Source organism: Salinivibrio sp. PR6, assembly GCF_001995955.1.
Lineage (GTDB): Bacteria > Pseudomonadota > Gammaproteobacteria > Enterobacterales > Vibrionaceae > Salinivibrio > Salinivibrio siamensis.
Map to the genome: position 1 here is coordinate 1 of NZ_MUFA01000002.1, position 115343 is coordinate 115343.

Here is a 115343-nt window from a genome sequence, read left to right on the forward strand (position 1 = left end):
CAATACAATAGCTTAAATCAGGCGTTTTGTTAATCAAACGGCAGATCAGCAAGATAGCGAAGAATGGTTCAAATTAAATTCGTGACCAAGATCTCATATCTGTAAGGAAATCTTGCAGTTCGCGATCGTTTTCACGTTTTTGCCCCGTGTTATACTAGCCGCCAACCTTTGCAACTCGGACCTGTTGATGCTCAGCCCTGCCGTAAAATCAGACATTCGCGCGTGCTACCAAACGCTACAAGATCAACTTCCCCACTTTATTCCCCGTAAAGCTCAGAACTATTTGGTGGCAGAGCTCGCGAAAACCCTAGCTGGGGATTACGCGCCTAAACGGCGACTATTAGTGGCAGAAGCAGGCACAGGGGTCGGTAAGTCGATGGCCTATCTGATGGGTGCGATCCCGTTTGCACTCAACAACAATAAAAAAGTGGTGATTTCAACCGCGACGGTGGCGTTGCAAGAACAGCTTGCCAATAAAGACATCCCGTTTTTTCATCGCATCTGCCCCAAACCGTTTGATTTTATCTTGGCCAAGGGGCGCCAACGCTATTGTTGTGCACATAAGCTAAGCGCGGTGGCGGACACGGAAAGCATTCAAGGGGCGCTATTTACCCAAAAACCCAAGCGCAGCGAACAATTGTTACTCAACGATCTCTACGCTGCGCTGAGTCGGGGTAAGTGGGATGGTGACAGAGACAGTTGGCCAAAACCCATTGCTGATCATCTTTGGCAAGCCATCGCCTCTGATAAGCACACTTGTCATGCCGGTTTGCCCGCCCACCGTGCTTGCCCGTTTGCTAAAGCACGAGAGGCGATGGATAAAGCGGATGTGGTGGTGGTGAACCACAGTTTGCTGCTCGCCGATCTCGAACTAGGCGGCGGAGTGATCTTGCCCGAGCCGGAGCAATGCCTGTATATGATTGACGAGGCTCATCACTTGCCCACTGTCGCGCGAGACTTTTCTGCCGCCAGTGCCAGCCTGTTGGGTGTGGTCAGCTGGTTGGAAAAGCTCAATCAAGCGACGACCAAGTTGGGGAATACCGCGGATATTAAGCGCGCACATCGGTTTGTGGATAGCTTGCTAGACGCGATTCAAACCTTAATCCCAGGCTTACGCGAGGTTAAACAACAGCTCAGTCAATTGCCGCTCAACGATGATGGTTGCTACCGCTTTGCTGATGGCGAGCTCCCCGATGCGCTTACCTCACCCAGTGAGCAACTCAAAACGGCGAGTAAAAAAGCCCATCAGGCATTGGGAAAAATTCATGATTTGATCAATGAACGTCTGAAAGAAAATGACATTTCGGCCAAACTGGCTGATCCGGCGCTCGCGGAAACGGCTTTTTTCCTGCAACGGTTAGAAAATTTAGAAAAGGTGTGGACCTTGATGGCTCAACCTAATTCGGATAAAGGCGCCCCCTTGGCACGTTGGGTGCGAGCGTGTCGCGAGCGCGAAGGCGACCTTTGGATCCATGTCTCCCCCTTGGAAGTGGGTTGGCGTTTAGACCAAATGCTCTGGTCCCGTGCAGCCGGGGTTGGCCTATTTTCCGCGACCTTACGTGCACTCAAGCGGTTCAGTTATTTCTGCCGTCAAGTGGGCTTGAGCGAAACCGACGGCTCGCGCTATTTAGCCTTGCCTTCGCCATTTGATTACCCCAACAAATCGCGCTTAGTGATCCCGACGATGCCTTGTGAACCTCAAGCGAGCGACTTTACGGATGTGCTGAGCGATAAAATACTCGAACATCTGGAAGGCGAACGCGCCTCTTTGGTGCTCTTCGCCTCCTACTGGCAAATGCAGCAAGTGACAAAAGCGATAGAAAGCACCTGCAAGCAACGGGGCTGGCAGCTGCTTTGCCAAGGGAGCCAGTCGCGTACCGGATTACTAAAGGCGCATCAGCAAGCGGTTAACGTTGATAAAACAAGTATCATTTTTGGCACCGGCAGCTTTTCCGAAGGCCTGGACTTACCGGGCAACTTATTGACCAACCTCATTATTACTAAGATCCCTTTTGCCGTGCCCACCTCGCCGGTGGAAGAAGCGCACGCGGAGTATATCGAGCGCTGTGGTGGCAACCCGTTTTTACAAATCGCGGTGCCAGAAGCGAGTAAAAAGCTTGTACAATCAGTCGGTCGTCTACTGCGCAAAGAAGAGGACTCTGGTAAAGTAGTGCTTCTTGACCGGCGCATTATCACCCGTAGATATGGCCAATCCTTACTCGACTCGCTACCTCCCTTTACACGCGTGATCGAACCTTAAACTGACGAGTTAACATGCTGGAACTGATTGACCTCTCTACTTTAGTTATTCTGGGGCTGACCGCGTTTGTCGCTGGATTTATTGATGCGGTGGCTGGCGGTGGCGGCATGCTCACTGTCCCTGCTCTATTATCACTTGGCCTGCCGCCGCATGTTGCGTTAGGCACCAATAAGTTGGCCGCGACCTTTGCGTCGAGCACCGCCGCGTTCACTTATTATAAAAAGCGCCTATTTTCTCCCTTATTTTGGCAGCATGCGTTTTGGGGGACCTTAATTGGCGCCACGGCCGGCACCCTGCTGGTGGACGTTCTGAGTACCGAATGGTTAGAGAAGGCCATTCCCATTGTGGTGTTGGTCGCCGCGGTGTATACCATCTGGCATCCACACCCTAAAGGCGATAACAACCAGCTACCCGCACGTTGCCCAAAGCTGCCCATAAAACAGTGGAGTCAGGGTTTATCACTTGGCTTTTATGACGGAGTGGCAGGTCCGGGAACCGGCGCGTTTTGGACGGTTTCCACCATGTCGCTCTATCGGATGAATATTTTGCTATCCTCGGGATTAGCAAAGGCGATGAACTTTACCAGTAACTTCACCTCACTGGTGGCGTTCGCGCTGTTAGGCCATGTAAGCTGGGCGCTGGGCTTAACCATGGGAGCCTGCTTAATGCTAGGGGCTTTTATTGGCGCTCACTCAGCCATCCGCTTTGGTAGCCGTTTTATTCGCCCTATATTTATCACCGCGGTGGTTATTCTAGCGGGCAAACTCGCCGTTGATGCTTGGTTCTAACCCTCATTGAGAGAGAAAACATCATGAAAGCGCAAATCGATGCCATGGCTCAACATTTAGATCAACTCGCCGTTCAAGCCGCAGAGGTTGATCGTCGCCGAGGAGAAGCCAAGGCACCGCTATTTGCCACGCCACTTTTTCACTGCAAAGGTAAGTTATTAACGCCCTGTGTTAATGAAGCACAAGGCCTGTTAGCCGTGATGCGCCGCGATCATCAACAAGGGGTACTAACGGATGCGCGAGCCACCCATATTTGCGAAACCTTGTTAGCACAAATCACCGCACTCCAACGTGAACTTGCCACTCAACCTTTACGTAAGCAAGAACAAGCACGTCGTGGGCCAAGACGCCAATCTATCGGTGAGCTCTATCAAGACTTGGCCAAGCATCAAGACTGGGAGCGGCGTCTCGCCGACAAACTCCGTGATGCCAACGCCAGTGTTGAGATGGCCTCCAGTCCGGCTGTACGGCAACAGCATCAAAAGCAAGTTCTCACGCTCGAGCAGCGTCTAGCGCGGTGCACCAAAGCTCGAGAACGTATTGAAACCACCATTACTTACCGGGAAAAGCGATAACGTAAGGAGCGAATGTGCTACCACTGATATACCATCCCATTTACTCTGATTTCCCGCTTCCCGAGGGTCACCGTTATCCACTGCAAAAGTACCGGCTGCTGTTCGAACGATTGCAAACGCTTGCATTGCCGGTTGAGTTTCACCAGCCCACCGCCGCGCACAGAGAGATCATTGACGCGATTCATGACCCCGCCTATGTGAGTCAATTACTCGAGGGCAACTTGCCTTTGGTAAAAATGCGCCGTATTGGGTTTCCTTGGAGTGAGTCGCTAATAAAGCGCAGTTTAACCTCACTGGGTGGCACCACCTTAACGGTGGATCAGGCATTGCGCACGGGTCTGGCTATTCACCTTACCGGCGGCTACCATCACGCCCATTATGACTTTGGCAGTGGCTTTTGTTTATTTAACGACTTAATGATTGCTGCGCATCATGCCCTCACGCAGCCGGGCATAGAGACAGTGATGATCGTCGATTGCGATGTTCACCACGGTGACGGCACCGCCGCGCTAGCCTCCTCACATCCAGATATTGTGACCTTTTCCGTCCACTGTGAGAAAAATTTCCCCTCGCGAAAGCCATCATCAACGCTTGATTTACCCCTCCCGATTGGCACCCAAGATAGCGACTATCTCGATGCCTTTTTGCCTTTACTCGACCTTGCACTGGCTCAGCACCGCCCCGACATGGTGATCTATGATGCGGGTGTCGACGTGCATAAAGACGATGCGTTGGGGTATTTGTCACTCACCGCTGAAGGTATTTTTCAACGCGACACAGGCGTGTTATCACGGTGTGCCTCCCACCAGATACCTGTCGCTGCGGTCATAGGAGGAGGCTATCATGACACCCATGAGCAGCTAATCCCGTTGCACGAACAACTGATACAAGCCGCGCTCACCCACTTTCCCGACTTTTCCGCCAGCCTGGAGGCATCATGACTGACTCACATTCTTCCTCGTCAAAAGCACTCGAAGAGGCCCCCGACGACGTTAAACTCGCCGTCGATCTTATTTACTTGCTTGAAAGCCATGCGATCGATACCGACACAGCGCTCTCCGCGATCGATATCGTTAAGCATGATTTGCTGACCAAAAAAGCAGCGTCATCCAGTGAATAAGTCACCTTTATCTACCGGTTCGGGCAAATTCGTTCGACAGTCGGTACGATGAATCGGCGGTAATATGAGGCATTGATCACATTTCGTTCAGCGCGCAAGAAAACGTTATTTAGTCAAAAAATACGGAATAATATGCGAAAGGCGTCGAGATGACTGCTTTAACATCAAGTAATTAGCATGCAACCCATTACATTCTTGTTACAGTTTTTAGTGCTGTTATTAACACCCAAGACCGCTCAAAAAACCAACAGATCAATAATCATCTAGTGTTTTGTCTCACAAATGTCGGTATTATCCGGCGTGCTCCACCTAGTGTATTGATGTGCTAAGACATCGCTATCACTGGCAACGGCGCACTCTGGCAACAGCCGAGCATGGATTCAAAATGCTGTTGCAGATCCAACATTGCGCGTCATAGCAAGCCAGATGTTTTGGTGCTATCGCGCGTTTCGTTGCTCACCTGCATGGACGGCAGAGATCTCACATGGACAGTGGTTGTCGACCCTCGCTCTTTCACGATGAACCTGAGTTCACGTGTTTATCGAGTTAGGCGTCTCCCAACAGACAAAACAGAGTTTAATGATGGAACAACTTAAAAATCTATTTGTGTCCATAGTCGATACAGGTAACGGCCTCCTTTGGGGCAGCGTACTCATTTATCTTTTGATTGGCTTAGGTTTGTACTTCACCGTACGATCTGGCTTTATTCAATTCCGTAACTTTGGCCACATGTTCAAACTCATGGCCAACAGCCGCGATGGCGCGTCAGGTGGTATCTCTTCTTTCCAAGCCTTTAGTACCAGTCTGGCAGCGCGCGTCGGTACCGGAAACATGGCCGGTGTGGCCGTCGCACTCTATCTGGGTGGCCCTGGTGCTATCTTCTGGATGTGGCTAACGGCATTGGTCGGCATGGCAACCAGTTTCGTCGAGTCCACCTTGGCGCAGGCGTACAAAGTTAACCACAACGATAAGACCTTTCGCGGTGGCCCGGCTTACTACATTGAGAAAGGCTTAGGTCAGCGCTGGTTAGGTATTGCGTTCGCTATTTGTCTGATTATCGCCTTTGGTCTTGCGTTTAACGGTGTCCAGTCCAACTCGATTGCTGCAGCAATGAATACCGCGTTTGGCTTTGATGCCTTAGCGGTTGGCATCGGCCTTGCCGTAGTGACCGCACCCGTGATTTTTGGCGGTATGCGTTCGGTTGCGCGTGTGGCGGAGCTGATCGTGCCGTTTATGGCACTGGCGTATTTGCTGGTTGCGCTTGTCGTGGTTGGCATGAATATCGAGCAGCTACCTGCTGTGATCTCCACCATTGTTAAAAGCGCGCTCGGGCTTGAACAAGCGGCGGGTGGTGCTATGGGTTATGCGATCGCGCAAGCGATGATGCACGGTATCAAGCGCGGTTTGTTCTCAAACGAAGCAGGTATGGGTTCAGCACCGAATGCGGCCGCTACCGCAACCACCAAGCCGAATCACCCAGCGGCGCAAGGCTATGTTCAGATGCTGGGTGTTTTTGTCGACACCATCGTTATCTGTACCGCGACAGCATCGATCATCTTAATCTCCGGTATGCTTGAGCCAAATAGCGGCCTAACGGGTATTGCGCTTACCCAAGAAGCATTGGTTAGCCAAGTGGGTGACTGGGGTGCGGCGTTTATTGCTATCGCAATCCTCTTATTCGCTTTCACCTCTATCATTGCCAACTATTCTTATGGTGAGTCAAACATCGAGTATATTTTCCGCTCGAAAAACGCGATTCTGCTCTACCGTATTGCTGTGCTAGCTATGGTGTTGGTGGGATCGATTACCGACTTACCGTTAATCTGGAGCTTTGCTGACTTGTCGATGGGCATGATGGCCGTGATCAACTTGGTGGCGATTGCGCTCTTGTCGGGTGTCGCCTTCGCGCTGATGAAAGACTATGAAGACCAGCGCCGTGCGGGCAAAAACCCAACCTTTGATCGCACCAAGTTCCCGAAACTGGATAAGCAAATCGATAAAGACGTTTGGTAATCCCCTACGGGTCATACGAAAAAACCACCGAGCAATCGGTGGTTTTTTTGCACTCACTTTTAAGTCTTAGGCTTGCGCTGGCGCCGTTATACCAAAGTCTCTAAGGCTACACACTCAACCAATAGCCAATGAGTAGGGCGAAAACAAGACACGCGCCCGCATAAAACCCCAACTCAATCTTACGTGCGGTCATGTCCTCAGCCTCTTCAGGCTTTAAAGTGATCCCCCAATACGCAAAGCCAATGGACGATGACAGCAATAGCACACCGAGACCGAACGCTAACCCTTCAACCGCATGGATCAATGTCATTTTTCCTCTCACTTTCGTCACTGACTTGTAGCACGTTGATTATACGCCTTATCAGTCATTACGAAAACCATCAGCAAAGGGTTCATTGTCTCGCCACGAGCCTCTACTTTAGTCGCGAGGACCGTTCCCACGGTTAGCGCCATAGTTCACTGATGGGCGTGTCCGGTGAAAAGTCATGGGCAATTTGCGCTTGCAGTAGTTCAGCCGTTGCCATCGCATCCGTCAGCGCATGGTGGCTCTGGTAAAAGGGTAAGTGATAACGATGACGACTATCGGCTAAACGAATCGACTCAGGCGGGCGACGGGCAATCCAATCCATAAAGCTGCGTTTACCGCTTCTATGTTTGCGCGCTTCTAATTCCATGGTATCGACCATTGGGAAAATGATCCCCTCGCCTAGGCGCTGTTTGATCGCACGGTCCAGAAACTCCCGCTCAATACGGCGATAATGAACCACGACTACTGAGCCGGCTAGCGCGCTCAGTAAAGGTTCAATCACATGCGAAAAGTCAGGGGCATTCACGATATCTGAGTGGGTGATCCCATGAATGACAATCGACGACTCTGCCAACGGCCGGTTAGGGTTAACAATCCAGTGTTGCGCATGCTGACAACGAATGCGATTCAGGGTAAAGGGCACCAAGCCAATACTGACAATCGCATCTTGCTGGCTATCAAGCCCTGTGGTTTCAAAGTCTAACGCCACAAAAGACACCTGGGAGACAGGCGTATCAGGCGATACCCAGCCTTGCTGATAAAACGCTTGCAACGTCTCATGCTGGACCGTCTCACGTTTGGTTTCCAGCATGGCACGCCAATCCACGTCGTCGGCATCCTCTTTTTTTCTCAAATCGAAATGAAGCATACCCTCCCCTTAAGACCGATTCGGCTGATAGCGGAATTTCAAGAACTTCTGCGCGTTACTTAAGATCTGAAATGCATCTTTTAAGTTTCGACGTTCAAAGTCAGATAGGTTCTCTGGCTCGATGTTGTTGTCCGGCTCGCGACCCGCTTCGATGTCTAACGCTTGATGACGAATGCGCACCATAGAGATAAATTCCATTGCATCGCGTAAGTCTGGGCCTCGACCTTTAGGCAAGATCCCCGACTCGATAATATCGTCCAAACGCTCAAAGGAGTTTTGCGAGCGTGAATCGATCGCCAATGAATGTACCCGAATTAGATCGGCCAAAGGTGCCGTGCCACGACGTTTTAAGTTAATGGAATTGTTATGACGCCCGTCTTGCTCCATGACAAAGTCTTTGAAAAAGCCCAGTGGCGGTGTGCGATTGAGCGCATTGCGTGCCATCGCCGCCAAGAAGCGGTTGTTGCGGCGCGCACGACGACCAATAAAGGCTTTAAGTTGCTCTGCCCAGTTGGTGCGACCATGGACGCCATCAAGGTCAAAAAAGATATTGCTATCAAGTAGCGATCGCGGACTGGGATTATCAATCCAATCAGCAAAGCATTGCTCCCACTCTTTCAGCGTTTTTCGCCACTCAGGGTTAGTCGCCATAATATTGCCGGTGCAATACGTATACCCACACGCATTCAATCCATCAGAGACACGTTTAGACAAGGCTTCAAAATACGCATTGTGCTGACTGTGATCATAACTATCGTCCAAAATAATGGCGTTATCTTGGTCAGTAACAATTAACTGCTCGTCACGTGCCATTGACCCCATGGCCAAAAAGCAATACGGCACTGGCGGCTCACCGAGCTCTTCCTCAGCAAGCTCAAGCAAGCGCTGTTTAAAACTACGGCCAATCACCGACAACGCGGAGCCTATCATATGTGAATTCGCGTCTTCGTTGACCATACGGACAAAGCAATCTTTCACTTGTTTAGACAAGATGACCAAATCATCCACAGATTGTTGGCGGAAGATACTCGCCACCAAGAACAAACTGTTTTGCGACTCATAGCGCGCGATATCAGACAGTGCGACCACACCAATCGGCTTACCGTGTTGAATCACGGGCACATGATGAAGGTTTGAGCGCAAGATGGTCAGCATTGCCTCAAAGATATACGCATTGTGGTCAAGCGTGATCAGCTGTGGTGACATGATTTCTTGCACTGGCGTCTCATAAGGCAACCCTTCCGCTAAGACGCGATTACGTAAGTCACGATCCGTTATGATCCCCAGTACCGGCTTTATACCAGTATCAGGATCTGGCTCATCGCCCATCACCAGAATAGAAGAGACTGTCTCTTGTGACATGACCTGAGCAGCGTGCTGAACCGAGTCCGTACTGGATATCATTACCGGGTCACGGATAATCAGTTTTTTCACTTTTGAGGTGGTCAAATCATTGGCTTCGTTGTGACTCGATACCGCTTGGCGCAATCGGGTTCTGTCCTCTACCTCAACAAAATCAGCAAAGTGCTCAAAGTCATCAAAGAGCCGGTTGAACATCGCCTCTGGGATAAAATAGACCAAGGTATCCTCGATCGCTTTGGCGGGCATCCGGACGCGGTTGTTCATCAAAAGGCCCATCTGACCAAAGATATCGCCTTCTGAAATACGGTTGTACAAGGTTCCATTCCGGCGAAAGAGCTCGACCGCGCCACTGCGCAGGATGGCTAAATCGTGAATTTCATCACCGTAAGCAAAAATATCGGTGCCTGCACGGTAGTAACTGATTTCAATACTGGTTGCTACCTCAGCCACCACCTCTTCCGGCATTGCGTCAAAAGGGGCGTACTGCGCAAGAAATGTCGCGATTTCAATTTGTTCAGCTTCCATAATGCTCACCTAAACCTGCATTTTATTGAAGGGCTCCCCTTTGGGGCATCCGTTCTTTCGCCAGCGGCACAGCTCAAGCGCTGGCCGGGTAATAAAAAAGGCAGCCCCGAAGGCCTGCCTTTCCTATCTTAGCTAACAATCAAACAGTTAGCACACCTGTTTATTTCGCGCGTGGCTCAGAGGCCAAGCCTTTAAACAAGGAGACAGTCGCTACCAGGAGCACCACGGCGAATGGGAAGCCGGTGGAGACAGCCATCGCTTGCAACGCCACCAAGCCGCCGCCAAGGATCAGCGCCACCGCCACTAAACCTTCAAAAGTGGCCCAGAACACCCGTTGTGATACGGGTACATCCATTTTTCCACCCGCCGAGATGGTATCAAGCACCAAAGAGCCTGAGTCGGATGACGTGACGAAGAAGACAATGACAAGAATAATACCAATGAACGAGGTGATCGTCGCAAGTGGCAGGCCTTCAAGCATCGCAAACAACGTCAGAGACAGCTCGGCATCGACAACGGCGGTGTATCCGTCGTTGACAAACTGGTCAATCGCCGTGCCCCCGAATGACGTCATCCAAAGCACACTGGCCGCCGATGGGATCAACAACACACAGGTAATGAACTCGCGTACCGTTCGACCCCGAGATACGCGCGCGATAAACATCCCGACAAATGGTGACCAAGAGATCCACCACGCCCAATAGAAGGATGTCCAACCTTGGGTAAAGTTGGCATCATCTCGCCCAAATGGCATCGCCAGTGCTGGCAAATTTTCTAAATAGGCGCCGAGATTACCGAAGAAACCGGTCAGAATCGCGAGCGTCGGGCCAACCGCAATCACAAACAGCAACAACAAGAACGCAAGGATAAGATTAAGCTCAGATAGGCGCTTCACCCCTTTATCGACGCCAGCGACAACGGAGAAGATCGCCATCGCGGTGATCACCACCACCAAGATGATCTCGGTCGTTGCGCCTAACGGCGTATCGAACAAGTAATGTAAACCACCGGACGCTTGTGAGGCACCAATACCGAGCGAGGTGGCAAGGCCAAAGAGCGTCGCCACAATAGCTAAGATATCAATCACATGACCGGTCCAGCCCCAAACGCGCTCACCAAACAAGGGATAGAACACCGAGCGGATAGTCAGCGGCAGCCCTTTATTGTAAGCAAACAGTGCAAGACCAAGCGCCAGCACCGCATAGATGGCCCAAGGGTGCAGTCCCCAGTGGAAAATGGTCGCGGACATACCTAAACGACGGGCCGCGTCTGTATCCCCCGCGGCACCACCTAACGGGGCCCAGTCAGTCCGGATACCATTAGCATTTGTCGACGTGCCATCGAGCGCGGTTTGAAAATGCGTCAACGGCTCTGACACGCCATAGAACATAAGGCCAATGCCCATACCCGCGGCGAAAAGCATCGCGAACCAGCCACCATAGCCAAAGTCCGGCTTGGCTTCTGTGCCACCCAGCCGCACTTTTCCTAACGGCGATACAATCAATATTAAGCAAGCAATGACGAAAACATTGCCTGTCGAGAGGAAAAACCAATCGAGATTTGCAGTCAGCCAAGCACGTAAATCGCCAAAAATCGGCCCCATTTTATCTTGAAAGGCCAAGGTCACAAAGACAAAGGCCATAATCGCCAGCCCTGAGACCATAAATACACGGTTGTGAATATCAAAACCAAACGGGCCGACTTTCAAAGCGACGTTATCCTGACCCACTTGGTAGTCAGTGTCGATCGGGTTCACCTGACCGTCTGGTGTCATCATATCTTCATGGCTTTTATCGCTCACGCGTTAACTCCTTAGTCCGTCGATTCACAAGCCTCTCTGTGTTGCCGAACACTGCCGAAGGTTGCTTGGTATTTAAGCGTGATAAAAACACCAAAAAGGGTGGCAATGACAACACGGTCAGCAAGAATACCATAGAGCGAACGCGCTTTAATTAGGCCCCTAACCGCTTGGTCACTTTGTCATCAAGGTTGTTACACTCATGCCTTGCCAGCACAGCTTATTTACAACGAAGCAGATCCTTTGAACTCATTCTTTAACAGTTATAACGATTGGATAAAGGTGCTCGCTTTTGGCGCAATCAGGGAAGAAAAACACAATAGGTAGGGAAAACGTAACCAAATAAAAAAAGCAGCCCGCTTGGGGCTGCTTATAAAACCTTAACGCGACGTTAAGTGTTTGGCTTAAGAAGCACGAGGCTCTGAGGCCAAACCTTTAAACAGTGACACGGTAGCAACCAGCAACACAATCGTGAATGGGAAGCCTGTCGACACCGCCATTGCTTGCAGGGCGACCAAGCCACCGCCAAGGATCAGCGCAACGGCCACCAAGCCCTCGAAAGAGGCCCAGAATACACGCTGTGGCACAGGAACATTCACTTTACCGCCGGCAGAAATGGTGTCGATAACCAATGACCCTGAGTCTGACGAGGTGATAAAGAACACCATGACCAGGATAATGCCGATAAACGAGGTGATCGCTGCTAGTGGCAGATCATCTAACATCGCAAACAGTTTCAGTGACAGCTCTGCGTCCGTAACCGCGGTATAGCCTTCATTGACGAACTGACCAATTGCGGTGCCACCAAAGGCAGTCATCCACAATACACAGGCTGCTGATGGGATGATCAACACACAAGTGATGAATTCACGCACGGTACGGCCACGCGATACGCGCGCAATAAACATACCGACGAATGGGGACCAAGAAATCCACCATGCCCAGTAGAAGGATGTCCAACCTTGAGTAAAGTTGGCATCTTCACGGCCAAATGGCATTGACAGCGCAGGCAAGTTTTGTAGATACGCGCCCAAGTTACCAAAGAAACCGGTCAGGATAGCGATGGTTGGACCCACTGCAATCACAAAGATGAGCAGCAATAGCGCAAGCATCATGTTGATTTCAGATAGGCGCTTGACCCCTTTATCAACACCAGCCACAACCGAAAGAATCGCGGCGCCTGTGATGCCCATTACCAGCAACACTTCTGTGGTATCACCTAGCGGTGTATCAAACAGATAGTGAAGACCCGCTGATGCCTGAGAGGCACCCAAGCCAAGCGATGTTGCAAGACCAAACAAGGTCGCGATGATTGCCAAAATGTCAATCACGTGGCCCGTCCAGCCCCAAACACGTTCACCGAACAGTGGGTAGAACACAGAACGCATGGTCAAAGGCAAGCCTTTGTTGTACGCAAACAGTGCCAGGCCTAACGCCAATACCGCGTAAATCGCCCATGGGTGTAAGCCCCAGTGGAAAATCGTGGCAGACATACCCAAGCGGCGCGCCGCCTCTGTATCACCGGCTGCCGCACCCAAAGGCGCCCAGTCAGTGCGAAGACCATCAGCGCCTACGGATGTCCCGCCTAACGCCGTTTGGAAATGCGTCAGTGGCTCTGAAACCCCGTAGAACATCAGACCAATACCCATACCGGCTGCGAAAAGCATCGCAAACCAGCCGCCGTAGCTGTAATCGGGCTTAGCTTCGGTACCACCGAGTCTCACTTTACCCAGTGGAGACGCAATCAGCACTAGACAGGCAATAACAAAAATGTTTCCTGCTGAAAGGAAGAACCAGTCTAGGTTTGAAGTTAGCCATCCACGTAGATCCCCAAAAACTGGACCAATTTGGTTTTGAAAGGCCAGGGTGACAAAAATGAAGGCCAAAATAGCCAGCCCTGAGACCATAAATACTCGGTTGTGAATATCAAAACCAAACGGGCCGAGTTTCAGTGCCACGTTATCCTGACCGACCTGATAATCAGTATCGATCGGGTTAACCTTCCCGTCTGGTGTCATCATATCTTCATGGCTTTTATCGCTCACGAGTTAACTCCTTAGTCCGTTTATTCGGAAGCCTGTGAGTGTTGGTGGTGCGCCCATTATTCATTGCTGTTCAAGCCATCTTTACCAGCAATAAAAGACCAGCTGTCACCACACAATCAACTACATTACCACATCTGAGAAAAAATTTAATTAGGCCCCTAACCAAATGTTTACTTTCTAACCAAGCACCCAACACCAACTTCCCTCCATGCCCCGATTTTACTGGCTTTCCCGGTTATTTGAACTCTTTATTTCAGAACAATAAACAATTTGGTTAATAGCGTTTTAGAACGCCTAACACCCTTTTAAAATCATAGTCGTATTTTCCACCATTGCTAAGCAAACATAACGATCGTGAAAGTCATCACGCTTGGGCAACTCGCTTGCGAGTATCAAAGACGCCATTGATGAAAAAAATGCAAACACAAAACACACAAAGTGACACTTGTCACATAAGAAAAACCACGTACAATACCGCCGCAATCGTTTTCCATCTCAAGTTTAACGTTTGCGGAGCAACATCATGCAGTTTGGCATTGGCCTGTTGGGGATTAGCGTCCTCTTTCTTATCGCGATGGGTTTTTCTGAAAATCGATCCGCGATTAACTGGCGCACCGTTGGCGGTGCATTCCTCATACAAATCGTCTTTGCTGGCTTTATCATCTCGGTTCCCCTTGGCCAGCGTATTTTGGCCAACGCGTCTGACACCGTCTCTGCGATCATCAGCTTTGGTGACATAGGCGCAGAGTTCCTCTTTGGCGATCTCGCTAAATTCAAACTCGGTTTTATATTCGCCTTTAATGTATTGCCCACCATCGTTTTTTTCTCTGCACTGATCGCCGTGCTGTACCACATTGGGGTCATGACATGGGTCATTAGCCTGATTGGTGGACTACTACGACGTGTACTCGGCACGTCGCGTACAGAATCAATGTCTGCCACCGCCAATATTTTTGTTGGCTCTGTTGAAGCGCCGCTGGTTGTTCGGCCTTTTCTTGCTGCTATGACACGCTCAGAGCTGTTTGCTGTCATGGTGGGCGGGCTCGCCTCAGTGGCTGGCGGCACCATGGTAGGCTATGCAGGGCTCGGTGTCGAAATGAAGTACCTTATTGCGGCGGCGTTTATGTCGGCACCGGCAGGACTCATGATGGCCAAGATCATCGTGCCACAAACCGAAACACCGATGACCCCGACGCAACATCAATCAGTGCAAGACACACAGGACAAACCAGTGAACCTGATTGATGCCGGCACGCAAGGCGCCTTAAGTGGCTTACAAATCGCCATGGCAGTGGGTGCCAGTTTATTGGCCGTGATCAGTATGATTGCGCTCATCAATGGTGGGTTAGGTAAGCTTGGTCCTCTTTTGAACCTGCCTCAGCTAAGCCTTGAATGGCTGTTTGGCTACCTGTTCGCGCCGGTGGCTTGGTTAATTGGCATTCCTTGGCATGAAGCCATGACCGCAGGCACCTTGATCGGTAAAAAAATCGCGGTGAACGAGTTTGTTGCTTTTGCCGATTTTATGAACTTAAAAGGCCAATTATCCGCCCACAGTCAAGCTATCGTGACGTTTGCGCTGTGTGGTTTTGCCAACTTGACCTCCATTGCCATGCTGATGGGAGGCCTAGGCGGCATCGTACCCGAACGCCGGGGCGATATTGCGACACTCGGTATGCGAGCCATTCTCGCGGCGACACTCGCCAACCTGATGAGTGCGACCCTGGCAGGTCTCTACCTTTCCTTGTCATTCCCCTAGCGTATTCGCTCGCGACTACTCACTCTGTTTCTCACCATGGACGGTGAGTAAACAAAAATGGACTCGAAAACCGCACTGGCACTCTGTTACACTTAGTTAACTTCACGTAAAGAGATGTAATAACATGCGATACCCATGGGTTTTATTCGATGCCGACGAGACCTTGTTTCACTTTGATGCGTTCTCCGGCTTACAACGTCTGTTCTCGCATTACGATGTCGATTTTGACCAGCAGGCGTTTGCCGAATACTCCGCACGCAATAAACCACTGTGGGTACAGTATCAAAATGGGGAAATTGATGCCCAGACTCTACAGACCGAACGCTTTACGGACTGGGGAAAGCGCTTAAACGTCGCCCCATCTTCCTTAAACCAAGGGTTTTTAGATGCCATGGCAGACATCTGTGAACCATTACCAGGGGCTCGGGAACTCATCGACGCCATTTCCCCGCATGCTCATATTGGTATCATCACCAACGGGTTTACGGCTTTACAAGATATTCGTTTAGAAAAAACAGGATTGAAGGCGGCGATCTCTACGTTAGTCATTTCTGAGCAGGTCGGTGTCGCTAAGCCTGACCCACGTATCTTTGAACATGCGTTTGAAAAAATGGGGCATCCGCCTAAAGAGAAAATCTTGATGGTGGGTGATAACCCACATTCTGACGTTCTCGGTGGCATGCAAGCCGGCATCGATACGTGTTGGCTAAATGTCGATAATACCCCAGTCCCTGAAGATATTGCGCCGACACACCAAGTTGACTCTCTACATCAATTAAAAAATTGGCTACTGCCAACCTAAACAGTGACAAAAAAAGAGAGCAAACCTGCTCTCTTTTTATCGGCACCGCCATTGTTAATGGCGGCTTGAACGCAATCGCGCGTCTTTTAGCTGTGGTCGCCTTTGATGAATGCGGCTTGCTCTACACGCTCACCTTGATCGGTGCTAGCCACAAAGTTGATTGAGCGGCTGTTTTGGTTCTGAGCATGGATAAATACACGACCAGACTCATCCGTTACCTTCGCATCAAGACCCGACTCATTGGCGACTTTAGCGCCTTTTACCGCTTGGCCTTGTTCAGTGACCGTTACCCAAGCGCCCCCTTCTGCAGGGTCTACATCGAGGTTCAGACCACCAGCCATGACAGACGTTGAAGCGAACGTTAGGGCAAAGATTGCAGCAAGTTTTTTCATGGTTTGTTTCCTCTTTCGTAATGGGTTGACAGCTATTAAACGCAAATTGTGCCGGTGATTTGTCACCTCAATGTCTCCATTTCTAAAAATCTGTCTCCAGAGACTCATCAAGGCGCAATCACGGTTCGACATTGTCATTGCGTTATTGCCGTGGAACGAGAATGAGGTTACGCCTGACAGACCGTGACGACAATCACAATAATATGAATGACTCGTTCGAAAAATTTCACAAGACGACGGCGGTTATTAGGCGTAGAAAAGAGGAAGATGGGGAATATTCTCCTTACCAGTGATCGACTTCGCTTCCGTCCTCGTTTTCACCCTTGCAACAAGTTGATACTTCCCAAGTCGTCACCAAGGGTTGTAATAAGGCAACTTATTGGGTGGGGAAACGAACGCAAAAGGGAGAACGATGATGTTAACACGCACGATCACGAAATTAGCCATCACTGCGACATTGCTGGTTGGGATGGGAAGCGCCGTCGCTGCCCACCACAAAGGTGAGCATGACATTGTTGATACAGCAATGAAAAATGACGACTTTTCAACATTGGTGGCAGCCGTTAAAGCCGCGGACCTTGTTGATACATTGAAAGGAGAGGGCCCGTTTACCGTCTTTGCCCCCACGAACGCGGCTTTCGATAAGTTACCTGACGGCACGGTGGACACCCTACTCAAGCCAGAAAACAAAGACAAACTCACCGAGATCCTGACCTACCACGTCGTCCCTGGAAAAGTAACGGCAGAGCAAGTGATGGGAATGTCTTCCGCGACCACAGTGCAAGGCAGTGACGTAATGATCAAAACATCGTACGGGGATGTCAAAATCGATAACGCTACCGTCGTCAAGCCCGATATCATGACCTCCAACGGCGTTATTCATGTGATTGATACCGTGATAATGCCCTAGTACTTTGTCCGTCTCGCTCAACAAGGTCGCTCGTGAGGCGATATGAGTGAGGCACCAAACCTCGGTACACACATAGATACGTAAAAAAAACAGCCTGCTCTTGGAGCAGGCTGTTTTATTCATCTGTCTATAGACAAATCATACACCGAATGTCACGCCGCTTTATCAGTGCACTTTTGTTGAAACTTACCTAACAGCGCGTGGTAGAAGTCATGGTCAGATAAGGTACCAACCAGTTTCCCTTCTTCGATGAGTAACACCGGCTTAACAGTGTGATAGCGAATTTCAATCGCATCACGCATTTCGATGTCAGGCGAGGCAACCACAATGGTGTCGTCTCCAACTTGTGACAGATCTTGAACGTCTTTTTGCCATTCAACGACTCGTAAGGGCTGTGAGCCTGCAGCGGCTGACAAACGACCGCCCTGCTCTGCGGTGACCCAAATATCACGCTGCTCACACACTTTCCAACGGTTGTCGACATGAGGTAAGTCGTCAACAGATTTCATCATCGAACGCCCTTTCAACACGTTCAATGGATTAGTATGAGCAACAAAGTCACGCACGTAATCCGTCTCAGGACGCAGCACAATGTCTTCAGGCTTACCATGTTGAATAAGCTGGCCTGATTCCATAATGGCAATGTTATTACCAATTTTCAGGGCTTCGTCCAAATCATGGCTCACAAACAAAATCGTTTTGTTGAGCTTTTTCTGCAACTCTAGCAACTCATCTTGTAGCTGCGCACGGATCAGAGGATCCAGTGCCGAGAAAGGTTCATCCATCAGTAGAATATCACTGTCCATCGCGAACGCACGGGCCAAGCCAACGCGCTGCTGCATACCACCAGACAGCTCATGCGGGTATTGATAAGCCCAGTCGTCCAACCCGACCATTTCTAGCTTTTCCAGCGCTTGTCGACGACGCTCTTTCTTGCTGATACCTTTCATTTCTAGGCCAAAGGCGACGTTATCAACCACTGTCATCCAAGGCATAAGTGCAAACTTTTGAAACACCATAGATGCACGGTTAGTACGAAGGTGGCGAAGCGTTTGCGAGTCAACTGTTGCCATGTCGACCATTCTGTTGCCATCACGGACTTCAAGACTACCGCGGCTGATGGGGTTCAATCCATTCACGGCGCGCAGTAGGCTCGATTTACCTGAGCCTGATAAACCCATCAAGACACAGATTTCACCTTCTTTCACATTGAGTGAGACATTGTCCACGCCCACAACTTGACCGGTCTTCTCGATAATCTCTGAGCGGCTTAATCCGTCATCAAGCAGATCCAGTGCTGGCTTAACATTGTCGCCAAACACCACGTCTAAATTTTTAATTGCGATTGCGTCCATGGTTTCCCCCTTATTCGTTGCCTTGATTTGGTGCTTTACACAGGCGGTCAAGAATGATGGCTACCAATACAATCGCCAGACCCGCTTCAAAACCCTGAGAAATGTTGACGGTATTCAGTGCACGAACCACTGGTTTACCGAGGCCGTCAGCACCTACCAGCGCCGCGATCACCACCATCGACAGTGACAACATAATGCACTGAGTCACACCCGTCATAATGCTAGGCAGTGCCGCAGGAAGCTCCACTTTAAACAGTAGTTTCATACGGTTAGCACCAAATGCGCGTCCTGCCTCTACCAACTCTTCCGGTACACGGGTAATGCCGAGATACGTCAAACGAATCGGCGCCGCAATAGCAAAAATGATGGTTGAAATCAGACCTGGGACAATGCCCAAACCGAACAGCACCAAGGTTGGGATCAAGTACACAAACGGCGGCACCGTCTGCATCAAGTCCAATAAGGGCCGCATAATGGTGTACACCAAGGGCCGATGCGCGGCCATTATCCCAAGCGGTATGCCAATTAATACGGAAATCGTTGTCGCGGCAAATACCAGAACAAAGGTTTCCAGCATCTCTTGCCAGTAGCCCAGGTTGAGGATCAACAAGAGCGCACTCACAACAAAGATCACGATGGAAATTCGACGCTGCAGGTACCATGCTAAGGCGGCTGTCATAATGATCGGCCCTGCCGCTGGCATCCATTTAAAAATGTCGACTAATAGTGTGATGGTCGTATCTAAGCCAATTGAGATCGCATCAAAAAAGCCGGCGGCGTTCATGGTTAGCCAGTCAACACCATTTTCCATCCATTGACCGAGTGGGATCTTGTTATCTGTAATAATATTCACAATAAAACCTTAGGGGCGGCGTTAACACCGCCCTCTCCTTCTACACTTTTTTATTTACGCTTCAGTCTTTTTCAGGTACTCAGTGACCGCTTCAACCGCGTTCTCACCATCAACGGTGGTCACGCCGTCCAGCCACTTGTTCAGCACACTTGGGTTATTACGCAACCACTCGCGTGCCGCGGCCTGAGGCTTCTCTCCGTCATTAAGGATTTTGCCCATCATTTCGTTTTCCATCTTGAGGCTGAACTCAAGTTGCTCAAGCATTTGACCGACGTTCGCACACTGCTCAACATAGCCGCTACGTACGTTGGTATGAACCGTGGCACCGCCATAGTTAGGACCAAAGTACTCGTCCGCACCAGATAGGTATTTCATATCAAAGTTGCTGTTCATTGGGTGCGGGGCCCAACCGAGGAAGGCAACCCACTTGTCACGACGAACGGCACGAGACACCTGAGACACCATGCCAGCTTCACTGGATTCGATAAGACGGAAGTCACCCAGGTTGAAATCATCGGTATCGATCATTTTCTGGATCTGGCGGTTACCGTCGTTACCTGGCTCAATGCCATAAATGCGTGAGTCGAACTTGTCAGCGTATTTCGCGATATCTGCGACGCTAGTAACACCCGCATCGTAAACATACTTAGGCACGGCGAGGGTATATTTGGCACCTGTCAGGTTGGCGCGAACGCTGTCGATCGAGCCTTCGTCAAGATACTTTTTGATATCGCCTGTTTGCGTAGGCATCCAGTTACCGAGGAATACGTCGATGTCGCCCGACGCAAGTGATGAGAAGGTTACCGGCAAAGACAATAGATCGGTTTGTGTCTCGTAACCCATGCCTTTCAGCACTTCAGTAGTGATGGCAGTCGTTGAGGTCACGTCTGTCCAACCGATATCCGAAAAGCGGACTGTCTCACACTGATTAGCGGCGGCGCTAAAAGCGACCATTGAGCTCAAACCGACTGCGGTCATCAGAGTTTTGCTGGTTTTACGTTTATTCATTGACATCTTAGTTTCCTTGTAATGCTTACTGATTAGTTTCTAGTGTGTGCTCACCGGCGGTGGCATCATCACTCTGCGCGTTTTGATTGCGTTGCTTGTGCTGCCACTCAGCCGCAATCCATACTGGCACCTGCTCGGCAGGCAAGAGTGGCTTTTCAAGGATCATGTCAGCGGCGCGCTCCGCTACCATGATGGTTGGGGCATTTAGGTTGCCGTTAGGGATTGTCGGGAAGACAGACGAGTCCACCACCCGCAACCCTTGAATTCCACGCACACGGCACTGCTCATCAAGCACAGCCAATGCGTCATCGTCGGCGCCCATTTTGCAAGTACACGAGGGGTGATACGCGCTTTCCACGTTGTCTTTCACCCAACGGTCAATCGCTTCATCAGACTGAACATCATTGCCCGGCTGAATTTCATCGCCGCGGAAGGTATCCATCGCGTTTTGCGCCATGATTTCACGGGTCAAACGGATGGTATCGCGCCAGTCTTGGCGATCTTGCTCGGTGGTAATGTAGTTAAATAAGATTGACGGCTTATCGTGCGGATCGGCTGATTTGATCCGAACGTGGCCGCGGCTCTCTGGTTTGTTCGGGCCGACGTGTACCTGAAAACCATGGCCATCAAACGCGGCTTTGCCGTCATAGCGCATCGCTGCAGGCAAGAAATGATACTGAACGTTCGGCCACTTCAATCCTTCACGAGAGCGAATAAAAGCGCATGACTCAAAGTGGTTGGTGGCCCCCAGCCCCTTACGGGTTAAGATCCACTCAGTACCAATCATGCCTTTGCTGATAAGGCCCAGCTTGCTATTAAGCGTAATAGGCTGTTTGCAGTGGAACTGGAAGTAGACCTCGAGGTGATCTTGCAGGTTTTCACCCACACCCGGCAGTTCATGCTTAACGTCTACGCCAGCTTTCTCGAGCACATCACGTGAACCAATCCCTGATAACTGCAGCAGCTGTGGCGATCCCACTGAACCCGCACTCGAAATGACTTCTTTGTCGGCCATCACATGCTCGATGTTGCCGCCTTTTTCAAATTCCACGCCCACCGCGCGCTTGCCTTCCAACAAGATGCGGCGGGTGACCACACCTTTTTTCAAGGTCAGGTTGCTGCGCTTCAGCGCGCGGCGCAGATAAGCGTTCGACGTAGAAGCACGCACGCCCTTATCGACGGTCATGTGCATAGGGCCAAAGCCCTCTTGCTGATAACCGTTGTAATCGTTGGTTTCGGGATAGCCTGCTTCGACACCCGCATCAATAAAGGCTTGATACAGCGGGTTGAGCTTCATGTCGTTACCGTTACATGTGCCCACAGGCCCCTGACCGCCACGGTAAGTATCGGCACCGCCAGACCAGGTTTCTGCGCGCTTAAAGTACGGCAAACAGCTCGCGTAATCCCAACCGTTAGCACCGTGCTCAACCCACTCTTCAAAGTCACAAGCGTGACCGCGGACATACACCATGCCATTAATCGATGAGCTTCCACCCAGCACTTTGCCACGTGGACAATGCAGTTGGCGGCCGTCAAGGCCTGGCTCAGGCAAAGATTCAAACTGCCACGCGTAGCGTTTGGTATTCATCGGGATCGATAGCGCCGTTGGCATCTGAATAAAAATGCTCTTATCGGTACCACCGGCTTCCAGCAATAACACTTGATGTTGGCCTGACTCGGTCAGCCGATCAGCCAATGCACAGCCGGCCGAACCCGCGCCGACGATAATATAATCGTAGCGTTGTGACATATTGGTCGCTCCGTTAGAAATTAGGCGTAAGGGCTGGCGAAGTCGCCAAGCTCGATCAACACACTCTTGGTTTGGGTATAATGCGTGAGGGTTTCGACACCATTTTCACGCCCTACCCCTGAATGCTTATAGCCACCGACAGGCATTTCAGCCGGCGAATCGCCCCAGGTGTTGACCCAGCAAATACCCGCTTCGAGTTGATGAATAATGCGATGTGCACGCGATAGGTTTTGGGTGAAGACACCAGCCGCCAGGCCATAGTGAGTATTGTTGGCACGTGCTACCACTTCTTCCTCGTCAGAGAAACGCAGCACCGACATCACAGGACCAAAGATCTCGTCACGGACATGCGCCATACTGTCATCACAGTCAGTAAAGATGGTTGGGGCAACAAAGTTCCCCTTGTCGAGACCATTCTCAGTCACGCGATACCCCCCAGAGAGCAAGGTCGCGCCGCTTTGTTTTGCGGTCTCGATAGCCGTCATCACTTTCTCAAGGTGATCGGTTGAGATCAGCGCCCCAATTTGCGTGTTCATGTCGGTTGGGTCACCGATAACAAGCTTTTCAGTACGATGTTTAAGCTGTTCAATAAAGCGGTCATAGATGCTGTCATGAACAAACACACGTGTACCGTGCGTACACACTTCACCCTGGGTGTAGAAGTTTGCCACCATTGCTGCGGATACCGCGTTGTCCAGGTCGGCATCATCAAACACGATACATGGCGATTTACCGCCTAGTTCCATCGTGACTGATTTCAGGGTCTTCGCGGCGTCACCCATCACGGTTTTGCCCGTGCCCACTTCACCGGTAAACGATACTTTGGCAATCTCAGGATGTGCCGTCAGCATTTGACCCACACGATAATCACCCTGCACCACATTAAAGACACCGGCAGGCATACCCGCTTCTGCAAAGATCTCTGCCAGTTTCAGTGCGGTCAGCGGTGTTTCTTCCGAGGGTTTGAAAACCATGGCATTACCCGCGGCTAAGGCAGGTGCTGACTTCCACATGGCAATTTGAATCGGATAGTTCCATGCACCAATGCCTGCACACACACCCAGTGGCTCACGGCGGGTGTAGAAGAATTGGTTGTCAGAAAGCGGTTGCTGCTCACCTTGCATTGATGGTACCAAGTTAGCAAAGTACTCAATCGCATCCGCGCCCGTCACCACGTCAACCTCTACCGCTTCTTGCATCGGTTTACCGGTATCTAGTACTTCCAGTTTGGCTAGCTCATCATTACGTTCACGTAACAACGCAACGGCTTTAAGCAAAATACGGCTACGCTCCATGGCCGTCATACGTGACCAAACCGCAAAACCTTGCTTAGCGGCATCCACCGCAGCTTGCACATCGTCTGCCGAGGCTTGGCCAATTTGCGCCAGTGTCTCGCCCGTTGCTGGGTTTACCGTTGCAAACTGCTCACCGCTTGTTGCGGAGGTAAGCTGACCGTTAATAAAAAGCGTTTTCGCATCCATGATTAATCCTGAATTCTTTTCTGTTCGAGTGTGCATGTAAGGCTCTGTTGAGGCTTAGCTCTGAGGACGACCATAAAAGGTCAGTTGCTTATCCAAATAGTCATTGATAATGGTGCGTGCGTTGTTGGCATCAATACCTTTAGGGTTCAATGCACCACGCAACCAGATACCATCAATCAATGCGGCAATCCCCTGAGCAACCATCGCAGCCTGCTCTTCTGGCAATAGTGCGCGAAGTTCAATGCGCAAATGTGACAGCAAGCGCTTCTCGTTCACGCGTTGTAAACGATGTAACTCGTTGTCATGCATGGCATAAGACCAGAACGCCAACCAGGTTTTAACCACATCAGATTTGGCCTGAAAACCTTCAAAGTTGGCATTAATAATCGCGTTAATACGCGCCTGGTGGTGATGACGCGGAATTTCTTTTAATGCGCCGATCACAGTGGCTGAAAGCTCGCGCAATACCACGCGCATCGTTTCTTCCAGCAAGCCATGCTTACCACCGAAGTAGTGGTTGATAATGCCTGTCGATACGCCGGCTTCCTTACTAATCAGAGAAATACTTGCCGCATGTAGCCCCACTCGACCAATCACCGTCATGGTGGCTCTAACAAGTTGCGGTTTTCGTACTTCCGGCATCCCTACCTTAGGCATTTCGTCTCCCATTCGTTTTTAATTGAACGATTAGTTAAAGATAATCTTACACGCTAATCTTTAGATCTCAAACATTATTTTTAACCAATTTGCTACACCCACCCCTACCAAAAAACAGCTAGATAAATATAAAACAATGATTTAGGTCAATTTTACCCTGACTGATTCCAGACCTAATATTTTGTGCTGATAGCACTATTTGTGAGCAAATCGTGTAAAAAACCGCCTTACCAAACCCTAAAAGCTGGCTTTAATAAGGGGCATAAAGAAGAAAAACGCTTCATTGTCTCGACGACCGAGACGTGCCGCCCACATAACAATAAAAAGATAACAGCAAAATACGGCACATTAGAGGAATATCGCTACTAATTAGCCACAAGTGGTAGTTAGGCACGGATCGTCACAATAAGATAAAGAGAGGAAAGCGTCGTACTAAACGGACGACAAATAAATGAGATGTAATGGTTAACCCCCTAAATGTTTAGGGTGACAAGTTTTATGACGTCGCAGCGTGATGCATGAAGCGATAACAGGCAACCTTGACATCGCTTAATAGAAGCGCGTTTAAGGCCAGCCACAAGGAGGGCATAAAAAAGCGCTCAGGCCTGTCAAAAAGCCTGAGCGCCTCATAGATGATGTTAACGTCGCCTTACTCGTAGTTAAGCTCTGTCGCTTTCCCCGAGAAGACACGATAAACAAACAGGGTATACAAGAAGATCATGGGCAAGACAAACATGGCACCATAGCCCACAATCAATAAGGTACCCGGCGCACTGGCCGCTTCTTTTGCTGTCATCACCCCAGGAATAATATCGGGGAAAAAGCTATACGCGAGACCAAAGAAACTCAATGCGAATAGGAAAATTGCACCAATGAAAGGGAACTGGCATCCCACATCGTTTTCGACCGGTACGTGGCGTAGGTAGCGATCAACAAGCAGCATGATAGCAAGACAAACCAATGGGACGGGTGCGAGTAATAAAATTTCAGGGAAGCCAAACCAACGCGCTGCGACTGTCTCACTGACCAGAGGATTGACAATACTGATCGCTAACACCCCCAGTGCTGCCAGCCAACCGCCACGACGTGACCATTTAGCCGCACGTTTTTGCAAATCCCCCTCGGTTTTCATCACCAGCCAGGTACCGCCGATATAGATGTACGCTGCGGTAACACAGAGGCCGCTTAATAGCGCAAACAAATATGAGCCTGTGCTGTCATCAAACGCCAACACATAGCGACCAATCATGTAGCCTTGCGTCATTGACGCGATAAAAGACCCGGCTTTAAAACAACGGTCCCAGAGATCTTTACGTTCTGGCTTCACCTTGGCACGAAAATCAAAAGAGACACCACGCAAGATAAGCCCTGCTAGCATCACAGACGTTGGCAGGTACAGTTCAGTCAAAATCATGCTGTGGGCCGCTGGAAAAGCAATCAGCAACAATCCCACCGCCAACACCAGCCAGGTTTCGTTGGCATCCCAAAAGGGACCAATTGACGCAATCATACGGTCACGCTGCGCCTGATTGCAGCTTGGTAACAGCATACCGACGCCAAGGTCGTAGCCGTCAAGTACGGCATACATGAAGACCGAAAAGCCAAACAGCAGCAGATAAATTTCAGGCAGATAAGGAGTTATGCTCATACGTTCACCTCTTTCTCAGGCTGAGCGTGATTGTCTGATTGATATTCAGGCAGGCGTTTTTTCGCCAAAAAGAATAAGGTGCGGATATACGCCACCATTAGCACCGCGTAGAGCGTCAGGTAAATGGTTAGGGTAATCCCCACGTGCGAGCTTGCGACTGGAGTGACCGCATCGGCGGTTTTAAGCACCCCCTGCACCAGCCAGGGCTGACGACCGATTTCCGTCACATACCAGCCTGAAAGCGTAGCCACCCAACCGGAAAACGTCATAGCGACCAAGCCGATTAAGTGCCACTTAGGCATCGGCTGGTTACGCCACACGCGATACGCTGTAAACCAACTTACCAGCAGCATCAATACGCCCACTCCGACCATAATGCGGAAACCAAAGAACAACGGCTTCACCGGCGGATGATAGTCAAAGCTTTCCAGCCCTTTAATCTCGCCGTCGAGTTGGTGAGTCAGAATCAAGCTCGCCAGATTCGGGATCCCAACTTCAAAGTCGTTGGAACGTGTTTCTTCATTGGGTACCGCAAACAACAGCAAAGGCGCACCCTGCTCGGTTTCCCAAACCCCTTCCATGGCCGCAATTTTCTGCGGCTGATGTTCAAGGGTATTGAGACCGTGCATATCACCGACAAAAATTTGCAAGGGAATAAGGATGGCGGCAGCCGTGATCCCTACTTTTAATGGTTTATCTGCCACACCTGATTTAGGCGATTTCAACTTCTGGTAGGCGGAAATACCGGCGATCAAGAAAGAAGCCGTCAGGCCAGACGCCAGCAGCATATGGCTTAAACGATACGGCATGGACGGATTAAAAATCACCTCGAACCAGCTGGTTGGATGCACCACACCATCGATGATTTCAAAACCGGTTGGCGTATGCATCCAGCTGTTCAGCACCAAAATCCAGAACGCAGAAATAGTGGTACCAATCGCCACCAGCAGCGTCGCTAATGTGTGCACCCAGTTCGGGACGCGATTTTTACCAAACAGCATAATGCCAAGGAAGGTCGCCTCCATGAAAAAGGCGGTCATCACCTCATAACCCAACAGTGGGCCGGCAATATTACCGACCTTTTCCATAAAGCCAGGCCAATTGGTGCCGAACTGGAAACTCATGGTGATCCCAGACACCACCCCTAGCGCAAACGTGAGCGCGAACACTTTTACCCAGAAATAGTAGGTATCCAACCAGATTTGCTCACCGGTACGGTTGTGCCGGAACTTGAAAAACACCAGCATCCACCCAAGTGCTATCGTGATGGTGGGAAACAGGATGTGGAAACTGATGTTGGCCGCAAACTGGATCCGCGACAACATTAATGTATCTAACATGACATTACCCTCAGGAGGTTAACTACCCGATTCTTCGTTGGATTTGCTGTGAAACAGCTTGCCGGACAGCTCAAGAAGCTTGCCGACACTGCTACCCAGCTTCATCAAGTTTTTTAGATGTTCAGGTTTCATTTGCTGCACATCGTCAAACCAGTGGTTAAACAGCTCTAGGAGATCGTGGATTTCGTGCAACTGTTTAACCGAGTGACTCTCTGCGTCGTCTTCACTCCGCATAAAGTGTGAGCGCAGCATAGATAAGGTAGGATCGACTTCTCGCTTCTTCCTTTCGGCGAGAACTTGCTGCGCCAATTCCCAGATAGTGCCATTCGGCACAAAGTAGTCCTTTCTATCTCCAGGGGTGCGCTGCGAACGGATCAAGTGCCAGCCTTGCAGCTCTTTGGTTGCCATACTGACATTGCCACGAGAAATGTTGAGTGCCGACACAATGTCGTCTGCGCTCAGTGGATGCTCACTCAAAACAATCAGTGCCAGCATTTCGCCCACCGAACGGTTAAAGCCCCAACGACTTCCCATTTCACCAAAGTGCATCACCACATTACGTAGTTCTTGTGACAGCTCCATCTTGATCTCCCTCGCAGTGCCTTTGAGAAATAATACGGAGTTTCTTTGCGGGGGATCAATGAAAATTTGGAAATTTCAGAAATTATTGAAAATAGAAAAGCGAAGTTGTAAGCAAATGTAAGGAGAGGTTATGGATACGTTACAGTCGGCTATGATTAAACATGATCTAAGTCACACAGATTACGTATTCACAGACGCAAAAGAAAGGGGAAACACACAAACAGATACACAATTGAGAGGTTTATAAACATCGAGTCTCTCAACAGAAATGGTTTTTTATACTGGAAACCACGATATATTTGGGGACAATGTCACATGCGAGACATCACTAGGCGCTATACTCCTCAGCGTGCGCGAACTTATAACGATTCGACATGGCGCACCAATGATTAATACCTGAACAAAAGGAAGTTTGCTGTCATGTTCAAAAAGACGCAGCGAGAGCTGGACACCTGCCGAGCAGAAAAAGCCTCGCTCCAAGCAGAACTCAATGCTATCCAAGCACATATTGCGACCATCACCTTCACACCCGATGGCATTATTACCGATGTGAATGACAAATTGCTAAATATCATCGGCTACACCTACGATGAAGTGATCGGACAGCATCATCGCACGGTCTGTTTCGAGGAAACCAGCCAAGCATCAAGCTATCGGCAGTTTTGGCAATCGCTCGCACAAGGAAAGTCACAAAAAGGGGTGTTTCGTCGCCGCCATCAGACCGGCGCGGAGATTTGGCTGGAAGCGACCTATGTCCCCATTAAAGATGCCAACGGTAAGGTAGTCAGTATTCGCAAGCTAGCCGCGGATGTCACCAAGCCGCACCAGGATGCGCGTCGACAAGAAGCCATATTGGCGGCGATTAATCGCTCATTGGCGGTGATTGAATTTGAACCGGATGGCACGATTATTCGTGCCAACGATAACTTCCTCACCGCGGTAGGCTACCAAGATCACGAGATCAAAGGCCAGCATCACCGCCTCTTCTGTGATCAGGACTTTTATGATGAAAACCCTGACTTTTGGGAGAATTTAGCTCGAGGACAATTCACCTCCGGGCAATACCTGCGCCGAGACAAACATGGCAATGAGGTTTGGTTGGAAGCCACCTATAATCCCGTTTTTGATGTGGAGGGAAACGTGCGTCAGGTGATCAAGTTCGCTACCGCCATCACCGATACGGTGAAACGAAACCAAGCGGTCAATCAAGCGGCTGAACTCGCTCAAGCTTCGTCAGAGCAAACCCTTAGCGATAGTGAAAAAGGCAGTGCACTGCTGCAAGAGGCCGTGACCTTATCACAAAGCGTGACCGACCAAGCGGGCGAAGCCGCGAATCAAGTCAATCAATTGAGTGAGCACGCACAAAGTATCGAAAACATCGTGACCACCATTAAGCAGATCGCGGAACAAACCAACCTCCTCGCATTGAATGCAGCGATTGAGGCCGCACGCGCCGGCGAACAAGGACGTGGTTTTGCCGTCGTCGCAGATGAAGTGCGCGGTTTATCACAACGTACCAGCCAATCTACCACCGAAATTGCCGATGTCGTCGATGAAAACCTACAACTGATCAAAGGGGTAAGCGATGCGATGGCAAAAGTCACTGAACAATCTTCGCTCGGACAGAAAAAGGTAACCGCCGCCGATACTGTGATGACCGATATTCATGCTGGCGCAGAAGAGGTCTCTGCTACCGTTCGTCGCCTGACACACTAACTGTCGGTCATTGCCATCCGGTCGCGATGAGCATCAAGGATAAGGAATAACATGCACACCCAAGCCAGCAGCGCCACACAGTTGAAATTATCGGAGCTCATTTTGGCGTTAAGTACCGCGTTGGATATGACGGAGGGGCAGCCTCCTGAGCACTGTATGCGCTGCACGTGGTTAGGAATGAAACTCGCTGACGCCTTAGCGCTCGATGATCAACAACGTCATGATCTTTTCTATACGTTGCTGCTAAAAGATGCGGGCTGCAGCAGCAATGCGGCACGGATCTGTGAGCTTTACCTCACCAACGACTTGGCCTTTAAACAAAGCTACAAAGTTGTCGATGGTAGCTTGTCCAGCGTACTCAACTTTGTACTTAAAAATACCGGCGTCAAACGCGGCTTCATGCAAAAGCTCTCGACGACACTTGATATCATCCGTAACGGTGACATGTATGCGCAAGAGCTGATTGAAACACGATGTACCCGCGGTGCCGATGTCGCACGCGATTTGCGTTTTAATGAAACCGTTGCTGAAGCCATCTATGCGCTGGATGAACACTATGATGGCGGAGGGCGTCCTGACCAGTTAAAAGCCGAACAGATCCCTTTGTTTTCGCGCATCGCATTGATGACACAGGTCATTGATGTCTTCCGAACCGAATCCGGTGTCGACGCCGCACTCAGCGAGCTAAAAAACCGCCGCGGTACTTGGTTTGATCCGACGCTCGTCGACACCTTTTTACAGATAGCGCGCGATCCGCAGTTTTGGCAGCAGCTGGACAGCCCCGCATTAAAAGAAGACGTACTGTCGATGACGCCGGCAGACACATGTATCTGGGTCGATGATGACTATCTGGATGACATTGCGGCGGCTTTCGGACGCATTGTTGATGCCAAAAGCCCTTTCACCTCCGGGCACAGCGAGCGCGTGGCCGTTTACGCCAGCTTAATTGCTGATGAACTTGGCATCAGTGAACAGGATAAAAAATGGCTAAAGCGTGGCGCGTTACTGCACGATATTGGCAAGCTCGGCGTGAGCAATGATGTGCTCGATAAACCGGGAAAACTGGATGACGACGAATGGGAGCACGTTAAACGCCATGCAGCACTGAGCAAAACCATCTTATCGAAAATCCACCAATTCGATCACCTCGCCAAGTTCGCCAGCGCTCATCACGAAAAGCTCGATGGTACTGGGTACCCTGAAGGTATCAAAAGCGATGACATTTCTTTGCTCACTCGCATTATCACCACCGCGGATATTTTCGATGCGATCACTGCAGAGCGCCCCTATCGTGGCCCTATTCCGATGAAAAAAGCCCTCTCGATCATGAAAGAGGAGACAGGGACTGCCATTGACACGCAATGTTTACAGGCGCTAATTGCTGGCCTCGAGCGACTGCCTGACCACTTTATTGTTCATGACGATACCTAGATCACATCATAGATATCACCTATCGCGTATATAGGTTAACTCCATTTTCTTTTTTTATATCGGGTAGTTACTCTATTTATATCGTTTGGAACGAACCGTTTCCAGTGCTTGGCACTCGCGATAAGCGAAGGGTCGAACACATTGATTTGCCACTAAGGAGGCATTAAATGAGTAAGCAAGCAGCATTGATTGGACTAGACAGCAGCAAAGCCGCCGATCTAGGCGCGCGTTTGGATACGCTATTGGCGAACTACCAAGTGCTATACACCAATGTGCGTGGTTTTCACTGGAACATCAAAGGCAACGACTTTTTCGAGTTGCATACCAAATTTGAAGAGATTTATACCGATCTTCAAACCAAGATTGATGAAGTGGCTGAGCGCATTCTCACCATCGGTGGCACCGCCGAGCATCGCTTCAGCGAGTACCTGAAGGTCAGTGAAATTAAAGAGCACGCACCCGAAGCGAATGGTCAAGCTGGCGTACGTGCGCTGGTCGAAGGCTTTAGCGTTCTGATTGGCCTACAACGCGACATCATGAATCTTGCCGGAGATGCGGGTGACGAAGGGACATCTGCACTGATGAGCGACTACATCCGCGAACAAGAAAAACTGATGTGGATGCTTAACGCTTACCTCAACTAATCTCCCTGCGACCTCGAAGGCTATCCTTCGAGGTCGCCTGATCGGGTTTTGTTCGTGAGTTAATCTCTATCCGCGAATACCTTTTTCACTACCGGCATCGCCGAGAAAACGTTCGGCCAACCAGCATAGAACGCGAGATGCGTAAGTACTTCTGAGGCTTGCTCCTCACTCAGCCCATTGGTCATTGCCTTGTTCAGATGGAACGGAACCTGTTCGACTTTGCCGGTAGAGATGAGTGCACTGACGGTCACGAGGCTTCGATCCCTAGGCTTTAATCCTGGCCTGAGCCAGAGATCCAGGAAGAGCGCACTTTCGGTATAGTCCACCACACCCTGCGACACCTCGCCAAAGGTGTCCTGCACGAAGGTTTGGCGTTTCACCTCAGCTTCTTTATCCAGCGGCAAAAGCTCCGGCGATACCGCAGGCAACTCAGAGGCCTTTACACCTCTGGCTTCGAAGACGTTCGCAGTAACAGCAACGGCAGACATGGCGTTCGCCCACCCGGAATAAAACGCCAGATGGGTAATAAGCTCTGAAATTTCGGAGGGCTCAACCCCGTTATCCAGCGCCAGGTTGACGTGGTAAGGCAGCTCGACCTGCTGATTGCGGGAGATCAGCGCAGCCAGCGTAACAACACTTCGGTCACGGGCAGACAGCCCCGGACGGTTCCAGACCTCTTCCAGAACTAGGTTCTCCGTGTAGGACGCCAAGGCAGGCGAGACCGATCGAATCTGCTCCAAGGATGGCGCGCTTCCCGGCAGACTGAGCTCCGGACCTGAGGCGGGGCCCTGCCCGAACGCGACCCCGGAAAAGCAAAGGGCCAATGGTACAACGGTATGTGCAAGCTTTCTCATAGCAAAGTCTTCCAATGATGGGTTGGTAGGTAATGTGACTTTTCTCCAGCGAGAGGCGAAAACGGCTACGGAGCCAGAGAGATGGTGGCTGTGAACCGTTCGGATCTCTTTAAATGCTTCATCCCACTGACGACCGTTCCAAGGTTGACCAGCGAATTTGCGTAGCCGAAATCCTGGTAAAAGATTGCAAGGTTTCCCCAGGGGGCATAGTAGGTGAAGCTTCCCACCTGCGGGTCAAAGCCAGCTGGCGCATCATCCGTTGAAAGGCGGCTTGGCAAGTCACTGACCTTTTCAATACCGTGATAATCCTCAAACTCCAGTGTCAGTGGCAGCTGCGCCAGAAAATCCCGTGTGGCAACCGAGTCTGCCAGTCGCACTTGGACGATCGAACCGTCTATGTTCAGAATGATGTCTGTTTGATTCCGCATGGATTTCTCCTCAGTTAAACGGGATTGCGGCTCGGCCGACACAGATAAAACCTCCCCCGCCAAGGTAAGCAAAATAAGTAGCAGAGAAAGTGGGGTTTTCTTCAACCGAAAAGGTTTCATACAAAGTTCTTCAAGATTCAGCACGAACCGGTCAGGCAGACTGCTGTACTAAATTGCGAATGTCCTGCATCGGCGGAGCTCCAAACATCCGGCTGTATTCACGACTGAATTGTGATGGGCTCTCGTACCCCACCTGAAAAGCGGCCCGTGAGGCATCCACATGCTCGGTCAGCATCAATCGACGCGCTTCGCTGAGTCGCATGCGCTTCTGGTACTGAAGAGGTGTCATCGCGGTCATTGCACGGAAATGGTGATGAAAGGCGGAGACGCTCAACCCCGCCCGGCCAGCCATCTCCTCCACTTTTATGGACTCCCGATAATGTTTCTTCAGCCACTCAATGGTTTTGGAAATCCGATAACCGTTCTGGCCAGAGGCCGCCATATTTCGAAGGCGTGCGCCCTGATCTCCTTTCAGCAGCCGATAGAGAATTTCGCGTTGAATGAGTGGTGCCAGTACGGCACTGTCCTCCGGCTCGTCCACAAGGCCCAGCAACCGGTTGAAGGCGTCAAGCAACGGCGCATCGACATTATTGACCGCAATGCCCAGGGACTTATCAGTTTGCTCGCGCGCGATGTGGGCCGGGTTATCCATGATCAGCTGCGACAGCATCTGAAAATCCATCTCCATGGTGAGCCCCAGATACGGCTTCTCTTTGGAGGCTTCGATGATTTTGGAGACTACTGGCAGATCAATAGAGGTAATCAAGAACTGACTGGCGTCGTAGAGGAATGTGTCTTCCCCGACCACCACCTGTTTACGGCCCAGGCCAATCAGGCAAATACTGGGCGCCAACATGTAGCTGGTAGGGTCAGTGGGGTGCGGCCAGCGATGAAGACAGAGCCCCTGGATGTCCGTATCCAGACGATTCGCGTCCCCAGTCAGCATCTCGATTCTGGAGGCCAGACCTTTCGCCCCGCGATCCCAGGCTAATTCGGGCCGGTAGCTCTCAGATTTGTCGGTATCAGACATGATCCTATGCCCCTTAAGTAATCTCTGTTCCAACTTGATGAGTGACCAGATCGTCATTTGGGTGGTCTGTAACCATTTAAGCTCATTTACCGCAGCAGTTCACGTCTACCCCGCCTTGCCCGTAGAATCAGGCAATAAATCGAGAGTATTGGGTTATCTCTGCCTAGCCGGCTAATGGCTTACAGAATTTGTTACCGCACAACCACGATATTGCCTATTCCCACCAGTTGCTAAATCGCTCTGATTGCGCACCGTCCAGGTTTACACGGGTTCCAATCCTCGGTGTTAACAGACTGAACGACTTTCCCCTATTGGCCAAACTTCGGGTATTGAAGATGCAACGCCCCCGAGAAAATCAACAATTTCGACACGCCATTCATTCCCAAAAAAGCTTTACTACTTTCGTTTTCATCAGCTTGACAACGTACCTGAAGCTTTTTTCTGAACCGTGGTCCGTAAACAATAGCGCGCATTAAATACTATCGAATAATAGTTGATCACCTCATTTAGGCGAAACAAAGAGAAATGAGCAATAAACGAACAGGATGTGGATAAAAAAGGCCAGGGGTCAGGTGTTCTAATCAATATGTGGCATCCAAACCGATCAAATACTGATATGGAGACATAACTATGTTCAAAAAATCCCTGTTTCAAAGCGTAGCGGCAACCCTGGTGGGTATGACCGTCGGCTCAAGTGCAACAGCCGAAGAATCCCACAGTCAGACCCATTACTCCGAGGACACGCAGAAATCCTTTGCCGGGCCGAGCGATCTTTTCACCGGAGAGGTTCAGGTAGACATTGTTTTTCCAAGCAACGAGAGTGCCCACTATAGCGGTGCCTACGTCACTTTCTCACCAGGCGCTCGTACGGCGTGGCATGAACACCCTGCCGGTCAGCACATGGTGGTGACCCAAGGCACCGCACTGACTGGCACGCGGGATGGTCATGTCATCAAGTTTCATGAGGGCGAAGCAGTGTGGTGCCCACCCGATCTCGATCACTGGCATGGCACAACACCGGACGCGCCCATGAAGCACTTCGTTGTGACCGCCAGTAAAGATGGTGAAAACGTGATCTGGAAAGAAAAGGTAAGCAACGAAGACTACGAAAAAGCGCTGGCAAAGGTCGAGTAACAACGAAAAAGCCCCTCCAACGATAGAGGGGCTTTTTTCGATCCCGGGATTTACCCATCAACTTGCTGGAATACCGGAAACTGACTTGCGTTGCCGTAATCCCGAATGGGCTCCAAGGCGCTCAACGACTGCATGTCCGCCTCTGAAATGACGAAATCCACATCGGCATTGTTGGCCATGTGAGCCGGCTTCGCCGTTTTAGGCAGCGGCAGAAGGCCGAGTTGCAGGTCATAACGAATGCACAGCTGTGGCACTGACACCTGATATCTCTCCGCCATTTTGATAATCGCCTCGTTTTTGAAAAGCTCACCATGCCCTACCGGAGAATAAGCTTCTACCAGCATGCCTTTATTACGTGAATACTCGATCAACGCCGTCGGCACATTGGTCACGTGCGCCAGGACCTGATGAACCATCGGCGCGACACGGCTATGCTGGACGATGTTATCAATGTCTGCTTCCTGGAAGTTGGACAGCCCGATGGCTTTCAGTTTTCCGGCATTGTAGGCGTCTTCCAGGGCGCGCCAGGCTTCCTGGTTGCCTTTAGCAAATCGGTCTTCAGTTCCGAAGTGATCCCAGGGTTGCGGGCTGTGGATGATCATCAGGTCCAGATAGTCTAACCCCATTTTTTCGAGGGATTCGTCAATCGCAGCAGCGGCATCTTCATAGGTCTTGTGACGGGCGGCCAGCTTGCTGGTGACGAAAATCTGCTCACGCTCAACGGAACTGGCGCGCACACCATCGGCTACTTCCGCTTCGTTACCGTAATCCTGAGCCGTATCAATGTGCCGATAGCCAAGTTCAATGGCCGAGGTTACAGCATTTGTTGCGGATTCACCTTCAATCATCCAGGTTCCAAGAGCCAGCTTCGGAATCGCAATACCATTCGTCAGTGAATAAGTCTCTTCGAGTATCATTTCGATCGCTCCATCTATTTAACTAGTTGAGGGCTCCCTGCCAGCGGGAGCATTAAAGCGAAGTGATTAGACCTCGCTTTATGACCCAAATGATGCTCGAATCAGGCTCATTGATTAATACGCATTCCTTGCGGTTTATTGCCTAATCGTACAGAACGTGAACGCGCTTTCTTATATCCTATTAGCGAACCTTAATCCTGCTCAGACACAGACCAAACCACTTGCGTTCCATCACTCAATTGCGCCACCAAGCCTTTTGCGGGCACAGTGATGCCCGACATACCGACTGGTTGGTCGGTAAAGTTGGCGGTTAGCGTCGACCCATCGCTAAATTGGGTCTGCTGCACGCGTCCGCGTTCATCCAACCAACGAAAGTCCACCAAGGCTTTGTCCCAAAGGGCTTGATGAATTGGCATAAAGCCCTGTTGGTAATGTTTAATCGCACGAATCCGAGGTTGCGATGGCGACGTTGCTTCATCACGACTTAAATGCACCATGGCGGGCACATTATAAAGCATGGCTATTAAATCTCTCTCAGCACGAACATTGGTAAACTTTAGGCTATCGCTATGCCAGTGGTGGCTATTGATCACCTCATCATGGAACACCGCTTGATAAAGCGGGATACGAAATTGGGGCGCAAATAACAATGCTTGGTACAGCGGCTTCACTTTCGCCGGCTGAAAGAAAAAAGCGGGCTTGTTATCCGGATACCAAGGACCGAGATAATAGGGAGATGCACGATTAGACTTCATGTCTTTATCTGTCCATCCAAAACCAATCGTTTCTAGGCCATGAGCAAAAGCGATGCCCTGCGTGGTCAAACTGTTGCCATCTTCCGAGCCCAACACGACAGCCTGACGATCTACGATCGATTTCATCCGTTGATTGAACGCCGCCAGCATATCGACTTCGCGAGTATCACGGCGATAATCTTCTCGCGCCATCGCAGTCGCATCCACATCAATAAACAAGCTATTGAAATGTCCATATTTAATGATATCGGCGATACGCTGAGCGACATAATCAACATCACAGGCAGGATTGAGATAGAAGCCGTTGCCGCGAAACCCTTTTTTCAATTTGCCATTGCGCTGTTCAATCGCACACGATGTGCGCATCACATCCGGTAATTGTGCAGTCAGCCAGCTATCGTTCACGCCACGTGGGATCGCGGTATTGTAGGAGTCATAGGGGCCAATTAAATAGCCCGCTTGCTTGGCTTTTTCGACGACATGCGGCTGATAAAATGCCGGCATCCAATTGTCCAAGCCTAACCACAATTGACGGATACCCGCTTTGTGTAAACTGTCGAGCATCTCAGTGGAAAGCCCCTGGCCCCACTGGTCTGCCGGTTTAAGGTACTGTCCTGCCCTCGAAGCTAACCACTTTTTACGTTGCTGCGCGGCCTGATACTGCTGTTTGATGGTATTGTCTTTTTCGGTGGGAGCGGTCGCCGAAAAGATCTCTGCCAACGCACGATTAATGCCATTCACCAAAGTGTTTTTATGATATTTGCTAAACCAGCCTTGGTCACCGGAAAGCTCTCGGAGCGCCGCTTTGGTCTCATCATCAAGCGGCAATGGTGACGTATTCAGCGCCCAATGTTTAAGTCCCCACCAATCCTTCACATCATCACGCGCAAGCGGTCCTTGACCAAATAAATACACATGGGTCGCGCCAATTAGCTTGGCCGTTTCAGGGTTTTGTTGCACTTTTTTCGCCAACGAGGTTGCTTGATGCTGCTCTTGCCGCCACTGGCGATACCATTTAGCCCCATCCAATGGATGCTGACCCGGTTTAATCCTTACCACAAAGGGGTCATGGCGATTTAACGGCGTAAAGGTATGAACCGCGCCCGTCGCGAGTTTGTCATGTTTGCGAGCAAAACTCAGTCGGTTATTGGTGGCGGTGACTAGATGGTAACTGACATATTGACGACCTATCTGAGCCGTCCAAAACGGCATTTTTAGATCTTGCGTGGTATTCGCACCATCTCGGCTTGCCTGCAGATAGTCAATCCATTGCGGATGATCCGTGGGTATTCGCATTCCTTCGCTAAACGGCAATAATAAGGCTTGGGTGTCCTCGACCGGTAAATTAAACCAATTCACTGAAACGGGGCGTTGGCGTGTCACTTTAGCGTTGTCATCCAACGACATAGACAACGTCAACGCGTTATCCAAGGTGGCAGATACCCCGATATTGGCAGGCATCCAGCGCCAGTTAACTTGATTTGGCGCTGGGTGACGTATATTCACCACCTGCTGGGGCTTCTGACCCACTGCCAAATTAGCGTCATTAATGGGCAGACTGTCCCAGTGCATCCTCAGATCGCTAGGGTTAATGGTGACGTGTGTATCTTGATGGGTCAAAGTGAGAGGCGCTGCGTAGGCAGTTAGGCTGAATAGCGTCAGGCCACATGCAACACAAGAAAAATAAAAAGATGATAGGTTCACGCGCTGTCTCCAGTTGATGTCAGCGCGCTATTAAATGCTAACGTCCTCCCTCATTTGTCACCTCGATGTCTCTTTATTCGCTATTAACAGCCTCTGTGCGGATGGCAGCATTGGGCAGCGGCAACGCCAATCGCTCAACATAGTTGACTTTTATTGCGCCTTGATACTCAAAGTGACTGACAGTGACGCTTAAATGCTCCGCATTAACAAGCGATGAGGAGGGCAATTTTATCTTGGTTGGCGCGTGGGAGTTGTCTGCGCGGCCGGACAAATAAATTGGCGTGTGTTCGACCCAGCGATAGGCGTCATCAAGCCACAACCAGTGTGCAGCGGCTGGCGAACAACTCAAAGGCGTAGCGGGCAAATCGATTGCGAGCTGTTGATCAGGATGGCCTATCAGTTTTACCCAAGGGCGGCGTGGCAGCCCATACACCACCAAACTATAATGCTGACCACCCATTTTTAACTCATAAATACCAGGAATAATTTGGGTAAATAGTTGCCCTGATTCAATTTCTTGATACCCACTTTTCGCGTTCAAGATCTCATTGAGCACCGTTTGCCCAGTAGGATCGGTGAGGGTTAGCAAGGTATCACGCTCGACCTGCTCGGCAGAAAGTTTGATTTCATAGCCAAGACTTGACGCGCCTGCCCGTCGTACAAATGCAATGGTTAACCCTTGAGGGATCCCTTTACCGTTGGGCTCAGTTAACTGTTGGCCACAATCCGTTTGATTGATGATCGCGTACTTGATCTTCGCCCAATGCTCAGTCGGTATCTGCTGCTGAGATAGCGCAAAAATAAGCTCTTGCCACGCCACCTTGGGCCTATCTGCGAGGAGTGCCTGATAGGTTTCCTGCATCGGTGTTTTTGGAAACCAAACTTGCTCAGCGCGGACACTGAAGCTGAAGCTGCATACCATGCATGCTATCACGAGTAAGTGGTAGCCAAACCCGTTCATAGTACCACCAACCGATACCCGACACCGCGATGCGTCTCTATCGCTAAACCGGGCAACTTTTGTCGTAGCCGCAACACATGATTGTCAACCGTGCGCGTGGTAGGAAACGCCTGATACCCCCATATTTTATTGAGCAATTCTTCGCGATGAAAAACCCGCCCTTGGTTTTGTAACAGCAATAGCAATAAATCAAACTCTTTAGGCTTGAGCGTCACATCCTGGTCTTGCCAATACACATGGCGGGATCCAGGTTCAACCTTGATCTGCCCGTATACGAGTTGGCTTTCTCCTAAGGGCCGTAATTGGGCATAGATACGCGCCAAGAGCTCCTGATGTGAAAAGGGTTTAACCACATAATCTTTGGCGCCGGCCATTAAGCCCTCAACCCGTTGCTCGACCTCAACTTTGGCTGTCAATACGATCACTGGCACTGCTTTTAAAGACAGCCAATGAGGCAGATGCGCTAAACTATCGCCATCGGCGAGCTGGCGGTCCAAAATCACCAAATCGGCATGAAACCAATGCTTATCCACCTTATTACTCTCGGCCAGCCAGGTGCATTCAAACCCTTGCTGTTCCAAAAACTGGCGTAAGCCTTCCCCTAATAAGGTGTCATCTTCAATCAACAATAGATGGCTCATTGCGGCAACTCCAGAATACAGCAGGTTGGGTGGCGCTTGATCACTAGCTTCCCCCCCATTTGACGCATTAAACGCGCCACTAAAAACAATCCAATCCCCATGTTTCTTTCTGACGGTGACGACTTATATCGCCGCCACAGCCTTTGCCACCAGGATGGAAAAATTCCGTTATCATACACACAAACTCGTACGCGCTTATCCACGCATACACGAATCCAAATTTGATCACCGCCATGATGATGGGCATTTTGAATCAGGTTTTTCAAGCAGATGGATAACCAGTAGAAAGGCAACGTCAGTGTTTTATCTTGCTCAAGGGTGTAGTCAACCTCTAGGCAATCGCAAACATTATCCAGCCACTCCGATAAGGACGCAGTTTGTGACTTAAATTGCTCACGTTTATCGGTACTTAAATAGCCCTTACTGGTCTCTGTCAGCTGACTTAAGCGTTGATGATCCGCCAGTAATCGCCAAAGCACATCTTGCGTGCTGGGCTCAAGCAAATCGAACTGGCTGCGCAACATTTCCACCGTCATACCTAGGCTTGCGATCGGTGTTCTTAGCTCATGCGTCAGCAACTGGAGAATAAATTGGCGCTCACGGCGCTGCTGGTATCGATCGTATAGGCTACGCGCTAAACCAACTATCAGCGCACAAAAAACCGCTACCAACACCGCAATCATCACGCCACGATACGCCGGGTGGAGTTGATTACAAATATTTCCATAGCGGTAATCACACCCCGTCGTATTCGTCGATAAACTCAAACGATATTGCTCAGCAATTGGCGCCCATTGTTCATGAGATAGCGCCTTCCACCCTTCTTCGCCGTTAAGCCACAGGCGCCCGCCATCTAAATACGCACGGTAACCACTGAGCAACGCATCTCGACCAGCCTGACTGAGGACATTCAGTGCAGCATGTAGAGGGTGCTCTTCGTTGGCTAAGGTAAAACGTTGTACCAGTTCAGGTGACGGCGTGGCGATCCCACGCGCTGACACATAACGTTCAGCATAACTTCCACCGGCAGGATGGAGTAGCGGGTTTTGCTCAAACCACTCAATGGGTAAAGGCTCATCACGGCACAAAGCCAATTCAAAACGCTGGGCGGCTAACAAAAGGGGGGACACGATACTGGGGGTCGGCTGGCACGTTTGCACCACTTGGTGTAGTGCGTTTAAGTCCTGCCAGTTAACATTCTCGAAATCAGGGTACTGCGACTGACTGACCAACAAAGCCTGCGGATAGGCATTTAATGCCGGCTGTGCAACCATCAAGGTGCCCGTTTGCCAGGCCTTATCATAAAATCCTTTCAGTTGCGTGTGCAGCTCACTGGCCACCGTTTGGCTGCTGAGTAAAGCCAACAATAACGCTGCTAACGCTCGAAACACCACTTTGCCACCCTTATGGACCATCACACTTACGCTACCAGCGCTAATGATTAAATCATAGCTAAGCGGTAAGGGGCTGTGTCACCCGAGTGTCAACATTGTGAGGAGGCCAAGACGCTATGTGGTCATACAAACAACGAGAGGTATCGGTGGTTGATGAATGAGGCGATTTTCATGGCGCAGAAAGGGCGGAGACCTCCCCAGCTACATCCCGGCACACACGTCCCAAGCGCGGGCTGCTTCCTTCCGGACCTGACCCAGTACACAAGATAGTGTTGCGGGAGAACCAAGGAGGCCTCCATCGATATGTCGTTAAGCTTGCTTAACTGCGGGGCATTATGTGGCAAGGCTGGATGCAATGCAAGGAGGATTCATGACCTCATTCGTTAACTGTTTATCTTCTAGGCAATTTTCCTACTAGTCGTCCGGCTCTTCCAATAGCAAATACTCACCAACCCAAATCGCCGCAAGCATGGTGGCCCACGCGACCAATAGCGATAGCGTGAGTTGTCCAGGGGTAATCCATGTAATCACCAAAAACGGAATACTCGGGATAAGATGCAAGGCAAGGTGACGTGAGCGAGCAAATTGTGGTGTGAATCCCACCCACTGTAACAACCAAATAATCATCACCGTTGTCGCACTCCATAACGCAGCAGGCCAGCCACTCACCGCCACTAATACAGGCAGTAACAGCCAGGCCCCGCGATGAGGAGGCTGATAACCTGGCCAATATCTGATCGCAAGCCATAACCCCACGAGTGCTAGCGTTTGCAGCACGAGAGTACTCGGTGAGCCACCCAATTTAGCTTCAGATTGCAAAGCCATCATCCCCGCGAACATGGCAACCATCACCGCACCGAGTAATAGCTTGACGTGTGGATGTCGGTCGGGATTGAACCAGAGAGACAAAGCCGGCAAAAGCAATAGCGTGCTCGCGGCTAACAGCGCAGGGAGATGTGGCAAGGTAAAGGCAAAAATCGCCATCGCTAGCGCCAAGCACCAACTCGCGAATTTATCTGGATAGAAAAAGAATAAAGCAGACGCGCCAATCGCTAGACTATTCAGGGAAAACGTGGCGCTTATCCCCGCGACAGCGATAACCGTCAGCACCAACACGGGCCAGAGAAACAGTGAGATTCGCATGCACACTCCTTGTGCGGATATCTCTCACCAGTGTAGCGATCAATGCCCCGCACGCACCAGTGTTAGCGTTGGATCATAGGTATGATTCGTATCCGTGATCACCTTATTGACGGTATTGGTGATAAACAGCGGGCGTTCGTTCACATCAATTTGTGCCGTGACGACGTATGTGTGTGTTGGAGAAATTTGGCTCGGATCGTAATTCAGTGAAAAGTGAATAGGTACTTGCTGGCCTTCGGTCACGAATGATTGTCGGCTAATCTCTTTACCGGGTGAACCCATTTTTTTCATTTCTACCAAACGGACCGTGACGCTGGCATTCTCAGGTAAAGCAAGTCGCTCACGATACACTAAAGTGCCGGAAACACTCGATAAATCATTAGGTTGGCTATTTCCAGAACAAGCAGTAAACACCAAAGCAGTGAATAAGGCGAACAATAGAAACGTTAGTTTCTTCATTAAAGAATCCTCACTGAAGCACGTTCAAATGCGGCAAAAACGCTAAGGTTATGATAGCTTGAACAATAACAATGGAAGCATAGCATGAATCAAGGACTTATGAGCCAACCACTGAAAGAACTCTTACAGCTGCTAGAGCTTGAGCGACTAGACACTGGCCTGTACCGCGGTCAAAGTGAGAACCTTGGACTCCCCCAAGTGTATGGTGGGCAAGTGATTGGACAGGCCTTATCGGCCTCCAAAACCTCGGTTGACCCTGATCGCTTTTTGCATTCATTCCATAGCTATTTTCTGCGCCCAGGCGATCCTGAGCAGCCGATCATCTATGATGTTGAGATACTCAGAGACGGAAAAAGTTTCAGCACACGGCGAATAAAAGCCGTGCAGTACGGCAAACCTATTTTTTATCTCACCGCCTCTTATCAAGAAGAGGAAGAAAGCTTTGAGCATCAAAACACCATGCCGACAGACGTGCCAGCGCCCGAGACCTTGCGCTCTGAGCAATCGCTTGTCAATGATATCGCTCACAAGCTTCCCCCTAATGTGGTCAAAGCCTTTGGGGGTGACAAGCCGATCGAAGTGCGGCCTGCCACAGTGATCAACCCACTTAAACCCCATTCCGCGCCGGCTAAGCAATATCTGTGGATCCGCGCCAATGGTGAAGTCGGCGACGATTTTCATGTTCACCAGTATTTACTCGGCTATGCCGCCGATTGGGGCTTTTTGGTCACGGCATTGCAGCCTCACGCAGTGACGCTGCTTACGCCGGGCATGAAAGTGGCCACCATTGATCACTCCATGTGGTTCCACCGCCCGTTTAGAATGGATGAGTGGCTGTTGTTTGCGATTGAAAGCCCCTCAGCCAGTGGTGCGCGTGGCTTTGTACGCGGCGAACTTTTTAATCAGCGAGGCGACCTTGTTGCTTCAGCGACCCAAGAAGGTTTGATGCGTAAACTCTCCTAACCATCAACGTCTCGAGCGTGAGCGAGTCTGAGCAGCACAAAAAAGGGGCATTGCGCCCCTTTTTATCTGTTTCACCCATGACTGAACCGCTACACCTGCGCCTCTTCCTCTAATGCGGCTAAATGCGCGCTGGCTTGCTGAAGTTGGTACATCTGCCAGTAGCGGCCTTGCTGACGCAGCAGGCTTTGATGACGCCCTTGCTCAATCACGCGGCCACGATGCAAAACGAGGATGTTATCGGCCTCGGCAATGGTCGATAAGCGGTGCGCAATCACCACCACCGTCATCTGTTGGCGTAACCGATTCAGCGCCTGTTGCACAAGCTCTTCGGTGCCGGAGTCGATATTGGCGGTGGCTTCATCAAGGATCAGAATTTTAGGCTGACGCACCAACACGCGCGCCAGAGCCAACAACTGGCGCTGACCGGCAGAAAAGGTCATTCCGCCCTCACCAAGTAAGGTATCCAGCCCCGCCGGCAACCCTTTCACGTAATCTGCCAGCGCCACTTGTTCGAGCGCATGCCAGATTTTTTCATCGTCCAGCGTCTGCCCCAGCGCGATGTTTTCTCGCAAACTCCCCGTCAGCATGTGCGGATCTTGTTGCACCATGGCAACGCCCTCACGCAAGCTTTGATGACTCAAGCTTTCGATCGGTAATCCACCCAGCGTCAGCGTCCCCTCACCTGTGCGATAAAATCCCATCAGTAACGACGCCAAGGTTGATTTACCACTGCCCGTATGACCCACCAACGCCAGAAAGCCGCCGGCCGGGACGTCTACATTCACGTCTGACAACACCGGTGTTTCACCATCATAGGAAAACGACACATTCTGCAGTGCAATGGCACCATCAGGGATCGGCGTGGTGTCATGACCATATTGCTCAGGCGGCGTATCCATCATTTCGAAAAGCCGCTCACCGGCCGAGATAGCCTGCTGAAGCAGCGACAGTTGCTGCATCATTTCAATCAATGGCTCGGTGATCCGCCCCAAGTAGCTTAAAAAGGCGTACAGCACCCCAACCCCAATCACTGCCGTGCCGCTAAAACCGAAGATAGCCACCAAAGACAGCAACGCGGCCCCTGCCAATAAATCAATCAAAGGGCGAAGATAGATCCCGTTCAGGCGTTGAATAGTCACCATGGCATCTAGGTGATCCGCAGTCATATCACTGAATCGCGAGGAGAACGCCCGCTCTTGCTGCATTAGCTGGATCAAATTCATGCCGAGCACAGATTCGTTCATCACCCCGTTGATGTCTGCTAGCCGATCTCGTGCCCGACGATACGCAGGCGCTGAACGTTTTTGATAGCGCGCCATCACCAGTACCACACACGGCAGTAGCACCAGCACCACCATTGTCAGTTGCACACTGAGCATTAGCATCGCCACCAGCATCACACCAATCAGTGCGATGTTACGTAAAAAGGTAGAAAGCACCGACACATACAGCTCTTTCAACGACTCGGTGTCGTTAGTTAAGCGCGATACAATTCGTCCCATCGGCACATAATCAAAGGCTGACAGAGGCTGTTTAATCACGTTGGCGAACACCGCTTTACGGATGCGTTGAATGATGGCCACCGCCATGGTGTTAAAACGAAGCTCGTACTGATACTGAAAGCCTGCGGAGACAATGGTCGATACGATATAACCCACCGCCAGTGCCCACATGATCACCGCCGGATAATGATCTTTGGCGACATAATTATCGAGAAAGATTTGCACCAAATAAGGCCCTGTTACTTCGGCCACAGCCGCCACCAGCAAGAAAACCGTGGCAATCACAAATTGACGCCTGTCGCGGCGCATGTAGCTTAGCAATCGAAATAAGATCTCTCGCTTAGTCATGGCGCGGCTCCTCATCGGCTTCCAATGCCGCTTCCAGCTGCTGATATTGGTGCATTTCTTGATACCATCCTGGCTGTTGAATCAATTGGCGATGCTGGCCACGCTCTCGGATTTGCCCGTGGCTGAGTACCACAATTTCATCGGCGTTTTCGAGTGCCGATAAGCGGTGGGCTATCACAATCGTGGTACGGGTGTGCTGATGCTGTTGCAGGTTCTGCAAAATGCGATGCTCGGTGTCACCGTCAACGGCTGACAAGGCATCATCCAAAATCAAGCACTCCGCTTCCACCAACAAAGCACGGGCAATGGAAATACGCTGCTTTTGACCACCAGATAAGGTGATCCCTTTTTCACCGACTGCGGTTTCATACCCGTGCGGCAGCTGACGGATGTCTTCATCAATACAGGCAAGTGTCGCCGCCTGTTCGATTTCCGCTTGGGTCGCATCCGGACGACCAAGGGCGATGTTTTCCGCAATCGAACGCGAAAACAAAAACGGCGTTTGCGTCACCACCGCGAAACGTTGTCGCCATGACGACAAGTCAGCCTCCGCTATCGACACATCACCATAGAGAATATCGCCCTTTTCAAGCTGGGTCAGATGAAGTAGCAATTGCAATAAGGTTGATTTACCACTGCCGACTGGGCCGGCAATCCCCAGCATGGCCCCAGGCGGAAGCGTCACACGGATATCTTTGAGGGCAAAACTGTCATCCGGTTGCCACTTAAACTGCTCAATGGCCAGTGCTAACGGCTGCATGGTGTCAGGCAGCGGCGTGTCACCACCAACAATGTCCGGCTGCTCTTGCAGCAACGCATCTATCCGCGTCCAAGCGGCGCGCCCACGCTCAATAATATTAAATAGCCACGCCACTGCGAGCATCGGCCAAATCATCAAACCTTGATACAAGGTAAATGCGGTAAGATCCCCAAGCGAAATATCACCAGTGGCGACCATGTAGCCGCCGCCAGACACGGTTAGGAAAAACGAAGCGCCAATGGTGCCTTGGATCACCGGCGAAAACAGCGCATCAACCCGTGCCACCGCGAGGTTTTTCTCCCCGGTACGATCGGCAACTTGATTAAACTGATTCATCTGGTGCTGCTCTAAGCCGAATGCACGTACCATACGCACCGCCGACAGTGAGGACTGACTCACCTCTGACAGCTCAGAAAACGCCGCTTGCGATTCAGTAAAGGTATGGTGCAAACGGCGACCAAAGCGATTAACCAGTACTGCCATTACCGGCATCGGTAACAGGGCTAAGAGTGTGAGCTGCCAGCTAATTTGGCTCACCATCACAATGAGCACGGCGACGCCTGTGATAATAGAATCCCCAGCGGTCAGAACCCCTTCACCGGCCGTCATCACCACCGCTTTCACATCATTGGTAGAACGCGCCATGATATCGCCACTCGGATAGCGACGGAAAAAATGCGGTGATTGGCGAGTAAAATGATCATAAAGCCGGTTGCGCAGCACAGTGCCAAGCTCAGCCGCAGCACCAAACAGCCACACTCGCCAAACGATGCGCAGCACATATACCACCACCCAAATGGCCAGCATACCCGCAAGTAGCCACATCAGTAGCTCAGTGGAAATCTCTCCAGCAACCACGCCATCAACCACATGGCCCACGGCCATCGGTGGAATGAGCTCGAAGACAGAGACAAATACCAAAATAATCATGGCGCCGAGATAACGACGCCATTCACGTTTAAAAAACCAGCCTAACTGCCAAAACACCTTCATGAGGTCTCCTTTTTATCCCCGCCTTTTTATCGTCAGAGCGACCTATCGGATCGGTAAGGCGGTGGTATACTTAAGCGCTTCCATGGCGAATGTTGATGTCACATTATTCAGACTTGGCACAGAATTGACCAGTTTTTTATAAAAATGATCAAATCGAGTCATATCAGCTACCTGTACCTTCATCATATAATCATATTCCCCCGCCATGCGGTAGAATTCCATCACCTCAGGGAACTCGGTCACCACTTCGGTAAAGGTCTTGTACCACTGCTCACTGTGGTCATTGGTTTTGATGTGAACGAAAGCGGTAAATGCGAGGCCAACGGTTTCGGGGTCAAGCAATGCCACCCGCCCACGGATCACCCCTTGTGATTCCAGCCGTTTCAGCCGCTTCCAACAGGGAGTCGTAGTTAAATTCACCCGTTCGGCCAACGCAGCCACAGACCAGTTGGCATCTTCCTGCAGCGCCGCGAGTAAAGTGCGATCTATCTCATCTAAAGTGATAGTCATAAAAAATTATTTCCACCAATCGTTACATGGGAGTTTATTTTTCTCTTTAGGTGGCATTATAGAGCAAAAATAGCAAGGTTTTTATCCCACACTTTACGTAAACTGGTGCTAATTACGCATTCGGAGACGCATGATGACAACCTCACATCCTTGCCATACTTGGGTCGGTAACGCGATTCGCCTCATTGAAGCCGACTTTAAACGCTCTGCAGATACCCACTTAATTAAGCTCGATCTCCCCAGCTTTGCAGACATTGATATCTATCTGAAAGACGAAAGCACTCACCCAACCGGCAGCTTGAAGCACCGCTTGGCGCGTTCTTTGTTTTTGTACGGCTTGTGTAATGGTTGGATTGATGAGCACACCACCATCATTGAAAGCTCATCAGGCAGTACTGCCATTTCCGAAGCGTATTTTGCCCGTCTGCTTGGCTTACGTTTTATTGCCGTAGTGCCCAAAAACACTGCGTGTAAGAAGATTGAGCAAATCCGTTTTTATGGCGGTGAAGCGCACTTCGTCGAGCGGTCAGATCAGATCTATGCCGAGTCTCGTCGCCTTGCTAAGGAGCTCAATGGCCATTACATGGACCAGTTTACCTATGCCGAGCGCGCGACCGACTGGCGTAGCAATAACAACATTGCCAACCGCATATTTGATCAGATGCAGTACGAGCGCTTTCCGATCCCTCGCTGGGTTGTGATGAGCCCGGGCACCGGTGGCACCTCAGCGACCATTGGCCGCTACATTCGTTATCGTTGCCAACCCACTCAGCTGATGGTGGCCGATGCTGAGCATTCGGTGTTTCACGATTACTACCTCACCGGCGACAGCGCACTGACCTCCGATAAAAGCAGTCGCATTGAAGGGATTGGACGGCCACGTGTCGAGCCCAGCTTTATTCCCGGCGTGATTGATAGAATGACCACAGTGCCGGACACTCACAGTATCGCCACCATTCACTGGCTAGAAAGCCAGCTTGGCCGCAAAGCCGGCGCGTCCACCGGTACCAACCTGTACGGTGTCTTGATGTTGGCAAATGAAATGCGCGCCAACGGCGAAAAAGGCTCTATTGTCACCTTGCTATGTGACAGCGGCGAGCGCTACCTAGACACGTATTACAATCCTGATTGGGTACGCGAGCACATTGGGGATCTCGACCAAGCAACCCACGATTTGCAGACCTTGTTGGGGTAACGCGTCACCGTCTCTGACTAGGTTTCACAAAAAGGCGAGTGGATTATTCTTGCTCGCCTCAACTCAACAATTACACAGGGTTGCAATTGATGAGTGATACGAAAATGTGAAATTCCCACTACCTATAAAAAACGCTCTTTACTTTATCGGCCCCAACCTCATATAAAACTTGAGCGGTGTGACCTTCAGAGTCTATGTATTTATCCCAAGCTCCGACCATTCCAAGCACTGGAACCTTCTTCTCGCTCATCGACTCTCTAGGCTCCCCCATCGCAGCACGAACGAGTTCTTTAGTGAGTTTGTTTTTCAGGTCGCCCATAAAATAATCAGGATTGGTGGCAATGATCACCTTAAGCTTGCTGCTATTCGCATCAAATTGAAATTCCAACCCTTTGGTGTACGATTCAATGTAGAATTTATCTTCAAAACCATCAATCGTTGACGGTACGTTTCCACCGATTAACACTGTGAATTCAGGACGCTTAATTAAGTCTTGATATGTAAAGCCTATGAGGTTGAAACAATTCACTTAACACCGCTCACTTTCTCTATCAAACAGGAAAAATTAGCCCACAGAGACTCTTACATCAACAACGCTGTTCGGGTCGGCATGAGACAAACTAAACGTGAGTTTCATACCATCCTTTAGGTTGTATTGTATCCAGCCATTCTTCACCAACCCGGGCAATTTTCTGGAGCCTGCTGACTTATCTGGCTCTCCATATGAGGAGACAATGCCACTCTTGTCCATGCCCCGTCCTAATACGATCTCCTCACTGGAAAGCAATTTCGTGAGACATTCATCAAGCGGATACTCAGCGATGAAGAACTTTAGACGCTTGTCTTCATCGAAAATCATATTGACCTTGTCTCCATAACAAACAATGTCAAAACGATCATCAATAGTTGGCTCGAACTGCAGCACATTCCCCCCGACAAGAGCCGCAAAAGAGCTATCTTTAACTAGCTTATCGTGACAACAGTTTATCCAATCACATACAGTGCTCATCTACGCGCTCATTGCTCTAAATATCAAGGGTTAATGTCCCAAGAAAAATTGACCTTTGTTCAAGGCTAGTCCTTGAAGCATAGCAACCCTTGAGATTGACGCCATTCCTTGACAATTCTTACAATATTCTCAGGAGTTGCACCCTCTTCTTTTTCTGGATAATAAATAAGATCTGAACCATCTGGATGCTGTGTAACTTCTTCAAAATGAAGCACTGCATCAATGTGTTCTTGTTCTGTATCGTAATCATCCAAACAGATTCTTTGTACCAATTGAAGGAACTCTGATTGTGAATATGTTGATAAGTCATAATTCATTTAGGCATCATCATATCGTAACAAATAAGTATTTTGTATCTTATGTGTTTAGCTTGTACCAAGTTGATAGTCATAGCGAGGACTAAAGAATTTTTCACTGATTATTTGCTCTATCGCCTTGGCTTGATCAGTAGAGACATCAAACCCTCCAGCGCCTCCTAAAAGGAACTGAAGATCATCGTCGCTCAAACCCAAGACTTGCGCAACAGCTTCAACGTGACTGCTTTTAATTTCAACTTCTAGTACTAAAAGTTCAGTTTCTTTATCAAATGCCTCGATCACAACTTTCATTATTTTTCCACCTTTCTTGAAGGGTCAGCATCCTTTGTTTGTTCACCTGTTACATGATTGAACTCGCCTAGATGCTTGCCATTCTTTGTATATAATTCAACCTTGCCATGCTGCGAATCCCATTCATAAATGCGACCCTTTTTATCTTTCCAGCGCTCTCTTAGTTTACCTCCTCCTTGTACCGCGGTTTTTTTCTTAGCTTTTACTGCTTCTGGAAACGCAGGCAATGGCGGATTACCTTTAGGCGCGGGTACGTACTTAATATCGTTATTAGGCTTATTGAACACCAAGTAAAGCGGGGGCAAACCAGCATCAGCAGGAAATGTCACTAAGTACTCAGCAAGATCTTCCTCGGGGTATAATGGCGTCCCAATCTCCTGCTCGTGCTCTTCTATCGGCCGGACCCAGATATTATGCACGTCTAGCTGATCATTCTCAGGTAACACCGTATCGGGTGTTAGAACGTCTGTCGAGCCATCTGGAGTCCACGTAATAGTAATACCATCATCCAGTTCAGCAACGAAATTTTGACCATTTTGATGAGCCTCACGCTTTGTCACACGCTCTCCATATGGACTACCTTCACCGGTTTTTATGCCAACGACTTGCTGTTTACCATTTTTATCTGTGTACATATTGAAACGCACACGCATCGTTATAGCATCAACACCACTCCACTCTGGATGTCCATCGAGCGTACCGTCCTCTATTTGAGACGGCCACAGTGCCGCTAATAAAAAGCCTCCCATACGGGCGAAACCCGCCAGCGCTTCGCTAGATAGCGACCAGGTTCCCATCGTTTTCGCAGTATTCGTACTGATAACACCGAGATTAGTAGCCGCTCCACTGGCAGGCAGCGTAAGTATTGCTGCTTTCCCATAGTCGGTCGCTTTTGAAGCCGTAGTGATTGCTGTTAGATTCGCAACCGGCAGCTTTCTTTCTAACAGGCTGTCATTGTTAATCGCCTTGAAAGTCGTTCCAGCTATAAACGGCTCCGAGTAGTCATAATGGGCATTTCCAGCGCAATTATATGTACAAGGAGAAAGCGGAGGCAGCTCCGTTGCGGCTTCGCTAGAAGGTTGCTTTGCGGGCGCCTGTTGAACAATGAGGGTATCACCGACCTTTAAAGACATAGGATCAGCGTTATATTCGGGGTTTAAGTTAAGCAGTTGTTTTGCGGACAAGCCATACTTACCTGCTATAGCCCCCCATGATTCGCGCTGTCGAGTATTTGGATCAGTCGCAACTTGATGAGTTTCCGGCCCCGCTTGCTCTGGTTCGCTGTCTGCATCATTAGCAGAATGACTTCCTCTCTTCGCCATAGGCTGAGTAGGCGCAGCCAGTAGGTCACCAATAGACAGTTTGATGCCATTTTCTTCCAGCCATTCTTCGTCTGGGTTATCAAGCGTCTCGCGAGTGATCGGCTCTTCGAGATAGACAAGATGCTGGTCGTCAACGTCTTTCCCGTCAATCTTCCAGTACACCAGAATGGCGCTTTGATAACGATTAAAACCTTGCTCACGATTGAGCCTGTCATGCCTTGAGCGCGTGGCGTAAAACTGCCATTTGTCATCACCCAGCACCTTGTACTCCTGCACTAAGCGCTTTTGGTGAAAATGGTAATAATAGCCTTCGGTGGGTAAGCCTAGTCGCTCGCCGAGTTGAACGGAGGGGGTTACAGGAATAAAGGCTTCTTGGATTACCCCAGAGCCAATCGGCTTCATCTGCACGGGCTCGGGCACGCTGATGCCCATTGAGGCCGATGCAATTTTAGCAACAAGCTTTTTGGGCTCATTGAATGCCGCATAAGCGGTATACTTGGTACCATGTTCAGTGGGCGCGGTTTGCCAATCACCGATCACACCTTCTTGCTGTGTTTTGGCTAACTCAAATTTGCATCCGACCGTCTTGCTAAAGACCTTGTCCGAGCTGGCAATCTCAAAACAGTACTCGTATTTAAGTGACGGTGGCGCATTTGAGCGATCGGGCTTTACCGGCTCGGGCACATAAGTATCTTCAATATTTTCTGTTGCTGCCTCTGAACGACTACCTCCGCCAGATCCACTGCCACCGCCCGCGGCGGCTCCAGATTGATTGGCTCTGGCCATAAGCGCTGAACGAATTTGTGGTGAGAGAGTCGTTTCAGTATCTGGCGAGAGGGTCCAGATCTTATTAGTGCTGTCGTACAACATGGCAGGCATGGAAGGTGTGTCTGTGAGCAATGCGGCTTCGCCACTACTCAGCTTTTCTTTGAATTGTGAAAAGCTCACCCCATCGGGTATCACTCCATCAAGGTCTCGCTCATTCAGCGCCTCAATATCGCCCTCTACTTGACCGAACTCATACGCCATGAGTTCGGTCAGTCGAACTACTTTGTAACCCACTACATTGTCCGCCAGTCAATAATCATGGCGATGCATTCTACTCAGCAAGCCAGATTTTTGGATACTTTTGTTGTCATAGTTAGGTTAGCTCTGGCTGAATTGTGAAGTGCGTGCAAGAAGGGATAACAGGAGTAATAACTCCCACAGATTGCAACGCGGAGTAGTAGGTCGGTAATAAGCGCCCGTACTCTGTCAATCATGGACTCAATATACGCGGCGCGTCCGTTGCACGGCGCCTCCGGTATTCGGCTCAGACGATTGATAAAACGCACAAAAGTATTAATGCGCTAGTCCGTATCTTTATCTATCCGCGTCTGCAGGGCATCAAACTTGTCGTGCAGGCGCATTAGTTCAAGCTCGAGTTTTAGATTGATTTCGTAGGTGGCTTTTTGCTCCATCCTGTCTTTTGCCGCTTGGCGGTTTTGCGACATCATGATGATCGGCGCTTGGAAAGCTGCCAGACTGGATAACCCAAGGTTCAGTAAAATAAAGGGATAGGGATCGAATGATGCATCTCCCACTAACCAGGCCGTATTCACGACAATCCAGCCAATGATGAATGCGAAGAAAAGCCCGATAAATGACCAAGAACCGCCAAATGAGGCAATTTTATCCGCCACCATTTGCCCGGTGGTCAGACTTTCGTGAAAGGACTTGTTGACGTTCTCAGAGACAGACGTGTTGTTAGCAATACTCTCAATAACTTTCTTTTCTCCCGAGCTAAGACTACCAAACGGCTGGCCCAGCAAGGCTTTGGCTAAGTTCTCAAAATACTTTTTCATCTGTCACTCCATGCTAACGTGCACGACACCAACAAGGTATCGTGCAGACTTTATCATTAAGCCATTGAAATAGAGTAGATTAACTTAGAGGCTTAGCAAGCAGAGTATCCTTTATCATACAAACTAAATCCGGCGGGCGCGGATGGTGCGTCCTTTAACTTTTCCATCATTGAGTTTACGCAACGCGGCTTTAACGCAGGATTGGGACACAGCAATAAACGCCACATTGTCGAGCACATTGATTTTACCCACCTGCTTACCGTCAATGCCCGCTTGGCCCGTCAGCGCACCTAAAATATCACCCGCGCGTACTTTTTGCTTTTTACCTGAGTCAATCATCAAGGTCGCCATCTCAGGCTGGTAAGGCGCAGTGTCGAGCAAATGCTGCGACGGCAAGGCTTCGGGGAGAAAATCACGGTCATACTGATCGCCAATCATCGCCAGCTTATAGTGCTCGGCATCGTTATATAGCGAACACGCCACCCCTTTTTTGCCAGCGCGACCGGTACGGCCGACACGGTGTACATGAGTTTGCGGATCGTGGGCGAGTTGATAGTTGATCACCATATCCATGTCATCAATGTCTAAGCCTCGCGCAGCCACATCAGTGGCCACCAGCACGGACGCACTTTTGTTGGCAAATTTTACCAAGGTGCGCTCACGGCCACGCTGTTCAATATCGCCATGCAAGGCAACGGCGCTAAAACCATCATCTTCTAGGTTATCGCAAACTTGTTGTGTTTGAGCTTTGGTCGTACAGAACACCACGCAGCTTTGCGGCTGAAAGTGCAATAACAGTATCTTTAACGCTTGATAACGTTGCTTATTGTCATCGACTTTATAAACGTGTTGCGTGATTGTACTTTGCGTTTGCACCTCATCCACTTTAACGGAGACAGGGTGGCTCAACACTCGCTGGGCAATCGCATTGATCGAGCGCGGGAAAGTGGCGCTAAATAACAAGGTTTGGCGATGAGCAGGAACACGCGCAATGATGGCATCCAAGGTATCTTGGAAGCCCATATCCAGCATCTGGTCGGCTTCATCCAACACCAAGGTCTCAACATCATCAAGGCGCAAGGTGCCTTTGCGTAAATGGTCATCCACACGCCCTGGAGTGCCAACAATAATGTGTGCACCATGCTCCAATGAGCCAATTTGTGGGCCAATCGATACACCGCCACACAGCGTCAGTACTTTGACATTATGGCGACCACGCGCCAATTTACGCATCTCAACCGCCACTTGCTCGGCCAGCTCACGGGTTGGGCACAGCACCAAAGATTGCACGCGAAAGCGTTTTACGTTCAGTTTGGCTAACACTCCCAGGCTAAACGCCGCCGTTTTCCCCGAGCCGGTTTTTGCTTGGGCAATAATATCTTTACCACTGAGCACAGGCGGTAAACTCTGCGCCTGAATGGGCGTCATCTGCGTATAACCCAAGGTTGCCAAGTTATCGAGTAAATCAGCAGGTAACGCGAGCGAGGAAAAAGCGGTATCAGTCAAAGTCGTATCCACAGCAAAAGTAAATCATGCCGCGCCCAAGCACGGCCAAAAAGGGGCGTATCATACCAGAGTCTGATTGCTGCCACATTAACCAATTAGCGCCACACACTTGATAACCGCTTTGTCGCCTCATGTGTTTTGTTGCGTAATTGTTAGACCAAGCTCCGTATTTACCTTTACGCGGCTTGTCTTGTCATTGTGCTTGGTGTGCAATCAAGGCACACAATTAAGGAGGATTGTCTTGTGGCAAATATCCCAGTAGAAAACTACCCGCTCTCTCATACGCAGGCGATTGTCTGGAACGACATGGATGCCCTGCAACACATCAATAACACCGTGTACTTTCGCTATTTTGAAGATGTACGTGTGGTGATGCTTGAAAAGCTGGAAGTATTCGAGCTAGCCAAACGGCTGCATGTAGGCCCCGTGGTCGCCTCAACCCGCTGCGATTATCGCGCCCCTTTGGTGTATCCAGATACCATCACCACCGTCGCTTGGGTCGAGGATATTCAAGAAAAGCGCTATGCGATGAAGTATGAAATCTACAGTCACAATCAAGAACGCTGTGTGGCCGAGGGCGAAGCCTTGATTGTCTATTGCGATTTTAAAACCGGTAAAAGCTGCCCTATCCCAGCCGAGACGCTCGAAGGGTTAAAAGCCTTTGTGGCGAAACAGTAACTTTATTCCAAACTAATCTCTTCAGGCTCGCCCACTCTGGTCACGGACGGCGCGCCTGGGGCGTTCCAGCGAAACAAGGTGATATGCCAAGTGCTGGGATCTTTTCGCGACGGGTCAATTAAGCCAATTTCATTACCACTTCTCAGCGTATCGGCCACCCACCAACTGGATGGTGATTCGCCTTTTGCTAAGGCGGCTTGCCAATCAATGCTGGATAAGGCTTTGTATTGCTGAAGTTCAGGATGACGCAAATCCACCAGCTCACAGGGGTCAACCTGATACCGCACAAGCACGCGTGGCGTTGTGATCTGGCTGGCGTACTTTTGCATTGCCACGCGCGCACTCTCTACACTCTCGGTTAAATACAGCGCACTTTCGCCCTGGCGATTATACCGACCGTTCGGTCTGTCTTTACTTTCTCGCATCAAAGCGGCGTCGATGTGCTCAGGGTGACATACTCTGACAAAAATACCCGAGATAGGCGTGCGGCACAGGCGGGGGATTGCTTGCGGTTCAAGTCCGTCCATAACTTGTGAATGTCCTTTATAAATCAACCATCAAGGCGTAGCTTAGCAAACAAAGAGGAGGCAAATTGCGTGCCGACTAACGGATTGCATCATCGCATCTGGCTTGCTGTCGATACCGCACAGGGGTACCATCCGTGCTCTGTGTAACACTGGGTAAGTAGCACCGCCAAAGGACAAACCGATGAAAAAAGCCGTTGTGATATTTAGCGGAGGACAGGATTCAACCACCTGTTTGATTCAAGCGCAGGCAGAGTACGACGAAGTGCATTGCCTCACGTTCGACTATAACCAGCGCCACAAGCAAGAAATTGACGTTGCCCGTGAGATTGCTGCAAACCGCAACGTCAGTGCGCACAAGGTACTGGATGCTGGTTTGCTCAATGAATTGGCGATTAGCTCGCTCACACGCGACAACATTCCCGTTTCCAATGCACTGAACGAAAACGGCCTGCCCAATTCCTTTGTGCCGGGTCGTAATATCTTGTTTTTGACTTTGGCAGGCATTTACGCCTATCAAATTGGCGCTGAGGCGGTGATCACCGGTGTCTGCGAAACTGACTTTTCTGGCTACCCTGATTGTCGCAATGATTTTATTCAATCGATGCAGCAAGCCCTTGAGCAAGGCATGGACAGAAAACTCGCCTTAGTCACACCACTGATGTGGCTGAATAAAGCTGAGACCTGGGCACTGGCCGACCAGTATCACGCTCTCGATTTTGTACGCGACCACACCCTAACCTGTTATAACGGTATTAAAGGCACTGGCTGTGGTGAGTGTCCAGCCTGTCACTTGCGTCAGCGTGGCTTAGATGAGTACCTCGCCAACCAAGCAGACGTACAAGCCGCGCTGCAGCGAAAACAAGCCGAAAACGCGTAATAGCGCAGCGATAAAACATAAAAAACCGCCTCGGAATGAGGCGGTTTTTGTATCGATAATACAACAGCGGTTATTTATGCGGCTCATCATGCGGATGGGTATCAAACTCACCATGACTGGCCCGATGCACAGTTTCCACCGCGAGCGCTTTATCCAATTGCTGCGCCACATACTCAGGCGAGTGAGTATGAATGGAGAGCAAGCGATACATCGCAGGGATCACCAGCAAGGTAACAAAGGTCGCAAAGGCCATGCCGGTGAAGATCACTGTCCCAACCGCGATACGACTTTCCGCCCCCGCGCCAGTGGAGAGGATCAGTGGGATCATCCCTGCCAAGGTGGTAAACGCCGTCATCAGAATCGGTCGCAAGCGACGGACTGACGCATCGATAATCGCTTTATCAAATGCAATGCCACGGTCACGCAGTTGGTTGGCAAACTCCACGATTAAGATACCGTTTTTGGTCACCATCCCAATCAGCATAATCAAACCAATTTGGCTGTAGATATTGATCCCTTGGTTGGTCAGCCACAGGCCTAAAAAGCCGCCTAGCATACCCATGGGCACCGTCAACATCACCACCAAGGGGTTGATAAAGCTTTCAAATTGCGCCGCTAACACCAAGTACGAAACCAAGAGCGCTAAACCGAACACCACCAGCACACTGGTTTGGTTGTCACGAAAATCTTTCGACTCCCCTGAATAGCCCACCGAGATATCGGCCGGCAGGTTCTCAGCCGCGATTTTATCGAGATAATCGAGTGCTTGACCCAGTGTCACATCCTCGCCTAAATGCGCCGATAAGGTGATCGACTTTTGCTTGTTTGTATGGCTTAAACGCTGCGCGGACGCTGTTTCTTCCACCGTGGTCACTGCATCCAGCGAGACCAACTTGCCGCTGCGGCTGCGCATATAAATACGGGTAAGATCCCCTTTGCTGCTAAAGGCCTGTTCATCGCCGCGTACATACACATCGTATTCTTCACCACGATCCACATAGCTGGTCTGTGCCCGGCCACCAAGCATCACCTCTAAGGTATCGGAAACATCCCGCACCGAAATCCCAAGTTCAGCGGCGCGACGACGGTCTACTTTGACCACCAACTCAGGGGTATTTTGGTTGTAGTCGTAGTCGGGGCTGTCAATCATGCCCGCCTCGCGGCCCATTTCGCCCAATTTCTCCGCCCAGCGATGAAGCTCAGGATAGTCTGGACCACTTAATACAAACTGCACGGGCTCTGAACTGCCGCCCCCAAAGCCAGGCGCAAACGGGAACACTTGCACATCTGGCACACCATTTAACACCTGCCGGACTTCCGCCAAGATATCTTGTGCGGAGCGATCGCGCTCATCCCAATCCGGCAATAGCATGATCACAAAGCCTGTTTGATCGCCGGCCCGACCACCAAACGCTGGTGTTTGTAAGCTGACCGAGCTGAGAGTACCCGCCTCGACCAAGGGCATTAAACGCTGCTCAATTTGCTCGATATTGCCCACCATACGGTTGTACGCCGTGCCTTCCGCACCACGGACAAACGCCAGCAGCACCCCGCGATCTTCTTGTGGCACTAATTGCGACGGTAAGTGCTGCATCAACACGCCACTGCCACCAATACAAAGCAGAATTACTACCGGAGCCACCCAACGCCAACGCAGGACATGTGCCAATACTCGGCGATAGTAACTTTCAAGCACATCAAACCCACGGGTGATCACGCGGTTCACAGGACTAGATGCCACATTTAAGCGCAGCAATTTACTGCCAAGCACCGGCGTAAGCGTCAACGCTATTAAGGACGAACAGAGCACGGTGACGGCGAGCATCACTGCAAACTCGGTGAACAACTTACCAATCATGCCATCCATGTAGGTAATGGGGAGGAACACCATCACCAACACCGCGGTGGTGGCGATCACTGCAAAACCCACCTCCCGTGCGCCACGGTAAGCGGCCACCAAGGGTTTATCGCCTTGTTGTAAGTGGTGGAAGATATTTTCGACCACCACAATGGCATCATCCACCACGAGGCCTATCGCGAGAATAAGCGCCATTAAGGTCAGCAAGTTAATCGAAAAGCCCATCGCTGAGGCAACGATAAAGGCGGATATCAAGGATACCGGCACAGTCACTGCTGGGATCAAGGTGGCGCGCGCTTGGCCGATAAAGATATACAGGACTAATACCACCAGCGCCCCAGTGATAAAGAGGGTGCTATACACTTCCTCAATCGAGCGCTCAATAAATACCGTAGTATCGTAATCCACCCAAAGACGCGTACCTTCGGGCAGGAAGGCCTGCATCTCATCGACAAGCTTATGAGCGCGGTCAGAAATATCGAGCGGATTGGCATCGGATTGTGGGATCAGCGCCAAACTTAAATTATTGATACCATTGTTTTTATAGGTGGCATCTTCGTTCCGTGAGCCAATGGCCACCTCCGCCACATCCGACAAATAAATCGCGGTGCCATTCGCCGTGGTGCGTACCACCAGTTGTTTAAAATCCTCTGCGTCACGATATAAACGATCGCTACGCACTGGCATGGTCATCACGTCATTGCGAATTTCCCCGCCCGGACTTTCTAAGTTTTCATCCCGCAATGCATCAAGAATATCTTGGGTGGTGACACCGTGCCCCGCCATTTGGGTGGGATCCAGCTTCACATACATCACTTTATACAGCGCGCCGTATAAATCGACCGAGCTCACCCCAGAGATCAAGCTGAATCTATCTTCCAGCGTACGTTGGGCGTATTCCGTCAGTTGGTTGCGGTCCATCTCTGACGAGGCCAAGTTGATATAAACCGCCGCTTCACCGGTGCCGTTGTCTTTGTACACAATCGGATCGTTGGCATCATCAGGCAATCCCCCTTGCGCGCGCGCCACGGCATCACGCACATCACTCACCCCCTCGGTCAGCGGGTGATCGAGTTTAAATTCCACCGTGATCCGTGATGAGCCATTGCGGCTGACCGAGGTGATCTCTTCAATGCCGCTAATGCCGGAAAGCTCATCCTCAATCAACTGCGTGACTTGGCTTTCCATAATGCTGGCCGAGGCGCCAGAATATCCGGTGTAAATACTCACCACCGGGCTATCGATATCAGGCATCTCACGCACGGACAAGGTCGAGAAAGAAACCGCGCCAAAGACACATAACAACAAACTCAATACGATCGCCATCACTGGTCGTTTCACTGAGACATCAGACAACCACATTAGCTGGCCTCCGTCTCAGACACGGTATCATCGATACGGCTTTGGTCATCTTCTGGATTTTTCGGTGCTTCCGCATTTAATACAGACACTTGCGCACCATCGCGCATATTCACCAAACCTTGCACCACAATGTGCTGACCGGGTTCAAGTCCTTTACTCACCACCACTTGGTTATCAATCCGCGCACCAAGGGTAATTTCAGTACGATGGGCAATGCCTTCGTCATCAACGCGGAAGACATAGCGGCGCGTACCGGAATACTGCAGAGCTTGCACAGGCACAATCACCGCTTGCTGTTCCGGCAAGGTCAGTTTCGCCTCCATCAGCATGCCGGGCTGCAATTGGCGTTCAGGGTTATCCAGCGCAACGCGAACACTGACTGATAGCGCGTCTTTATCCACCCGAGAGTCCACCACGCTCACCGTGCCGGTAAAGGCATCATCGGGATACGCTTGCGACGTGACCGCCACTGGCATATTGGGATAAAGCAGTCCGATGTATTGCTCTGGCACCTGAATATCAAGGTTCATGCGTGACAGGTTGTCGAGACTAAAAAGCGTTTCGCCCACATCCACGCGCTGGCCGACGCTTAAATCAAACAAACCAATGCGACCGGAAAAAGGCGCGATTAAACGATGATCATCTAGATCAGATTGCGCCGATTGCAAACGGGCCTTGGCAATATTGACACTGGCTTGCTGCGCATCCAACTCGGTTTGTGTTAAGGCACCACGTTGCGCCAGCTTGGTGTACTCCTTTAGCTTGCGCTGCTCATCATTGAGATAAGCCGACGCTTCCAACACCGCCGCTTGGGCTTTGGCGCGATTAAAGGTCACCAAAGGCGCCCCTTTTTCAACCGTCTCGCCCGGTTTTACATGCACAGTTTCAATGCGCGCCGAGACTTCTGACTCAATATCAATCTGCTGATGGGCTTTAACATTGCCCACCAATGACAACGACGGCGCAATCGGTTTGGTTTCCACTTGTGCCGTCATTACATCCACAGATCGCGCCCCCGGTGGTGGCGCAGAGGCCTCCTCGCTCGAGGGCTGGATATCGCCCCACTTCCAGAACGCGACGCCCGCCAATACCACGACGCCCAATAGCATCCACTTTTTCATTGCCATGTACCTTATATGTTGGATAGCACCAGTGTACTGATCTGCATTTTTTTGTCCTTAAAGAATTGTAAAGACACTGTTTTTTATCGTTATTACATAGGATTGTGCGATAAAGCGAGACAGAGGTAAGACTGTGTAAGGACAGCCAGGTTTCAAAAAACATCAAAAAAGCTCACTTACACCGTTTTTCGCACGCAAGACGCTGAAAAAAGCACCAACCACTAATCGGGACAGAGAAAACCCTTTACAGCTCCAGTCGGTTTGGTAAGATTCGCCTCGTTCCCGTGGTGGAGTTCCCGAGCGGTCAAAGGGATCAGATTGTAAATCTGACGGCTCAGCCTTCGAAGGTTCGAATCCTTCCTCCACCACCAATTTTACAAAGCAAGACTCCGTGGTGGAGTTCCCGAGCGGTCAAAGGGATCAGACTGTAAATCTGACGGCTCAGCCTTCGAAGGTTCGAATCCTTCCTCCACCACCATTTTATAAAGCAAGACTCCGTGGTGGAGTTCCCGAGCGGTCAAAGGGATCAGACTGTAAATCTGACGGCTCAGCCTTCGAAGGTTCGAATCCTTCCTCCACCACCACTTTTACAAAGCAAAACTCCATGGTGGAGTTCCCGAGCGGTCAAAGGGATCAGACTGTAAATCTGACGGCTCAGCCTTCGAAGGTTCGAATCCTTCCTCCACCACCATCTTTAAGGGCCAGCATTTGCTGGCCCTTTTTCGTTGCTTTTGTGGTGATAACCTCATCATTTCGCGTGAGAGGCGAGTGATGCGCGGCCATGCGGCGACCACAAGTCTTGCTCTGGTCCTTTCGGCACAATGCGCGTCGGGTTAATGTTGCCGTGGCTGTAATAATAATGGGTTTTGATATGGTGCATATCGACTGTCTCTGCCACGCCTGGCACTTGGAATAACTCTTTCATGTAACAGAATAAATTGCAGTAATCGGCAATACGTTGCTTGTTACACTTAAAATGGCCCACGTAGACGGGGTCAAAGCGAATTAACGTGGTGAACAGCCGCCAGTCTGCTTCTGTGATCTGGTTTCCGGCAAGATAACGATTGCGACTTAAATGATCATCCAACACCGTCAATGCAGTGAATAACTGATCAAAGGCTTCTTCATAAGCCTCTTGTTCGGTGGCAAAGCCACATTTATACACGCCATTATTCACATTGGGGTAAACAAACTCGTTCCACTGATCAATCGCCGCACGCAGGTTGTCTGGGTAATAATCGTCATGATTGCCCGTAATACCATTAAACGCCGAATTAAACATTCGAATAATGTCAGCGGATTCATTACTGACAATCGTCTGAGTTTGCTTATCCCATAAAATCGGAACGGTGACTCGACCGGTGTAATCAGGCTTCGCGTGGGTATAGAGCTGATGGGCATAGTCGTATCCATACAGCGGCTCTGGCTCAGAAAACGTCCAGCCATGTTCTAGCATCTCAGGCGCGACGACCGTAACCGCTATATGAGGATCAAGCCCTTTTAAATGGCGCATAATCAGGGTGCGATGTGCCCATGGACAAGCAAGAGAAACATACAGATGATAGCGGCCTGATTCAGCACTAAAGCCCGCATCGCCACTTGGTCCAGCTTGGCCATCAGCGGTCACCCAATGACGAAAGCCCGCGTCTTCACGGACAAATCGACCACCCGACGACTTGGTGTCATACCACACATCATGCCAAATACCGTCTATCAGTTTTCCCATATGTCCTCCTTTTTTACTATCAGCAGTATAAGAAGCGCGCTAAGGAAAGTCGGCAGAGCAACTTGTTGGAGTTATTCGAAAAAGCTGAACAATCCTTACAGTATCAACAATGTCATGGTCTTGTGAGAATTTGTCTGATTGCTTTTTCGCGTTTGACGGTCACTCTCCATCTCTTTTAGGGTGACCGTGATAAATAAAAAGGAGAGTATTGATGAAACGTTTACTAGCGACCCTATCTTTTGCGTTTGTTGTTGCAGCCAGTCTGCCAAGTTTCGCTGCCAACGAAACAAACGAACTGTCAGCGGATCAGCTGACCGACCAAGTGGTAAGCAGCTACGCAGAGGCCGCTGAACAGGTGGTTTCAATCTCAAAAGATTACAAAAGCAAGCTTGAGAGCATTCGCAGTGAAGAAAAGGCGAAAGCGCTAATGGCGGAGACGCAAAAAGAAATGGCGCAAGCGATTGAGGCAACGGGCCTAACGATAGAAGAATATAACGCTGTTTTTCGTCAAGCACGTGAAGATAAAGAGCTGCAGAAGAAAATCAGCAATATGCTCAACGAGTAACCGTAGTTTGAAACAGGGGTAAGCATATCCATGCTACCCCTGTTTATTTAAGCTTGGTCTGTCGAGACAGCCGTGTTGGGTAGCCCTAGCGAAATCACAGTAGTTAGAACTAGAAATGCGAAAGACACCCAAAGACACGCGGCGAGTCCCCATACTTGGAACACCCAACCGGATAACACGGTGCCAATTAAGCGTCCCATGGCGTTCGCCATATAATAAAATCCCACATCCAGCGACACACCATCGCCTTTGGCGTAGCTGACAATCAAGTAGGAATGCAGTGAAGAGTTAATCGCAAAGATCGCTCCGAACACCATAAGCCCGACGATAATCACCCCTTGCGGATGCCACTGCTCGCCAATTGCATAAGCAATGACACCCGTCACCATCGCCAGTAAACATGCCCAACCGAGCGCCGCCTTACCACCCGGCGAATGGCCAGATTGGCGCCCAGTGATTTTCGGCGCAATGCCTTGCACCATGCCGTAAGCGATCACCCATAGCGCAAGAAAGCCGCCCACCGCACTGTGGCTCCAACCAAATGTGGTGCCAAGATAAATTGGCAAGGCCACCACAAACCACACATCTCGCGCGCCGAAAAGGAACATCCGTGCCGCTGAGAGGATATTCACACTACGAGACTTAGAGAAAATTTCCGAAAACTTGGGCTTACTTTTGGCTTTTCCCAACTCCGCATTGAGCGATATCACACTGCCGATAAACACGAGGCTCAAGACGCCAGCCATCGCCGCCACCGCGTACTGAAAGCCAATCAGAGAAAGCAATGCGCCACCAACAAAAAACCCCACACCTTTGAGTGCATTCTTCGAGCCGGTCAAGATCGCAATCCACTTAAACAGCGCTCCCTGTGCGTTGTCAGGCACTAAGGTTTTAATCGCGCTTTTAGCGCTCATTTTATTCAGATCTTTCGCAATCCCAGACAAGGCTTGAGCTGACATCACCCAGGGAATGGTGAGCCAAACGGCTGGCACGGCTAACATGGCAAGCGCGATAATTTGCATGCCAAGGCCAATATTCATGGTGCGATTGAGGCCTAAACGCGCACCGAGCCATCCACCGATAAGGTTGGTGACCACGCCGAAGAATTCGTAAAACAAAAACAGCGAGGCGATTTCTAACGTGCCGTAGCCCAACTCATAAAAATACAGCACCACCAGCATCCGCAGTGCACCGTCGGTGATGGTGAAATTCCAATAGTTAAAGGTGACCAGCATATACTGGCGCACGGATTGGCTTAATTGAGCAAACATAGTGGTCATCGATTCACATACAAAAAAGGGCGATGCGGCACGGGGCACGCATCGCTACCCGATAAAAAAGCGATTACTGATCAACGCCGCCGACGTTGCGCACCAACTCAGCGGTGCGCGTGGCATACCCCATTTCGTTGTCATACCACGCATAGATTTTGACCATACGCTTGCCCACCACCATGGTGGATAAACCATCGACAATCGTGGAGCGCTGATCGCCACGGTAATCAATCGAGACTAAAGGACGCGCCTCAAAGCCAAGAATGCCCTTGAGATCGCCATCCGCGGCTTCTTGCAACAGTGCATTCACCTCATCAGCAGTGGTATCGGTTTCCACATCAAAGATCACATCCGTTAGCGACGCATTGGCGAGGGGGACACGCACTGCATGGCCATTAATCTTGCCTTTTAGATCCGGGAAAATTTCTACGATAGCGGTCGCCGATCCGGTGGTGGTCGGGATCAAGCTCATGCCACAGGCGCGGGCACGACGTAAATCTTTATGCGGCGCATCTAAAATCGTTTGAGTATTGGTTAAATCATGAATGGTGGTGAAGGTCGACTGCGCAATTCCCAGTTTTTCATGGATCACTTTCACAATCGGAGCCAAGCAGTTCGTGGTACACGACGCTGCGGTAACGATTCGATGTTTACTCGGTTCAAATATCGCGTCATTCACCCCCACCACGATATTCGCCACACGCTCATCTTTGACCGGCGCAGAGACCACCACGCGCTTTACGCCTTGGTCCAAATATTGTTGCAGCAGATCCGCGTCACGGTGTTTTCCCGTTGCCTCAATCACCACATCGCAGCCTGACCAATCGACTGCATCAATCGCTTTTTCTTGGCTTGTCGTCAGTGTTTGACCGTTAATCTGCACGCGGTTGCCTTCTGCACTCACCGCGTGATGCCAACGCCCTTGTACCGAATCAAACTCCAGCAAATGCGCCAGTGTTTCCGTATCTCCCGCCACATCATTAATGTGGACAAATTCGAGCTCTGGCCAGTCAAACGCAGCCCGCAGTGCCAGACGGCCGATACGGCCAAACCCATTGATCCCGACTTTAATTGTCATTGCTTTCTCCTTTACACACAGCAGGTGGGGCGAGACGCCATCTTGGCAAGCCGCGTGAGATCTTCTTGATAAGTGTCTTTTAGGCAGTTGGAATCAACTAACCCCTGAATTTGTTTGCGCATCCAGCCGGGTAAATCGGCAGCTAAACGATAAAACACCCACTGCCCTTGGCGCGTGTCAACCAACACCCCACTGGCACGTAATTGCGCCAAGTGGCGTGAAATCTTCGGCTGCGAGGTATCTAGCGCTTCAGTCAGTTCGCACACGCATAACTGCCCTTCACGAGCAATGAGCAGCAAACACCGTACGCGTGTTTCATCGGCCAACAACTTGAAAAACTGGTGAGGCAACATAGGCTCTCTCATAACGCTTTACTAAATGAATATATGGATATGCATATATTAATAGACCCAAGCATGCATGCAACTGGGACAGGCCGGAATTCATAAAAGCTTCATATTAAATCGTATAACGCCGCTTCATCCTTAGCGCGACATTCACCAAGGCAATCAACACCGGCACTTCCACCAGCGGCCCAATCACTCCTGCAAAGGCTTGATCAGAGTGAATGCCAAAGACTGCTATTGCCACCGCAATCGCCAATTCAAAGTTATTACCAGATGAAGTAAACGCAATTGACGCATTACGGTCATAGGGGATCCCCAGTTTTTTGCCCACAAAGAAGCTAATAAAGAACATCAACACAAAGTAGGTCACTAGCGGTACAGCGATACGCAGCACATCAAGCGGCAACGCAATAATCGCTTCCCCTTTGAGGCTAAACATCAACACAATGGTCGCCAACAAAGCGATTAACGTCATCGGTGAGATACGTGGCAGAAAGACATCTTCGTACCATTGCTCGCCCTTTTTAGCGACCAACACGGCACGTGATAGGTAACCCGCTAAAAAAGGGATACCCAAGTAAATCAGCACACTTTGCGCGATGTCTCCCATGGTGACATCCACCACAAAACTTTGTAGACCCAGCATGGGGGGTAAAACGGTGATAAATAGCCATGCCATCACACTGTAAGTCAGGATCTGAAATAAACTATTCAGTGCTACTAGGGCTGCGCCATACTCTTTGTTACCGCCACTGATATCGTTCCACACCAAGACCATGGCGATACAACGGGCAAGACCAATCAATATCACTCCTGCCATGTAGCCTGGCTCATCACGTAAAAACAGCACCGCCAGCGCGAACATGAGAATGGGACCCACGATCCAGTTCATGATCAGCGACAGCGTGATGGCTTTTTTGTCGCGCGTGACCGAGCCCAATAAACGATAATTCACTTTTGCCAGTGGCGGATACATCATTAAGATCAAGCCAATCGCCAGCGGCACATTGGTGCTGCCGACCGATAAACGCTCACTGAGGGTCGCCACTTCTGGATAAATCCACCCTATGCTGACCCCTATGGCCATAGCGAGGAAAATCCATACCGTTAAATACCGATCAAGCCATCCCATCTTTTGGGCGGCCGACGGCGCACAGGTTTCAGATTGAGACATCGTGATAGTTCCTTTTTATAACTGACGTTGATTGACACGTGCTGATAGCTCATCGGCACTCTCAACGCGCTCAGAGTAGCGATCAACGAGATAGTCTTTGTTGTCACGAAGTAAGAGCGTAAATTTCATAAGCTCTTCCACCACATCAACAATGCGTTGATAAAAAGGCGATGGCAGCATCCGGCCTTCTTCATCAAACTCTAAATAGGCTTTGGGCACCGATGATTGATTCGGAATGGTAAACATACGCATCCAGCGGCCGAGAACACGGAGCTGATTAACTGTATTGAATGATTGAGAGCCCCCACATACTTGCATCACCGCGAGCACTTTACCTTGGGTTGGTCTCACGGCCCCAAGACTTAGAGGCACCCAATCGATTTGGCTTTTCATGATACTGGTGATCGAACCGTGGCGTTCAGGCGAACACCAAACCTGCCCCTCAGACCACATCATCAGCTCGCGTAATTCCGCCACTTTCTCATGTGATGGATCAACACTATCGGGCGCAGGTAAGCCACTAGGATCATAAATCCGCGCCTCAGCCCCCATCGCAGTCAGCAGACGCGCAGCCTCTTCTACTACCAGTCGGCTGTATGAACGTGGCCGTAAGGAACCATATAGCAGCAAAATACGAGGGCGGTGGCGCGATCGCTGAATCGCGAACTTATCAGCCGACGGGATATCAAACGCTTCGACCGTAATATTTGGGAGTTCGTTATCATTCATATTATTGGTTTTCCTCACAACAAGTCAGGCTTAAGGCCATTGGTTCGAAAGCCGGCAACATGGCAGGATTGTGTTTTACCGTGGTCAGCAAAACACCGCGCATCCACTCAGGTAATGCAGGATGAAGCTGATAATAGACCCACTTTCCTCGACGCTCTCCGACAACCAATTGGTGCTTACGTAGCTCCGCCAAATGCCGAGAAATCTTTGGTTGGCTTAGGGCTAACGCCTCCATCAGATCACATACACATAACTCACCATGCTGAGAGAGCAGCAATAGAGAGGTCAGCCGAGTGGGCTCGGATAAGGCTTTGTAAAACGTTAGGGTGTCACACATTGAGATCATCCGCTCTTTTTATATATGGAAAATCATATATATGTTTTTTCATATGTCAATTAAAATACTGAGCCATGATAGCCAATTGAAAACAATAGCCTCGTCTGCAGCCTGACATAACTTTTTAAAGATAACTCGGCTTTACCAAGCAACCTTCGCTGAGCGTTGCGTGGTAGGTATAACGCTAGGCAAGCACTGACGCTTAATATTGATGTGCGAACTCGACTAAAGCATGCAGCTGAAGCTTCTTAGCTTTGAGACAAAGCTAGGCAGTTTTTGCCGTTGCAAACAGGCTAAAAAGTCATCTGAAGTCATGGGAGGGTTCTTCAGGGCGCGTTTTTGTTGCTGAGCAGCTCTCACGCAAGCACTGCTGTCTAGCTCAAACATATCACAGAGAAACTCATCAGGGTGGATTACCGATAGGCCAAGCGGATCGAGTAATTTTGAAGGGAAGTCTTTGAGATTAAAGGTGATGATAGACTCCGCTTGACCTTTGATAGCAGCGGCAACGACATGTCTATCATCTACATCAGGTAACGTTAACCCGTCTATTAATGGCTCATATCCTTCAATCAAGCAGTCAGGAACATGCGCATTCATCAACTGTTTGGTTCTCTCTAATCGTTCTGGGTCGATATCTGGATTATTTTTGAGAAGATTTCTGATCCATTCATCATGTATTTTTTCTGTCCATCGTGCTCTAAATAACCCCCGTGTTGGACAAATACATGAGATAGCTGCGAAGTGGCGCGGGGTACATAACACATGCGTCTAAAATTACCGTATAGGATGTCATCAATACCCCATATCCATTTCTTGATCTAATGCTGATAGTTCAGCAAGTGCTGCTAGCCGTTTCTCTTCTAAGCGATTCTTATACGCCATCAAATCGGCATAGGCCACCTTCCTACGGTTACCTTTACGACTATATGGGATCTCATTAGCATCAAGCAGCTTGATAAATGTCGGACGAGACATATTGAGCATATCAGCCCCTTCTTGCGTGGTAAGCTCAGCATGAATAGGGGTAATACTCACTGAGTTACCATGGCCTAATTGCGTCAGCACCTCAATCATCATGTTTAGTGCACTTGATGGAATAGTGACTTCATGACTCTGACCAGACTTATCGACGACATGAATTTTTTGCGCTTCACCATTGGTTTCTATAACGGCTGATAACGCTTGGCTACTAAGCTTAGCCAGTGTGATTTCTTCGGCACTTGGCAGTGTTGTCATATTCATCGTATTTTTCTCAGCTTTGATTTCAGGCTGTATAGGCCTATGTACTGTTCAGTATCTGAAATATTCGAAAACATGTCAACATTCGAAATTTTCGAAAGCCATTTGAACGCTCATTGCCGATTGAGTCGAACACGAAACATAAAGGCACCGGGTTTCTAAAAAGCCCTTTACATCCGTAAGAAATGCTGTAGTGTGATCAAAGCTCTAGATACGGAGCATCAAAAGACATCAAGTCAAAGTCGAGACAGACCACGCTATTTCCCGCATAGACTCTCTGCAGCAATCCACTTTCGCTTTTTCCTAGATTGATAACCCGTTAACACCCCTTTTGCTATCACTCATTGGTGGGTATCACTGTATTAATGGTGATCGTTCACCCCAAAAGAAACCGACGCATCTGCGCGGCGTATGACGGATAACCACTGAGGGGGCAGAGCAATAATCATTTAACTCATGGAGATAAAATATGGCCGCTACTAACGGCAGACTGCGTCACTGGTATCATTTACGCCGTGCGCAAACACAAACGAAAACCGCTAACAACACAACCAAAACAGTAAGGAACGCCATTGATAGTTAACTTTTCACTCCCTAATCTTGCCAACTGGCAGGTCGCGATTCATCAATTTAATGGGGATATTATCCTCAAGCACTTGCTCCATCGCCTACCGACACTATCCCAACCGACGCTACAGTTTGATCCCAACACCGAGCTTGGCGCCATTTTTAGCCAAGGTGAATGCTTGGGTGAATTCTCTCTTGCGCACTAACGCTTAGACAATATCGCGCGTTTCCATAACCTACAGAGATAGAGGCCGCCTTTCCGTTCATTGAACGAAGCTGGTAAAGTGTCTTGCTATTAACAAGACAACAAAGGCAGCCTCACACGTGAAAATCATTTCATTCAATATCAATGGTATTCGTGCTCGTTTGCATCAATTGCAAGCCTTGATTGAAAAGCATCAACCTGACGTGATCGGGTTACAAGAAACCAAAGTTCATGACGACGCCTTCCCGCTCGCGGATGTCGAAGCGATGGGTTACGAAGTGCACTTTCATGGCCAAAAAGCCCATTATGGCGTGGCAATGCTATGTAAAAAGTCCCCTATCAGCGTGCAAAAAGGCTTTCCTACTGATGATGAGGACGCTCAACGCCGGATGATCATGGCGACCTTTGAAGACGAAAACGGCAAGCCAATCACTGTGCTTAACGGTTACTTCCCGCAAGGGGAAAACCGCAGCCATGAAACCAAATTCCCCGCCAAGCGTAAGTTTTATCAAGACTTAATGACCTATTTAGCTGGCCGTGATCCGAGTGAGCAGTTGGTGGTGATGGGCGACATTAATATCAGCCCGAAAGACGATGACATCGGCATTGGTGAGCAAAACGCCAAACGCTGGCTACGCACCGGTAAGTGCTCTTTCTTACCCGAAGAGCGTGAGTGGCTGGGCACTCTGATGGACTGGGGGTTTGTTGACACCTTCCGAGCCCTGCATCCTAGCGTGAACGATCAGTTCTCGTGGTTTGACTACCGCTCACGCGGCTTTGACGATAACCGCGGCCTGCGTATTGACGTGATTCTGGCCACTCCAGATCTGGCGAGCCAATGCATCGATGCTGGCATTGACTACGAGCTCCGAGCGATTGAAAAACCGTCAGATCACGCGCCGATTTGGGCGACCTTTAAGTAAGCCCCAAGGCGCACGCGTTGGATAAAAAACGCCGCAGATGATCAGGTGATCACTGCGGCGTTTCTCATTTGAGATTGAGCCGATTAGCTCAGCGGCCTTAAATGGCGTAGGAAGCGGCGCTCCGCTAAGCGGAACATCCAAAGGATGCTAAATGTCAGCGCCATATAAAACACGCCTGCGGTCAAAAACGACTCGAACGGCGCATAATAGCGAGAGTTCACTATCCGAGCGGCACCGGTTAAATCGACAATGGTGATAATCCCTGCCACCGCTGAGCCGTGGAGCATAAACACCACTTCGTTACTGTACGCGGGTAACGCACGACGCATCGCACTCGGCAACACAATGCGCGAAAAGGCTTTATAGGGGCTCATGCCATAAGCGATCGCCGCCTCGACTTCCCCTTTAGGGAGGCCATTAATCGCGCCACGGATGATTTCCGCTGTGTAAGCGGCGGTGTTGAGCACAAAGGCCACCAAGGCGCAGAACCAAGCGTGCTGCCACAAAGAATTCTCGACATTGATCACTTGGCTCAAGCCGTAATAAATCAGATACAACTGAATTAACAGCGGTGTACCCCGGAAAAAATAAATAAACGCCCACGCTGGGTAGCGCCATAAAGGGAATTGCGCGTTGCGTGCTACCGCGACCGGCACCGCGACCACTAAGCCAATCACCAACGCAGAGGCGACCAGCCATACGGTGGTCCAAAGGCCTTCTAAGTATATCGGCCAGGTTTCGAGTACGAGAGAAAAATCCATGGTCACCTACCGCGTGTGAATGCTAAAACGACGCTCCATCCAGCGCAATCCCGTGGTCGAGATACTGGTAAAGAGCAAGAAAATCAGTGCAACGGTAAAGTAAAAAGTAAATGGCATTTGAGTTGAGCCGGCCGCCAACGCGCCTTTTCGCACCATGTCATCAAGACCAATAATCGACACCAGCGCAGTGGTTTTGAGCAGCACCAGCCAGTTGTTACCAAAGCCTGGCAGCGCATGTCGGATCATCTGCGGCAGCAAAATACGGCGGAATGCCAAACTGCTGCTCATGCCATAGGCACGTGCGGCTTCCATCTCTCCTGAATCCACCGCCATAATCGCGCCACGGAAGGTTTCCGCCATGTAAGCACCAAAGATAAACCCGATGGTTAGGATCCCGGCAATAAATGGGCTCACATCAATATAGTCAGGTAAATAGGATGTCCAGTCGTGATTGGGGTTTTGACCGGCCATGTATTCGTTAAGCCACTCATTGATGCCATACAAGCTGTTGTTCAGCAGCATTTGACCGCCGTAAAAAATCAGCATCATCAGCACCAGATCAGGGATCCCGCGTATGACCGTGGTATAGACCGTCGCTATCCCACGCAGCCAGCCAAATTTGGAGAGTTTCGCCAGTGCGCCCAGCATACCCAGTAGCATGGCAAGACCTAACGAGAGCAGCGCAACCTGAAGGGTCACCCATGCGCCTTCAAGCAGGGACCACTCGTAACCTTTCAAATCAATCATATGAATCGGGCAGCACTTTCATGCTGCCCGCCTGCCTATTACTCGCCGTAAACGTCGTAGTCAAAGTACTTGGCAGCAATCTCGTCATACACGCCTTTTTCACGCAACGAATCGATCGCTTGGTTGAGCTTCTTGGTCAGTTCTTTGTCTTGCTTACGTGTCGCAATCCCAAAGCCTTCACCAAACCACTCAGGGTCAGTCAGTGACGGGCCGATGAACGCAAACTCGTCCCCCCCGTCTTTGTCGAGCAGCCCTTGCTGGAGTGCCGACGCATCGCCAAGGATTGACTCAATACGGCCTGCTTTTAGATCCAGGTAGGCTTCATCAAAGGTGCCGTAACGCACGATATCCACCGAGTCACCATAGTTATCAGTCAGGTATTTGTCGTGCGTGGTCGCACGTTGTACACCAATTTTAACGCCCTCTAAGCCCTCTTTGGTAAAGGTCAGATCCGTGCCTTTTTCAGCCACAAATTTATTAGGGATCAGCGCGTATTTGTTGGTGAAGTCAACTTTTCGCTTCCGCTCTTCGGTAATGGACATCGCGGCGATAATGGCATCGTATTTACGTGCCAGCAGTGATGGAATAATGCCATCCCAATCCTGGGCCACAATCTTACACTTTGCCTGCATCTCTTCGCAGAGCGCATTGGCCATATCCACATCAAAGCCTTTCAGCTCGCCTTCGTTGGTGGTCCAGCTAAATGGAGGATAGGCCCCTTCGATACCGAAACGTACGACCTTCCAATCCTTGGCTGCTACGGAGGTTGACCCAACCGCGGCCATTACAGCGGCGGCAACTAGCCATTTTTTCATCTTCCTGTCTCCTGTCGTTTTTACGATGTTGTCAGGGCATTGCCCTATTGCATGGTTATGCTATTGATATTTTTAATAAATAGATTAGTAAATCGATGAGATAAACTGCTGCAAACGCTCTGATTCTGGCGAATCAAACAACTCTTTCGGGTTGCCTTGCTCTTCTACTAACCCTTGGTGCAAGAACATCACATGGTTAGAGACATCGCGCGCGAAGCTCATTTCATGGGTAACCACCAGCATGGTACGTCCTTCCTCAGCCAGTGAGCGCATCACTCCCAGCACTTCTCCCACTAATTCAGGATCCAACGCGGAGGTTGGCTCATCAAACAGCAAGACTTCTGGCTCTACCGCGAGTGCGCGCGCAATCGCTGCACGTTGTTGCTGACCACCGGATAAATGGCCTGGGTAGTAATCGCGGCGCTCATAAAGCCCAACGCGGTGTAATAACGCTTCTGCTTCTTCAATCGCTTGTGCCTTAGGCACACCTAGCACATGCACAGGCGCTTCAATAACATTTTGCAGCACCGTCATATGCGACCAAAGATTGAACCCTTGAAACACCATCGCCAGACGCGAACGAATGCGTTGCACTTGCTTGTCACTGACGGGGATGGGCTCACCGGCACGGTTGTTTTTCATTTTGATCAACTCACCGTTGACCCAAATTTCACCGCCCGTGGGGGTTTCCAGCAGATTGATACAGCGAAGAAAGGTGCTCTTGCCAGAACCGGAAGAGCCGATAATGGAAATCACGTCGCCGCGGTGGGCGTCGAGGGAAATACCTTTGAGCACTTGATGCTGCCCAAAGCTTTTTTTAAGTGATTTTACCTGTAGCGCCACAGCATCCGTCATGCGCTAACTCCTGTCATCCGTGAAATCTGTTGTGTTTGTGGTTAAAGCGCACCAAATGCACTGAGTATGGATTGAAAATATCACCCCTCAACGCAATGAGCAACATTTTGTTAACCTTTAAAGCGCATTCATTATAGTCACTATTACTGCATAAAAAGTCAATCGTAAAATTTACTGCTGAAAAAACCAACAATTTCTTTGTCAACCATTAGCCGTACTAAACCGGCTTTAACCGAGGTAAGTATAGAAGTTAACTTGAAGAAAGCTGGTTATTTTTATCGTGAAAGCTGACAAAAATTAGCGTTGGAGGGGATAGACGTGCAATTTATTTCATTTCAATGCGATCAGCGGTGCGTAACAAAACTGTGAACACCATAGTTAAACGCCTACTAAAAAAGACAGTGCCACTTTTAAAGTAGGCAGCCTCTCACCTTATGACAGCCGCGCGTCGCGACGTTTCGCTCGCTTCGCTTTAAGTAGCTCTAAGGTGTCACGCCAGCGCTCGGCAAGGCCGGTAGGATCACGCGCTTCCCACTGTTCTAGCGCATAGTCTGCTAGTGCATAGTCCCCGGCTTTAATCGCACTGATGGATAACCACTGCCACAGCATACGATCATCTTTCAGGCCATAAGAGAGCGCCACTTGCGCGGTATCAATCACTTCCTGCCAATGATTAAGCTGATACGCTAACATCACCTGTAGTTTGAGCGTTTGCTTGTCTGGCTCGCTCAAATTCACTTCACTGATCCGGTTTAACGCCGCCACGCGCTGGTCTGTTTTAATCAAACACTGCACCAGAAATAACTGCTCATCACGAGTGGGTAGCCGGGTCAATTGTTGTAATCCCTGTTGCCAATATAGCAATGCCTGCTGTGAGGCCCCCAGCTCCATTTGCCCGGCGGAGAGAGTCCGGTAAAGGGCAATGTCAGCATTGGCACGCGCTAAATACTGGCGTGCCGCTTGGTGCGAGCCCGCTTTGGCGTGGGCGCGTGCGGCCTGCTCTAACCAACGAGGGGCTACATCGGGTTGATTGACCAACTGATCGAATGTCGCTGCCGCCGCCTTAAAGCGTGATAGCGCCACTTCACTGAGTCCTTTGGTTTGCAGGATAAATGCATCCTCCGCGCCGAGCTTTTTCAGCTGGCGCGCATACTCAATCGCCACGTCGAAACGAGACAGGGCGTAAGCAGCCTGCATCGCGAAGCGAGCAGAGGTCGACTGCAGTGTGTGCTTATCGCGGAGCTGACGGGCATAGTTCAATACTTCTTCATATTGCTCGACTCGAAACGCCAAGCTAATCACGGCAGTTAACGCATCCGCCTCGCTCTCTTTGCTGAGCGCGTTCAATGCCAATGCAAGACGATAGGCTCGGTAGGCTTCGGCGCGCTGACCAAGGTAAAGGTGGGCGATAGCCTGCAAACGTTGCAGCTCCGCACGCTCGGAGGGTGCCAGCGCCTGCTGATCCGATGGAGTCAGCAACGTATCGGCCTCGGTGAGCGCATGTTGATAGTCGCCGTTTTGAATCGCTGCGCTCACTGTTTCCACCCCCGCGGCCTTGACAACCATAAAAGGGCAAAACAGTAAGACACCCAAGCTCAAACAACGCCACTTTGGCATCAGCATGGGAGAACAAACAAACAGGCGGAACAATCGGCGCACCATAAGGATCCATTTTTAGAGGACAATATATCGACTATAACCTATCTTTTTTATTCACTACAGCGAGTAAGCGGTGGCTGTCTTTATTTATTGACACAGATTCAGGATGCCACCACGTCCGCTTTACATCAGGCGAGTTTATCTTACTGTTTTGTAGCACATATTCGCCGCTTAGATTGGTAATTAAATTACATAAATGCTGGTTTATCGGCGAGACCAGAGGAACACAGGGTCAAAAACCTCGGCACAAGTGGGCGTAGCACGTAAAAAAATTACACGGTAATGATCTAAGTCAACATTCTGCGCMCCCCCTGTTGTTAGCATGCTGATAACGAAACAGAACACGGCCACAAGGCCAGCGTTAACAACACATAAAGACTGGCTAAGCCACTGTTTCGAAAGCGTTTGCTTTCTGTACGACGAGGAAATTATGGCAACACATGCTCAAGACCGCAGTGTGAGTCACGAAGAAAAGAGCGAATATCAAAAGAAGCACAAGCCGGCTTCTTCATTTGCCTCCCGCGCTGACTACCTGAATCACGAACTACAAATTATGCGTCCGCGCCGTTGGGGCTTAAACTTGCCTGGCCGTGACTTCCGTTTTGAAATCGAAGACCTTGTCCCAGCGCTCGCGGGTACCATCGGCATTATCGCCATGTACTCTGCGGTGATGATGTCTTGGGCGGATGGTTTAACCGCCGCTTGGGATCACATCACCTTGGGTAAAGCGTTTGCCGTTGAAGTGGCGCGGGTAGAAATGCTTATCCCAGCGCTTCTGTTCTGTGTCCTGTTGTGCGGGTTTATTAACCCACGCGCCAACTTGGCCGGCAACCATGGGCCAATGATTCCACTGGTCGGGACCATCGCGTTAGCAGGTGCTCACCCATTGGCGTTGGGGATTCTGATTGGTGCCTTTGGCCTGATACTCAGTTACCTCAAAGGTGGCTCCAAATTAGTTAACTTGACCAGTCAAGGGGTCGCCGGTGGCTTGCTGATCTTCCTTGGCTTTGGTGGTGCAAAAGGCCAGATTGAGAGTCTGCTCGCATGGGGCGCGGCGATTGATATGGGCTATATCTCCATTTTAATTCTCGCCGTATCGATTGTGATCTATGCCTTCTTGGCGCGCATCGGTAAACGCTGGCTCGCGATTCCCGTGTGTGCGGTCACCGGCGGACTGATTGCTACCGCGCTCGGTGCTGGCTCTTCACTGGAGTTCGTTACTCAACCAGGTGTGCCTAACCTCAATCCGGTTTACTGGTGGGGCTCAACCGAGCAAGGCTGGCAGCTAGGACTTCCTAACCTGTCGCACTTCCTCGCCTCTTTGCCATTTGCATTGCTCGCGGTAGCGATGTGGTCACCGGACTTTCTTGGTCACCGTATATTCCAGGAACTAAATTATCCCAAGAAAGCCGAAAAAGTATTGATGGACGTGGATGACACCATGACAGGTTGTTCTATCCGTCAAATCGTCGGTGCCTCTGTGGGTGGCGGTAACATCACTTCATCGTGGGGAACCTACATGATTCCGGCGGCGATTGCGCGTCGACCCATCCCTGGCGGTGCCATTGTACTGGGTCTGTTATGTATTGCCGTTGCCTTGATTGGCTATCCAATGGATGTCGCCACTTGGCCACCCGTGATGACCATCGCGCTACTGTCAGGTGTTTTCTTGCCCTTGCTTGAAGCAGGCATGCAGATGGTGAAAGACGCCAAGTCAAGCCAAGCAGCGGGTATTTGTATTTTCGCCTCCATGGCTGTTAACCCAGTCTTTGGTTGGGCAGTCACTATGCTCTTGGACAACAACGGCCTTATCGGTGATAAAGAGCGTCCTACAACGCTTTCTACCGTTGACCGTCTGGTGATTCCAACCGCCACAGTGATCATTTGTATTGCTGCCATGTTGGCAGTCGGAATGATTCCCGGCATTCCATCTTTGTTGTAATAACATTGCCCCGCTTTCGGGCGGGGTATCCGGATAAATCGATGGGTCGCAGGCGTCAGCCATACTGACAAATACGATGACTGAACCTGGTCCCAATACATATCTTTTTGAAAAGAGTACAGGTAGGTGCAACATGTCTGAGCACGTTTCCAATGCATGGGAAGGATTTGTTGAAGGTAACTGGAGCAAAGAAGTTGATGTTCGTGACTTCATCCAGAAAAACTATACCCCTTACGAGGGCGACGAATCATTCCTAGTTTCTGAGCCAACTGACGCCACTCGCAAACTGTGGGCGCGCGTGATGGAAGGCATCAAGCAAGAGAACGCGACGCATGCACCGGTTGATTTTGATACGTCTGTGGTTTCTACCCTGACGTCTCACGACGCCGGCTACATCGAGAAAGATCTGGAACAGATTGTCGGTCTACAGACTGACGCGCCGCTAAAACGCGCGATGCTCCCGTATGGTGGTATCCGCATGGTTCAAGGGTCATGCGACGCCTATGGCCGCGAACTTGACCCACAAGTGAAGAAAATCTTCACCGAATATCGTAAAACCCACAACCAAGGCGTTTTCGATATTTATACCCCAGAAATCATGAAGTGCCGTAAATCTGGCGTGTTGACCGGTTTGCCTGATGCATATGGCCGTGGCCGTATCATCGGTGACTACCGTCGTGTTGCGCTATACGGTATCGACTTCTTGATGAAAGACAAGAAAGCCCAATTCGACTCGCTGCAAGAGAAATTCGAAAACGGCGAAGATCTGCAGATGACCATGCAGCTGCGTGAAGAAATTGCAGAGCAGCATCGCGCACTGGGTCAATTGAAAGAAATGGCCGCAAAATACGGCTGTGACATTTCTCGCCCAGCCGAAACCGCGCAAGAAGCCATTCAGTGGACATACTTCGGTTACTTGGGTGCAGTGAAAACCCAAAACGGTGCCGCCATGTCGCTTGGCCGTACCTCTACCTTCCTCGATATCTATGTAGAGCGCGATATCGCGGCGGGTAAACTGACTGAAGAGCAAGCGCAAGAGCTGATCGACCACTTCGTGATGAAGCTGCGCATGGTGCGCTTCCTGCGTACGCCTGAGTATGATGATCTCTTCTCTGGTGACCCAATTTGGGCAACAGAATCTGTTGCCGGTATGGGTGTTGACGGTCGTCCACTGGTTTCACGTACCAGCTTCCGTTTCCTTAACAGCCTATACACCATGGGGCCAAGCCCAGAGCCAAACATCACCGTGCTTTGGTCTGAGCAGCTACCAGAAGGCTTCAAAAAGTTCTGTGCCAAAGTCTCTATCGACACCTCGTCTATCCAGTACGAGAACGACGATCTGATGCGCACTGACTTTGACAATGACGACTATGCGATTGCGTGCTGCGTATCACCCATGATTGTTGGTAAGCAGATGCAATTCTTTGGTGCCCGTGCCAACTTGGCGAAAACGCTGCTTTATACCATCAACGGTGGTATTGACGAGAAGCTGAAAATCCAAGTTGCGCCTGAACACGCGCCAATGACTGACGAAGTGTTGGACTATGACAAAGTTATGGACCGCATGGATCACCTGATGGATTGGCTGGCTAAACAGTATGTGACTGCCCTAAATAGCATTCACTTCATGCACGACAAGTACAGCTATGAAGCGGCACTGATGGCTTTCCACGACCGTGATGTGTATCGCACCATGGCATGTGGTATCGCGGGCCTCTCGGTAGCAGCTGACTCATTAGCCGCGATTAAATACGCCAAAGTAAAGCCTGTTCGTGACGAAGACGGTATTGCTATCGACTTTGATATCGAAGGCGAATACCCAGCATTTGGTAACAACGACGAGCGTGTTGACCAAATCGCTTGTGACCTGGTTGAGCGCTTCATGAACAAAATCCGTTCACTGAAGACCTACCGTGACGCGGTGCCTACCCAGTCTATCCTGACTATCACTTCAAACGTGGTATACGGTAAGAAAACGGGTAACACGCCTGACGGTCGTAAAGCCGGCATGCCATTTGGCCCAGGTGCTAACCCTATGCACGGCCGTGATGAAAAAGGCGCGGTTGCGTCACTGACATCTGTCGGTAAACTGCCATTTGCTCACGCCAAAGACGGTATTTCTTATACCTTCTCTATCGTGCCAAATGCACTGGGTAAAGATGAGAACGCACAACGCGCTAACTTGGCAGGCTTGATGGATGGTTACTTCCACCACGAAAGCGGTCAAGAAGGTGGCCAGCACTTGAACGTCAACGTGATGAACCGTGAAATGCTGCTGGACGCGATGGAGCATCCTGAGAACTATCCTCAGCTGACCATCCGTGTTTCTGGTTACGCGGTACGTTTTAACTCGCTGACCAAAGAGCAGCAACAAGACGTGATTACCCGTACCTTTACCTCTTCACTGTAAGAGATAAATAAGGGTTAACGCCTAAAGAAAAACCGCCGGCAATGCTGGCGGTTTTTGTTTGTCTGTCGCTTTTCAGCGCTATGTCTTGCTTTGTCTGGGGGCAACGCCAAAGAGCCGACGCCCAGCGAACCGTTGTTTAACCTGCCAGCTAGGCGCAATCAGCCATTACCCCACTTCAAAGCGGTCCAACTTACTGTCCAACTCACGTGCTGAATCGGCAAGCAGCTGGCTTTGCTCGGCAAGGTGCGACGCCGCACCGCTCACTTCGTTGGCCGAGTTGTGAATATTACTCACATTTTGGTTCATCTCTTCCGACACCGTCCCCTGCTCTTCTGCCGCCGCGGCGATTTGTACCACGCGGTCATTCGAGCCATGTAAGGCACTCACCATTTCCTTCAACTGCGCTTGGGTTTCTAGCGCCGTATTGACACTGTCTTCACTGGATTGATGACTTGATGTCATTGCCTCAGCCGCCTCAATCGCATTGTTGGTGAGCGATTCAATCGTGCCTTGAATTTGAGTGGTCGATTTTTGCGTGCCTTGAGCGAGCGAGCGCACTTCATCGGCCACCACCGCAAAGCCACGGCCTTGCTCACCCGCTCGTGCCGCTTCAATCGCCGCATTGAGTGCCAGCAGGTTAGTTTGCTCAGAGATGCCTTGGATCACCGTCGCCACATCACTGATCTCCATCACCCCTTGCTTCACTTGATTCACCAATTTATCCGCTGCGGCAATACGCTCGGCAACGTTGCGGATACTGGCCACCGTGCTATCTAGCTTGTGGTTGCTGTCTTCCGCCATCGACGAAATATCGTTGGTCGCTTGCGCGGTTTGCTCAGCGTGATCGGCAACATCGGCCACGGTAGCCGTCATTTCGTTCATCGCCGTGGCGAGCTGCTCAAGTTGTGCGCGCTGCGATTGAATGCTTTGTGCACTTTCCTCACTGGCTGATGCTATGGAGGAGGCCATGGTCGATGATTGCTTGGCTTCATCATGCGCCACACGCAGCGCCTCGCGGACACTGCTCATCGCGGTATCCATTCGCCGAGCGAGTTTGCCAATTTCGTCATGACGGGTATAACCACACTCGACCCGAAGATCGCCACCGGCAATGCGATCGAATTTTTCCACCAGCTCATCCAAGGGCACCACGATATCGCGGCTGACAAACCCACCCGCTACCAGCAAGATAGCGCCAGATAACAGGGTTAAACCACCGATTTGCCACGCAGATTGTATCACCCGCTCCTCAATATCACTGACATGCACGCCTGAGCCAATAATCCAATTCCAGCCATCAACGCGTTTCACATAGGAAATTTTCGGCTTCATCTCGCCCTCAGGTGAACGCCAGGTGTAATCGAGCACGCCGCCCTGCGCGCCTTGACTGACTTGTACCATCTCACGCCAGTGGTGCTTGCCGTCACCATCGGTCAGCCCATCCGCACTGGTGCCGTTTAGCTTGGGCTTGATCGGGTGATTCACAATGGTGAGGTCGGGCTTGAGTACCCAAAAGTAATTATTCCCGTCGTAACGCAGTTTATTAAGCTGCGCGATCGCTTGTGCCTTTGCTTCTTCTTCGCCAATTTGTGGTGCCTGCTGGCGATAATAGGCCACCACACTTTGCGCCACCTCAATATTGGCACGCAAGGAAGCCGTCCGTTCAGCATAAGACTGCTCCCGCTCTTTGTTGATGGTGTACGCGCTGATCCCTGCCAGTAACACAACGGCAACCAGCATTAGTGCAACAAGCTTATTTTTCACTCTCAGATCACTGATTTTTCTCATTATAAGTCCTAGCATTTGCTTTGATCCTAGCCTGACACCAAGCATGTCCTTGCTTGCATGCAACCTGGCATAAGCATGTATCGCTTTGGCGACGTGTCGCACGTAAGTTTGGACAAAAAAACGAAAAGTCACAAAATCTGCATGGAATTTATCTGGTTAACGTCTCATTCGCTAGGCGACGAAAAACTGGAACTGTGATCAAGCTATGACAGGGATGCAACATAGAAGAAATACGAAGGTGAGAAGTGCGAAAAAGCCAGGAATTCCCTTATCTTCACACTGGGTTTGTAATAAAATGACGGTATAGCCATTCGCAGTCTGGAGACAGCTATGTCGACAATTGGTCGCATCCATTCGTTTGAGTCCTGTGGCACCGTAGATGGCCCTGGCATCCGCTTTATTGTCTTTATGCAAGGCTGCTTGATGCGGTGCAAATACTGCCATAACCGTGATACGTGGGACACGCACGGCGGCAAAGAAGTCACCGTGGATGAAATAATGAAAGATGTGCGTGCTTATCGCCATTTTATTACCGCCTCGGGTGGCGGGGTGACAGCATCTGGCGGTGAGGCCATGTTGCAACCTGAGTTTGTGCGTGACTTTTTCCAAGCCGCTAACGCAGAAGGGATCCACACCTGTTTAGATACCAACGGCTATATTCGCAAACACACCCCGGTGATTGATGAAGTCCTTGATGCCACCGATTTAGTGATGCTGGATTTGAAGCAACTCAACGATGAAGTCCACGAAGACTTGGTGGGCGTATCAAACCGGCGAACGCTCGACTTTGCTAAGTACCTGCACAAAATTGGGCAAAAAACCTGGATTCGTTACGTGGTTGTCCCCGGCTACACCGATGATGACGACTCTGCCCATCGTCTTGGCCAATTTATTCAAGACATGGATAACATCGAAAAAGTTGAGTTACTTCCCTACCACCAACTCGGCGCGCACAAATGGGAAGCGCTGGGTCATGAGTACGAACTGCAAGACGTCTCGCCCCCATCAAAAGAAGTGATGGATAGCGTCAAAGCGATTATTGCCAGTTACGGTCACAGTGTCACCTACTAAGCGTTAACCCCATAAAGCCGGCCATGCAGCCGGCTTTTTTCGCCTTACATCTCGCGTCGCCGCGCCTTCGTCATTCGAATGGCTTCACGGATAATGCAGTCACGCAACGGGTTATCCGCCGCGTCTGCTCGCCAGATAAACGACAATGTGCGGCGCATATTTAGCTCCGGCACGTTCAGCGCCACCAGCTCTTCACGTTCTATCCACTTCTCGACATCAAGATACGGCAAGCAACTGAGGTAGTTGGAGTTAGCCACCAAGGTGCGCAATACCGGCACCTGCTCATACTCACGACGCACATCAAGATCTTCGATAACGCCATGGATGGCACTATCAAAACTGTGTCGCGTCCCCGCTCCCGGCTCTCGCAATACCCACTGGGCTTGCTCAAGTTGCGCCAAACTTACTTGATCGCGCTGCGCGTAAGGGTGATGCTTGGCTGCCACCACCACCAAATGGTCATGGCACCACACCTGTTGCTTCAACCGGCTGTCGTCACAACGCCCTTCAATGATCCCCAAGTCGTGCTGATACCGACGCACACTATCAATCACCTTCTGGGTATTTTTCACCGTAAAGTCGATTCTCAGCTCGGGAAAATCACTATCAATAATACTGATAAGGTCTGGAATTAGGTGTTCTGCGGCGGTCTGACTGGCAATTAAGGCAATATCACCACTAATAATGTGCTGCCCATCAAACCCTGCTTCAATTTGTTGCGCGTCAAACAACAGTTGTCGTGCTTTGGGTCGCAACCATGCTCCCCAATAGGTGAGCTGCATTTGCTTACCTTGACGCTCAAAGAGCGGCCTACCGAGTAGCTTTTCAAGCTGTGAAAGCGCCATGCTGGTCGCTGACTGCGTTAACGCTAAATGGTCGGCAGCACGGCTCACACTGCCCATCGCGGCAATCGCTTCAAACACCGCGAGCTGCTTGAGTGAGTAGCGCATCTAGGATCCTTACTGTCTGACTTTGATGACATCAGACTATCAATTTTTATGATTATTACCCTAAGCAATATCAATTTTACTCCTGATAACCAGGCGAATAGGCTGGATTTATTCACATTCAGTCTAAAAAGGAGTACAACCAGTATGTTTTTTTGTCTTCAAGGTCGGGTACGCATTGCCAAAAGAGGAGGCAGCCGATGGTAACCCCTATCCACACTGACGGCCCCGCTGCGCTGCTGGTGCAAGCCGAACAATACGCAGAGAGCAAATCGCGCAAATCGACCCGTATGGCCGTCGGGCTGGCGATGATGGCAGGTCTATTTATCGGATTGGCGTTCGTGTTTTACCTCACGGTGACCACGGGGAGCACGGCCGGCTGGGGGCTCACCCGCTTGATGGGCGGGCTGGCCTTTAGCATGGGATTAATTCTTGTGGTACTCGGCGGGGCCGAGCTATTTACCAGCACGGTGCTGTCCATGCTTGCTCGCGCCAACGGCAAAATTAGTACACGTAGCCTGCTTTATACCTGGGCAAGGGTGTATATCGGCAACTTATGCGGCGCGCTATTGTTGGTGCTGATCGTGATGGCGGCGGGTTTATATCAGCTTGATGATGGACAGTGGGGGCTCAACGCCCTTCATGTCGCGCAGCACAAGCTGCATCACAGCTGGCTGCAAGCGTTCTCCCTCGGTGTGCTTTGTAACTTGCTCGTTTGTCTGGCGATTTGGATGACATTCACCTCGCAAAACCCGCTGACCAAAGCCGTGATGGTGATCTTACCTGTTGCCATGTTTGTCAGCACCGGTTTTGAGCATAGCGTGGCCAATATGTTCATGGTGCCTTTGGGCATGAGCATCGCCACCTTCGCACCAGACAGCTTTTGGCAAGCGGTGGGCAGTTCCCCCGCGGCCTTTAATGACGTCAATCTCATCCAGTTTATCAGTGCCAATTTAATCCCCGTCACCCTTGGCAATATCGTCGGTGGCGCTGGCCTGGTTGGTATGGGCTATTGGCTGATTATCAACCCAGAAAGAGAACACAAAACCGCGCACATTTCTGCATTGACGCTCCCGTCTGCGCCTTATTCTGAGAGACCTATTATGACCCAAGAAACCTTAACTATTGAAAACAACATGCAATCGGCTCAGTGTGCTTTAAAAGCCCAGCAATTTGTGGCGGACGCCCTAGAGCAGCTCAACCGCACCAAACTTCAAGGCGCCCCTGTGGTAGACAGCCAAAATCAACTGGTTGGCTTTTTCTCGGTGCAAGATGTCTTAGTGGATCTATGGTGGAATGACTATCAACCCGACATGGATGCCAAAGTTGAAGATCTGATGCGCACCGAGGTACAAACCGTTGAGGCAGACCAATCGGTGATTGAGCTGGCGCAGTACATGAGCATTGATAACCAAGTGCTCTATCCGGTCAGTGATGCGGGCATTGCCACCCGCTTTACCAACCAATCGGCATTAGAGCGCGCCAAAACGCAAACACTGTCTCGTCCCTATATTTATCCGGTGATGAAAGACGAGCGCTTGGTGGGGGTGATCACGCGCGCCGATGTGATTCGAGCACTCGCGCCACTTTACGGTAATGCAATGGATATCCTTCCCGCCGATGCGAAAGAAGGCTTAGTCACCGCCTAACACTTAGTTACCACCTAACACAGAAATAGCCGTTATCGATCACGCCGCCGGTCAATACTGGCGGCATTTTTCATCGAGATGTTGCCGTCATCGCCGCATTGACACACGGACTAACGCTCAGGTGATAAATACTCACGGTCATAAAAGGTGCGTAGCCAATGAGGCCGATATACCGCCATCACTGTCACCGCCATGCCATTTAATAACGCCTCAGGGAACCACATCAGGAGTGCAATTTGCAGATAGTTATGGACAATGTCTTGCCAGCTATGTCGCTCTGCCAGCCCGTACCACAACGATGTCACGGACAGCTGGAATACCATGGTCAGCGCCGCGCCGATAAAAGCGGCGATAAAAATATAAATAAACAGGTGGCGGGTTAAATAATGGTAACTGAGCGCGAAAATCGCATAACTAAAAGTGATTGGCAGCACCGCCGTGGTGAGCGCGGTCATCCCCAAGTCCGCGACAGGGACAAAACCAAACACCGCCATCAGTGTTAGAGGCACAGTGGCAATCCAAATAGCGATACGCCAACCATGGCACAAGGCGAGCGTGGTCACGCCTAAAAAGTGGATATCTAGCCCCGCTTTGATCCCTGCTTGAAGCGCCCATAAAGCAAACAACACCACCGCCGAGGAAAACGCCAAATGCTGGTAACCGGTTTCTTGACGCAGCTTAGAAAAAAATTCCGGTGGATAGGTTCGATACAGCACCGCTGCCCACAATAACCAGCCGCTCCATTGCCAACCGCTCACTTCGGCGAACTCAAACATATTCAATCCCTAGTCACTGACCTTTTCTACCTTTAACTGACACAACAACTAGCGGGTGATAAACGTGCTACGGACATAGCCCAGATCAAGATTTCCCCCTCATAGAGCTGGTAGTCTCTATTTATTCCCTCATCAATTGATGAATGACTATTGTACCTTTGAGAGTTAAGAGGCCAACCGCGATGGATATGACCCCTGCACAACGTCTAATTTTATCTAATCAATACCAATTAATGTGCCACCTCGATCCCTCTAATAACGAAAAGTATCGCCGCTTACAAACCATTATTGAGCGCGGTTACAGCTTGCAAATGGCAGAAGTGATCAGCCAGTTCGAGGCGCTATGCGAAACCCAGTGTCGTGAGATCATTGATATCATGGAAATGCACCATGCCATGCAGGCCTCATACAACCTCTTGGACGACGCCAACCAAGCCGCCTTATCACCGCGCCGCGTTCAATTCTGGGGCTTCGACGCCGCCACCGAAGGTGCGTTAGTGCATTATGTCCGCTTTCTTGTCGATACGGAGGGACTCTATCCGCAATTCGATCAGGGCGAGCATCGCTTTAACAGCCAAATGCCCATGTTGGACAAATACCGTCGCATGCTGGATGTATGGCGTCATTGCCCGCGCCAATTCCACTTAAGCTTAACCGAGATTGAGCAAATCCTCGCCGCCTAAACCGCAGAGCGCGACCATCCCGAATCCCAGCCGCCCGCGAGGCGGCTTTTTATTTGCGCGTCTCGCGCTTGTCGAATCCATCGCAAGCCCGTACCCTTAAGCCCATTCACGCTAACACACCGAACGACCATGATTTATCGATGCCCACTGTGCCAACAGTCTCTGCAAGCCACCTCACGTGGCGCCTATTGCGCGAACAATCACCAATTTGACCGCGCCAAAGAAGGCTACCTCAATTTGCTCCCCGTGCAATTTAAGCGCTCTAAAGATCCGGGCGACAACAAGGCCATGACCCAAGCGCGTCGGGCGTTTTTAAACGCTGGCCACTATGCGCCTATGCGCCAAGCGATGATTGACGCTCTCACCCAAGCGCTCGATGGCGAGCACAAAACCATCTTGGATGTCGGCTGTGGTGAAGGGTACTACACCCACGCGATTGCCGATCAAACCGCAGAGCAACAATGGTCTGTTCACGGATTAGATATTGCCAAAGTGGCGGTGCGTTATGCGGCCAAGTGGTACCCACAGTGTCAGTTCTCGGTTGCCTCTTCCCAACGCCTGCCGTTTGCCGACAACAGCTTGGATGGTGTGGTACGGATTTATGCGCCCTGTAACGGTGAAGAGTTAGCGCGCGCGATTAAGCCTGGCGGCGTGGTGGTGACGGTTACGCCAGGTCCACGTCATCTATTTCAGCTAAAAGCCGGTATCTATCAAGAGGTGCGTTTACACGAAACGCCACCTGAAGCCCTACTAGGCTTCCAACTTGAAAGTGAGCACTCACTGCATTACTCGATGACATTGGCAGGTGAGCAAGCCCTGACTCTGCTGCAAATGACGCCCTTTGCCTGGCGCGCCTCGGATGAATGGCGTGACACCTTAGCGAACAGCGAGGCCTTTGAGTGCGACGCCGACTTCACCCTGCGCGTGTATCGCCATCACGCCGCCGAGCAATGATAGCCAAGGAGACATTCCATGAAACAAGGTCGCGTATCGGTTCGTATCATCAGCGCCTGGCTCGCCGCAGCCTGCATCGTATTCACCAGTTCGACGCTTCATGCAAGAACCGATGCGCTTGCCACTTTATTTGACTACCAAGTCACCCGCGCAGAGGGCGAATCATTGAGCCTGACCCAAGTGGCCCGCCAAGTGTCGGATGCCGATGTGGTGCTCATTGGCGAATGGCACGGCCATCCAGGCGTGCACCGCTTTCAAGCTGAGCTACTCAGCCAACTCGCCTCAGAGCACCCAGTGGCCCTGTCGATGGAGCAATTCAGTCGCGATGCACAACCCGTACTTGACCAATATCTTGCTGGCGAGATCGGCGAAGACACGTTAAAGCGACAAGCCAATGCATGGGATAATTATGATGGCAGTTACCGGCCCTTGATTGAACTGGCCAAGCAACGCCAAATCGAGGTGATTGCTGCCAACGCCCCCAAGCGACTGGTGCGCTGTATTGGTCAGCAAGGCTTGTCATATCTCGATAGTCTGTCCGAGCAACAGCGTAGCTGGTTTGCCGACACCATAGATACCCAAGATTCACCGTATAAGCGCAAATTTAAGGCCAATATGCACCATGGCAGCGCCAGCCAAACAGACGCGCAATATGCCGCCCAGCTTGCCTGGGATGCCACCATGGCCGAAAGCATCGTCGCGTATCATGCCGCTCACCCCAACAGCCAAATTGTGCATATCGCCGGGCGTTTTCACGTGGCTGAAGGGTTGGGAACCGCGGCACAAATTCACGCCCGCGACCCTGAACTGCGCATTGCACTGATCACCGCGGTAAGCGACCAAGCCATGCTAAGCGACGACGCGCCCGACTTGCGCTTACACGTGCTACCCATGCCACAGCGCTGGCTGTCGATGGACGAAATGCGCCAAGCGGTGAGCCAAATGAAAGGGCAAGGTGCCGCTCAGTGCAAGCGCGCCACAAATAGCTAAGCGCTCACGCTTTCCCACAGACACTTTCCCATATACAAAAACGCCGACCAAACGGTCGGCGTTTTGTTGTCGCTTCTTCTCTATATCTGTTCGCTAGTCGATAGCGACGCCGCCGCGTGTCTGTTAGAACCAACGCTCCAACGCAGCGCGATCAACTTTAAACGCGCGGCTTAACGCATGCGCAAGCTCTTTGTATCGTGGCTGGTTTTTGATCGGCTGCATCGCATGTCCTTCACTGGTGATCTTTTGATGCAGCTCGCGATACCAACCCGCAAGCGCTGGCGGCAGAGGCGTATCACGACGCTTACCCAACCACCACAAACCTTGCACCGGCAAGCTCAATGCAAACAAGGCCACAATCACCGCCTGCGGCAGCCCTTGTACATTATTGGCCGACATCTGTAATAACACGCTAATCGCCGCCACCGCTGGCATCACTTTGATCGCAAAGCGAGTCATGGTAATCACACGGTTCTCGGGGAATACCGGTGCCAACTCCTTTCTCATTGGCCATTCCTGCATGTACTTCTGACCATCTTGCAGGCAACGCCAGATTGACTTATTCGTTGTCATACCTACCTCACTTACTCGTGTGACTCGCTCAGTGTGACACAAGGCGCTGTCACTCAACTTTTACAATAAAAATTAAACAAACTGTTTAAAAACTTTCAAAATTAACCAGTATTGCTCAAAAAATTTTTGTTATCTGTATCAAGTCCCGCTATCCTTAGCGCACTTTATCATTGTTGCTCGGATTCGATTGTCTCGCAACCTAATCTGGTTGTACTCGACGGAGCGTTCATTTATCCAGGACGGATAAAGATGGTTCTTTCCCCGCGACAACGCATGAGATAATTCTTTTTTTAAAAAGGTAGTGTCTCTGTTTGTCCACTATCCTTTTTGTTCAATACACTCTGTCTTACGAAACATAGGTAGTCATACATGTCCAAGCTGGTTCTCGTACTCAATTGCGGAAGCTCCTCTTTGAAGTTCGCCATTGTCGACGCTCAATCAGGCGATGAGCATCTTACCGGTCTAGCCGAATGCCTTCACCTTCCAGAAGCCCGCATCAAGTGGAAGATGGACGGCAAGCATGAAGCCCAACTCGGCGAAGGTGCCGCACACAATGAAGCGCTTAACTTCATTGTTGATACCATCCTGGCTTCTAAGCCTGAGCTTGCCGAGAACCTAGGTGCCATTGGCCACCGCGTTGTTCACGGTGGCGAGCACTTCACTCAGTCAGCATTAATTACGGACGATGTACTGAAAGGGATCCACGATGCAGCCAGCTTTGCACCGCTGCACAACCCAGCCCACATCGTAGGTATCGAAGCGGCGAAAAAAGCCTTCCCAGCGCTGAAAAATGTCGCTGTATTCGATACGGCATACCATCAAACCATGCCAGAAGAAGCCTACTTGTATGCACTGCCTTATAACCTTTATAAAGAGCACGGCATCCGTCGCTATGGCATGCATGGCACCTCGCACTACTTTATCGCTAACGCCGCCGCTGAGCAGCTTGGCAAACCTGTTGATGAAGTGAACATCATTAACTGCCACCTCGGTAACGGCGCGTCAGTTTGTGCGATTAAAAACGGCAAATCCGTCGACACCTCAATGGGCATGACCCCGTTGGAAGGCCTGGTAATGGGCACCCGCTCTGGTGACCTAGATCCAGCGATTATCTTCCACCTGCACGATGCACTGGGCTACAGCGTTGAGCAAATCAACACCATGCTGACCAAAGAGTCTGGCCTACAAGGCTTGACCGAAGTGACCTCTGACTGCCGCTTTGTCGAAGACAACTATGGCGAGAAAGAAGAAGCCACTCGCGCGATGAACGTGTTCTGTCACCGTCTTGCTAAGTACGTGGCCAGCTACACCGCGACCCTCGATGGTCGCCTAGACGCGATTGTCTTCACCGGCGGTATCGGTGAGAACTCAGGCCCAATCCGCGAACTAGTACTTGAGCGTTTGTCGCTACTGGGTGTTGATGTCGACAAAGGACGCAACCTGAAAGCCCGCTTTGGCGGTGAAGGCGTGATCACCACAGACGAAAGCCGCGTGCCTGCGATGGTGATTTCAACCAACGAAGAGTTGGTCATTGCGCAAGACACCGCGCGCCTAACTGGCCTGTAAGACCATTCCCAACGGCTGATTCCACTCAGCCGTTTTTATATTTGTGCCGGCCTGTCCGGCACGCCAATCAGATAGTAAGAGGAAGTCAACGTGTCCCGTACTATTATGCTAATCCCAATCGGCTCCGGCGTCGGCCTGACAAGTGTCAGCCTCGGCGTGATGCGAGCGATGGAGCGTAAAGGCGTCCGCGTCTCATTTTTTAAACCCATTGCGCAGCCTCATCACGGTAGCGACACTGATGTCACTGACCTGACGACAGAAATCATTCACGCCAACAGTGACATGAAAGTCGCCGAGTCGATGTCAATGAACCAGGCCGAAGATCTGCTGCGTTCCGATCAAGAAGACGTGCTGCTTGAAGAAGTACTTGCACGCTTTACACGCGCCACCCAAAACACCGAAGTGGCACTGGTTGAAGGCTTGGTCACCACGCGTAACCATCCGTTTGCCAACCAAATCAACTACGAGATTGCCAAGACGCTGGATGCAGAGATTGTCTTTGTGACCACACCAGGTACCGACAACCCTGCGCAGCTAAAAGAGCGTATCGAGTTTGCTTGCACCAACTTTGGTGGCAGCAAAAACGGCAACATCTCTGGCGTGATCATCAACAAGCTCAATGCCCCTGTTGATGATGCTGGCCGCACCCGTCCCGATCTGTCAGAGATCTTTGACGATGCAGACGGCGCGCGTCCGACTAACGTTGAAGTGATGCAGATCTTCAACACGAGCCCAATCCGCGTACTGGGCTGTGTGCCATGGAAAATCGATCTGATTGCTACCCGTGCCAGCGATATGGCTAAGCACTTGAATGCCACCATCATCAATGAAGGTGAAATTCACTCGCGCCGTATCAAGAGCATTACCTTCTGCGCACGCTCTATTCCTAACATGGTTGAGCACTTCCGCCCTGGCTCACTGCTAGTGACCTCGGCAGACCGTCCAGACGTGATTGTCGCGGCCTGCTTGGCAGCAATGAACGGCGTGGAAATCGGTGCGCTGCTGCTGACCGGTGGTTACTCGATCCCTGATCAGCTCAAAGCATTGTGTGACCGTGCCTTTGAAACCGGCCTACCAGTGTTCACCACCGCAGGTAACACCTGGCAAACCTCACTCAACCTGCAAAGCTTCAGCCTCGAAGTCCCGGCTGACGACAAAGAGCGCGTTGAGTTTGTGAACGACCATGTGGCCAGCCACATTGATGGCAACTGGATTGAGTCACTAAGCTCTGGCTCTAACCGCGAGCGTCGCCTCAGCCCACCCGCCTTCCGTTACCAGCTCACCGAGTTTGCGCGTAAAGCCGCCAAGCGCATTGTGCTGCCAGAAGGTGACGAGCCACGCACCATTAAAGCGGCCGCTATCTGTGCGGAACGTAAAATTGCTGAGTGTGTGCTTTTGGGTAATCCAGAAGAAATTAAACGTGTTGCCGATCAGCAAGGCGTTACCTTGGGCGCTGGCGTAGAAATCATTGACCCCGTGAAAGCGCGTGACAAATATGTGGCCCGCTTGGTTGAGCTGCGTAAGAGCAAAGGCATCACCGAAGTGATTGCGCAAGAGCACCTGGAAGACACCGTGGTGCTGGGTACCATGATGCTAGAGGCCAACGAGGTGGACGGCCTGGTTTCCGGTGCCGTGCACACCACGGCCAACACCATTCGCCCACCGCTGCAGATCATCAAGACAGCGCCGAACGCCTCATTGGTGTCGTCGGTCTTCTTCATGCTGCTGCCTGAGCAAGTGCTGGTATACGGTGACTGTGCGATCAACCCAGATCCAAACGCTGAGCAACTGGCAGAAATCGCCATTCAATCGGCCGATTCAGCCAGCGCCTTTGGTATCGAGCCACGCGTAGCGATGATCTCTTACTCAACCGGTAGCTCGGGTAAAGGGGCTGACGTGGATAAAGTTCGCGAAGCCACCCGCCTTGCCAAAGAGAAACGCCCTGATCTGGTGATTGATGGCCCACTGCAGTACGACGCAGCAATCATGGAAAATGTTGCTAAGTCGAAAGCACCGGATTCACCGGTTGCCGGTAAAGCGACCGTGTTCGTCTTCCCAGACTTGAACACAGGTAACACCACCTACAAGGCGGTACAGCGTTCTGCTGAGCTGGTGTCTATCGGTCCAATGCTGCAAGGCATGCGCAAACCGGTGAACGACCTGTCTCGTGGCGCACTGGTAGATGACATTGTTTACACAGTGGCCCTGACAGCTATCCAAGCGAAACAAGCGGAAGACAACGGCCAAGTGTAATTTTCACCACGCCCTGTCGAGATAAAACAAAAGCCAGCACCTGTTGCTGGCTTTTTTGCGTTTGCGTTCACAACGTGACATGCAAACGCGATCTAGCATGGCGTATCCATTCTGGTTTTGGAGTCGAAGATGGCTAACGAGTTCGATCCCGTCACGCTACGGCATACCCTGCACCAAACCCCTGAGCTTTCTAACCACGAAGCCCTCACCGCACGCACTATCGCTGCTCAGTTGCGGCAATTTGGCTTTCACCCAGCCACTGATGTCGGCGGCCACGGGATCCTGGTCACCACTCAAGGCGCTGCGCCAGGGCCCACCACCTTGCTACGCGCCGATTTTGATGCGCTCCCGATTGAAGAGCGTGGAACACAGGCTTATTGCTCCCAGCATTCGGGCGTGATGCATGCGTGTGGCCATGATGGTCATACCGCGGCGTTGCTAGCCGTCGCTGCCGAGCTTAGCCACACGCCGCCCGCTCGTGGTACTGTGCTGCTTGCCTTTCAGCCTGCCGAAGAAACCGGAGAAGGCGCAGCGCGTATGTGCGAGTCCCCCGCACTTACCAACGCGCAAATTGATAACGTCTACGCCTTTCACAATCTCCCCGGCTTTAATCAACATCAAATCGTGGTACGCCCAGGGACCTTTGCCTGTGCCTCGACTGGAGTCGCCATTGAGCTGTACGGAAAAACCTCTCATGCCGCCTACCCCGAACGCGGGATTAGCCCTGCCGGTGCGATGACAGGCGTGATGCATACCCTGACACAACTGCCCGACGCCTACCCTGAGGCCAACAGCCTTGTCACCTTGGTTCATGCCCAGTTAGGAGAGCCCGCCTACGGCGTCGCCCCCGGCCACGCGACCGTGATGGCTACCTTGCGCAGTGATGACAACGCCTGCTTTCATGCCATGAAAGCCGACTTGATAGACAAAGTGAACACGCTGGCGGCTCGGGCAGGGTTGACGGTCAGTTTTAGCTGGCATGAGCCCTTTATCGCGGCCGAGAACAGTACCCACCATACACAGCATGTCGCCAATGCCGCGCAGTCGCTAGGGGTTGAGGTACATTGGCTTAATGAACCGATGCGTTGGTCAGAAGATGTGGCCGAGTTTCTCGCCCGTTGGCCGGGCGCGTTATTTGGTATTGGCAGTGGCGAGCATCATCCGCAACTGCACAACCCCGATTATGATTTTCCCGATGCGATTCTCCCCACCGCTAGGGCGATGTTTACCGCTTTGGTCGCTGAGCATCACGGGCGTTACACGGATTGATCACGTCCTACCCCAGCGCCAGCCACACGCCAACGCCCACCATCAAGGTGCCGGCGACACGGTTAAGCAGTTGCACGTTGCCTCTTTGCTGCAGAAACTGACGCAACGTGCGACCGCCACTGGCATACAACATCAAGCAGCTAAACTCGGTCAGCAGAATAATCAACACCAGCACACTTAACTGGCTGGGCAGCGCTAATTTAGGATTAATAAACGGGGGCAACAGTGAGATCATAAACGCCCAGCCTTTCGGGTTAGCAATCGCGGTGACAAATCCTTGGGTCGCCAAGGACCACGCTGATGCTTCACTGGGGCTAGCGTCATCATCCTCAGGAATGGCCATTTTCCCGCGAGATCGCCACATTTGTACCCCAAGAAACGCCAGATAGGCACCACCGACGTATTTGAACACCTGAAAGATAGACGGATAGTTAAGCATCATTGCCGCCACCCCAATTACCGAGGCAATCGCTACCAACCCCACGCCAATTAACTCGCCCCACATCATATGCAGGCTACGCTTAACGCCGATGGTCATTCCCAGCGTCATCGAGAGGGTCATACACATCCCAGGTGTCACGGACACCAGAAAAAAGGTCGGGATGAACAAGGAAAGCATGGTGGTATCAATCAAAGCAGTTGGCATAAAGCGTAATCAGAACAAAGCACTACAGGAGCTCCTAGTAAACGCCCTTTATCGTTTGAGATCAAGCCTACTGTTGAGTTTATAACCAAGCGATTGGACTTATTGCCATTTAGACGTCCAGAAGTAAAAATATCCATTGACTTAATTTTGACTAACTCATAGCATCAATAACCAGAGCGACAGCAAGAATGTGGCACAAGCCGCTGAGTGAGTCTGCTGTGATCAAATTATTCGCCAAGGACATGTGATGATTGAGATAACCAACCTCAACAAGGTATTCGAACTCGGGGAACGCCGAATTCATGCCCTTAATGACATCAACTTATTTATTCCCAAGGGGAAAGTATTTGGTGTGATCGGTGCCTCCGGTGCAGGGAAAAGTACCCTGATCCGGATGGTTAACCTGCTCGAGCGCCCAACCAGCGGCTCAGTCAAAGTGGGTGGCACTAACCTCACTGCGCTACCCAGCCGCCAGTTAACCCAAGCGCGCCGTAAAATCGGGATGATTTTCCAACACTTTAATTTGCTCTCGTCACGCACCGTGTTCGACAACATCGCCCTGCCGCTTGAGCTAAGTGGCTCGAGCCGCGATGAGATTGAAACACGCGTGAGCGAACTGCTCGATCTGGTCGGCTTGGCCGATAAGCGTGATGTGTATCCTGCCAGCCTCAGTGGCGGACAAAAACAACGTGTCGCCATTGCCCGTGCATTGGCGCCAAGCCCCAACGTTCTGCTTTGTGATGAAGCCACCAGCGCACTGGATCCAGCCACTACGCAATCCATTCTGTCGCTGCTGCAAACCATCAACCAAAAGCTCAACCTCACCATTTTGCTGATCACCCACGAAATGGATGTGGTCAAACGTATCTGTGACGACGTCGCTATTATTGGCGATGGCGAGCTCGTCGAGTCCGGTCCGGTGGGCGAGATTTTTGCGCATCCCAAATCCGACTTGGCCAAACAATTTATTCGTTCAACCCTCGACTTGTCAGTGCCGCATGATTTTGCCCAGCGCTTACAACAAGAATACTTCGAAGGCAGTTACCCCTTGGTGCGCCTCGAGTTTACCGGCGCGACGGTCGATGACCCATTAATCAGCCAGATCTCGCGCCTGTTTGATATCGACATCAGCATTTTAAGCTCAGATATCGACTACGCCGGCGGCGTGAAATTCGGCCTACTCCTTGCGGAAATCATGGGTCCAAAAGAGGCGGTTGAAAACGCCATCACTTACCTCAACAAGCACCATGTCAACACGGAGGTACTCGGCTATGTTGATTGATCAACTCACCCACTGGGTCAATGAAAACAGCGCCCTTATCAACTTGCTCCTCGAAGCCACTGGCCAAACCCTGTACATGGTGTTTGCCTCCGGGATCATGGGGTTTGTGATTGGCATCCCATTGGGCGTGTTACTGCATGTGACCAAACCCGGTGGTTTGCTGGGCCAGCCGCAAGTTAACCAGGTGCTCGGCGCAATAGTGAACATTGGTCGCTCTATCCCCTTTATTATCTTGCTGGTGGCAATTATTCCGTTTACCCGCATGGTGGTTGGTACCTCGATTGGTACCGCAGCGGCGATTGTGCCGCTTACCGTCGGCGCGATTCCATTTATTGCCCGCTTGGTTGAAGGGGCGTTACTCGAGTTACCGGCTGGGCTAGAGGAAGCGGCCAAAGCGATGGGCGCGAACCCGTTCCAGATTATTTATAAAGTGCTCATACCTGAAGCGCTCCCCGGCATCATCAATGGCGCGACCATTACCTGGGTTACCTTGGTGAGCTACTCGGCCATGGCCGGTGCGGTCGGCGGCGGCGGCCTTGGGGATGTGGGCATCCGCTATGGCTATCAGCGCTTTGACACCACAGTGATGCTGATCACCGTTGTAATGCTGGTAGTCTTAGTGCAAGCGATTCAATCTTTTGGTGATTACTTGGTGCGACGCGCCGATCACCGCTAAATCAAACACAATAATGACGAATATGTTCCAAACAGGGAGACAGACAATGAAAACCACGATCAAAACACTACTTGCCACTCTTGGCCTTGCCTCAACCTTGGTGCTGACTGGCTGCGGCGAGAAAGAACAAGCCGCGACCGATACCAACAGCATCACCGTGGGCGTGATGGCCGGCGAAGAAGCACAAGTCGCTGAACATGCGGTGGAAGAAGCGAAAAAGCTCGGTCTTGAGGTAGAGCTGGTGACCTTTACCGATTACGTGTCACCGAACGCGGCACTGGATGATGGCTCGGTCGACGTGAATGCTTTCCAACACAAACCTTACTTGGACGCACAAATCAAAGACCGTGGTTATGAATTTGCGATTGCCGGCAACACCTTTGTGTATCCGATTGCGGCTTATTCTTACAAGCTAGATAGCGTCGAGGATCTACCAGAAGGCGGTAAAATTGCGGTGCCTAACAACCCATCGAACCTAGGCCGTTCACTGGTATTGCTTGAGCAGCAAGGGATCATCAAGCTCAAAGAAGGCGCAGGCATCAACGCGACTAAACTGGATATCGTTGAGAACCCGAAAAACGTAGAAATCATCGAGCTAGAAACCCCACAACTGCCTCGCTCATTGGAAGATGTGGACTTGGCTATCATCAACAACACCTTTGCAGCAGGCGTGGGCCTAACGCCAAGCAAAGACGGTATCTTTGTTGAAGACAAAGAATCACCTTATGTGAACCTGATTGTGGCGCGCAAAGACAACGTCGACGCAGAAAACGTCAAAACCTTTGTTAAAGCCTACCAAACTGATGCGGTTTACAACGCCGCGATGGAAATCTTCGACGGCGCCGTGGTAAAAGGCTGGTAAGCTAGCATAACAATGTGTTAGCTCAGACGAACGCATCGATGCCAACCAGTATAAATAGCTAGACAAACGCCACAGTGACTGGTGAAATAACTGTGGCGTTTTTTAATCATAGTTCTCAACCTTAATTTCCAGCAGCAATACCGCACAGATAAAAAATGGTGACAATTTGATGCGAAAACGTGCGTTCTCAGATTAGCATTCTTTTAATTCGGAATACTCCGCTTATGGTCAGAAACACGAGTAGCAAACGTATTTTGGAATCGCCATAACGTTTAGCCTCTCATATTTCTCTAATCGCTTGAGTAATTTAAATTTTCTGGTAGATTTTTTTCTCTTCCATCAAAACACCCCATCCCTTCCTAGCAATCAGGGATTAATAAAGCATCAATTTAGGAGATAGCATGGGCCTGATTATCACGGTCATAATATTGGTCTTATTGACTAGCGCGACCTTTTATCTCATCGGGATTTATAACCGCTTGGTCGCCGTTAAGCACAACGTGAGCAAGGCTTGGTCTAATATCGATGTTTTGCTCAAGCAACGCCACGATGAATTACCCAAGCTAGTCGATACTGCAAAGCAGTATATGAGCTACGAGCAGGAAACGCTTGTCCAAGTGATTAATGCTCGTAATCAAGTTGAGGACGCTCGTCAGGAAGGCGATGCCAAAAAAGTAGGTCACGCCGAAGAGCAATTACGTGGTGGTATGGGTCAACTTTTGGCACTAGCAGAAGAATATCCAGATCTCAAGGCCGATGAGTCTTTCCAGCAACTGCAATCACGCATTTCTGAATTAGAAAACCAGATAGCCGATCGCCGTGAATTCTATAACGCATCAGTTAACACTAACAACATTCGTATTGAGCAATTCCCTGATGTACTGATAGCCAACCTTATGAACTTCAAAGCCTTTGACTTGCTTGAGTTCCAAGAGTCTGAAAAACAGGACCACAACCTGTCGGCGCTTTTCGGTAATTAGTCGTGGCCAATAAACACCAGCCATTATTGTTATCAAGGTAAATAAAGACATGGATCATCTGATAATGGAACTCGCTTGGAACATCGAAAAAATGGATTGGATGTTTTTCATTGGGGCGTTTTTTTTCACGGGTACTTTCGCGACCTTTGCGGGTGTTATTGCAATCATAAAATTCCGCGCCTACCGAGTGGTTGCCGACACGCCAACATCGCTTGTCCGTAGTGCTCCACAAGGCTATGTAGAGCTAAAAGGACAATTTGAACCGCTTAACCCCGATGAGCCTATCTATGCGCCGTTTACCGGTAAGCCATGCATCTGGTATCGCGTCTATATGGAAGAAGCGCGAAAGTCCGGCGATGATGTCGAGTGGGTCACCGTCTATAGTGAGAGCGACCCTCGTCCCTTCCGACTGGTTGATGAAACTGGCCAGTGTTTTATTCTACCTAAGTGGGCAAACCTGCGTCTGAAAACAGTGAGTGAATACTTCCGTCCGAGGGACTTAGGGCTTCCATCGAGTCAGGTTCGCTATTGTGAGGAACGCATTGAAGCAGGCCCCGGCTACGTTATTGGTCATTTAACAACGACTGACGGCGCTGAGGTCAGTAAGACTGACGAGATCTTAGAAGAAAGCTTGAAAACGTGGCGCACCGATTACATGGAAGAGATCGGAGGTAATCTTAAATTATACCACCCAAATACGACCCCAAAAGAATGGGACTATAATTCAACCGCGCAACAAATAGGTCATTGGTTAAACTCACTCGGGAAAATAAACGGACCGTTCCATATTATCGGCCCTTCTCAAGAGCCACGCCGGATGTTTATTGTCGGTAGTGGAGATGAGGAAAATATTGAAAATGGTTTACGTCGGATATTTGTCGTAAGCAGCTGTTTTTCCATTGTTTTATCAACATGCTTTTTGTTCTTATTAGTGTCAAGACTTGGCGCTTGGCGCTTTTTAAGTTAAAAACACCCCCAATAATACATAAAGCCCGCGCTGAAAAGCGCGGGCTTTGTTTTTTATGGTGGCGTTACAGCTCCGGCAATCCCCTCACCGCTCAACATATTCAGGATTACTTGACCCCCATAGCGGCGGCCAGTCATCATAGTTCATCACTCTTCACGTTTAGCTTGCGGTCATGCGTCTTGAATACACCGGCCCGATGCCAGAATGCATCGGCTTTCTTTTACTGCCCCGCTTCTCGATGATGGCCTTTTTCTCTGCCGTCGAACCGCTGCGTATTGCCAACCAAATCAGTGGCGAAGCGCTATTTGATTGGCAAATGATCAGTGAAGATGGCAAACCGGTGAAGGCGTCTAACGGCATGTCACTGCTGGCCGACAAAGCCATCGATGCGGTGCATGACCTACCCTCGCTGGCCGTGTGTAGCGGTTTTGACCCAGAAGCCTATCTAAGCCGCCCCTTAATGCGCTGGCTGCACCGTCTTGATGCGGCGGGGTGCGCGCTCGGCGGGCTCGATACCGGCTGCTTTTTGCTGGCCGCTGCCGAACTGCTTAAAGGGGAACGTGTCACCTTACATTGGGAAAGCCTGCCCTCGTTTCAAGAGCGCTTCCCGGAGGTGAAAACCTCAGATGAGCTATTTGAACTGGGACCGCGGCGCTTCTCATGCGCGGGGGGCGCAGCAGCGATGGACATGGCATTGGATGTGATTGCACGTCGCCACGGCACCCAATTGGCCATCGACGTCTCTGAGCAGCTGGTGCACGAGCGCATTCGTACTCGGCGCGATCAGCAGCGAATGACACTCGCCCGCCGCCTCGGCACCCATCGACGACGTCTGGTCGAAGCGGTGGATGTGATGGAACGCCATATAGAATCCCCCCTATCTTTGGCCGAGGTGGCTCAGCGCAGCGGTATTTCACTTCGTCATCTGCAACGGCTTTTCCACAGCGAGCTAAACCAGTCCCCGCGAAGCTGGTATTTGGGATTAAGGCTAGAGCGAGCCCGTTACTTGCTAAAAGAAACCGATCTCGATGTGTTGTCCGTGGGGTTGGCGTGTGGCTTTAATTCAAGCTCGAGCTTTTCCCGCGCCTTTCGCAGCCATTACGGCGCATCACCGCGTCAGATACGTCAAGCGCCGTAGAGGTAAGAAAAGAAAAGCGCTCACCCCACTACCTTAATCGGCAACGGAGTGAGCGGATATTGCGTTCAAAGCGTCACAGGGCGACGCTTCAAGCCGCTATTTTTTGGCGAATCGCTATTTTTTTGCGAATCGCTATTTTTTAGCCGCGACTAACGAGCGGCGGGATTCACCAAACAGCGAGATTAACACCCCGGCGGTCATCACTAGGATCACCACGCTCAGTGGCAAGGCAGCGGCGATCAACGCCGTCTGTAGCGCTTTAAGGCCACCAGCCATCAGCAGCGTCGCCGCCACTAAGCCAATCACCACGCCCCAGATAATGCGGAAACGCCGCGGCGGCTCCTCATCACCCAGTGACAAAATCGTCGTCAGCACCAAGGTGCCTGAGTCCGACGAGGTCACAAACCAGCTCATCAGCAAGAACACCATCAAGGCCGAGAGTATCCAGCCGAAAGTCCCCGTACCAACAATGCCATCGGCAGCCGCAAACAGAGCCGCTGGTAACTCCCAAGCATTGACCAAGTCAATAATGCCGGCACTACCCACGCCGCCACTGGCATAAAGCTCCTGATAAATCGCATTGCCGCCAAAAATCACCAACCAGACAAAGATCAGCAAGGTAGGCACAAACAATACCCCCAACACGAACTCACGCAGGGTGCGCCCTTTGGAAATACGCGCAATAAACAACCCTACAAACGGCGCCCAAGCAAGCCACCAGCCCCAATAGAAAATAGTCCAAGCCTGCTGCCAATCTACCGTACCCGGCTCGTCGGCAAACCACAGCCCCATGGGGATAAAGTTAATCGCATAGTCGAGTAAGGTCTCGCCAAACGCGCCGAACAGCCACAGTGTGGGGCCGCCAATTAAAAAGACGCCAACTACAAACACTGACACCCAAATATTCATCTGCGAAATGATACGGATCCCGCGGCGCACGCCAGAGACCGCCGAAACAATCGAGATAAACGAAATCACTGCAATCAACACCAGTTGGGTCGATAAGCCAGAGGCGATACCCATCAAGCGCTCCAGCCCCACGGCCATTTGACTCACGCCAAGCCCGAGTGAAGTCGCCACGCCAAACACGCAACCCAGCACCCCGAGGATGTCAAACAGATGGCCCCAGACGCCGAAAATACGATCGCCGATAAAAGGATAAAGCGCCGAGCGCAGGGCCAAAGGCAGTTGCTTACGGTAGGCAAAATACGCCAGCGACATACCGACAATCACATAGATGGCCCAGCCATGCAGCCCCCAGTGGAACACGGTGACCCGCAGCGCATCGATGGCGCGCTCATAGCCAATGGTAGCCGCGCCCGCCATATCAGCGTGGGGGTTGTTGGGATAACCAAATCCGCCGGTGTTATCGAGGTAAAAAATCGGTTCGGCCACCCCAAAAAACAGGATGCCGATACCGATGCCGGCAGAGAACAGCATCGAGAACCAGGAGAAGTTACTAAACTCCGGGCGACTGTCGTCAGGGCCGAGCCGCACGTTACCGTACTTGCTGAAAACGATAAAACCGCACACGGTCAATAACAGCATCACGGTGACCAGGTAGTAGCCACTAAAGGTACTTTCAATCCAGGTGCGCGTAGTGCCAAACAAGACACTGGCCGTCTCGGATTGAAAGCCGGTGAACAATACAAACGCCAGTACCAGCACGGCTGAACAAATGGTCATGCCGCGATGCATGCCTTGAAAGAAGCCACCTTGCGCAAGCTCGGTGACCATATAATCGGTCGAGGTAGCAGCCTGCTGGCTGTCACCGCGTTGGGGTGAGTGTGGGGGTGTTGAAGTAGCGATAATGATTCCTCCTTGAGCCGGAAGTCGGGCCGGCGATCCCGTTATCCGCCCAGCCGACTGCTGGGCGGGACCTCATGATGGCTCACCATCTCGGTGAAGACGCGCTCACGGCCTACTGGGCAGACCGATGCGACGCCCCGCAAGCTGGGGCCAATCATGATCGGATGCGGCAGGCAGCCCCTCAATCAGGCTGGCGACAACATCCGGAAACGGCGCTGGGCGACCGGTTTGCGTATCGATGCCCATCAGCATCTGCTCGCTGGTGGCCAGCACCTCACCTTGGGTATCACACATTTGCATAAACACGTGCAGACGCTTTTGATCCCGCGCTAACACGGTCACGTCGACCACCAAGGTCTGGCCTTGATGCGCCTCACGTCGGTAACACAAATGGGTTTCTAGGGTATAAATAGTGTAGCGATGTTGGGTGCGGCCTGCGTCATCCAAGCCAATGGTGGCCATTAACGCATCGACACCCAGCGAGAACACACGCGCGTACTCGGCGTCGTTCATGTGCCCGTTATAATCGACCCATTCGGGGGCGACGTCTATCTTTAACAGTGCCATTAGATGCGCCCTTCCAAACCTTCAGCCTCGGGCCAGTATTTTTGTACCAAGTCCAAAAGCTCGACCAAGAAGGCATCACGGCGACGGTCTAGCTCAGAGACCGGACGACCCGCGGCTTGGTGTTCACAGCCTTCGACCACTTTATCAATCAGCTCATCGGTGAGCTCAGGCGCTTCCAGCTTGGTCCACGGCAGTTTTAGCGCCGGGCCGAACTGCTCTAGCATATGGCGCATACCCTGCTCGCCACCGGCCAGATGGAAGGTTAAGAAGGTGCCCATCAGTGACCAGCGCAGGCCGCAGCCATAAACCACTGCCGCATCAATCTCCTCGGTGGTCGCCACCCCATCGTTAACCAGGTGCAAGGCTTCACGCCACAGCGCTTCCATCAAGCGGTCAGCAATGTGCCCCTCGATTTCACGCTTAACCACCAAGGGACGCATTGCCAATTCTTGGTAGAGTGCATGGGCGCGATCGATATGATCGGATTGAGTGGCTTCGCCGCCCACCAATTCCACCAACGGCAGCAGATACACCGGATTAAAAGGATGCGCGACGATGACGCGTCCGGGAAGATGATCACAATCACTCTGCAGCTCAGTGGGTTTAAACCCAGACGTCGATGAGCCAATAATCGCGTTTGGCGCCGCAGCCGCATCAATAGCCGCCAAGGTCTCACGCTTAATATCAATGCGCTCCGGCACGTTCTCTTGAACCAGATCGGCCTCTTTCACCGCCGGCTCAAGGCTATCAACAAAGGTTAACCGGGCAGGATCTGCGTCTTCAGCAAGGCCTAGCTTTTCTAACGATGGCCAGGCATTGGCCACGAAGGCACGGGTGCGAGTAGGCGCTTGTGGGTCGGGATCATAAGCAACCACGTCCCAGCCTTGCGCCAAGGCACGCGCAATCCAGCCATTACCAATCACGCCAGTGCCGATGACCGCTAACTGCTTACTCATCGCTCACCTCCTTCAACCGGCTTACCGGTTTTAGGGTCAACCAGTTTCAGCGCGGCGCGCGTTTGTGCAGGCGTCATAATACGACCACCGAGGTTTTCAATGATGGTGCTCGCCTTTTCTACCAAGCCGCCGTTGGTCGCCATTACCCCTTTTTCCAGGTAGAGGTTATCTTCCAAGCCCACGCGCGCATGGCCACCCAGCAACATGGCTTGCGCGACCATCGGCATCTGATGGCGACCAATTCCAAACGCCGCCCAGTTGGCGTTTTCCGGCAACTTATTGCGCATTGCCAGCATGGTTTCGGTGTCCGCTTCCGCGCCCCATGGAATGCCTAAGCACAGCTGAAACAGCGGATCGCCCTCGAGCAAACCTTCTTTTTGCAGCTGACGCGCAAACCAAACGTGGCCTAAGTCAAAGCACTCCAGCTCTGCTTTCACACCCGCGGCCTGCACCATTCGGGCTTGCTCACGCAGCCAGTCAGCGGTGTTAATGTACACCATGTCGCCAAAATTCAGGCTGCCGCAATCTAAGGTACAAAGCTCAGGCAATAGCTCGCCCACTGGCGCATGACGCTCGGCTGGGGTTTGCATATCGGTGCCCGGGCCACCACGGCTTGGGTCTTGGGCATCCGGCACCCAATCCCCGCCACCACCGCCGGTGATGTTCATGACAATATCGACGTCTGATTCGCGAACGCGCTCCATCACCTCACGGAAGTGATCAATGTTGTGGCTAATACCGCCCGTTTCAGGATCACGCACGTGAATATGAGCGACACTGGCACCAGCACGCGCCGCCTCAATACAGTTGTCGGCAATCTGTTTTGGCGTGATTGGCACATTGGGGTTTTTGCCCGTGGTATCGCCCGCACCGGTGACGGCGCAGGTAAGAATGACGCTGCGATTCATGTTCGGCCTCTTGTCGCTTGATTAAACTGGCCACAGTGTGTCCGGAATAACACGCCACAACTTGACACTAAGCGACATAAAATACGCATAAAGAGACATGTGGGTTAATGGCGGGCTGACGGAATGGCGCGAAAAGCCACAGGATAGCGTTAACCATGATAAGGTTTATCGATTTTTATTTGAGCATAGCGGATCACAGGCGTTGCTTAAGCGCTAGACTAGAAGGCATGAAAGCGGCGGCAGATAGCAGGACCTCACATGCTAGATGTAAAAGGGATTCAGCGATGATAACGACACACCCATTTGATCCAGCGGTGTTCTTGGACAATCAAGAAACACTTCAAGACTACTTAGATGAAGCGGTGCAAACGGGCGATCCCGCATTTATCACCGATGCACTGGGTGTGATCGCACGCGCCATAGGAATGGCAGATATCGCCAAGCAAACCGGTCTTTCACGAGAAACGCTCTACCGCACACTCAGCCAAAAAGGCAATCCGAACCTTAAGACACTGATAGCGATTTTGGATGCATTAGGGGTAGAGTTGAGGCTTGGTTACTCGAAGTCAATGAAGTCATAGTAACTATAGCGGTGCTGCTGTCAGAGTCTGGAAGCGATGAACAAAGTCATAAGACTCGGTATATCTGTTAGCTACCGAGTTGAGCAACAGGAGTAATTATAATTATATCAGAACTTTACATGAGCAATCTAATCAACAACGCCCCCTATCCTACATAACTCAGATTTGTAAGAGTAACTAAAATCTACCTCATTCAAACCATGTAATCGATTTACACAAAAATAGAAGTATATTAGACTTGTACTGTTACCACTTAGGTAATTCTCCAGCCTACTGAACCGAAGTAGCTTATTACATTGTGTGATGAGGCTGCCTGTGGCAAGCACAGGCAATAAGTGGAGATTTTGCCGATGAGACAGAAAATCGTTGATGTACGTCAGTACACTCGATTTCGTCTAGGCAAGCTTGAGGTAGTGTGTAAACACCGCCGATCGCTGCCAAGACGATAAGTTGATTGAATACCTTAGTGGTAACCATTATAACTCCATCATGCAACGGTAATGTTCCTCGTCTTGACTCTGTACAAATATAGATTTGAATCTTTCCAAGTAAGCTCGAGGCTCAACTTCGACCATCAAACCCATGTTCGTTGGATCGGAGTGTGAACTCCTATTAATGTAGCGATAAAAAGCTTTGTATCCTTGGTCTGGCTCTCTTTCTGCTAATTCATTCAGGATACCAGACAGCTTATCTCTCTGATGTACAAAACCGAAATAATACTCAAGAATGTTGCGCATCACATTAGGCAAAACGACAGGGTTAGCACTACCATCAATCACATCTTTGATTATTTGCCATAAAGACTGATAATCATTTTTTAATTCATCTCTATTCATCGGTTGTAAACATGTGTATTGCTTTTTATTTAAGCGATATAGTGAGTATTTATCATTGAACCTATAATTTCCTTTTCTGTCTTTACCTTGCGGGGCTAACTTCAATAGTTCTTGATAGAAAAACAAGCTATGGGTTAGCACAATGACCTTTTTGAATCTACTGCCTTTAATGATTTTGGTGTGGATTAGAGAAGCGATGTCATAGATATAGTTTTGAGAGAGGCTAGAAATAGGGTCATCAATAACGATCAGTTTTTCTTTATCAGCAATATCTGAATCCTTACTCATACTTCCGTTACATTTCTCGATAAAGTACAAAAAGGTTATAAGTGTTTTTTCACCTTCACTGAGAGACTTAAACACTTCTTTTCCTTCATTAGCCTTTTCCCCTCGGCTAAGCACAAAATAATTTTTTTGTTCTGGGTCAGTTGAAGAGACAATTTCAAAGCTCGTTAGACCTAGACTCTTCAAATTTACATTAATCCTTTCAATGGTATCATCAATATTTGACGTTTTTGACCGAAGATAACTAATTCTGCTAGCAACTTTCTGTCCAACCTGTTTCACTCTTTTCAATTCTTCGTTCAGTTGTTTTATTTCACTGGACTTTTCATCTATTAAGCGCTTTTCCAATGAGAAAATAGGCTCAGTGTGATATTTCACCGAGTCCCACATCCTGTCTTGAATATCTTTCTTGCTTTCCCTGAATTTTTTTGCTTTTTTTATTATCACTTGAATGGCTTCATTTATCTCTTCAGATATACGTGTTAAAGGGGCCGTTCTTTCTTTATAGTCAATTATTTTAATGGATAAGCTTGGTGTTTTAACCTTGGATTTGATCAAGTCTAGGTTGTCTTGATAGCCACGCTCTAATAGGGCAATAATTGGATCAACATTATGTAAGTTTGGGTCATATAACGAGCAATTGATAAAGGCCCCTTTAATGGATGCTATATAGTTAGTGACAGCATCAGCATAAGACTTAGAGATAGCTTCAACTTTTTTCACATTGGAATCATATGTTTTGTCAAATAATGAGGAAAGTTCAGCGCGAAAGGTATCATCTATAGTATCTTTTTGACAAAAAGGGCATTTTGTTTGCTCTTTCCCTAAATAATTTTCTTTTCCATTCTTAACCCAATTTTGGTTGTCGAGTTCAGTGATAAACTCCGCGAGCTGACTACTTGATGAGCCTATAATTGGCTCCGAAAGAATAGTTGTCTCTTCAATACTTAGGCTTGGTGGGGAAGGTAGCTCAATTAGTGTCGGTAGCACTTTATCAGATTGAGTTAAGGAATCATACTCAGCTTGAAGGCTTTCAATAGAGTCTTGGGATACTCCTTTTTGAGACTTTACTTTTTTATAAAAGTTACTTTTAGGCCTTTTAAAACCTTCAAGAAATGGTGCAAGAGATGTCTTTTCGATGATATATTTTTGTTTGAATACTTCTTCGATAGCAGAATCTGTCGCCTTTCCTTGAGCTTTTTCAGCTTCTGATATCTTGGCTTTGATCCCGTTGTATAATGCTAAGAGCTTTTCCCTCAATTTTGACTTTTCAGCAATTCTAGCTTCAAGATCTGCATTGTCTTTGCTCAATGTAAAAACACCTTCCTGCATTGAGCTATTTACAAAATTTTGCTCTACAAAAGCTTGATTGTAAACTATCGGGGTAATATTCCCTTCAATATTAAGACTACAACTGTCGAATTTTTCCCTATCATACAAGAAGTTAGAAATTGTGGATTTACCAGATCCATTTAAACCAAAAATCAACGTGTTCTGCTTTGATATATCGATAATTTGTGGAGTGGTCGGATGGTAGCTAGTAACCCCTTTTATTGTTATAGAGTCGCTCACTTTTCCCTCACTAGTTTGGCTAAATGCACCTATCTTTCAGTAGCTAACTTAAGGCCCAAATACTCAACTGATCACATAATCACGCATTAGGAAAACTTGGTCAAGTTATGGCTGCAGATCTAGTGAATTGGAACAACATTAACTCACAATGGGGCAGTAGTAAGTTAGCCCTCCCCCATTAACTTAAAAGATAACCTTTACCACCTATCCCCCTAATCCTTCCTATGCTGGCTCTCCACTTCCTCGGCGAGCATGCCGTAGATCACGATCAGGTTATAACTCACCATGCCGAGGACTTGGCCGTTTTCGATAACAGGGGCGCGGCTGATGCCGAAGCGTTCGAATAAACGGGCGCAGTATTTCACATTCATATTGGGAGAGACGCTGAGCGCGGGTTTGGTCATAATCTCATAAACATTCACCCGTGATGGCGCGCGGTTTTTGGCGAGCACTTTTTTGGCAATGTCGTTCATTAACACAATGCCGAATTCGTCATGCTCATCGCGTTTATTGACGATAATCGCTTTCACTTCTTGTTCGCGTGCAATGCGGATCGCTTCTTCGACCGTGGTGAGCCCATCAATACACACGGCATGGGCATGCATCACATCTCTTACCGTTTTATGTTGTTTCATAACTCGTCCTTCACCACTTCGGTTAATTCTCGCATTTGGTGGGCCACGCCCACGGCATCTTCCACATCAATTTGCACTGCGATGCCACTGCCGGAGGTAGCATCAAACTCGCCCACGTCATTAATGGTTTCAAGTATGGTGCGCGCTAAGTGCTCTTCCACCAGGAAGATGGCCACGTCCCGCTGCACATCCAGCGTCAGCCCTAAAAAGGTTTTCTTTTTCACCAAGCCTTCGCCACGCGCGTTGTTAATAATGGTCGCGCCGGTAGCGCCGGCTTGTCTGGCGGCATCGAGCACCGCATCGGTTTTGGCATCTTCAATAAACGCCATGATTAATTTGAACCGCATAGGCTCTCCTTACGATGAACGCTGTGCGTGCTTTTTCTGTAAATAGGCTGTGATTTGGGCATAGCCCATCACGGTGATCATCGGAAACAAACTGGCAAACGCAATTAAGCCAAACCCATCGAGCATCGGGTTTCTTCCCGGTACGGTAGAGGCTAGCCCCAACCCCAGCGCCGTCACCAAGGGCACGGTCACGGTTGAGGTGGTCACCCCTCCAGAATCATAGGCCAAAGGCACGATAAACGGCGGGGCAAAATAGGTTTGGATCACCACCACCACATAGCCGGTGATGATGTAATAATGGAGCGGATCGCCCACCACAATGCGGTAACACCCCAAAGCAATCCCCATGGCAACGCCCAGTGCCACTGAGGCACGTAAACCGTTTACCCGAATCGCCCCGCCCGACACTTTGGCCGCTTTAATCGCCACTGCGATCAATGAGGGTTCAGCCACCGTGGTGCTAAAGCCAATCGCTGCGGCAAACAGATACACCCAGTAATAGGCTTGCCAGTTAATCTCGCCGCCTGCTTTGAGCGCTGCGCCGACAAAATCGGGGGCAGTAAGCTGCTCGGCCATCGACGAACCGAGTGGGAATAGCGCCAACTCGAGCCCCATTAAAAACAGGCTCAAGCCGAGAATGACATAGAAAAAGCCGAGAAAGATCCGTTTGGGGTTGTTGAGCGCTTTGCGCAATACAAACAGCTGAAAGCCAAAGATGATCGCGATAATCGGGATCACATCGCGCACGGTGGAGAAAAAGGTGTCGAGAAACAGGGTGAGTGGATTGTTCATGCCACCACCATGCCGTAGGCCATCACGAAGATCATCGGTGACAGAGAGGCAAAGGCAATCAAGCCAAAGCCATCCACCATAGGATTACGCCCTTTGATCACGGTCGCCAGTCCCACGCCGAGCGCGGTGACCAATGGCACCGTGATGGTCGAGGTGGTCACCCCACCTGAGTCATAGGCAATGCCGATAATACTCGGCGGTGCGACCATGGTCATCGCCACCACCAGCAAATAGCCGCCAATAATCAAACGGTGGATCGGCCAGCCTTTCATGATTCGCACCACACCCAGTACAATCGCAAACCCAACCGAGAGCGCCACGGTTAGCCGCAGGCCGTTGGCATAGTTGTCTTTGGCCGCTTCGCTGGTGTGTATCATCCCGCCATTGGCGGCGACATCTGCCGCCTCTGCCGCCACCGCGGTGAGTGCGGGTTCGGCAATGGTGGTGCCAAAGCCGAGCAAAAACGCAAACGCAATCAACCAGCCTAAGCTACCTTTATGGGCAAGGGAGTGCGCCATGGATTCGCCAATCGGGAATAGCCCCATGTCTAAGCCATATACAAATAAGGTCAGCCCGACGACCACTAGCACCAACCCAAAGGTGATGGATATCCAGTTAGGCAACGGTTGTTGCAGAACAATCACTTGAAAAAAGCCAATCACTAGGATGATAGGTAAGAGATCGCGAAAGCTTCCTAGCAATGATTTGAATAACGCTTGCATGTAGGCGACATGACTCCCTGCGCAATAGAATGAAAAACACACCTTTTATGTGCCTATTAATGTTAGCACTCCCAATTTGGGGTGCGAGGAGCAGAAGAGAAAACTGCGCGATCAAACCGATTTTGGTTGCGGCACGTAACAGGATACAAAGCAATCACTTGCGCTAAGTCTAAAACCCTCTTAGCGTTAGTAATAATCACCATTACTCGACGTTAGGACATCAGGCATGAAACTCTTAATCACTGGCGGCACTGGCCTGATTGGTCAGGCGTTAATTCCACGCTTGCTGACCGAGCATCAGATCACTGTGTTATCCCGCTCCAAGCAAAAGGTCTCCCAGTGCTTTGGCGATAAGGTCACCCCGTTAGAGCGGCTTGATGACCTCCCTCACCTCAATGATATTGATGCCATTATTAATTTGGCGGGTGAGCCGATTGCCGATAAACGCTGGAGTGAGCAGCAAAAAGGGATTATCTGCACCAGTCGCTGGGGGCTAACCGAAAAACTGGTGGAGAAAATTCATGCCAGCAGCACCCCACCACACACCTTTATTAGCGGCTCGGCAGTAGGCTATTACGGCGATCAGCAAGATCGCAGCTTTGATGAGACCTTGGTGGTCCATGCCGATGATTTTGCCCAACATGTGTGTCATCAGTGGGAGAAAATTGCCTTAAAAGGCGCGTCGCAACAAACGCGGGTGTGCTTGCTGCGTACCGGCGTGGTGTTAAGCGCTGAAGGTGGTGCGCTAAAGCGGATGATGCTGCCGTATAAACTCGGGTTGGGCGGCCCAATTGGCAAAGGCCAGCAATACATGCCGTGGATTCATATTGATGATATGGTCGGTGCGATTATCCATCTGCTCAACACCCCTGAGCTCAAGGGGCCGTTTAATTGCACCGCGCCAGAGCCGGTCACCAATAAACGTTTTAGCCAGGCCCTCGCCCGTGCCTTAAAACGCCCGCATGTGTTCTTTGTCCCCACACTGGCAATTAAAACCATGATGGGCGAAGCCTCGCATTTGCTGCTCGATAGCCAGCGCGCCCTGCCTCACGCACTCGAGGATGCGGGCTTTCAATTCCAGCACCCCAAGGTGGAAGAAGCGATGCAGTCACTTTTTAAATAGCGGCCCTTTCCTTTCACACAGCGTGTTGCTTGCTAGCCGTTCTGCACAAAAAAGCGGGTATCAATTTTCTTGATACCCGCTTTGTTATCGACGAATCAGATATGTTTTATCGCGTTAACGCCGTTGCGGGTCAATCAGTTTACGCAGCATCGAGGCGACCGTGACAAACACCAGCGCCACCGCCAACACAGGCAACACCGCCCAGAGCTCAGGATGCAGACGTACTTCCATTTCAAAGCCCCATTTCAGCAGGCCGACCATCGCCGCTTCTGCGCCAAGCACCGCCATTAAGCCCGATACAAAGGCCATCACGCCGTATTCGCTCCACAAGGTGCGTTGAATACGGGTGCGGCTCGCACCCAAAGTGCGATAGAGGTTTATCTCCTGCTGGCGTTCGCTCAGGCTGATACGCAGCAAAGTCAGTAGCAGCAGCAAGCCGCTGATCACCGCCAGCCCCGCTAATACCGAGAGCGACAAGCCAATTTGACGCAAAATCGACTGAATACGGCTGCTCATGGTGCGCAAATCAAGCAGCGTGACGGTCGGATACTCCCGTGCCAAGCGATTGAGCAGCGGGGTTTGTGATTCATCGAGCCTGAAGCTCACCAGCCAGTTGGCCGGTTTGTCGGCGAGCGTCTCGCGGTCGAAAATAAAGTAGAAGTTAGGCCGCATATTGCGCCACTCGACTTCACGAATCGAGTTCACCATGGCGGTAAAGTCTTGGCCGGTCACGCTAAAAGTCAGGCTGTCGCCAATCTCAATCTCCAAACGCTCGGCAATGTCGGCCTCTACCGACACGCCATTCTCGGTTGGCCAGTCCCCGGCAATCACCTCGTTGTGTGACGGCAAGCTGTCACGCCAGGTAAAGTTAAGCTCGCGGCGCAAGGCCTCATCCGCTTCATCGCGCTCGGCCTCGTCGGTTGGGATCTGGTAACGCTCACCGTTTTTGCCCACCAGCCGGCCACGCACGATGGGGTAGGCATCGGAGCGCATTAGGCTGGCTTCGTCGAGTTCACCCACATAGTCTTGCTGCTCACTCGGGGCGATATTCAGCGCAAACACATTAGGCGCATCGGGCGGCAGCATCCGTCCCCAATCGGCGAGCAAGTCAGTGCGCAGCAGCCAGATAATCGCCAAGAGCATAAAGGAGATCGCGAGCGCCCCTAACTGCACGCTGCTAGCCAGTTTGTTGCGGGTAATTCGGCTTAAGGCGAGCTTGACCGACGGCGCACGCACCCGTGATTTCACCAACCTAAGCAGGCCTAACCCTGCCAGCGCCAGCAAGACGATCATCACCGCCATCGCCCCCAGCACTGTCCATAGCAAGGTGTTGTC

At 50.6% G+C, this 115343-nt stretch carries 105 protein-coding genes, 4 tRNA genes and 1 other RNA gene (1 of these 110 running past the window's edge); 42 read left to right on the forward strand and 68 right to left on the reverse strand.

The window, feature by feature from the left end; all coding sequences use genetic code 11:
* The first annotated feature begins 187 nt into the window (after positions 1-187).
* The 6 genes from dinG to BZG72_RS01545 all read left to right on the forward strand — a co-directional run bounded on the left by dinG (position 188) and on the right by BZG72_RS01545 (position 6756).
* Positions 188-2260: an ATP-dependent DNA helicase DinG gene (gene dinG, locus BZG72_RS01520; RefSeq protein WP_077666006.1), complete on the forward strand. Its 2073-nt coding sequence runs from the start codon at positions 188-190 to the stop codon at positions 2258-2260.
* Between the two features lie 14 nt (positions 2261-2274).
* A complete protein-coding gene (locus BZG72_RS01525; RefSeq protein WP_077578509.1) occupies positions 2275-3048 on the forward strand; it encodes a sulfite exporter TauE/SafE family protein in 774 nt (257 codons plus the stop codon).
* A 23-nt stretch (positions 3049-3071) separates the two neighbouring features.
* Positions 3072-3623: a primosomal replication protein gene (locus BZG72_RS01530; RefSeq protein ID WP_241832504.1), complete on the forward strand. Its 552-nt coding sequence runs from the start codon at positions 3072-3074 to the stop codon at positions 3621-3623.
* 14 nt (positions 3624-3637) lie between these two features.
* Positions 3638-4564, forward strand: coding sequence for a histone deacetylase family protein (locus BZG72_RS01535; protein WP_077665927.1), 927 nt, complete (start codon positions 3638-3640; stop codon positions 4562-4564).
* On the forward strand, positions 4561-4743 hold the full coding sequence (locus BZG72_RS01540) for a DUF2496 domain-containing protein (protein WP_077605903.1): 183 nt from the start codon (positions 4561-4563) through the stop codon (positions 4741-4743). The genes BZG72_RS01535 and BZG72_RS01540 overlap by 4 nt, the downstream gene beginning before the upstream one ends.
* A gap of 582 nt (positions 4744-5325) precedes the next feature.
* Entirely contained in the window at positions 5326-6756 is a 1431-nt protein-coding gene (locus BZG72_RS01545; RefSeq protein WP_077578512.1) for an alanine/glycine:cation symporter family protein, read from the forward strand.
* A gap of 106 nt (positions 6757-6862) precedes the next feature.
* Here BZG72_RS01545 and BZG72_RS01550 read toward each other — a convergent pair whose 3' ends face one another.
* From BZG72_RS01550 to BZG72_RS01570, 5 genes are all read right to left on the reverse strand, one after another.
* Complete coding sequence (locus BZG72_RS01550; RefSeq protein ID WP_046073593.1) at positions 6863-7066, reverse strand: hypothetical protein; 204 nt, start codon at positions 7064-7066, stop codon at positions 6863-6865.
* Between the two features lie 133 nt (positions 7067-7199).
* Positions 7200-7931 carry a 3'-5' exonuclease gene (locus BZG72_RS01555; protein WP_077665928.1) on the reverse strand — a complete coding sequence of 244 codons (732 nt, stop codon included), beginning with the start codon at positions 7929-7931 and terminating at the stop codon, positions 7200-7202.
* 9 nt (positions 7932-7940) lie between these two features.
* On the reverse strand, positions 7941-9818 hold the full coding sequence (locus tag BZG72_RS01560) for a DUF294 nucleotidyltransferase-like domain-containing protein (protein WP_046073595.1): 1878 nt from the start codon (positions 9816-9818) through the stop codon (positions 7941-7943).
* A 160-nt stretch (positions 9819-9978) separates the two neighbouring features.
* A complete protein-coding gene (locus BZG72_RS01565) occupies positions 9979-11595 on the reverse strand; it encodes a BCCT family transporter (protein WP_198531467.1) in 1617 nt (538 codons plus the stop codon).
* A gap of 425 nt (positions 11596-12020) precedes the next feature.
* Positions 12021-13637 (reverse strand): BCCT family transporter, encoded by a 1617-nt coding sequence (locus BZG72_RS01570; RefSeq protein ID WP_197075735.1) that lies wholly within the window; start codon positions 13635-13637, stop codon positions 12021-12023.
* A 547-nt stretch (positions 13638-14184) separates the two neighbouring features.
* On the opposite strand from BZG72_RS01570, the gene BZG72_RS01575 reads away from it, so the two are divergent.
* Positions 14185-15417, forward strand: coding sequence for a NupC/NupG family nucleoside CNT transporter (locus BZG72_RS01575; RefSeq protein WP_077665929.1), 1233 nt, complete (start codon positions 14185-14187; stop codon positions 15415-15417).
* A 124-nt stretch (positions 15418-15541) separates the two neighbouring features.
* The gene (gene yjjG, locus BZG72_RS01580; protein ID WP_077665930.1) at positions 15542-16219 is read left to right on the forward strand and encodes a pyrimidine 5'-nucleotidase; all 678 of its coding nucleotides are present in this window, start codon (positions 15542-15544) and stop codon (positions 16217-16219) included.
* A gap of 86 nt (positions 16220-16305) precedes the next feature.
* Here yjjG and BZG72_RS01585 read toward each other — a convergent pair whose 3' ends face one another.
* Positions 16306-16611: a hypothetical protein gene (locus tag BZG72_RS01585; RefSeq protein ID WP_077605900.1), complete on the reverse strand. Its 306-nt coding sequence runs from the start codon at positions 16609-16611 to the stop codon at positions 16306-16308.
* 415 nt (positions 16612-17026) lie between these two features.
* On the opposite strand from BZG72_RS01585, the gene BZG72_RS01590 reads away from it, so the two are divergent.
* Positions 17027-17521, forward strand: a complete 495-nt coding sequence (locus tag BZG72_RS01590; RefSeq protein ID WP_077578519.1) for a fasciclin domain-containing protein — start codon at positions 17027-17029, stop codon at positions 17519-17521.
* A 152-nt stretch (positions 17522-17673) separates the two neighbouring features.
* On the opposite strand, the gene choV is transcribed toward BZG72_RS01590, so the two are convergent.
* From choV to BZG72_RS01635, 9 genes are all read right to left on the reverse strand, one after another.
* Positions 17674-18876, reverse strand: a complete 1203-nt coding sequence (gene choV / locus BZG72_RS01595) for a choline ABC transporter ATP-binding protein (RefSeq protein WP_077665931.1) — start codon at positions 18874-18876, stop codon at positions 17674-17676.
* A 10-nt stretch (positions 18877-18886) separates the two neighbouring features.
* Positions 18887-19729: a choline ABC transporter permease subunit gene (gene choW / locus BZG72_RS01600; RefSeq protein ID WP_046073603.1), complete on the reverse strand. Its 843-nt coding sequence runs from the start codon at positions 19727-19729 to the stop codon at positions 18887-18889.
* Between the two features lie 54 nt (positions 19730-19783).
* Positions 19784-20743 carry a choline ABC transporter substrate-binding protein gene (locus BZG72_RS01605; protein WP_046073604.1) on the reverse strand — a complete coding sequence of 320 codons (960 nt, stop codon included), beginning with the start codon at positions 20741-20743 and terminating at the stop codon, positions 19784-19786.
* A 19-nt stretch (positions 20744-20762) separates the two neighbouring features.
* The gene (betA, locus tag BZG72_RS01610) at positions 20763-22487 is read right to left on the reverse strand and encodes a choline dehydrogenase (protein ID WP_077665932.1); all 1725 of its coding nucleotides are present in this window, start codon (positions 22485-22487) and stop codon (positions 20763-20765) included.
* 20 nt (positions 22488-22507) lie between these two features.
* Positions 22508-23968, reverse strand: a complete 1461-nt coding sequence (betB, locus tag BZG72_RS01615) for a betaine-aldehyde dehydrogenase (RefSeq protein ID WP_077578521.1) — start codon at positions 23966-23968, stop codon at positions 22508-22510.
* Positions 23969-24022: 54 nt separating this feature from the next.
* On the reverse strand, positions 24023-24625 hold the full coding sequence (gene betI, locus BZG72_RS01620) for a transcriptional regulator BetI (RefSeq protein ID WP_046073607.1): 603 nt from the start codon (positions 24623-24625) through the stop codon (positions 24023-24025).
* A gap of 649 nt (positions 24626-25274) precedes the next feature.
* Positions 25275-26273: a cytochrome d ubiquinol oxidase subunit II gene (gene cydB, locus BZG72_RS01625; protein ID WP_077665933.1), complete on the reverse strand. Its 999-nt coding sequence runs from the start codon at positions 26271-26273 to the stop codon at positions 25275-25277.
* Positions 26270-27613 carry a cytochrome ubiquinol oxidase subunit I gene (locus BZG72_RS01630; protein ID WP_046073609.1) on the reverse strand — a complete coding sequence of 448 codons (1344 nt, stop codon included), beginning with the start codon at positions 27611-27613 and terminating at the stop codon, positions 26270-26272. Before BZG72_RS01630 ends, cydB begins: the two co-directional genes overlap by 4 nt.
* An 18-nt stretch (positions 27614-27631) precedes the next feature.
* Positions 27632-28195: a GbsR/MarR family transcriptional regulator gene (locus tag BZG72_RS01635; protein WP_046073610.1), complete on the reverse strand. Its 564-nt coding sequence runs from the start codon at positions 28193-28195 to the stop codon at positions 27632-27634.
* Positions 28196-28615: 420 nt separating this feature from the next.
* Here BZG72_RS01635 and BZG72_RS16500 point away from each other — a divergent pair, with 420 nt between their 5' ends.
* The 3 genes from BZG72_RS16500 (at position 28616) to BZG72_RS01650 (ending at position 31986) form a co-directional block, all read left to right on the forward strand.
* Positions 28616-29911, forward strand: coding sequence for a methyl-accepting chemotaxis protein (locus BZG72_RS16500; RefSeq protein ID WP_077665934.1), 1296 nt, complete (start codon positions 28616-28618; stop codon positions 29909-29911).
* 51 nt (positions 29912-29962) lie between these two features.
* Positions 29963-31342, forward strand: a complete 1380-nt coding sequence (locus tag BZG72_RS01645) for an HD-GYP domain-containing protein (RefSeq protein WP_077605893.1) — start codon at positions 29963-29965, stop codon at positions 31340-31342.
* Positions 31343-31509: 167 nt separating this feature from the next.
* Positions 31510-31986, forward strand: coding sequence for a Dps family protein (locus BZG72_RS01650; RefSeq protein ID WP_046073613.1), 477 nt, complete (start codon positions 31510-31512; stop codon positions 31984-31986).
* A 59-nt stretch (positions 31987-32045) separates the two neighbouring features.
* On the opposite strand, the gene BZG72_RS01655 is transcribed toward BZG72_RS01650, so the two are convergent.
* From BZG72_RS01655 to BZG72_RS01665, 3 genes are all read right to left on the reverse strand, one after another.
* Positions 32046-32726, reverse strand: coding sequence for a carboxymuconolactone decarboxylase family protein (locus tag BZG72_RS01655; RefSeq protein ID WP_198531464.1), 681 nt, complete (start codon positions 32724-32726; stop codon positions 32046-32048).
* Positions 32727-32905: 179 nt separating this feature from the next.
* A complete protein-coding gene (locus tag BZG72_RS01660; RefSeq protein WP_158010024.1) occupies positions 32906-33388 on the reverse strand; it encodes a cyclophilin-like fold protein in 483 nt (160 codons plus the stop codon).
* Between the two features lie 31 nt (positions 33389-33419).
* Positions 33420-34358: an AraC family transcriptional regulator gene (locus BZG72_RS01665; protein ID WP_077666008.1), complete on the reverse strand. Its 939-nt coding sequence runs from the start codon at positions 34356-34358 to the stop codon at positions 33420-33422.
* A gap of 630 nt (positions 34359-34988) precedes the next feature.
* On the opposite strand from BZG72_RS01665, the gene BZG72_RS01670 reads away from it, so the two are divergent.
* Complete coding sequence (locus BZG72_RS01670) at positions 34989-35492, forward strand: (R)-mandelonitrile lyase (RefSeq protein WP_077578526.1); 504 nt, start codon at positions 34989-34991, stop codon at positions 35490-35492.
* A 50-nt stretch (positions 35493-35542) separates the two neighbouring features.
* Here BZG72_RS01670 and BZG72_RS01675 read toward each other — a convergent pair whose 3' ends face one another.
* From BZG72_RS01675 to BZG72_RS01710, 8 genes are all read right to left on the reverse strand, one after another.
* On the reverse strand, positions 35543-36409 hold the full coding sequence (locus BZG72_RS01675; protein ID WP_046073615.1) for an aldo/keto reductase: 867 nt from the start codon (positions 36407-36409) through the stop codon (positions 35543-35545).
* Positions 36410-36600: 191 nt separating this feature from the next.
* Positions 36601-38736: a glycoside hydrolase gene (locus BZG72_RS01680; RefSeq protein WP_077665935.1), complete on the reverse strand. Its 2136-nt coding sequence runs from the start codon at positions 38734-38736 to the stop codon at positions 36601-36603.
* Between the two features lie 205 nt (positions 38737-38941).
* Complete coding sequence (locus BZG72_RS01685) at positions 38942-39829, reverse strand: DUF2861 family protein (RefSeq protein WP_077665936.1); 888 nt, start codon at positions 39827-39829, stop codon at positions 38942-38944.
* Positions 39826-40470, reverse strand: coding sequence for a response regulator transcription factor (locus tag BZG72_RS01690; protein ID WP_046073618.1), 645 nt, complete (start codon positions 40468-40470; stop codon positions 39826-39828). The genes BZG72_RS01685 and BZG72_RS01690 overlap by 4 nt, the downstream gene beginning before the upstream one ends.
* Positions 40467-41885 carry an ATP-binding protein gene (locus tag BZG72_RS01695; protein ID WP_077665937.1) on the reverse strand — a complete coding sequence of 473 codons (1419 nt, stop codon included), beginning with the start codon at positions 41883-41885 and terminating at the stop codon, positions 40467-40469. The genes BZG72_RS01690 and BZG72_RS01695 overlap by 4 nt, the downstream gene beginning before the upstream one ends.
* Before the next feature lie 171 nt (positions 41886-42056).
* Positions 42057-42153, reverse strand: an RNA gene (gene ffs, locus BZG72_RS01700) — signal recognition particle sRNA small type.
* A 125-nt stretch (positions 42154-42278) separates the two neighbouring features.
* Positions 42279-43007 (reverse strand): hypothetical protein, encoded by a 729-nt coding sequence (locus BZG72_RS01705; RefSeq protein WP_077665938.1) that lies wholly within the window; start codon positions 43005-43007, stop codon positions 42279-42281.
* Positions 43008-43046: 39 nt separating this feature from the next.
* Positions 43047-43466 (reverse strand): YbaY family lipoprotein, encoded by a 420-nt coding sequence (locus BZG72_RS01710; protein ID WP_077665939.1) that lies wholly within the window; start codon positions 43464-43466, stop codon positions 43047-43049.
* Between the two features lie 99 nt (positions 43467-43565).
* On the opposite strand from BZG72_RS01710, the gene tesB reads away from it, so the two are divergent.
* Positions 43566-44429 carry an acyl-CoA thioesterase II gene (gene tesB / locus BZG72_RS01715; protein WP_077666009.1) on the forward strand — a complete coding sequence of 288 codons (864 nt, stop codon included), beginning with the start codon at positions 43566-43568 and terminating at the stop codon, positions 44427-44429.
* An 89-nt stretch (positions 44430-44518) separates the two neighbouring features.
* On the opposite strand, the gene BZG72_RS01720 is transcribed toward tesB, so the two are convergent.
* The 3 genes from BZG72_RS01720 to BZG72_RS01730 are packed head-to-tail and all read right to left on the reverse strand — an operon-like array spanning position 44519 to position 48542.
* Positions 44519-46279, reverse strand: coding sequence for an ABC transporter transmembrane domain-containing protein (locus BZG72_RS01720; RefSeq protein WP_077665940.1), 1761 nt, complete (start codon positions 46277-46279; stop codon positions 44519-44521).
* The gene (locus BZG72_RS01725) at positions 46272-48032 is read right to left on the reverse strand and encodes an ABC transporter transmembrane domain-containing protein (RefSeq protein ID WP_077665941.1); all 1761 of its coding nucleotides are present in this window, start codon (positions 48030-48032) and stop codon (positions 46272-46274) included. The genes BZG72_RS01720 and BZG72_RS01725 overlap by 8 nt, the downstream gene beginning before the upstream one ends.
* A gap of 42 nt (positions 48033-48074) precedes the next feature.
* Positions 48075-48542, reverse strand: coding sequence for an Lrp/AsnC family transcriptional regulator (locus tag BZG72_RS01730; protein ID WP_046073854.1), 468 nt, complete (start codon positions 48540-48542; stop codon positions 48075-48077).
* A 133-nt stretch (positions 48543-48675) separates the two neighbouring features.
* Between BZG72_RS01730 and BZG72_RS01735 the strand changes: the two genes are divergently transcribed.
* Complete coding sequence (locus BZG72_RS01735; RefSeq protein ID WP_077665942.1) at positions 48676-49737, forward strand: PLP-dependent cysteine synthase family protein; 1062 nt, start codon at positions 48676-48678, stop codon at positions 49735-49737.
* A gap of 118 nt (positions 49738-49855) precedes the next feature.
* Here the strand turns inward: BZG72_RS01735 and BZG72_RS01740 are convergent, their stop codons facing one another.
* The 7 genes from BZG72_RS01740 to dbpA form a co-directional block, all read right to left on the reverse strand.
* A complete protein-coding gene (locus BZG72_RS01740; RefSeq protein ID WP_077665943.1) occupies positions 49856-50266 on the reverse strand; it encodes a hypothetical protein in 411 nt (136 codons plus the stop codon).
* A 36-nt stretch (positions 50267-50302) separates the two neighbouring features.
* Complete coding sequence (locus tag BZG72_RS01745) at positions 50303-50746, reverse strand: hypothetical protein (protein WP_077665944.1); 444 nt, start codon at positions 50744-50746, stop codon at positions 50303-50305.
* A gap of 65 nt (positions 50747-50811) precedes the next feature.
* Complete coding sequence (locus tag BZG72_RS01750) at positions 50812-51063, reverse strand: bacteriocin immunity protein (RefSeq protein WP_077665945.1); 252 nt, start codon at positions 51061-51063, stop codon at positions 50812-50814.
* Positions 51064-51111: 48 nt separating this feature from the next.
* The gene (locus tag BZG72_RS01755) at positions 51112-51354 is read right to left on the reverse strand and encodes a DUF7683 domain-containing protein (RefSeq protein ID WP_077665946.1); all 243 of its coding nucleotides are present in this window, start codon (positions 51352-51354) and stop codon (positions 51112-51114) included.
* A complete protein-coding gene (locus BZG72_RS01760; RefSeq protein WP_077665947.1) occupies positions 51354-53705 on the reverse strand; it encodes a T6SS effector antibacterial DNase in 2352 nt (783 codons plus the stop codon). Before BZG72_RS01760 ends, BZG72_RS01755 begins: the two co-directional genes overlap by 1 nt.
* A gap of 320 nt (positions 53706-54025) precedes the next feature.
* Positions 54026-54520 (reverse strand): DUF1003 domain-containing protein, encoded by a 495-nt coding sequence (locus BZG72_RS01765; protein ID WP_077605886.1) that lies wholly within the window; start codon positions 54518-54520, stop codon positions 54026-54028.
* A gap of 123 nt (positions 54521-54643) precedes the next feature.
* Positions 54644-56026, reverse strand: a complete 1383-nt coding sequence (dbpA, locus tag BZG72_RS01770; protein WP_077666010.1) for an ATP-dependent RNA helicase DbpA — start codon at positions 56024-56026, stop codon at positions 54644-54646.
* 243 nt (positions 56027-56269) lie between these two features.
* On the opposite strand from dbpA, the gene BZG72_RS01775 reads away from it, so the two are divergent.
* A complete protein-coding gene (locus BZG72_RS01775) occupies positions 56270-56704 on the forward strand; it encodes an acyl-CoA thioesterase (protein WP_231637397.1) in 435 nt (144 codons plus the stop codon).
* Positions 56705-56706: 2 nt separating this feature from the next.
* Here the strand turns inward: BZG72_RS01775 and BZG72_RS01780 are convergent, their stop codons facing one another.
* Complete coding sequence (locus BZG72_RS01780; RefSeq protein ID WP_077665948.1) at positions 56707-57231, reverse strand: RES family NAD+ phosphorylase; 525 nt, start codon at positions 57229-57231, stop codon at positions 56707-56709.
* A gap of 181 nt (positions 57232-57412) precedes the next feature.
* On the opposite strand from BZG72_RS01780, the gene queC reads away from it, so the two are divergent.
* The gene (gene queC, locus BZG72_RS01785; protein WP_077665949.1) at positions 57413-58108 is read left to right on the forward strand and encodes a 7-cyano-7-deazaguanine synthase QueC; all 696 of its coding nucleotides are present in this window, start codon (positions 57413-57415) and stop codon (positions 58106-58108) included.
* 70 nt (positions 58109-58178) lie between these two features.
* Here queC and BZG72_RS01790 read toward each other — a convergent pair whose 3' ends face one another.
* Together BZG72_RS01790 and BZG72_RS01795 are read right to left on the reverse strand one after the other, a co-directional pair.
* Entirely contained in the window at positions 58179-61328 is a 3150-nt protein-coding gene (locus BZG72_RS01790) for a multidrug efflux RND transporter permease subunit (protein ID WP_077665950.1), read from the reverse strand.
* The gene (locus BZG72_RS01795) at positions 61328-62449 is read right to left on the reverse strand and encodes an efflux RND transporter periplasmic adaptor subunit (protein ID WP_077665951.1); all 1122 of its coding nucleotides are present in this window, start codon (positions 62447-62449) and stop codon (positions 61328-61330) included. Before BZG72_RS01795 ends, BZG72_RS01790 begins: the two co-directional genes overlap by 1 nt.
* 286 nt (positions 62450-62735) lie before the next feature.
* Between BZG72_RS01795 and BZG72_RS01800 the strand changes: the two genes are divergently transcribed.
* The 4 genes from BZG72_RS01800 to BZG72_RS01815 all read left to right on the forward strand — a co-directional run bounded on the left by BZG72_RS01800 (position 62736) and on the right by BZG72_RS01815 (position 63140).
* A tRNA-Tyr gene (locus BZG72_RS01800) sits at positions 62736-62820 on the forward strand.
* A gap of 22 nt (positions 62821-62842) precedes the next feature.
* Positions 62843-62927 (forward strand) — tRNA-Tyr (locus BZG72_RS01805).
* Positions 62928-62948: 21 nt separating this feature from the next.
* Positions 62949-63033, forward strand: a tRNA-Tyr gene (locus tag BZG72_RS01810).
* A 22-nt stretch (positions 63034-63055) separates the two neighbouring features.
* Positions 63056-63140 (forward strand) — tRNA-Tyr (locus tag BZG72_RS01815).
* A gap of 57 nt (positions 63141-63197) precedes the next feature.
* Here the strand turns inward: BZG72_RS01815 and BZG72_RS01820 are convergent.
* On the reverse strand, positions 63198-64175 hold the full coding sequence (locus BZG72_RS01820) for a glutathione S-transferase family protein (RefSeq protein WP_077665952.1): 978 nt from the start codon (positions 64173-64175) through the stop codon (positions 63198-63200).
* A 211-nt stretch (positions 64176-64386) separates the two neighbouring features.
* Between BZG72_RS01820 and BZG72_RS01825 the strand changes: the two genes are divergently transcribed.
* On the forward strand, positions 64387-64740 hold the full coding sequence (locus tag BZG72_RS01825; RefSeq protein ID WP_046073635.1) for a DUF4168 domain-containing protein: 354 nt from the start codon (positions 64387-64389) through the stop codon (positions 64738-64740).
* Between the two features lie 47 nt (positions 64741-64787).
* On the opposite strand, the gene arsJ is transcribed toward BZG72_RS01825, so the two are convergent.
* The 8 genes from arsJ to BZG72_RS01865 form a co-directional block, all read right to left on the reverse strand.
* Entirely contained in the window at positions 64788-66011 is a 1224-nt protein-coding gene (arsJ, locus tag BZG72_RS01830; protein WP_077666011.1) for an organoarsenical effux MFS transporter ArsJ, read from the reverse strand.
* A 73-nt stretch (positions 66012-66084) separates the two neighbouring features.
* Positions 66085-67092 carry an ArsJ-associated glyceraldehyde-3-phosphate dehydrogenase gene (locus tag BZG72_RS01835; RefSeq protein WP_077665953.1) on the reverse strand — a complete coding sequence of 336 codons (1008 nt, stop codon included), beginning with the start codon at positions 67090-67092 and terminating at the stop codon, positions 66085-66087.
* 11 nt (positions 67093-67103) lie between these two features.
* Complete coding sequence (locus BZG72_RS01840) at positions 67104-67445, reverse strand: metalloregulator ArsR/SmtB family transcription factor (RefSeq protein ID WP_077479022.1); 342 nt, start codon at positions 67443-67445, stop codon at positions 67104-67106.
* Positions 67446-67551: 106 nt separating this feature from the next.
* On the reverse strand, positions 67552-68613 hold the full coding sequence (gene arsB / locus BZG72_RS01845; RefSeq protein ID WP_077578548.1) for an ACR3 family arsenite efflux transporter: 1062 nt from the start codon (positions 68611-68613) through the stop codon (positions 67552-67554).
* Between the two features lie 15 nt (positions 68614-68628).
* Positions 68629-69342 carry an arsenical resistance protein ArsH gene (gene arsH / locus BZG72_RS01850; RefSeq protein ID WP_077665954.1) on the reverse strand — a complete coding sequence of 238 codons (714 nt, stop codon included), beginning with the start codon at positions 69340-69342 and terminating at the stop codon, positions 68629-68631.
* Position 69343: 1 nt separating this feature from the next.
* Entirely contained in the window at positions 69344-69679 is a 336-nt protein-coding gene (locus tag BZG72_RS01855) for an ArsR/SmtB family transcription factor (RefSeq protein ID WP_077665955.1), read from the reverse strand.
* Between the two features lie 225 nt (positions 69680-69904).
* Positions 69905-70279: a hypothetical protein gene (locus tag BZG72_RS01860; RefSeq protein WP_338013101.1), complete on the reverse strand. Its 375-nt coding sequence runs from the start codon at positions 70277-70279 to the stop codon at positions 69905-69907.
* A 195-nt stretch (positions 70280-70474) separates the two neighbouring features.
* Positions 70475-70924: a helix-turn-helix domain-containing protein gene (locus BZG72_RS01865; RefSeq protein ID WP_198928535.1), complete on the reverse strand. Its 450-nt coding sequence runs from the start codon at positions 70922-70924 to the stop codon at positions 70475-70477.
* Between the two features lie 569 nt (positions 70925-71493).
* Here BZG72_RS01865 and BZG72_RS01870 point away from each other — a divergent pair.
* Positions 71494-71694 carry a hypothetical protein gene (locus BZG72_RS01870; protein ID WP_077665956.1) on the forward strand — a complete coding sequence of 67 codons (201 nt, stop codon included), beginning with the start codon at positions 71494-71496 and terminating at the stop codon, positions 71692-71694.
* Positions 71695-71812: 118 nt separating this feature from the next.
* A complete protein-coding gene (xthA, locus tag BZG72_RS01875; protein ID WP_077665957.1) occupies positions 71813-72616 on the forward strand; it encodes an exodeoxyribonuclease III in 804 nt (267 codons plus the stop codon).
* Positions 72617-72699: 83 nt separating this feature from the next.
* Here the strand turns inward: xthA and BZG72_RS01880 are convergent, their stop codons facing one another.
* From BZG72_RS01880 to BZG72_RS01900, 5 genes are all read right to left on the reverse strand, one after another.
* Entirely contained in the window at positions 72700-73377 is a 678-nt protein-coding gene (locus BZG72_RS01880; protein ID WP_046073644.1) for an ABC transporter permease, read from the reverse strand.
* 6 nt (positions 73378-73383) lie between these two features.
* Entirely contained in the window at positions 73384-74124 is a 741-nt protein-coding gene (locus BZG72_RS01885; protein WP_077665958.1) for an ABC transporter permease, read from the reverse strand.
* Between the two features lie 38 nt (positions 74125-74162).
* Positions 74163-74939, reverse strand: coding sequence for an ABC transporter substrate-binding protein (locus BZG72_RS01890; protein ID WP_077605873.1), 777 nt, complete (start codon positions 74937-74939; stop codon positions 74163-74165).
* Positions 74940-75023: 84 nt separating this feature from the next.
* Positions 75024-75794, reverse strand: coding sequence for an ABC transporter ATP-binding protein (locus BZG72_RS01895; RefSeq protein WP_046073647.1), 771 nt, complete (start codon positions 75792-75794; stop codon positions 75024-75026).
* Between the two features lie 432 nt (positions 75795-76226).
* Positions 76227-77330, reverse strand: coding sequence for a tetratricopeptide repeat protein (locus tag BZG72_RS01900; RefSeq protein WP_131828015.1), 1104 nt, complete (start codon positions 77328-77330; stop codon positions 76227-76229).
* Positions 77331-77883: 553 nt separating this feature from the next.
* Between BZG72_RS01900 and BZG72_RS01905 the strand changes: the two genes are divergently transcribed.
* Both BZG72_RS01905 and pflB read left to right on the forward strand, forming a co-directional pair.
* Positions 77884-79395 carry a DUF3360 family protein gene (locus tag BZG72_RS01905; protein ID WP_077665960.1) on the forward strand — a complete coding sequence of 504 codons (1512 nt, stop codon included), beginning with the start codon at positions 77884-77886 and terminating at the stop codon, positions 79393-79395.
* Between the two features lie 133 nt (positions 79396-79528).
* On the forward strand, positions 79529-81805 hold the full coding sequence (gene pflB, locus BZG72_RS01910; RefSeq protein WP_046073650.1) for a formate C-acetyltransferase: 2277 nt from the start codon (positions 79529-79531) through the stop codon (positions 81803-81805).
* 165 nt (positions 81806-81970) lie between these two features.
* Here the strand turns inward: pflB and BZG72_RS01915 are convergent, their stop codons facing one another.
* Positions 81971-83593 carry a methyl-accepting chemotaxis protein gene (locus BZG72_RS01915; protein WP_241828647.1) on the reverse strand — a complete coding sequence of 541 codons (1623 nt, stop codon included), beginning with the start codon at positions 83591-83593 and terminating at the stop codon, positions 81971-81973.
* Between the two features lie 330 nt (positions 83594-83923).
* Here BZG72_RS01915 and pflA point away from each other — a divergent pair, with 330 nt between their 5' ends.
* Positions 83924-84664, forward strand: coding sequence for a pyruvate formate lyase 1-activating protein (gene pflA / locus BZG72_RS01920; protein WP_046073652.1), 741 nt, complete (start codon positions 83924-83926; stop codon positions 84662-84664).
* Positions 84665-84708: 44 nt separating this feature from the next.
* Here pflA and BZG72_RS01925 read toward each other — a convergent pair whose 3' ends face one another.
* A complete protein-coding gene (locus BZG72_RS01925; protein WP_046073653.1) occupies positions 84709-85614 on the reverse strand; it encodes a LysR substrate-binding domain-containing protein in 906 nt (301 codons plus the stop codon).
* Positions 85615-85811: 197 nt separating this feature from the next.
* Between BZG72_RS01925 and focA the strand changes: the two genes are divergently transcribed.
* A complete protein-coding gene (gene focA, locus BZG72_RS01930) occupies positions 85812-87260 on the forward strand; it encodes a formate transporter FocA (protein ID WP_077578554.1) in 1449 nt (482 codons plus the stop codon).
* Between the two features lie 110 nt (positions 87261-87370).
* Here the strand turns inward: focA and BZG72_RS01935 are convergent, their stop codons facing one another.
* Positions 87371-88036 (reverse strand): energy-coupling factor ABC transporter permease, encoded by a 666-nt coding sequence (locus BZG72_RS01935; protein ID WP_077605870.1) that lies wholly within the window; start codon positions 88034-88036, stop codon positions 87371-87373.
* 182 nt (positions 88037-88218) lie between these two features.
* On the opposite strand from BZG72_RS01935, the gene BZG72_RS01940 reads away from it, so the two are divergent.
* The 3 genes from BZG72_RS01940 to BZG72_RS01950 all read left to right on the forward strand — a co-directional run bounded on the left by BZG72_RS01940 (position 88219) and on the right by BZG72_RS01950 (position 90663).
* Positions 88219-88719, forward strand: a complete 501-nt coding sequence (locus tag BZG72_RS01940) for a YfbU family protein (RefSeq protein ID WP_077665961.1) — start codon at positions 88219-88221, stop codon at positions 88717-88719.
* A gap of 129 nt (positions 88720-88848) precedes the next feature.
* The gene (rlmA, locus tag BZG72_RS01945) at positions 88849-89673 is read left to right on the forward strand and encodes a 23S rRNA (guanine(745)-N(1))-methyltransferase (protein WP_077665962.1); all 825 of its coding nucleotides are present in this window, start codon (positions 88849-88851) and stop codon (positions 89671-89673) included.
* Positions 89674-89691: 18 nt separating this feature from the next.
* The gene (locus BZG72_RS01950) at positions 89692-90663 is read left to right on the forward strand and encodes a ChaN family lipoprotein (protein ID WP_077665963.1); all 972 of its coding nucleotides are present in this window, start codon (positions 89692-89694) and stop codon (positions 90661-90663) included.
* A gap of 123 nt (positions 90664-90786) precedes the next feature.
* On the opposite strand, the gene yfbV is transcribed toward BZG72_RS01950, so the two are convergent.
* On the reverse strand, positions 90787-91236 hold the full coding sequence (gene yfbV, locus BZG72_RS01955) for a terminus macrodomain insulation protein YfbV (RefSeq protein ID WP_077578559.1): 450 nt from the start codon (positions 91234-91236) through the stop codon (positions 90787-90789).
* A 369-nt stretch (positions 91237-91605) separates the two neighbouring features.
* Between yfbV and BZG72_RS01960 the strand changes: the two genes are divergently transcribed.
* The 3 genes from BZG72_RS01960 to BZG72_RS01970 all read left to right on the forward strand — a co-directional run bounded on the left by BZG72_RS01960 (position 91606) and on the right by BZG72_RS01970 (position 96324).
* The gene (locus tag BZG72_RS01960) at positions 91606-92802 is read left to right on the forward strand and encodes an acetate kinase (protein WP_077665964.1); all 1197 of its coding nucleotides are present in this window, start codon (positions 91606-91608) and stop codon (positions 92800-92802) included.
* A 105-nt stretch (positions 92803-92907) separates the two neighbouring features.
* Entirely contained in the window at positions 92908-95055 is a 2148-nt protein-coding gene (pta, locus tag BZG72_RS01965) for a phosphate acetyltransferase (RefSeq protein WP_077578561.1), read from the forward strand.
* A gap of 129 nt (positions 95056-95184) precedes the next feature.
* Entirely contained in the window at positions 95185-96324 is a 1140-nt protein-coding gene (locus BZG72_RS01970; RefSeq protein ID WP_077665965.1) for an amidohydrolase, read from the forward strand.
* A gap of 7 nt (positions 96325-96331) precedes the next feature.
* Here the strand turns inward: BZG72_RS01970 and BZG72_RS01975 are convergent, their stop codons facing one another.
* Positions 96332-96970 (reverse strand): LysE family translocator, encoded by a 639-nt coding sequence (locus BZG72_RS01975; protein ID WP_077578563.1) that lies wholly within the window; start codon positions 96968-96970, stop codon positions 96332-96334.
* 247 nt (positions 96971-97217) lie between these two features.
* On the opposite strand from BZG72_RS01975, the gene metN reads away from it, so the two are divergent.
* The 6 genes from metN (at position 97218) to BZG72_RS02005 (ending at position 102875) form a co-directional block, all read left to right on the forward strand.
* Positions 97218-98252 (forward strand): methionine ABC transporter ATP-binding protein MetN, encoded by a 1035-nt coding sequence (gene metN / locus BZG72_RS01980; protein ID WP_077520233.1) that lies wholly within the window; start codon positions 97218-97220, stop codon positions 98250-98252.
* Complete coding sequence (locus BZG72_RS01985; RefSeq protein ID WP_077665966.1) at positions 98242-98928, forward strand: methionine ABC transporter permease; 687 nt, start codon at positions 98242-98244, stop codon at positions 98926-98928. Before metN ends, BZG72_RS01985 begins: the two co-directional genes overlap by 11 nt.
* A 46-nt stretch (positions 98929-98974) precedes the next feature.
* Entirely contained in the window at positions 98975-99790 is an 816-nt protein-coding gene (gene metQ / locus BZG72_RS01990; protein ID WP_077605865.1) for a methionine ABC transporter substrate-binding lipoprotein MetQ, read from the forward strand.
* Positions 99791-100191: 401 nt separating this feature from the next.
* Positions 100192-100770, forward strand: a complete 579-nt coding sequence (locus BZG72_RS01995) for a LemA family protein (protein WP_077665967.1) — start codon at positions 100192-100194, stop codon at positions 100768-100770.
* Between the two features lie 49 nt (positions 100771-100819).
* On the forward strand, positions 100820-101737 hold the full coding sequence (locus BZG72_RS02000) for a hypothetical protein (RefSeq protein WP_131828016.1): 918 nt from the start codon (positions 100820-100822) through the stop codon (positions 101735-101737).
* A 172-nt stretch (positions 101738-101909) separates the two neighbouring features.
* Positions 101910-102875, forward strand: a complete 966-nt coding sequence (locus BZG72_RS02005; protein ID WP_077665969.1) for a GlxA family transcriptional regulator — start codon at positions 101910-101912, stop codon at positions 102873-102875.
* A gap of 132 nt (positions 102876-103007) precedes the next feature.
* Here BZG72_RS02005 and BZG72_RS02010 read toward each other — a convergent pair whose 3' ends face one another.
* From BZG72_RS02010 to BZG72_RS02025, 4 genes are all read right to left on the reverse strand, one after another.
* Positions 103008-104612, reverse strand: coding sequence for a BCCT family transporter (locus BZG72_RS02010; RefSeq protein ID WP_077578569.1), 1605 nt, complete (start codon positions 104610-104612; stop codon positions 103008-103010).
* Positions 104613-104789: 177 nt separating this feature from the next.
* On the reverse strand, positions 104790-105251 hold the full coding sequence (locus tag BZG72_RS02015) for a thioesterase family protein (protein ID WP_077578570.1): 462 nt from the start codon (positions 105249-105251) through the stop codon (positions 104790-104792).
* Positions 105251-106207, reverse strand: coding sequence for an L-carnitine dehydrogenase (locus BZG72_RS02020; RefSeq protein WP_077578571.1), 957 nt, complete (start codon positions 106205-106207; stop codon positions 105251-105253). Before BZG72_RS02020 ends, BZG72_RS02015 begins: the two co-directional genes overlap by 1 nt.
* On the reverse strand, positions 106204-107115 hold the full coding sequence (locus tag BZG72_RS02025; protein ID WP_077578572.1) for a 3-keto-5-aminohexanoate cleavage protein: 912 nt from the start codon (positions 107113-107115) through the stop codon (positions 106204-106206). Before BZG72_RS02025 ends, BZG72_RS02020 begins: the two co-directional genes overlap by 4 nt.
* Before the next feature lie 284 nt (positions 107116-107399).
* Between BZG72_RS02025 and BZG72_RS02030 the strand changes: the two genes are divergently transcribed.
* Positions 107400-107696, forward strand: coding sequence for an addiction module antidote protein (locus tag BZG72_RS02030; RefSeq protein WP_077578573.1), 297 nt, complete (start codon positions 107400-107402; stop codon positions 107694-107696).
* Between the two features lie 476 nt (positions 107697-108172).
* Here BZG72_RS02030 and BZG72_RS02035 read toward each other — a convergent pair whose 3' ends face one another.
* From BZG72_RS02035 to BZG72_RS02055, 5 genes are all read right to left on the reverse strand, one after another.
* Complete coding sequence (locus BZG72_RS02035) at positions 108173-110389, reverse strand: AAA family ATPase (RefSeq protein ID WP_077578574.1); 2217 nt, start codon at positions 110387-110389, stop codon at positions 108173-108175.
* 212 nt (positions 110390-110601) lie between these two features.
* Positions 110602-111024 (reverse strand): CBS domain-containing protein, encoded by a 423-nt coding sequence (locus tag BZG72_RS02040; RefSeq protein ID WP_025674526.1) that lies wholly within the window; start codon positions 111022-111024, stop codon positions 110602-110604.
* On the reverse strand, positions 111021-111371 hold the full coding sequence (locus tag BZG72_RS02045) for a P-II family nitrogen regulator (protein WP_025674528.1): 351 nt from the start codon (positions 111369-111371) through the stop codon (positions 111021-111023). Before BZG72_RS02045 ends, BZG72_RS02040 begins: the two co-directional genes overlap by 4 nt.
* 9 nt (positions 111372-111380) lie before the next feature.
* On the reverse strand, positions 111381-112163 hold the full coding sequence (locus tag BZG72_RS02050; protein WP_069361068.1) for a DUF1538 domain-containing protein: 783 nt from the start codon (positions 112161-112163) through the stop codon (positions 111381-111383).
* Complete coding sequence (locus tag BZG72_RS02055) at positions 112160-112885, reverse strand: DUF1538 domain-containing protein (RefSeq protein WP_074213141.1); 726 nt, start codon at positions 112883-112885, stop codon at positions 112160-112162. The genes BZG72_RS02050 and BZG72_RS02055 overlap by 4 nt, the downstream gene beginning before the upstream one ends.
* A 226-nt stretch (positions 112886-113111) precedes the next feature.
* On the opposite strand from BZG72_RS02055, the gene BZG72_RS02060 reads away from it, so the two are divergent.
* Positions 113112-114008, forward strand: coding sequence for a TIGR01777 family oxidoreductase (locus BZG72_RS02060; RefSeq protein WP_077578575.1), 897 nt, complete (start codon positions 113112-113114; stop codon positions 114006-114008).
* A 114-nt stretch (positions 114009-114122) separates the two neighbouring features.
* Here BZG72_RS02060 and BZG72_RS02065 read toward each other — a convergent pair whose 3' ends face one another.
* A protein-coding gene (locus BZG72_RS02065) for an ABC transporter permease (protein WP_077665970.1) crosses the window boundary here: on the reverse strand, positions 114123-115343 show its final stretch. The gene runs 1221 nt beyond the window's last position; the window shows 1221 of its 2442 coding nt (coding positions 1222-2442); its start codon lies beyond the right edge, outside the window — the gene reads right to left on this strand; it ends in the stop codon at positions 114123-114125.

Coding starts and splice junctions, on each gene's coding strand:
- BZG72_RS01970 (WP_077665965.1), top strand. CDS start 95,185: ATGGCTAACGAGTTCGATCCCGTCACGCTACGGCATACCCTGCACCAA.
- BZG72_RS01540 (WP_077605903.1), top strand. CDS start 4,561: ATGACTGACTCACATTCTTCCTCGTCAAAAGCACTCGAAGAGGCCCCC.
- BZG72_RS01560 (WP_046073595.1), bottom strand. CDS start 9,818: ATGGAAGCTGAACAAATTGAAATCGCGACATTTCTTGCGCAGTACGCC.
- BZG72_RS01745 (WP_077665944.1), bottom strand. CDS start 50,746: ATGAGCACTGTATGTGATTGGATAAACTGTTGTCACGATAAGCTAGTT.
- choV (WP_077665931.1), bottom strand. CDS start 18,876: ATGGACGCAATCGCAATTAAAAATTTAGACGTGGTGTTTGGCGACAAT.
- BZG72_RS01755 (WP_077665946.1), bottom strand. CDS start 51,354: ATGAAAGTTGTGATCGAGGCATTTGATAAAGAAACTGAACTTTTAGTA.
- arsB (WP_077578548.1), bottom strand. CDS start 68,613: ATGTCTCAATCTGAAACCTGTGCGCCGTCGGCCGCCCAAAAGATGGGA.
- BZG72_RS01575 (WP_077665929.1), top strand. CDS start 14,185: ATGCAGTTTGGCATTGGCCTGTTGGGGATTAGCGTCCTCTTTCTTATC.
- BZG72_RS01720 (WP_077665940.1), bottom strand. CDS start 46,279: ATGACTAAGCGAGAGATCTTATTTCGATTGCTAAGCTACATGCGCCGC.
- BZG72_RS01995 (WP_077665967.1), top strand. CDS start 100,192: ATGGGCCTGATTATCACGGTCATAATATTGGTCTTATTGACTAGCGCG.
- BZG72_RS02045 (WP_025674528.1), bottom strand. CDS start 111,371: ATGCGGTTCAAATTAATCATGGCGTTTATTGAAGATGCCAAAACCGAT.
- BZG72_RS16500 (WP_077665934.1), top strand. CDS start 28,616: ATGTTCAAAAAGACGCAGCGAGAGCTGGACACCTGCCGAGCAGAAAAA.
- BZG72_RS01685 (WP_077665936.1), bottom strand. CDS start 39,829: ATGAACGGGTTTGGCTACCACTTACTCGTGATAGCATGCATGGTATGC.
- BZG72_RS01555 (WP_077665928.1), bottom strand. CDS start 7,931: ATGCTTCATTTCGATTTGAGAAAAAAAGAGGATGCCGACGACGTGGAT.
- BZG72_RS01730 (WP_046073854.1), bottom strand. CDS start 48,542: ATGACTATCACTTTAGATGAGATAGATCGCACTTTACTCGCGGCGCTG.
- arsH (WP_077665954.1), bottom strand. CDS start 69,342: ATGAATGATAACGAACTCCCAAATATTACGGTCGAAGCGTTTGATATC.
- BZG72_RS01565 (WP_198531467.1), bottom strand. CDS start 11,595: ATGATGACACCAGACGGTCAGGTGAACCCGATCGACACTGACTACCAA.
- BZG72_RS01885 (WP_077665958.1), bottom strand. CDS start 74,124: ATGATTGATTTGAAAGGTTACGAGTGGTCCCTGCTTGAAGGCGCATGG.
- BZG72_RS01795 (WP_077665951.1), bottom strand. CDS start 62,449: ATGAAAAAGTGGATGCTATTGGGCGTCGTGGTATTGGCGGGCGTCGCG.
- yfbV (WP_077578559.1), bottom strand. CDS start 91,236: ATGACAACGAATAAGTCAATCTGGCGTTGCCTGCAAGATGGTCAGAAG.
- BZG72_RS01525 (WP_077578509.1), top strand. CDS start 2,275: ATGCTGGAACTGATTGACCTCTCTACTTTAGTTATTCTGGGGCTGACC.
- BZG72_RS02015 (WP_077578570.1), bottom strand. CDS start 105,251: ATGGCACTGTTAAAGATAGACGTCGCCCCCGAATGGGTCGATTATAAC.
- BZG72_RS02050 (WP_069361068.1), bottom strand. CDS start 112,163: ATGAACAATCCACTCACCCTGTTTCTCGACACCTTTTTCTCCACCGTG.
- queC (WP_077665949.1), top strand. CDS start 57,413: ATGAAAAAAGCCGTTGTGATATTTAGCGGAGGACAGGATTCAACCACC.
- BZG72_RS01665 (WP_077666008.1), bottom strand. CDS start 34,358: ATGTCTGATACCGACAAATCTGAGAGCTACCGGCCCGAATTAGCCTGG.
- BZG72_RS01790 (WP_077665950.1), bottom strand. CDS start 61,328: ATGTGGTTGTCTGATGTCTCAGTGAAACGACCAGTGATGGCGATCGTA.
- pflA (WP_046073652.1), top strand. CDS start 83,924: ATGTCGACAATTGGTCGCATCCATTCGTTTGAGTCCTGTGGCACCGTA.
- BZG72_RS01905 (WP_077665960.1), top strand. CDS start 77,884: ATGGCAACACATGCTCAAGACCGCAGTGTGAGTCACGAAGAAAAGAGC.
- focA (WP_077578554.1), top strand. CDS start 85,812: ATGGTAACCCCTATCCACACTGACGGCCCCGCTGCGCTGCTGGTGCAA.
- BZG72_RS01975 (WP_077578563.1), bottom strand. CDS start 96,970: ATGCCAACTGCTTTGATTGATACCACCATGCTTTCCTTGTTCATCCCG.
- BZG72_RS01645 (WP_077605893.1), top strand. CDS start 29,963: ATGCACACCCAAGCCAGCAGCGCCACACAGTTGAAATTATCGGAGCTC.
- BZG72_RS01890 (WP_077605873.1), bottom strand. CDS start 74,939: ATGAAAAAATGGCTAGTTGCCGCCGCTGTAATGGCCGCGGTTGGGTCA.
- BZG72_RS01635 (WP_046073610.1), bottom strand. CDS start 28,195: ATGGAGCTGTCACAAGAACTACGTAATGTGGTGATGCACTTTGGTGAA.
- pta (WP_077578561.1), top strand. CDS start 92,908: ATGCTAATCCCAATCGGCTCCGGCGTCGGCCTGACAAGTGTCAGCCTC.
- BZG72_RS01660 (WP_158010024.1), bottom strand. CDS start 33,388: ATGAAACCTTTTCGGTTGAAGAAAACCCCACTTTCTCTGCTACTTATT.
- metQ (WP_077605865.1), top strand. CDS start 98,975: ATGAAAACCACGATCAAAACACTACTTGCCACTCTTGGCCTTGCCTCA.
- BZG72_RS01530 (WP_241832504.1), top strand. CDS start 3,072: ATGAAAGCGCAAATCGATGCCATGGCTCAACATTTAGATCAACTCGCC.
- BZG72_RS01950 (WP_077665963.1), top strand. CDS start 89,692: ATGAAACAAGGTCGCGTATCGGTTCGTATCATCAGCGCCTGGCTCGCC.
- BZG72_RS01550 (WP_046073593.1), bottom strand. CDS start 7,066: ATGACATTGATCCATGCGGTTGAAGGGTTAGCGTTCGGTCTCGGTGTG.
- BZG72_RS01835 (WP_077665953.1), bottom strand. CDS start 67,092: ATGACAATTAAAGTCGGGATCAATGGGTTTGGCCGTATCGGCCGTCTG.
- BZG72_RS02040 (WP_025674526.1), bottom strand. CDS start 111,024: ATGAAACAACATAAAACGGTAAGAGATGTGATGCATGCCCATGCCGTG.
- BZG72_RS01710 (WP_077665939.1), bottom strand. CDS start 43,466: ATGAAGAAACTAACGTTTCTATTGTTCGCCTTATTCACTGCTTTGGTG.
- BZG72_RS01670 (WP_077578526.1), top strand. CDS start 34,989: ATGTTCAAAAAATCCCTGTTTCAAAGCGTAGCGGCAACCCTGGTGGGT.
- rlmA (WP_077665962.1), top strand. CDS start 88,849: ATGATTTATCGATGCCCACTGTGCCAACAGTCTCTGCAAGCCACCTCA.
- BZG72_RS01985 (WP_077665966.1), top strand. CDS start 98,242: ATGTTGATTGATCAACTCACCCACTGGGTCAATGAAAACAGCGCCCTT.
- BZG72_RS01860 (WP_338013101.1), bottom strand. CDS start 70,279: ATGAATGCGCATGTTCCTGACTGCTTGATTGAAGGATATGAGCCATTA.
- BZG72_RS01695 (WP_077665937.1), bottom strand. CDS start 41,885: ATGGTCCATAAGGGTGGCAAAGTGGTGTTTCGAGCGTTAGCAGCGTTA.
- BZG72_RS01605 (WP_046073604.1), bottom strand. CDS start 20,743: ATGTCAATGAATAAACGTAAAACCAGCAAAACTCTGATGACCGCAGTC.
- BZG72_RS01825 (WP_046073635.1), top strand. CDS start 64,387: ATGAAACGTTTACTAGCGACCCTATCTTTTGCGTTTGTTGTTGCAGCC.
- metN (WP_077520233.1), top strand. CDS start 97,218: ATGATTGAGATAACCAACCTCAACAAGGTATTCGAACTCGGGGAACGC.
- BZG72_RS01840 (WP_077479022.1), bottom strand. CDS start 67,445: ATGTTGCCTCACCAGTTTTTCAAGTTGTTGGCCGATGAAACACGCGTA.
- BZG72_RS01780 (WP_077665948.1), bottom strand. CDS start 57,231: ATGGACGGACTTGAACCGCAAGCAATCCCCCGCCTGTGCCGCACGCCT.
- betI (WP_046073607.1), bottom strand. CDS start 24,625: ATGCCTAAGGTAGGGATGCCGGAAGTACGAAAACCGCAACTTGTTAGA.
- BZG72_RS01585 (WP_077605900.1), bottom strand. CDS start 16,611: ATGAAAAAACTTGCTGCAATCTTTGCCCTAACGTTCGCTTCAACGTCT.
- tesB (WP_077666009.1), top strand. CDS start 43,566: ATGAGCCAACCACTGAAAGAACTCTTACAGCTGCTAGAGCTTGAGCGA.
- BZG72_RS01855 (WP_077665955.1), bottom strand. CDS start 69,679: ATGTGTGACACCCTAACGTTTTACAAAGCCTTATCCGAGCCCACTCGG.
- BZG72_RS01880 (WP_046073644.1), bottom strand. CDS start 73,377: ATGGATTTTTCTCTCGTACTCGAAACCTGGCCGATATACTTAGAAGGC.
- BZG72_RS01545 (WP_077578512.1), top strand. CDS start 5,326: ATGGAACAACTTAAAAATCTATTTGTGTCCATAGTCGATACAGGTAAC.
- BZG72_RS01680 (WP_077665935.1), bottom strand. CDS start 38,736: ATGCACTGGGACAGTCTGCCCATTAATGACGCTAATTTGGCAGTGGGT.
- BZG72_RS02030 (WP_077578573.1), top strand. CDS start 107,400: ATGATAACGACACACCCATTTGATCCAGCGGTGTTCTTGGACAATCAA.
- betB (WP_077578521.1), bottom strand. CDS start 23,968: ATGGATGCGAAAACGCTTTTTATTAACGGTCAGCTTACCTCCGCAACA.
- BZG72_RS01675 (WP_046073615.1), bottom strand. CDS start 36,409: ATGATACTCGAAGAGACTTATTCACTGACGAATGGTATTGCGATTCCG.
- BZG72_RS01590 (WP_077578519.1), top strand. CDS start 17,027: ATGTTAACACGCACGATCACGAAATTAGCCATCACTGCGACATTGCTG.
- BZG72_RS01570 (WP_197075735.1), bottom strand. CDS start 13,637: ATGATGACACCAGACGGGAAGGTTAACCCGATCGATACTGATTATCAG.
- BZG72_RS01960 (WP_077665964.1), top strand. CDS start 91,606: ATGTCCAAGCTGGTTCTCGTACTCAATTGCGGAAGCTCCTCTTTGAAG.
- BZG72_RS02060 (WP_077578575.1), top strand. CDS start 113,112: ATGAAACTCTTAATCACTGGCGGCACTGGCCTGATTGGTCAGGCGTTA.
- betA (WP_077665932.1), bottom strand. CDS start 22,487: ATGTCACAACGCTACGATTATATTATCGTCGGCGCGGGTTCGGCCGGC.
- BZG72_RS01940 (WP_077665961.1), top strand. CDS start 88,219: ATGGATATGACCCCTGCACAACGTCTAATTTTATCTAATCAATACCAA.
- BZG72_RS02000 (WP_131828016.1), top strand. CDS start 100,820: ATGGATCATCTGATAATGGAACTCGCTTGGAACATCGAAAAAATGGAT.
- BZG72_RS01735 (WP_077665942.1), top strand. CDS start 48,676: ATGACAACCTCACATCCTTGCCATACTTGGGTCGGTAACGCGATTCGC.
- BZG72_RS01935 (WP_077605870.1), bottom strand. CDS start 88,036: ATGTTTGAGTTCGCCGAAGTGAGCGGTTGGCAATGGAGCGGCTGGTTA.
- yjjG (WP_077665930.1), top strand. CDS start 15,542: ATGCGATACCCATGGGTTTTATTCGATGCCGACGAGACCTTGTTTCAC.
- BZG72_RS01760 (WP_077665947.1), bottom strand. CDS start 53,705: ATGGCGTATGAGTTCGGTCAAGTAGAGGGCGATATTGAGGCGCTGAAT.
- pflB (WP_046073650.1), top strand. CDS start 79,529: ATGTCTGAGCACGTTTCCAATGCATGGGAAGGATTTGTTGAAGGTAAC.
- BZG72_RS01925 (WP_046073653.1), bottom strand. CDS start 85,614: ATGCGCTACTCACTCAAGCAGCTCGCGGTGTTTGAAGCGATTGCCGCG.
- BZG72_RS02005 (WP_077665969.1), top strand. CDS start 101,910: ATGCGTCTTGAATACACCGGCCCGATGCCAGAATGCATCGGCTTTCTT.
- BZG72_RS01725 (WP_077665941.1), bottom strand. CDS start 48,032: ATGAAGGTGTTTTGGCAGTTAGGCTGGTTTTTTAAACGTGAATGGCGT.
- BZG72_RS02010 (WP_077578569.1), bottom strand. CDS start 104,612: ATGGTCACCGAGCTTGCGCAAGGTGGCTTCTTTCAAGGCATGCATCGC.
- BZG72_RS01865 (WP_198928535.1), bottom strand. CDS start 70,924: ATGAATATGACAACACTGCCAAGTGCCGAAGAAATCACACTGGCTAAG.
- BZG72_RS01765 (WP_077605886.1), bottom strand. CDS start 54,520: ATGAAAAAGTATTTTGAGAACTTAGCCAAAGCCTTGCTGGGCCAGCCG.
- BZG72_RS01895 (WP_046073647.1), bottom strand. CDS start 75,794: ATGACGGATGCTGTGGCGCTACAGGTAAAATCACTTAAAAAAAGCTTT.
- BZG72_RS01630 (WP_046073609.1), bottom strand. CDS start 27,613: ATGTTAGATACATTAATGTTGTCGCGGATCCAGTTTGCGGCCAACATC.
- cydB (WP_077665933.1), bottom strand. CDS start 26,273: ATGAGCATAACTCCTTATCTGCCTGAAATTTATCTGCTGCTGTTTGGC.
- BZG72_RS01705 (WP_077665938.1), bottom strand. CDS start 43,007: ATGCGAATCTCACTGTTTCTCTGGCCCGTGTTGGTGCTGACGGTTATC.
- dinG (WP_077666006.1), top strand. CDS start 188: ATGCTCAGCCCTGCCGTAAAATCAGACATTCGCGCGTGCTACCAAACG.
- BZG72_RS01915 (WP_241828647.1), bottom strand. CDS start 83,593: ATGAGAAAAATCAGTGATCTGAGAGTGAAAAATAAGCTTGTTGCACTA.
- BZG72_RS01820 (WP_077665952.1), bottom strand. CDS start 64,175: ATGGGAAAACTGATAGACGGTATTTGGCATGATGTGTGGTATGACACC.
- BZG72_RS01690 (WP_046073618.1), bottom strand. CDS start 40,470: ATGAGCCATCTATTGTTGATTGAAGATGACACCTTATTAGGGGAAGGC.
- BZG72_RS02055 (WP_074213141.1), bottom strand. CDS start 112,885: ATGCAAGCGTTATTCAAATCATTGCTAGGAAGCTTTCGCGATCTCTTA.
- arsJ (WP_077666011.1), bottom strand. CDS start 66,011: ATGTTTGCTCAATTAAGCCAATCCGTGCGCCAGTATATGCTGGTCACC.
- BZG72_RS02025 (WP_077578572.1), bottom strand. CDS start 107,115: ATGAATCGCAGCGTCATTCTTACCTGCGCCGTCACCGGTGCGGGCGAT.
- BZG72_RS01650 (WP_046073613.1), top strand. CDS start 31,510: ATGAGTAAGCAAGCAGCATTGATTGGACTAGACAGCAGCAAAGCCGCC.
- BZG72_RS01750 (WP_077665945.1), bottom strand. CDS start 51,063: ATGAATTATGACTTATCAACATATTCACAATCAGAGTTCCTTCAATTG.
- BZG72_RS02020 (WP_077578571.1), bottom strand. CDS start 106,207: ATGAGTAAGCAGTTAGCGGTCATCGGCACTGGCGTGATTGGTAATGGC.